Here is a 115343-nt window from a genome sequence, read left to right on the forward strand (position 1 = left end):
GGCCACGCCCAATATTGACGCCGTGGCGCTCTAATGCCTGTTAGAACGCATCCCCCGGCACCCGCACCCAGCCTTCCATCAGCACGCGTGCGCTGCGGCTCATGATCGCCTTCGTGACGGTCCATTCGCCATTTTCGAGCCGGGCTTCCGCGCCGACGCGCAGCGTCCCCGACGGATGGCCGAAGCGCACCGCGTTGCGTTCACCGCCGCCCGCCGCCAGGTTGACGAGCGTGCCGGGAATCGCCGCGGCCGTGCCGATCGCGACCGCCGCCGTGCCCATCATCGCGTGATGCAGCTTGCCCATCGACATCGCCCGCACCAGCAGGTCGATGTCGCCCGCGTTCACGCGCTTGCCGCTCGACGCGACATAGTCGGCCGGCTTCGCGACGAACGCGACCTTCGGCGTGTGCTGCCGCGTTGCGATCTCGTCGAGCGTGTCGATCAGGCCCATGCGCAGCGCGCCGTGCGCGCGGATCGTCTCGAACTTCTCGAGCGCCTTCGGGTCGCCGTTGATCGCGTCCTGCAGTTCGGTGCCCGTATAGCCGATCGCCTCGGCCTCGACGAAGATGGTCGGAATCCCCGCGTTGATCATCGTCGCCTTCAACGTGCCGATGCCCGGCACGGCGAGGTCGTCGACGAGGTTGCCGGTCGGGAACATCGAGCCGCCCGAGCCTTCTTCCTCCGCAGCCGGATCCATGAACTCGAGCTGTACTTCGGCGGCCGGAAACGTGACGCCGTCCAGCTCGAAATCGCCCGTCTCCTGCACCGCGCCGTTCGTGATCGGCACGTGCGCGACGATCGTCTTGCCGATGTTCGCCTGCCAGATGCGCACGGTCGCGATACCGTCGCGCGGCACGCGCGACGCATCGACGAGCCCGCCGCTGATCGCGAACGGGCCGACCGCCGCCGACAGGTTCCCGCAGTTGCCGGTCCAGTCGACGAACGCGCGGTCGATCGCGACCTGCCCGAACAGGTAGTCGACGTCGTGGCCGGGGCGCGTGCTCTTCGACACGATCACCGTCTTGCTGGTCGACGACGTCGCGCCGCCCATCCCGTCGATCTGCTTGCCGTACGGATCGGGGCTGCCGATCACGCGCAGCAGCAGCGCGTCGCGTGCGGCGCCCGGCGCCTGCGCGGCGTCCGGCAGATCCTGCAGCCGGAAGAACACGCCCTTGCTGGTGCCGCCGCGGATATACGTCGCCGGAATCCTGATTTGAGGAATATGAGCCATGTTTGCGTTGTCCCTGTGTGGCCCGGTCAGGCGGCCTGCGACGATTCGAGGAAGTCCTGCGCGAAACGCTGCAGCACGCCGCCCGCCTCGTAGATCGACACTTCCTCGGCCGTATCGAGACGGCACGTCACGGGCGTCGCGACGCGCTCGCCGTTCTTGCGGTGAATCACGAGCGTGAGATCGGCGCGCGGCGTACGCTCGCCGATCACGTCGAAGGTCTCGGTGCCGTCGATGCCGAGCGTCGCGCGGTTCGTGCCCGGCTTGAACTCGAGCGGCAGCACGCCCATCCCGATCAGGTTCGTGCGGTGGATCCGCTCGAACCCTTCGGCGACGATCGCCTCGACGCCCGCGAGCCGCACGCCCTTCGCGGCCCAGTCGCGCGACGAGCCCTGGCCGTAGTCGGCGCCGGCGACGACGATCAGCGGCTGCTTGCGATTCATGTACGTCTCGATCGCTTCCCACATCCGCATGACCTTGCCTTCGGGCTCGACGCGCGCGAGCGAGCCCTTCTTCACCGCGCCGTCGACGACCGCCATCTCGTTGATCAGCGTCGGGTTCGCGAAGGTGGCGCGCTGCGCGGTCAGGTGGTCTCCCCGGTGCGTCGCGTACGAATTGAAGTCCTCTTCCGGCAGGCCCATCTTCGTGAGGTACTCGCCGGCCGCGCTGTTCGCGAGGATCGCGTTCGATGGCGACAGGTGATCGGTCGTGATGTTGTCGCCGAGCACCGCGAGCGGGCGCATGCCCTTGAGCGTGCGCTCGCCGGCCAGCGCGCCTTCCCAGTACGGCGGACGGCGAATGTACGTGCTTTGCGGACGCCAGTCGTACAGCGGCGCCGCGCGCTCGCCCGCATCGGTGGTGCGCGCGAACATCGGTTCGTAGACCTTGCGGAACTGCTCGGGCTTCACGCTCGATGCGACGATCGCGTCGATCTCCTCGTCGGTCGGCCAGATGTCCTTCAGCGTGACGGGCTTGCCGTCCTGGTCGTGGCCGAGCGCGTCCTTCTCGATGTCGAAGCGGATCGTGCCGGCGATCGCATACGCGACGACGAGCGGCGGCGACGCGAGAAACGCCTGCTTCGCATACGGGTGGATGCGGCCGTCGAAGTTGCGGTTGCCGGACAGCACGGCGGTCGCATACAGGTCGCGATCGACGATCTCCTGCTGGATCTTCGGATCGAGCGCGCCCGACATCCCGTTGCAGGTCGTGCATGCGAACGCGACGATGCCGAAACCGAGCTTCTCGAGTTCCGGCAGCAGGTTCGCTTCTTCCAGATACAGCTCGACCGCCTTCGAGCCCGGCGCGAGCGAGCTCTTCACCCACGGCTTGCGCGTGAGGCCCTTTGCGTTCGCGTTGCGCGCGAGCAGGGCCGCGGCGATCACGTTGCGCGGGTTGCTGGTGTTCGTGCAGCTCGTGATCGCGGCGATGATCACCGCGCCGTCGGGCATCTCGCCCGCCTTCTCTTCCCACTGGCCGGCGATGCCGCGCGCGGCGAGGTCGGACGTCGGCAGCCGCTTGTGCGGGTTCGACGGGCCGGCCATGTTGCGCACCACGCTCGACAGGTCGAACGTCAGCGTGCGCTCGTATTGCGCGCCGTCCAGCGTGTCGGCCCACAGGCCCGCCGCCTTCGCGTAGGTCTCGACGAGCTTCACCTGCTCGTCGCTGCGGCCGGTGAGGCGCAGGTAGTCGGTCGTCTGGCCGTCGATGAAGAACATCGCGGCCGTCGCGCCATATTCGGGCGCCATGTTCGAGATCGTCGCGCGGTCGCCGAGCGTGAGGCTCGCCGCGCCCGCACCGCGGAATTCCAGGTACGCGCCGACCACCTTTTCCTTGCGCAGGAATTCGGTCAGCGCGAGCACGATGTCGGTCGCGGTGATGCCGGGCTGGCGCTTGCCGGTCAGTTCGACGCCGACGATGTCGGGCAGGCGCATCCACGATGCGCGGCCGAGCATTACGTTCTCCGCCTCCAGCCCGCCCACGCCGATCGCGATCACGCCGAGCGCGTCGACGTGCGGCGTGTGACTGTCGGTGCCGACGCAGGTGTCCGGATACGCGACGCCATCCTGCACCTGGATCACCGGCGACATCTTCTCCAGGTTGATCTGGTGCATGATGCCGTTGCCCGGCGGGATCACGTCGACGTTCTCGAACGACTGCTTGGTCCATTCGATGAAGTGGAAGCGATCCTCGTTGCGGCGATCCTCGATCGCGCGGTTCTTCGCGAACGCGTCCGGATCGAAGCCGCCGCACTCGACGGCGAGCGAGTGGTCGACGATCAGCTGCACGGGCACGACCGGGTTCACCTTCGCCGGGTCGCCGCCGCGCTCGGCGATCGCGTCGCGCAGGCCCGCGAGGTCGACGAGCGCCGTCTGGCCGAGGATGTCGTGGCACACCACGCGCGCCGGGAACCACGGGAAGTCGCGTTCGCGCTTGCGCTCGACGATCTGCTTCAGCGAATCGGCGAGGATCGCCGGATCGCAGCGGCGCACGAGGTTTTCGGCGAGCACGCGCGACGTGTACGGCAGCGTGTCGTACGCGCCGGGGGCGATCGCTTCGACCGCGGCACGCGCGTCGAAGAAGTCCAGCGACGTGCCGGGCAGGGGTTTGCGGTAGGCGGTATTCATGATGTGGGGCGGAAATCGGGGTAAGACGTTCCGCGCGCGCCGGCAGCCCGCATCATGGGCGCCGGTGCGCGCGGCGGGCGTGTCAGCGCTTCTCGATCGGCACGAACTGCAGGTCTTCCGGACCGGTGTAGTTCGCGCTCGGGCGGATGATCTTGTTGTCGACGCGCTGCTCGATGATGTGCGCGCTCCAGCCGGACGTGCGCGAGATCACGAACAGCGGCGTGAACATCGCGGTCGGCACGCCCATCATGTGATACGACACGGCGCTGAACCAGTCGAGGTTCGGGAACATCTTCTTCGCGTCCCACATCACCGATTCGAGGCGCTCGGCGATGCTGTACAGCTTCAGGTCGCCCGCTTCCTTCGACAGCTTGTGCGCGACGCCCTTGATCACCTTGTTGCGCGGATCGGAGATCGTGTAGACCGGATGGCCGAAGCCGATCACGACTTCCTTGTTCTCGACGCGGCGGCGGATATCGGCTTCGGCGTCGTCCGGCGAGCTGTAGCGGCTCTGGATTTCATACGCGACTTCGTTCGCGCCGCCGTGCTTCGGCCCGCGCAGCGCGCCGATCGCACCGGTGATCGCCGAGTAGATGTCCGAGCCCGTGCCCGCGATCACGCGGCCGGTGAACGTCGATGCGTTGAACTCGTGCTCCGCGTACAGGATCAGCGACGTGTGCATCGCGTCGACCCACGACTTCGACGGCGTCTTGCCGTGCAGCAGGTGCAGGAAGTGGCCGCCGATCGAGTCGTCGTCGGTTTCCGTCTCGATGCGCTTGCCGTTGTGCGAGAAGTGATACCAGTACAGCAGCATCGAGCCGAGCGACGCCATCAGGCGGTCGGCGATGTCGCGCGCGCCCGGCAGGTTGTGATCGTCCTTCTCCGGCAGCACGGTGCCGAGCACCGACACGCCGGTGCGCATCACGTCCATCGGGTGGGCGGAGGCCGGGATCTGCTCGAGCGCGGCCTTCAGCGCGTTCGGCAGACCGCGCAGCGCGCGCAGCTTGGTCTTGTACGCGGCCAGTTCGGTCAGGTTCGGCAGCGTGCCGTGCACGAGCAGGTGCGCGATTTCCTCGAACTCGCACGATTCGGCGACGTCGAGAATGTCGTAGCCGCGGTAGTGCAGGTCGTTGCCGGTCTTGCCGACCGTGCACAGCGCCGTGTTGCCGGCCGTCACGCCCGACAGCGCCACCGACTTCTTCGGCTTGAATGCGCCTGCGGCGGCCGGTGCTGCTGCGTCTTTCGTCTCGCTCATGTTTCCGTTCTCCAATGGGTATCGGGGTGTCATGTCGGCCGGGCGCGGCGCGGGTGCGCGCGCTCCGGCTTCATGCAAAGCATTCCGGGAACCGTGTCCCGGCGCGCGGGCCGCGTTACTTCTTGCCCTGCGCGAACAGTTCGTCGAGCTTCTGCTCGTAGGCGTGATAGCCGAGGAAGTCGTACAGCTCGGCGCGGGTCTGCATGGTCGGCACGGCAGCCTTCTGCGTGCCGTCGCGGCGCAGCGTCTCGTAGAAATTCAGCGCGGCCTTGTTCATCGCGCGATACGCGCCGCAGCAGTACAGCGCGATGTCGACGTTCGCCTCGCGCAGTTCGTCGAGCGTGAACAGCGGCGTCGAGCCGAACTCGGTCAGGTTCGCGAGGATCGGCACCTTCACGGCGGCCTTGAAGCGGCGGTAGTCGTCGAGCGTCTTCATCGCTTCCGGGAAGATCATGTCGGCGCCGGCTTCCACGTATGCGATCGCGCGCTCGATCGCGGCGTCGATCCCTTCGGCGGCGGCCGCGTCGGTGCGGGCCATGATCACGAACTGGTCGTCCGTGCGCGCATCGACCGCGGCCTTCACGCGATCGACCATTTCGTCGGTCGGCACGACTTCCTTGCCCGGACGGTGGCCGCAACGCTTCTGGCCGACCTGGTCCTCGAGGTGGACGGCCGCGACGCCGGCCTTGATGAACGAGCGCACCGTGCGCGCGATGTTGAACGCGCCGCCCCAGCCCGTGTCGATGTCGACCAGCAGCGGCAGGTCGGTCGCGTTGGTGATCCGGTTCGCGTCGATCAGCACGTCTTCCATCGTGCTGATGCCGAGATCGGGGATCCCGAGCGAATTCGCGGCGACGCCGCCGCCCGACAGGTAGACGGCCTTGAAGCCGACGGCCTGCGCCATCTTGGCTGCGTACGCGGTGATCGCGCCGACCACCTGCAGCGGCTGCTCGGCCGCGACTGCCGCGCGGAATTTCGCGCCGGCGCTCTGAAGATGCGTGTTGCTCATGAACGGCCTCCTGAAGGAATGCCCATCAACAGCAAGGACCGGGCCAGCTCGCGAAACGCCGCTAACCCACTGATTCTTAAGCAACCGGCAGGTGCATTGAATCGTCCGGTGATTTCAATTCGGCAATTCCATGTTTCAAAAATGAAATCGCGCGCGCATAATCGATCGCCATGGACCTCTCCTCGACCAAGCCCGTCGGCCCGGCCGACCGCACCGTTCGCCCGCGCATCTGGGCGATGGGCATCAGCCGCCTGCGCGACCTGTTTCGCGAAATCGCCGGCGAATTCGACGAACGTGCCGACGTGCGCATCGTCACGCGCGCGTACGAAGATGCGCTGAGCGCGATCGCGGAGGCCGGCACCGCGCGGCCCGACGTGATCGTCGCGGCCGGCTCGAACGGCGGCTTCCTGAAAACGCGTGCGCAGGTGCCGGTCGTGGTGGTGTCGCCGACCGGCTTCGACGTGATGCAGGCGCTCGCGCGCGCCCGGCGCGACGCATCGCGGATCGCGCTCGTCAGCGCCGGCGAGACGCCGCCCGAAGTGCGCCGCTTCGTCGCCGCCTATGGCCTCGACGTGCAGTTTGCGTCATATCAGTCCGCGCAGGAAGCGGAAGCCTGTGTGCACGACCTGCACGACCGCGGCATCGAAACGATCGTCGGCCCCGGCCTCGTCACCGATCTCGCGGCGAGCGCCGGCATGGGCGCGGTGTTTCTGTATTCGCACGCGTCGGTGCGCAAGGCGGTCGAGACGGCGCTCGAAGTCGCGTACGCCACGCACGCCGAGGCGTTTCGCCGCCAGCGGCTCGACAACCTGTTGCAGCACCTGCGCGACGGCGTGGTCGCACTCGATGCGCGCGGTCGCGTCGAAGCCATCAACGAGCGGCTCGCGTCGGCGCTCGGGGTCGAACCCGCGGCGGCCGTCGGCCGCGCGCTCGTCGACCTGCGTCCGGAGCTGCGCACGCTGCGCGGCGAGGACGGCGACGCGCTCGCGACCGTGCGCGGCGTGCGCTACGTCGTGCATCGCGGGCCGCTGGTCGATCGCGGCGTCACGTCGGGCAGCGTGCTGACGTTCCAGGAGTCGCGCGCGGTCGAACGGCTCGACCGTGCGCTGCGCTCGCAACCGAACACGCAGCAGTTCGCGGCGCGCTTCACGCTCGACGACGTAGTCGGCGCGTCCGCACCGATGGCGCGCGTGCGCGACCTCGTGCGCCGCTACGCGAAATCCGACGCGACCGTCCTCGTGCTCGGCGAAAGCGGCACCGGCAAGGAAATGATCGCGCAGAGCCTGCACGCGCTGTCCGTGCGGCGCAACTATCCGTTCGTCGCGATCAACTGCGGCGCGTTTCCGGAGGCGCTGCTCGAGAGCGAGCTGTTCGGTTACGAGGAAGGCGCGTTCACCGGCGCGCGGCGCGGCGGCAAGACCGGGCTGTTCGAGGCCGCGCACCGCGGCACGCTGTTTCTCGACGAGATCGGCGAGATGCCGCCATCGCTGCAAAGCCGGCTGCTGCGCGTGCTGCAGGAGCGCGAGGTGATCCGCCTCGGCTCGACCGAGCCGATCCGCATCGACGTGCGCGTGATCGCCGCGACGCACCGCCCGCTGCTCGCGGCCGTCGAGGACGGCACATTCCGCGCGGACCTGTATTACCGGCTCAACATCCTGAACATTGGCCTGCCGCCGCTGCGCGAGCGCGCCGCCGACATTCCGGCGCTCGCGGCCACGCTGCTCGTGCAGGCCGCGCGGCGCGAACCGCGGCTGGCCGAACGCGTGCGCGAGGTCGGCGATGCGATGCGCGTGCTCGACGCGACCCAAGCGACGCTCGCGCGCTACCGTTGGCCCGGCAACGTGCGGGAACTGCAGAACGTGGTCGAGCGGATCGCGGTGGAACTGGCCGAGGAAGTCGACGAACACGATCCGGGCGCCGCGTGCGCAGCGCTCACGTCCGATGCGCTGCAGGCGATCGCGCCCGAGTTGTTCGCGGCGCCGCCCGACGCGACCGACACCGACGACGCACAGACGCTCCACGCGCGTCGCCGTCGCGCCGAAGCCGACGAGATCCGCGCGGTGCTCGATGCGTGCGGCGGCGACCGCGATCGCGCATGCGCGATGCTCGGCATCAGCAAGACGACGCTGTGGCGGAAGCTGTCGGCGAAATAGGTGTGGGTGGAATGGGCGCGGCAGCATGACATGCCGCGCGCGCGCCGCCGTCAATCGGCCTTGTGATAGTGGCGGTAAGCCTTCGCGCGATTGCCGCACGACGACATCGAGCACCAGCGGCGGCTGCCGTTCTTGCTGTCGTCGATGAACAGCCACTGGCATGCATCGTTCGCGCAGCGCTTGACCTTCGCGAGCCGCGTGCCGCCCAGCAGATCCGTCGCCGACCACAGCACCGGGCTCAGCAGCCCCGCGAGCGTCGCGTCCGCTGCCCCGAGCCGCCACGCGTAGCCGCCGTCGATCCGCGCGAGCACCACGCGCGGCGCCGCTTCCGCCAGAAAACCGCCCAGCAGCGCGAGATCGTCGGCTTGCGGCTCGCGCCGCTCGGCTTGCGCGTGAAAGAGCCGATACAGCGCCTCGCGCAACGCGAGCGCGCGCGCCAACATCGCCGGCTCGCCTCCTTTCTCCGTCACCTGTGCACGACACACGTCGGCCAGGCCGGCCGGCGCGCCCGCCTGCTCGCGACACCATGTGAACAGGTCGTCCAGCGTGCCGAAGGTTTCGGTCGGCGCGTCCGCGCCGCGCCAATACAGCGTGTTCGCGAAATCGATGCTCAGCGTTTCGGACGGCGCCGGGACCAGGCAGTCCGTCGTGACGGAAGGTTGCGTTTTGCTCATGACGCGATCGTATCTAACCACCATGCCGGTTGACAAGCATCCCGACGCTTTCTAACATAACCAGCAAGGTGGTTAAACAAGGTTTGCTGCACTGACGTCCCCTCTTCAGTTCAAGGAGCCACAGATGATCGATCGTTTTTCCTGCGACGTTGTCCACACCGGCCGCAGCCGTGCCTTCCACGACAGCGCGCTCGGCGCGCTTCGCTACAAGCGGCTGGCCTGGTGGCTGTAAACGGGTTTGCCGCACTGACGTCCCACTTCAGTCCAAGGAGCCACAGATGATCGATCACCTTTCGTTCGGCGTTGCCCACATCGACCGCAGCCGCGCGTTCTACGACAGCACGCTCGGCGCGCTCGGCTACAAGCGGCTGTACAGCGACGACGGGTCACTCGGCTACGGCACCAGCGAACCGGTGCTATGGTTGCAGCACGCGGCGCGTCCGGTCGTCGCCGATCCCGATTCCGGGTTGCACTTGTCGTTTCGCGCGTCGTCGCCCGTGGAAGTTGACGCGTTCTATCGCGCCGCACTGCAGCACGGCGGACAGGACAACGGCGGGCCAGGCAAACGCGAGCACTACGGTCCCGGCTACTACGCGGCGTTCGTCGTCGATCCCGACGGATATCGGCTCGAAGCCCATTGCGAGCTGGACAACGTCGTCTGATCCGGTTCGCACCGACACGGGTGAATGACGAGGGCCCGATTCCGCATCGCGCGGAATCGGGCCCTCGTCTTTGCTGCATCGATGTCCGGTTCGCGGCGGCCACCGCGAACAATCGCGCCAGTGGCCGAGCGGACGGTCGGACGGCGCGGCCGGGTCTATTGCGCGTTGCGCGTGTGCTGCAGTTGCTCGCCCAGCCCCTCGACGCCGAGGCGCACGGTCTGGCCGGCTTTCAGGAACACCGGCGACGGCTTGATGCCCATCCCGACGCCCGGCGGCGTACCGGTCGTGATCACGTCGCCCGGTTGCAGCGTCATGCAGGTCGACAGGTAGGCGATCAGTTGCGCGACGGTGAACACCATCGTGCGCGTGTTGCCGTTCTGGTAGCGGTGGCCGTCGATTTCGAGCCACAGGTCGAGGCGCTGCGGATCGGGCACCTCGTCGCGCGTCACGAGCCACGGGCCGATCGGGCCGAACGTATCGAAGCCCTTGCCCTTGTCCCACTGGCCGCCGCGTTCGATCTGCCACTCGCGCTCGGAGACGTCGTTGACGACGCAATAGCCGGCGACGTAATCCAGCGCGCGCGCCTCGTCGACGTCCTTGCACGTCGCGCCGATCACGACGCCCAGCTCGACTTCCCAGTCCGTCTTCACCGAGCCCTTCGGGATGTCGATGCCGTCGTTCGGGCCGCAGATCGAACTCGTCCATTTGCCGAATACCACCGGCTCCTTCGGTACCGGCATGCCGGCTTCGGCCGCGTGATCGGCATAGTTCAGACCAATGCCGATGAACTTGCCGACGCGCCCGACGCACGCGCCAATGCGCGGCTCGCCCGGGACCAGCGGCAGCGTGGCCGGGTCGATCGCGCGCAGGCGCGCGAGAGCGGCGTCGGACAGCGCGTCGCCGGCAAGATCCGGCACGTGCGCGGACAGGTCGCGAATCCGGCCGTCCGCGTCGAGAATACCGGGCTTTTCCTGGCCGGACGGGCCATAGCGAAGCAGTTTCATCGTGCTCAACCTCTATTGTCGAATGTGACAGGATACCGGCCGACGCAGCCGCCTGTGGCCACGCGCCGGACTGAATGCCGATCGTCGATGACGCGCGTCGGCGCCGCATCCGGAGTGCGACGCGCATCGAACGGGCGGCCGCCGGTCTGCGCATCGGCGACGACGGCCCGGCATCCGCGACACGTGCCGGCCCGTGCAGTGCCGGCCGGCTTCACGCGCGGCCGCGCCGTCGCTGGCCCGCCGCTCTTTGTACCATCGGCGGCCCGCCGTGAAATGGCCCGCGACGGATAACGACTATTGGTGCGCCCGCGGAGGTTGCACCGCAGCATCGGGCCCGCCGAACCATTCGGCTTCACGCCAAAAACCACCATCCGTCGACACCGAAAGATGAATTGCGAATATTTCTTATGACCCTGTCATCGGGAACGATATGTAATCCGTTCTTGCTGGGTAACGATCGGTGAAAGGACGCTGCATTGCACACTGGACGTTTGTTGTTGAGCGCGCGCGGATGGCAGTCACATTCGCATGCGGCTTCGCGAATCCGCGTGCAAACCGGCCAGCGTGCGTCGTCCACCGATTGGCAATCCCCGGACTTCCTACCCCATGATGCAAACGACCAATAATCCGCTCCCCGGCAGCGACGCACGGGAGTCGATGGGCGCAGCCGACCGCTATCGCGCGCCCGCGCTCGACAAGGGTCTCGACATTCTCGAACTCCTGTCGGAACAGAAGGAAGGACTCACCCGCACCGAAATCACGAAGGAGCTCGGCCGCAACGCGAGCGAGATCTACCGGATGCTCGAGCGTCTCGTCGCACGCCGCTACGTGATGCGCTCGAGCGGCGGCGACCGTTACACGCTCAGCCTGAAACTGTTCGCGCTCGCGCATCGGCATCCGCCGATGAACCGGCTGATCGCCGAGGCGTTGCCGCTGATGCAGCGCTTTGCCGACGCGGCCGAACAGTCGTGCCATCTGACCGTCTACGATCGCGGCAATCTGCTCGTGATCGCGCAGGTGGACGGCCCCGGCCCCTGGGGCGTGTCGGTGCGGCTCGGCTCGCGCGTCGGGCTCGCCGATACGGCGTCGGGGCGCGTGATGCTGTCGTTCCAGGGTGCCGAGCAGCGTGCGCACATGCTGGCCGAGCATCGCAAGGTCAAAGGCGAAGCCGCGATGAACGAGCAGGAACTCGCGCACGCGTGCCAGTCCATTCGCCAATCCGGCTACGTGCGCCAGGACAGCCGCCAGGCATACGGCGTGACCGACTTGAGCGCGCCGATTCTCGGCCCGGCCGGCCATGCGATCGCGGTGCTGACCTGCCCGTACATGCGCCGGATCGACGCGCATATGGCGCCGTCGGTCGAGGTGGTCGTCGCAGGACTGCGCGATACGGCAGGCCAGTTGTCGATGTGCCGCGCGGAGACTTGCTGAACATTGCAGAACGGTCGACCGCGGTGAAGGCGGTCGACCGTTCGGGCGCGGTGGTCGTTCGGTCACGCGGTGTGCGACGCGTGCCGGCCGCGCGGGCTTTCGTCCCGGCATTCCGCAGACCGTTTCCGGATGCGCGGACGCCGCGCTACGCTAGAATAGCGGCCCTCTCAAAAACTACGACGGCCGGCTGTCGCGGCCGTCGTATCCGATGGATGTCATGGCCAAACTTCTGAACGATCAAGAATTCCAGCGTTTCTCCGAACTTCAGCAGAAGCAGGCGAGCTTCACGATCACGCCCGAGGAAGCGGACGAGCTGCGCGACATCGTCGCGCGCGCGCAGAAGAAGCGCGACGACCGTGCCGAAGCGATGCGCGCGATCGAGAACTACATCGAGCAGTTCGACATCACGCCCGACGAACTCTTCTCGCCCGAGCAGATCGGCGAGGCCGCGCGCACCTACGGCCTCATCACGGCCACCAAGAAGGAGCGCACGCTGCCGCCGTCGATCACGTTCAACGGCAAGCCGTACCAGTGGACCAAGACGCTTCCGGACGACGTGCGCGGCGCGCTGTTCGATGCATTCACGTCCGGCGAATCGGTCAAGCGCTTCATCGCGATGCCGAAGGACACCGCGCGTTGCGCCCTGACGATCGCCCGCCTCGAGCGCGAAACCGGCGGCGTCTATGCCGACGCGCACCTCGAAGAACTCTCGATTTCGCGTGACCAGGTGAACGACGCAGCGTCGAAACTCGCCGCGTAAATGCCATCGCGGGCACGGTTCATGCGTGCCCGCACCGGCGTGGACGCCGGCAGAAGCCCGCGCCACGCCAGCCGGAGCACTGCGTCCGCAGGCTCCCGAAAAATCTCACCGAAGCGTCCCGTAAGCGCTCACCAGAGCATCCCGTAAAAGCTCACCTGAGGTTCTCGGAGACGCTCCCCGGCCCCTCCCGAACGTCCTCACCAACGCATCCCGCAAACGCTCACCACCCTTTCCCGGAAAGGCTCACCGGGGCTTCCCGCAAGGGCTCACCGACAGCTCCCGCGAAGGCTCACCGGGCGCTCCCGTATCGACTCACCCAATTACTCCCGGAAAGACTCACCGTCGGCTCCTGAAAATTCTCACCTTTGTTCCGTTTCCGATGCTGCCGGTGCGCAATGCGGGCGTCAGTGCGCTCAAATATGGCACCGGGACCGGTGGCACCCGCAGGTCATTGGCGCACGCAACCGACCGCCGCGGACGCCATGACCGATGCACTCGGCCCTTCCCCGCCGGTCGCGAAGCCAGCGCTTTGCCGATCCGCATATTGGAGCGAAAGAGTTGAACGATCTGCATCCCGAACTACAATCAATTCGCTCCGTCGCGACTATGAATCCCGGCGTCGCGCGTTCCGCAGCGGCTGCACACGATACCGCCGGACCTTCGGACACGCTCGCCGACGCGATTACGGTTGCAGCTTCATCCTGAACCCCACCACGCCGGGTTCCTCCGTCGTCGACACCTCGAAACCGCAGGATTTCGCCAGCGAGATCATCGCGGTGTTCTCGCGCAGCGCCTCGCCCACCATCCACGCGGTGCCGCGCGATCGCGCGTAGTCGATGATGCGGGCCATCATCAGCCGCCCCAGCCCCTTGCCCTTCTGATCGGGCCGGACAGCGATCGCGAACTCGGCCGTCTCGTTGTCGGGATCGGTAACCGCGCGCGCCACCGCGAGTGTGTGCGACCGGCCCGACACGTCGGTGAACGACACGATGAAGGCCATCTCGCGGTCGTAGTCGATCTGCGTCATGCGCGCGACTTGCGAATGATCGAAGCTGCGCACCGCACCAAAGAAACGCATCCGCAGATCGTCCGGCGTCATTGCGCCAAGCAGCTCGTTGTGCGCTTCCTCGTCTTCCGGACGGATCGGCCGGATCGTCACGGTCTCGCCGCGCCATTCGAGCGTCTGCTCGAGATGGCGCGGATACGGCATGATCGCGAGCCGGCTGCGCCCGGCCGCCAGCGTGACGCGCGGCGCGACCACGTATGCCCGGTCGGAGAGCACGCGCAGCGTGACCGACATCGCGACGACCTCGCGCACATCGCAAACGACCTGCGACAGCGCCGTCAGCGCGTCGAGCGTGGGTTCGACGGGCGTGCGGCGTGCATATGGCGAACGCTCCATCACCACGCGGGCGAGCACCGTATTCAGCGGCGGCAGCCCGTACACGACGAACGGCGCCGATACGCCGTCGGCCGATGGCACGGCATAACGAAACACCGGGCCGAAGTTCGAATCGTCGTACATCTCGACCGTGACATCGACGACTCTGGCGCCGGCCGACGCATCGGCCGGCTCGCCGTGCACGCCGAAGTGGGACAGCCAGCGCAACGCCGCTTCGCCGGCGAGTTCATGCTCGCCGGCCTCGACCATCCGTCGGGCCCCGGCCTGCGCGGACGCAACGCACTCGGCCGGCTGCAGCGGCGTGCCCTCGGGCGTCTGCATCAGCAACTGCCGCCCGAGGTTGTAGTCGACGAGCCGAGCGTATGCGCGCGCAAGCCGCTGCGGTGTGGTGTGCACCGGAATGCCGTTCGCGTGCAGTGCGTCGCGCGTCGCCGCATCGACCGCACCGAAGAAACACGCGAGGATGCCGCGGTACGCGTACTGCCGCGATTCGATCAGCGTGCGCGCGACCGCATCGGCCGGCGCGCTGTGGGACGTCGAATGCACGACGAACAGCGTGCCCGTTTGCGGGAACGGCGCGAGCGCCTTGATGGCGGCGCCGAAATGCTCGGGGCGCGCATCGTCGCCGAGGGTCAGCGGATTGCCGGGCCCGGCGAGATGCGGCAGCGCGGCCGCGACCGCCGACGCTGCCTCGGCCGGCCAATCGACCAGCACATCGCGCACCTCCGCGACCGCATCGACCGCGAGTTTCGCGACGCCTGCGTCGCTCGTCACGAGTGTCGCCGCGCCGCGCGCGGTGACGCGCCCGACGCCGAGCGTCTCGATCTCGTCGAGCAGATCGTCGAGCGCATCGACACGCACCATCCCCGCACGCTGGAACGCCGCGGTGTAAAGCGCATCACCGGGATCGGCGCGCCCGGTGCGCAACGCGAGCACCGGCTTGTTGCGCGCCGCCGCACGCGCTGCCGACATGAACTTGCGCGCGGCACACACCGTGTCGAGCTCGAGCAGGATCGCGCGCGTGCCGGGGTCGCTCGCGAGGTAGTCGAGCACGTCGCCCGCATCGACGTCGGCCTCGCTGCCCAGCGCAACGACATGTGAAAAGCCGAGGCCTCGTGCATCGGCCCAGCCGAGCACCGCATTCGTCAGCGCGTTGGATTGCGACACCCAGGCGACGCCGCCCGATCGCGCCGTATAGGCCGGTGCGCCGAAATGCGCATGCCGTGCGGGCGACAGCACGCCGAGGCTGCCGGGCCCGACGATACGGAGCACGAACGGCTTCGCGGCCTTGAGCGTGCGATCGAGCGCGGCACGGTCGGCGTCGGTGCGCGCCTCGCCGACGATCACCGCGACACGCGTGCCGATCTCGCCGAGCTTGCGCACGATGCCGGCCCATGTGGCGGGCGGCGTGCAGATCACGGCGACCGATGGCGGCGCGGGCAGCCGGCCGACATCGGCCACGACCGCGTACCCGTTCAGCTCGCGATACTTCGGATTGACGGGCCACACGGGCCCCTCGAACGCGCCATCGAGCACGCGCGCCCACACCATCGCTCCAATACTGCCCGCGCGCGACGATGCACCGACGATCGCAACGGACCTGGGCTGGAACAACGCATCGAGATGACGGACGGTCACATCGGCTCCATACGGTAACGAAAGACGACCCGACCGGCGCACGAGCCGGATGGCCGTGCGCCGGTCGACGCGAACTCCAAGCATAGGCGAACCCGATGCGGCTGCCTATATGCCGAACGGCCGACTGTGCGACGCGCATCAATGCCCGCAACATGGGCAGGTCACCGACGTCTTCGCACACGCAACGGGCGAGGGCGACACGATGCGGTCTTCCGGTCGCCGCTTCAAAGGTGAGGATTTACAGGAGGCATGGTGAGCAAGTTCGGGAATTGCAGGGCGCGCAGCGTAAATGCGCGAGAGGTGATCGCAATCGGCGGTACGTCTGCACCGCGCAGATCGGGAATGCCAATGCGCGCATGCCGCGTCATTGCAGCGTTGTTTACGGGAATTCGCGGCGATATCCGGTCGAATCGCGGCGAATTCGCAAAACGATATCCGTTAATCGCACGGCATCGGTGTTCAATTCGCGGTTTCGCGTCGTGCCGCGGCTGCCCGAAAACAAAACGGTGCGACGGCCGCATGGCCGTTCGCACCGTCAGTCAGCGCACGAAAGGTGAGGATATTCGGGAGTCAGTCCTTGATCAGGAAACGCGCGCGGTTCTTGCCGAGCCATGCCGGCGCCCGCCCGCGGCCACTCCACGTTTCACCCGTCTTCGGGTTCAGGTACTTCGGCGGCAACGGACGCTTCGGTTTCGCGGCAGCAGCAGCGCCGATCGGTCGAAAACCGAGCTCTTCCGCAGTAATGTCGAATTCCTCGATTTTCGCCCGAATGGCGGCAATCGCATCGGCAATTGCCTTTTCGCGTTCCTTGTCGATCTTTTGCTGAAGTCTTTCGAGCTGCGCTGTCAGTTGCCTGTAGGTCGCCATATGGATGGGACTCCGTGAGTGTTATTCATGAAAAATAGCCAACTCCAAGCGAATAGAAAAGCGCTTCTCCCGATTACGGTCTCCTTATCCGGCCATGTCGGGATCAATAACCGCTTTTCTTCTTGCATGCGAAGAGAAGATTTCGCGTTGCGTCATCGGTTGATTGCTGGAGGACGTCGAATTCACCATTGCAGATGGCTCGGGCATTGTCCGTGCAATTGCTCCAGTCGCTGCCGGTGCACTGCACCTGCGAAGTCGGGCGCCCGTCAGAAGTGAACAGAGGCGCCCCGCCGCCGCACCCGCCGAGCCCCGCAACCAGGGCCAACAATCCGGCCCGACGCCAATGCGTTCGAGGCCACCGACAGACCGACGCAAGCATGTGTTTCATTGTTCTTTCCGTCAACCGATTTTTTAATGCCGCGAGTATGCCATGCACCACCGTCAGGCGTTCAATCGGGCGTCCGGTCCGGCCGTCCACGCGTCTTGTACGGCACGGCCCTGTGCGGATCGTCGGTGATGCGAACGAATACCCGCTCGACGTCGGGAAGCGCGCCGAGTTCGCGCTCCAGCGCCTGCCGATCGAATGCCGGATCGGCACACCCTTCGACATAAATGAAGCGCCGCTGCACGGTGATCCACAGGCTCGTGTCCTGCAGACGATCGGTGCCCGCGAAATGCGCTTTCGCCGCCTCGGCGATCGGCGCGTCATACATATACGAATTCGGTTTCGTGCAGCGGTGGGCGAGCCAGCAGGTGGTCCCGCGCTCGACGCGGTAATGCGCGTCGTCTTCCATCTCGGCGCGCGTCATCCACGGGCCGAGCGGCAACGGGCATTCGGCGAAGCCTCGCGACAGCGCGACGAAGGGATCGTTGTACCAGTTGCGCCGTACCACGGGCGCGTCCGCGTCACCCGCCTGCGCGAGCGAGGACGTCGCCACCAGTGCGGCGAGCCATCCGGCAATTGCGATTCGCTTCATCGTCGTCTCCTGTCGGGCACTTCACCGGTGCCGTTCGTCATGTCCCAGCGCATCCACCGCTGCTTGCTACCGGTCGATCCCGAGCGCCGTCAGTTTCTTGTACAGCGTCGCCCGGCCGATGCCGATGCGCGCGGCCGCTTCGACCACCTTCCCGTCGCAAGCCGCAAGCGCGTCGATCAGGAACTGGCGCTCCCACGCGGCCAATGCATCGGTATACGAAACGACCGGCGCATCGGGCGCCCCCGCTGCATCGTCCGCATCCCGGCCGACCGGCGACGGAGCAGCCCGCATGCCTGCCGGCACCGCATCCGACACCACGCGCACCGGCCCGAGGAACGGCGCGAGCGCACCCGCATCGATCACCGAGCGGTCCGACAGCATCAGCGCACGCTCGAGCGTGTTGCGCAGTTCACGTACGTTGCCCGGCCACGGGTACGCGCACAGCATCCGCAGCGCATCCTCGGTCAGTTCGCAGTGCGCAGCGCGACCGTGCTGCGCGGCCAGCTCCTCGAGCGTCGCGTAGACGAGCGCCGCGATGTCGGACGCCCGCTCGCGCAACGGCGGCGCGTGGATCGTCAGCACATTGAGCCGGTAATAGAGATCCGCGCGAAAGCGGCCGGCCTCGACCAGCGCGGGCAGGTCGGCCGACGTCGCGGCGATGATCCGCACGTCGGCGCGCACGATCCGGTTCGAGCCAACCGGTTCGAACTCCTTGTCCTGCAATACGCGCAGCAGCTTGCCCTGCAGCGGCAGCGGCATGTCGCCTATTTCGTCGAGAAACAGCGTGCCGCGATCGGCCAGCTCGAACTTGCCGACGCGTCCCTTGCGATCGGCGCCGGTATATGCGCCCGGCGCCGCGCCGAAGAATTCGGTTTCGAGCAGCGTGTCGGGAATCGCGGCCACGTTGACGGTCACGAGCGGCTGAAGCGCGCGCGCCGACGCCGCGTGAATCGCATGCGCGAGCAGTTCCTTGCCGGTGCCCGTCTCGCCGAGCAGCAGCACCGGCGAATCGACCTGTGCGGCGCGCCGCGCCTGCCGCTTGGTTTCGAGGCTTGCGGCGCTCGTGCCGACGAAACTCGCGAACGTGTATTTCGCACGGCGTGCCTGCGCGAGCGAACGCTGCGTGGCGATCAACTGCTGCTGAAGCTGCACGTAACGGGAAAAGATCGGCGTGAGCGTCTTCAGCTGGTCGAACAGTGCGAAGCCGATCGCGCCGACCGTCTCGCCCGTCTCGTTCTTCAACGGCAGGCGCGTGACGACGAGCGGCTCGCGGCCCGTCTCCATGATGTCGAGCAGGATCGGCTGTCCGGTCGACACGACCTCGCGCATCAGGCTGTTCGGAATCACCGCCTCGCAGTCGAGGCCGACCGCCTGCTGCGGATCGGCGAACCCGAAGCGCGCCGCATAACGCTCGTTCATCCACACGACGCGCGCGTCGCGATCGACGACCACCGTGCCCGCGCTCGAATCCTCGAAAGTCTGAAACAGCGACTCGGCGGCGCGCCGCAGCACGTCGCCGTAATTGACGGGCAGGCGGGCCCAGTCGTTCATCATCGTGTCGTTGTCTCCGCGTATGCTTGGCCGGACGTCTCCGGAACGAGACGCAGTATCTCATTTTGGAGACGCCCCGGAATGCCTTGTCCGGGAAAGCCCTGCCCGATTCAGCGGGTGGTCCTGGCGGCCGAATCGTCTCCCGATGGAGACGATTTATGTAGAATCTTCAGACATTGGCCGGCGCGGGCCCGCCGGCCTGCGCCGGATCCACGTCCGGCGGCGCAATCCGGCCGATGGCACGAAACCTGCACGAACCTGAGCCGGTTCGCGGCGCGTCCCGCGATCGAACAACAACCAAAGCCATTCCAAGCTATTAGGAGACTCCCCTTGTCTTTCGTGATCGTCCTCGCCGCGCTGGCGTTCCTGATGTTCGCCGCGTATCGCGGCTACAGCGTGATCCTGTTCGCGCCGATCGCCGCGCTCGGCGCGGTCCTGCTGATCGAACCCGCCGCCGTCGCACCGGTCTTCTCCGGCATCTTCATGGAGAAAATGGTCGGCTTCGTCAAACTGTATTTCCCGGTCTTCATGCTCGGTGCCGTGTTCGGCAAGGTGATCGAGCTGTCCGGGTTCTCCGAGTCGATCGTCCATGCCGCGATCCGCTACATCGGCCGCTCGCGTGCGAATGCGGTGATCGTCGCGGTGTGCGCGCTGCTCACCTATGGCGGCGTGTCGCTGTTCGTCGTGGTGTTCGCCGTGTATCCGTTCGCGGCCGAACTCTATCGCCAGAGCAATATTCCGAAGCGGCTGATGCCCGGCGCGATCGCGCTCGGCGCGTTCTCGTTCACGATGGATTCGCTGCCCGGCACGCCGCAGATCCAGAACATCATCCCGACCACGTTCTTCAAGACGACCGCCTGGGCCGCACCCGTGCTCGGCACGATCGGCTCGCTGTTCATCATCGTCGTCGGCCTCTCGTATCTGGAATGGCGCCGCCGTTCGGCGATGGCAAAGGGCGAAGGCTACGGCACGTCGCTCGTCAACGAGCCGGAGCGCGTCGAAGCGACGGCATTGCCGAACCCGGCGCTGGCGATCCTGCCGCTGATCCTCGTCGGCGCATCGAACTTCACGTTCACGAAACTGATCCCGCAGTGGTACGGCGCCGCGTCGTACACGGTCGCGCCGGACGTGCTGCCGGGCGTGCATACGCCGGTCACGACGTCGATCAAGACCGTCGTCGCGATCTGGTCGGTCGAGGCCGCGCTGCTGCTCGGCATCGTGCTGGTCGTCCTGACCGCGTTCAAGCGCGTCAGCGACCGCTTCGCGGCCGGTTCGAAGGCCGCCGTCGGCGGCGCGCTGCTCGCCGCGATGAACACGGCGTCGGAATATGGTTTCGGCGGCGTGATCGCCGCGCTGCCGGGCTTCCTCGTCGTCAGCGACGCACTGAAGAGCATTCCGAACCCGCTCGTGAACGCGGCCGTATCGGTCAGCTCGCTCGCCGGCATCACCGGTTCGGCGTCGGGCGGCATGAGCATCGCGCTCGCCGCGATGTCGGACCTGTTCATCAAGGGCGCGCAGGCGGCCAACATCCCGATGGACGTGCTGCACCGGGTCGTCGCGATGGCCAGCGGCGGCATGGACACGCTGCCGCACAACGGCGCGGTCATCACGCTGCTCGCGGTCACGGGCCTCACGCACCGCGAGTCGTATCGCGACATCTTCGCGGTGACCGTGATCAAGACGCTGGCGGTGTTCTTCGTGATCGCCGTGTACTACACGACGGGTCTCGTGTAAGTCTCCGCATGCGGCGGCGTTCCGAACGCCGCCGCGCCGCGTCAGGCCGCATCGCCGCGGCCGGCGCACCTTCCTTCCTCTGCACGCCAAGGTTGGGCAACCAGCCCTGCATTGTCGAAGCAAGCGGCGCAACGCCGGTCGCGACGCGACGCATCTTCCCGATACCTCCGCATGCAAGCCGGGGCGAATCGCCGGGGTTCTCATCCGCCGGCTCATCCCCCGCCCGATCGGAGCCGCACGGTGCCACACCGCCGCGCGGCCCGCACGGCCCGACGCCCGTCACGCACCGCCATCCGGCACGGTCCGTTCCCGCCATCCATTGTTACCGGCAGCAGAACACTGCGTTGGGCGCGATCGCATTTTTCGCGCGCGCGGCCGGGCCTACACTGCTTTCAACCGCCGCCGCTTCGTCGAACGAAGGCCGGACGCCCAGTTGGAAACATGGAGGTCACGATCATGAAGCGCCTGATTCACGCAGTTGCCGTTGCCCTGGCCGTATCCGCGCCGCTCGCCGCGCAAGCGCAGTCGAACCCGCCGCTCACGCGCGCGCAGGTTCACGCCGAAGTGAAGGCGCTCAAGCAGGCCGGCTTCCAGCCGAGCGACTGGTTCTACCCGGCCAGCATCGTTTCCGCCGAAGCGAAGATCGCCCGTCAGCAGAGTGCCGGGTATGGCAGCGATCAAGGTGCATCGTCGGAGTCGAGCCACTAATCGACGTCACGACGCGGCCGTTCCATCCGGCCGCTTTCTCGCAGGCATTCACGCCTTCACCGGTTCGATCAGTTTCGCGCATGCCGCCGCCTGCGGATCGCCCGCAGGCAACTTCGCGCACACCCCGTCGAACTGCTTCACGACCGACCTGACCGACGCGTCGTGCGCGCCGCCGCCGCGCCAGCGATTCAGTTGCGTGACGACCTTGGTCAACGCGCGCAGGTTCGCCCCATAAAACGCATCCTTGGTCTTGCCGGCCTGCGCGAGCACGCTCGCGGCGATCGCCTCGATCCGCGCCGAATCGTCCGGCGCCAGCGCGACCGCGTTCGCGAAATAGGTCGCGCCCCAGCGCAGTTTCGTCGCCGGGCCGCTCGCCGAGTCGTACGCCTTCCGGTACCAGTCGAGCGCCGCGACCTTGTCGCCGCGCGCCTTCGCATTCGCCGCCAGTCCCGACATGAAGTAGTACGGCGTCGACGAACGCGGCAATTCGGCCTTCAGCAAGACGTCGGATTCGTCGTACAGCCCCGCGTCGGTCAGCGTGTCCGCCGCTTCGCTGACGAGCGCCTGCCGCTCGTACGCGTTCGCGGCGCCCCGCACCGATGCCGCGATCTGCTTGCGTGCGGTATCGATCAGCGCCGGCGCGGCGAGCGGCGCGCCGGCGTGCGCATCGTCGCGCGCGAGCAGCACGCGGCCGTGCAGCGCCATCAGACGGTCGATGGACGACAGCGTCGTGTCGGTCGACAGGCGCGCGAGTGCCGTGTCGTACGCGCCGCGCAACTTCGTGCGCTGGGCGGCGTCGCCGCCGAGGTATGCGACCACGCGCGCGGGCGCCGCGACGAGCACGTCCGAATCGGCACGCGCCAGCGCCGGCTCGCGCAGCACCGCGCGCAGCGCGTCGGCGAGCGCCGCCTTGTCGAGCGTGCCGGCCTGTGCGGGATCGTCCGATGCCGCCACCACCGCCGACTTCAGCGCGAACCGCGCGGCGTCCGCCTTCGCGCCGGCCGCACGCGCACGTTGCGACAGCGTCTGCAGCGTCACCGCGACACGGTCGGCCGGCACCGGCAGCGCGCCGTCGGTGTCCCAGGAATAGTCGGCCAGCAGATGCCATTCGGCCGGCGTCAGTGCCGCGCCGTCGTTCAGAGCGGTCGCGAGCGTCTGCCGCACCGGATGCGCGGCCGTCATCCCGAGCGACAGCGCCTGCATGTAGCGGTCGAGATCGGCCTCGCCCGGCAGCCGCGTCACCTCGGTGCCGTCCGGGCGGAACAGGATCATCGTCGGATAGCCGTGCACCTTGAAGCGCTCGCCGAGTTTCTGCGCGCTTTCGGTATCGCCGTCGAGATACACGGGCACGAAGAACGACGAACGGGTCTTGAATGCCTGCTGGCTGAAGATCGTCGACTTCACCTGGTTGCACGACGGGCACCACACGGCGCCCCAGTACAGCAGCAGCGGCTTGCCGGTGCGCTTCGCGAGCGCGAACGCGGCATCGACGTCGCCCTGTTGCCACGCGATGCCGGGCGGCAGATGCGCGCCGTCGCCCGACGGGCTCGATACGGCGGCGCCCTGCGGCGCGGTGGTGGCGAACGCCGCACCCGCGGCGGCGAACAGGCAGGCTGCAGTCACGTTACGGAGAACGGTTTTCATCGAGACGGGTTCCGTTGAAAGAGACGGTTACGGGAAGCGGCGAAACGAAAACACGATGAAGCGACGAAACGACGAAGGGCATCGACAAGGAAAGCCACGACCGGCCGCTGCATGGTCACATCGCGCAGCCGTGTCGACCGCGACAATCGCGACGATCGGCAAATCGCTCGACGATACGATTCGCGCGGCCGGTTGAAAACGAACGAATTCTCGAATGGATATGACGTGCGCTTCGTCGACATCGTCCCGTCATGCCGCCCGATCCCATGAACGAATGCCCTGTTCGCGCAGGCGTTCGAGCCGCTGCCGTCATTTCTCGCGCGACGTAAACGGATGCTGGAGCGTGTTCATGTACACCGCGGGGTGCGACGATGATCTGCCGGATCGCGTCGACGTCGTGCGTCTCGCCGTGCCGGATCGTGATATCGGTCATGACTGGGTGGAGTCGAAGGTATCGGGCCGGGGCATGTCGCCGCGCGAGCGCAACAACACATCGAGCTTATCCGATTTAATGCGAATGAAACATGGTCGACGCACAAGTCTATAACGTTGCACACGCAACGACATGGCGTCACGTCGCCCTCGCGAAACCGGCAATTTCTTACCGAAATCACTCGCACAAATCGGTAATTTCCGACCATTCCAACATCCGCACCGCGCGTCGCTTGTTCGTTGCGCACGCAACGTCACGAACGCGACACACCATGTCATTTCCGCACCTCGACCGCGCGCCACGCCGCTACGTCGTCGAACCGGGCAAGGCGCTGCGCGGCGACTGGGCGGCGCTCGCCGACGACGGCGGCAAATATGACCTGTGGGTGCTTGGCCCGCACGGCTATCGCCGCCGCTTCACCGGCGACCTCGCCCACTGGTACGACTTCGTCGTCACCGCCGACAGCGACGCCATCTTCTCGCCCCGCGTGACCGGCCGCGTCGAAACGGGTCGCCACTCGGTCAGCGACCCGGCGATGGATGGGGCTCACCGGCCGCTTCTGACGGCACTGCGCCCGCCCGACCCGAGCACCGGCCGGGCGCCGAGCGCGGCGAGGTCCGATCCGGCTGAAACGCCCGCCCGGCGTGGCTCATACATCAGAGGGATCGGTGGTGCAGCCCTCATTTCGGGTCCACGAAAATGCTCCGTCTTGCGGCCCGTTCGCGTTAAACTTCGTCAAGCTGCATTCAACAACGACATCTTCGCCAATCTGGCACACACGACACGAGGATAGGTTCGATGCGCACAACCGGCTCATCCGGGGCAATGACCCTGCTCACCGAACACGACCCGGCCGATGGCCGCGAACTGCGCTCGCTCAGGCTCGAATCGACCGGCGACGGCAAGAGCGTGCTGCTGATCGAGATCGACGAACGCAAGCCCGGCATTCACCGCGAGGTCCGCTACGAGATCACGCCGGCCGAACTGATCGCGGCGATCCGCTCGCACGGCGCCGAGCTGCCCGGCGAAAACCACGGCGCCGCCTCGCTCGCCCGCACCCCTTCCTGATGTCAAACGGTGAGCCGCGTGCAATGCACTGGCTCACCGTTCTGTCCGCATTTCCCTGCCGCCGTCAGGCGCTTTCCGTCATTCCCCTCCGCCCGCTTGAAAATGGCCGATAATCGGCCCATTCGCGTACCTTCCTCACGCGCTCCCTTTTCGGCCAGCCGTCATGCTCCGTGACCTCGTCGCCCAATACGGGCCGCTTCTCGTCTTCGCCAACGTCCTGGCGGCGGCCATCGGCCTGCCCGTGCCGGCGATGCCGACGCTCGTGCTGTTCGGCGCGATGGCCGCGATGCATCCGGCGATGATCGGCTCGCAGCTCCTGACGGTGCTGGCGCTGTCGGTCCTCGGCGCGCTGATCGGCGACACCGTGTGGTACGTCGCCGGGCGGCGCTACGGCGGCACGACGCTGAAGACGATCTGCCGGCTGTCGTTGTCGCGCGATACCTGCGTGAGGAAAACCGAACGCTTCTTCGGCCGCTACGGCGTGCGCGTGCTCGCGGTCGCCCGCTTCATTCCGGGGCTGTCGCTCGTGTCGGTGCCGATGGCCGGCGCGCTCGGCACGCGCTATCGCACGTTCGCCGGCTACGATGCGCTCGGCGCCGCGCTGTGGACGACCGTCGGGCTCGTCGCGGGGCTCGTGTTCTACCGGCAGATCGACTGGCTGTTCGCCGGCGCGAGCCGGCTCGGCCGCGCGGTGCTGCTGGTGATCGTCGCGCTGCTGGCCGTCTATGCGGCCGTGCGCTGGATGCGCCGCCGTGCGCTGATCCGCCAGCTCGCGAGCGCGCGGATCGGCGTCGACGAACTCGATCTGCTGCTGCGCGACGCGGCCGCGCCGGTGGTGCTCGACGTACGTTCGCCCGAGCACCGCAAGCTCGACCCGTTCACGATTCCGGGCGCGCAGTTCGCGGACGAGCGGCACATCGAGGACATCGTCGCGCGCTACCCGTTCTCGCAGAAGTTCGTCGTGTATTGCTCGTGCCCGAACGAAGTGACGGCCGCGCTGATGGCCAAGCGTCTGCTCGACGCTGGCTTCACCGATGCGCTGCCGCTGCGCGGCGGCCTCGACGCCTGGCGCGACACGGGCCGCCAGCTCACGTCGCTGGTGGAAGACATCCCCGCCGCGAACGATCCGGTGGCGGGGTTGCACAAGCCGGCCTGATCGAACTGACCGCAGGCCGGCCGCGCGAGACGAGAAATGCCGAAGGGGGCGTTGCGCCCCCCTTCGATCAGAACGCGTGCAGCGGCACGTTCACGACCAGGCGGTATTCCTTGTTGGTCGCGTCCGAGTAGTGCGCGGAACCGTTGTGCCACATCGCGATGAACGTGACCTTCGTGTCCTTCAGCTTGCCGCTCTGGAACGTGTACGACGGGATGAAGCCGAACTCGTGGTGACGGCCCTGCACCGGTGCACCGTTGCTCCAGTAGATGCTCGACTTGCTCGGATCCGCCGCCGCGCCCGCGCTCGCATCCGCGCCCCAGCCCGTCACGCCCCACACCATCGCCTTGAAGCCCGGCAGGCCCGCTTCCTTGCCGTAGAACGTGTAACGCAGCTGCAGCGACTTTTCGTGCGGCGCGTTGTAGTCGACGTCCATCGAGTTGGTCAGGAAGATGCCGTTTGTTTCGTTCAGGTAGTCGAAGAACTGGTCGCCGAGCACCTGCTGATAACCGAGCAGCAGTTCGTGCGGGCCGTGTTGCGCGGCCAGCGACAGGCTGTACGCGTTGTTGTTGATCTTGCCCTGCAGCGCGTCGCCCGTGTCGTGCGTCGAGTAAACGTTACCGAAGCCGGTCCACTTGATCGACTTCGTATCGCCGATGCTGTGCTTCACCGACGCGTAGTACTGGTGCCACACGTCATCGGCCTGGTTTGCGTACAGCGCGACTTCGCCGTCCGGCGAGTAGTCCCACGTGCCGCCGACGTAGGTCAGGCGATTGATGCGCGTGCCGCCGTACTGGGTCGTGAGGTTGGTGAGCGTCGTGTGGCCGCGCGCGTCGGTCTTCGTGAAGCTGCCGGCCTCGAGCATCACGTTCTTGAACTCGTTGCTGACGATCGTCGCGCCGAGGAACGTCGGCGGCAGCGCGCGGTTGTCGTGCTGCTCCATGAACGGGTTGTCGACGGCCTGCAGACCATACTTGACCACCGTGTTCGAGATGCGCGCCTTCACGTCGTAGATGCCCGGATAGGCCCATGCAAGCTGGTTCGAACCGCCGCCGCCCTTCGCGATGTGCACCATGCTGCCGGCGCCGGCGCCGCCGTCGAGCTTCAACGCCGCATACAGCGACGCGTCGAAGCCGATGCCGATCAGGCCGGTCGTGTAGCCGGATTCGAAGTTCGCCATCGCACCCTGGACCCACGCGTGACGATGCGGTCCGCCCTTGTTGTCGAGCGTGTCCGCATAGTTGCGGAACAGGAAGTTCAGGTGGCTGTCGGCGATGAAGCCGTTCGACTTCGACTGCGCCGAAGGCTCATCGGGCGGCGTAACGGCCTGGTTCGCCTCGGCGTTGATAATGGCGTTCGGGGTCGTTGCCTGCGCAACCGTCGCGCCGGCGGACGGCGCGGCCTGCGCGACCGTCAGCGGTGCGGGGGCCGCGTCGTCGGCGTGCGCGACGCCGCTCAGCGATACGCCGGCAAGCGCAGGCAAGCCCCATGCAAGCAGCATCTTCGATGCCGTCCCGATCGTCTTTTGCTTTTTCATCGTCATTCTCGTCTTGTGTTGATGTCGTCCACGCCGGTTGCGATCCGCTTCCAGCCCCCCGGCGAGCCCGGTTAAGGACGCGCCTTTACCCGCGGCGCGAAGATCGTTCGCGCCGCACCTACCCCTGTTGACCTGCCTGGTTATGTTTGCTGCGTCACTTCATGCCGCCACGCCCGCCCGGATGCACGCGACACGCGCCGCCGAGCCGTGCCGCACTTCCGGCAGCGGCACGTCCTGCGCGCACGCGTCGATCGCGACCGGGCAGCGCGTGCGAAACGCGCAGCCGGACGGCGGGTTGAGCGGCGACGGCATCTCGCCCGCCAGCAGCATCGGACGGCGAGCACGCTCGCGCGCCGGCTCCGGCGTCGGCGCCGCATCGAGCAGCGCCTTCGTGTACGGGTGCTGCGGCACGCCGTACACGTCATGCCGCGTGCCGAACTCCATCACGCGGCCGAGATACATCACGAGCACGCGCTGGCTGATGGCCTTCACCACCGCCAGGTCGTGCGCGACGAACAGATAGGACAACGACAGTTCGCGTTGCAGATCGCGCAGCAGGTTCACGATCTGTGCCTGGATCGACACGTCGAGTGCCGAGACGGGCTCGTCGCAGATCACGAGCTTCGGCTCGCCGATCAGCGCACGCGCGATGCCGACACGCTGACACTGTCCGCCCGAAAATTCGTGCGGGTAGCGCAGCAGGTGATGCGCGTTCAGGCCGACCCGCTCGAGCATCGTGACCACGCGGCGCCGCACTTCGGCGCGGCCGAGGCCGGCGTGGTGCGTGACGAGCGGCTCCGCGACGATCTGTTCGATCGTCATGCGCGGATCGAGCGACGCGAGCGGATCCTGGAAGATCATCTGCACTTCGCGGCGCATCGCGGTGCCGCGCAGGTGGTCGGGCGCGACGGCTTCGCCGCGCCAGCGCACCGTGCCTGCCGTCATCGGCACGAGGCCGATCAGCGCACGCGCGAGCGTCGACTTCCCGCAGCCCGACTCGCCGACGAGCCCGACCGTCTCGCCGCGCTTCACGTCGAACGACACGCCGTCGACCGCGCGCAGCGTGCCCTTCGGCGACCACGGATAGCCGCCGAGCGGCACGCGGAAATGCACCTTCAGATCCTCGACGGACAGCAGCGTGTCGCCCGTCGCGCCGGCATTGCGGCGTTCATCGACGCTCATCGCAGACCTCCCGTCAGTTCGGCCAGCGGCCGGTGGCACGCGCGCACCGCGCCGGTGGCGCCATAGGTTTCGAGCGCGGGGCGCGCGGCGCCGCAGCGCTCCTGCGCATACGTGCAGCGTTTCGCGAACGCGCAGCCGGCCGGCGCGGTGCCGGGCATCGGCGGATTGCCGGGAATCGCGACGAGCGGCGCATCGTCGGCGTCGGTCAGGCGCGGCAGCGCGTTGAGCAAGCCGATCGTGTACGGATGCGACGGCGCCGCGAAGATCGATTCGGCCGGCGCGTATTCGACGGTGCGGCCCGCATACATGACCATCACGTCGTCCGCGAGGCCTGCCACCACGCCCATGTCGTGCGTGATCAGCACGATCGCGGTGCCGCGCTCGCGGTTCAGCTCGCGCAGCAGATCGATGATCTGCGCCTGCACGGTCACGTCGAGCGCGGTGGTCGGCTCGTCGGCGATCAGGATTTCCGGCTCGGACAGAAGCGCCATCGCGATCATCACGCGCTGGCGCATGCCGCCGGAGAATTCATGCGGATACATGCGGATGCGGCGCGCCGCGTCGGGAATGCGCACCGACTCGAGCGCCTCGATCGCGCGCCTGGTCGCTTCCTTGCGCGACAGCTTGCGATGCAGTTGCAGCGTCTCGGTCATCTGCCGCTCGATCGTCAGGAACGGATTGAGCGACGTCATCGGATCCTGGAAGATCATCGCGATCCGGTCGCCGCGCACCGCGTTCAGCGCGCGCGTATCCATCTCGAGCAGGTTGTCGCCGCGATAGCGCGCGGCGCCTGTCGTCGTGCCGTTGCCGGCCAGCAGGCCGAGCAGCGCCATCACGGTCTGACTCTTGCCCGAGCCCGACTCGCCGACGATGCCGAGCGTCTTGCCGGCTTCGAGCGAGAACGACACGCCGCTCACGGCGTCGATCGGCGGCGCGTCCTTGCGCGAGAAGCGCACGCCGAGGTTTTCAACTTCCAGCAGTGCAGCCATTTCAGCGATCCTTCGGGTCGAGCGCGTCACGCAGGCCGTCGCCAACGAAGTTCACGCAATAGAGCGTCACGCACAGCATGACGGCCGGCGCCAGCAGCAGCCACGGCATCGATTCCAGTTTCTGCGCGCCGTCCTGGATCAGCACGCCCCAGCTCGTCATCGGCTCCTGCACGCCGAGGCCGAGGAACGACAGCACCGATTCGGTCAGCACGATGTTCGGCACCGACACCGTCGCGTACACGACGACCACGCCGAGCAGGTTCGGCACGACGTGGCGCACCACGATCGACGCCGGCGACACGCCGATCGCGCGCGCCGCGTCGACGAACTCGCGATTGCGCAGCGACAGCGTCTGGCCGCGCACGACGCGCGCCATGTCGATCCACGAGAACGCGCTGATGGTCAGCACGACCAGCATGAACGAGCGGCCGAACAGGGTCATCATCAGGATCGCGATCAGCAGATACGGGATCGCGTACATCATGTCGACGACGCGCATCATCGCGGAGTCGACACGGCCGCCCGCGAAGCCGGCGGTCGCGCCCCACGCGACGCCGAACAGGCCGGACACCAGCGTGCCGAGCAGGCCGACCTCGATCGACACGCGGCCGCCGATCAGCGTGCGCACGAGCAGGTCGCGGCCGAGTTCGTCGGTGCCGAACCAGTGCTGGTTCGCGAGCGTCGGCGGCAGGCTGATCGCGCCCCAGTCGCTCGCGGCGGGATCGGCCGCGAGCAGCCACGGGCCGACGAAACACGCGAGCGTGATGAGCGCGAGCAGCACGAGGCTGAACACGGCCGCGCGGTTGTGAAGAAAGCGCGCGAACGCGAGCGCGAGCGGCGAGCGCGAACGCGGCGGCGAGTCGGTCTGCACGGGCAGACTGACGACGGGAGTGGTCGGAGTCATCGCAGTGCCTCGCTCAATAACGGATGCGCGGATCGAGCCACGCGTACGCGAGGTCGACCAGCAGGTTGAACAGCACCGCACAGACGGTCGTCAGCACGACGAGGCCGAGCACCAGCGTGTAGTCGCGGTTGATCGCGCCGTTCACGACCAACTGCCCGAGCCCCGGCAGCGCGAACACCGATTCGGTGACGACGGCCGCCGTGATCGACGTGATGCAGACCGTGCCGAACAGCGACACGACCGGCATCAGCGCGGGCTTGAGCGCGTGGCGCAGCACGATCGTCGAGCCCGGCAGGCCCTTCGCGCGCGCGGTGCGGATGTAGTTGCTCGACAGCGTCTCGATCATCGAGCCGCGCATCACGCGTGCGAGGAGCGACACGTTGATGAAGGTCAGCAGCACGATCGGCAGCAGCCGGTACTGCCAGCCGCCGTCGCCCCAGCCGCCGGCCGGCAGCCAGCCGTTGCCGGCCGACGTCTTGAGCAGGATCGCGAAGATCCACACCAGCACCGGGCCGAGCACGAACGGCGGCACGACGTTGCCGAAGTTGCCGATCAGCATCACGAAGCGATCGATCAGGCTGTCGCGGCGCACGGCCGCGACGGTACCCAGCAGCACGCCGAACACGATCGAGATCGGGATCGACACACCGCCCACGCCGAGACTCACGGGCAGCGCCTTCTTCACGAGATCGTTCACCGACCAGTCGACGTAACGGAACGACGGGCCGAGATCGCCTTGCAGCAGCGAACCGAGATACAGCAGGTACTGCTTCCACAGCGGCTCGTCGAGGTGGTACTTCGCGTTCAGGTTCGCGAGCGTCGCCGCGGACAGCTGCTTCTCCGTATCGAACGGACCGCCGGGCGTGAAGTGCAGCAGCAGGTAGCAGACGGTGATGACGGCGAGAATCGTCGGCACCGCCCACAACGTGCGTCTCAATGCGTAGGCCAGCATGATCGCTCCGCTCAGTGCTTGATCAGGTACATGTCCTGCGAAGCACGCATGTCGATCACGTTCTTCAGCGAGTAGCCGCCCACGTAGGGCTTCACGAGACGGTCCGCCGAGTACTGGAACAGCGGCACCATCGGCGTGTCGTTCATCGCCGTGTCGTGCGCCTGCGTGAGCAGCGCGGCGCGCGCCTTGTCGTCGAGCTTCTGGTTGCCGTCGTCGACGAACGTGTCGACCTGCTTGTTGCAGTAGCCGACGGTGTTCTGCGAGCTGCCGCAGCGGATCAGGTCGAAGAAGGTCATCGCGTCGTTGTAGTCGGCGAACCAGCCGTCGCGCGCGATCTGCACCTTGCCGTCATGCCGTTCCTTCATCAGCACCTTGAACTCGACGTTCTCGAGCTTCGTGTTGATGCCGAGCTTCGTGCGCCATTCCGATGCGGTGAACAGCGCGACCTTCTTGTGCAGGTCGTTGGTGTTGTACGTGAGCGTGAACGACAGCGGCTTCGCGTCCGAGTAGCCGGCCTGCTTCAGCAGGTCCTTCGCGGTCGAGATACGCTTGGCCATCGGCCACGACGCCCATTCCGGCGTGAACGGCTGCACGCCCTTCGTGCCGTTCGGCATCAGGCCGTACATCGGCTTCTCGCCGGCCTGCGTGAGCTTCGACGTCAGCACGTCGCGATCGATCACCATCGACAGCGCCTGGCGCACGCGCTTGTCCTTGAGCGCCGCGTCGCTGTTGTTCAGGTAGTAGTAATAGGTCGCGAGCTGCAGGCCCGGGCGCAGTTCGCCGCCGAACTGCTTGCTGACCTGCTGGAAGATGCCCGACGGGATCGAGTAGCTGTAGTCGATCTGGCCGGCCTGGTACATGCGCATCGCCGTTTCGTCGCTTTCGATCGGCAGGTACGTGACCTTGTTGATCACGACCTTCGGCGCGTTCCAGTACTTCGCGTCCTTCGAGATCACGATGCGGTTGTTCGGCTGCCAGTCGACGAGCTGATACGCACCGTTGCTGACGATGTTGCCCGGTCGCGTCCATGCGTCGCCGAACTTCGCGACGGTGTCCTTGTTCACCGGCGCGAGCGGCACCATCGCGGTCAGTTCGGGGAAGAACGCGACGGGCACGTCGGTCGTCACTTCCAGCGTGTACGGGTCGACCGCGCGCACGCCGAGCGTCGTCGGCGCGGCCTTGCCGGCGATGATGTCCTTCGAGTTCTTCACGAACTCGACGAGGATCGTGTACTTCGAGCCCGTCTTCGGATCGACGAGGCGCTGCCACGCATAGACGAAATCGGCGGCCGTCACCGGCTGGCCGTTGCTCCACTTCGCATCGTGGCGCAGCTTGAAGACCCACGTTTGCGGTGTCTTGCGCTCCCACGACTGCGCGACGCCCGGCACGACCTGGCCGGCTGCATCGATGCGGGCGAGCCCTTCGAACAGATCGAGGCCGATCGTGTTGCCGGTCCACGACTCGATGTGCGCCGGGTCGAGCGACTCGACTTCGGCGGGCACCTGGCGCGTCAGGTCCTGTTGAGGAGCGAGCGCGACGTTCGACGGAACGGTCACGGCGTGAGCGGCGGGCGTCGTCAGGGCGAGCGCGGCCAGCACGGCCGACATGGCATGCAAGGATTTCATCGTGGCGGTCTTGAGAAGGTTGTTCGGTGAGCGATGCGCGGCGAATGCCGCGGTTACGCGTGAGACGCTGACGGGTTCAGCGATTGAGGAGGCCCGTGATTCTCGTATTGCATCTTAGTATTCCTTACGTTTCTTTCGACAGGCATTCCGTCTCGGAAACGAAGGAATACCTGTGCGTTAGAACAGCCGCGGTGTACCGACCCAGACCACCACCGACTCGATCTTCGCGGTGTTGACCCAGCTGTGCGGGACCGTCGACTGATAGTGCGAACTGTCGCCGGCCTGCAGGACGAACGTCTTGCCTTCCAGCGTCAGCGACACTTCCCCTTCAATCACATACAGGAACTCCTCTCCTGCATGTGTCGTCACTTCAGACCGCTTCTGCCCCGGCGGCATCCGCACGAGGATCGCCTCGAGCTGACGCCCTTCGGTCACGTTGGTCAGCCTCGCGAACAGGTTCGCCGAATCGGCGAATCCGAAGAAGCGCAACTGATCGCCTCTGCAGACCGAGCGTTCCTCGCTCGGCGTATCCACGAAGTACTGCACCGTCACGCCGAGCGCCTGTGCGATACCGGCCAGCGACGTCAGCGACGGCGACGCGAGCCCGCGTTCGACTTGAGACAGAAACGGCTTCGAAATCCCCGCGGCGGTAGCGGTGTCGTCGAGCGTGCGCTTGAGTCGTTGGCGCAACGCGCGGATCTTGCTGCCCAGTGCTGCGGCAGCGTCTGCCGACTGCGAGTTTTCAGTGGGGGGAACCATAGCAGGCCGAAAAGTGGTCGTCAAAAAATGTTTGATGGAAAGTAACTAAGTTAGATCGATTTGGCTTAGTCTTCGGTTTCGCACACGTCTTCGGTGTTGAGCCCGGTGCACTAAACAGGGCACGAAGCGAGCGAAACGACGCGCTATCTTGCCAGACTCGCCCGCTTCACAGGCAAGCTGCAAGCGGCTCTCCGGGAATTTGCGGAGAACGGGCGCGAAGCTTACAAATAGATGATGAGACAAATGTTCCTGAAAGCTGCTGCCATATCGGGAGTTTCCCTGAGTGGCGCGGACCTGACGCACCGGACCGGCAAACGTTACCATTCGCGCGCCGGTCGGGGCCTTGCACCGCCTTGCCTGGCGGCGTCCGACCCCGGCCCGGGCTAACCGCCCGACTGCTCCATCGCCGACGCAAAGCCTACCCGGCCACAGTGCTCCGGCGCCAGTTCGACCCCCAAGGCGACGCGCGATCCGCGCCGTCCGTTTCAAACGAGATTGATGATGCACGCACCTGTTTCACAGACCCGATCGTTTACGACGGTCTTCCTTATCGAAATGTGGGAGCGCTTCGGCTATTACGGCATGGCCGCGCTCCTGGTCCTCTTCATGGTCGACCGGCTCGGTTTCACCGACAGCCATGCGAACCTGACCTGGGGCGCGTTCACCGCGCTCGTCTACGCGTCGCCGTCGATCGGCGGCTGGATCGGCGACAAGGTGCTCGGCGCCCGTCGCACGATGATCATCGGCGCGGCCGTGCTGTGCGCCGGCTACCTGATGCTGGCGGTGCCGAACGACGCGCTGGCATACATGTATGCGTCGCTCGGCGTGATCGTCGTCGGCAACGGCCTGTTCAAGGCCAACGCGGCGAACCTCGTGCGCCGCATCTACGAAGGCGACGATGCGCGCATCGACAGCGCGTTCACGATCTACTACATGGCGGTCAACATCGGCTCGACGGTGTCGATGCTCGCGACGCCGTGGATCAAGGATCACTGGGGCTGGCACACTGCGTTCGCGGTCTGCTGCGCCGGCATGCTGCTCGCGATCCTGAACTTCATGCTGATGCACCGCACGCTCGCGCACATCGGCTCGCAGCCCGACGACGAACCGATCCGCTGGAAGCGCCTCGGCGGCGTGGCGGCAGGCGGCGTCGCGCTCGCGCTGATCACGCTCTACGTGCTGCAGCACAAGCAGCTCGCGGTCGCGAGCGTGTGGACGGCCGCATTCGCGATCCTCGCGATCTTCGCGTACATGATCGCGAAGTCGGAACGCTCGGAGCGCGCGGGCCTGATCGCGGCGCTCGTGCTGATCGGCCAGGTGATCCTGTTCTTCATCTTCTACGTGCAGATGTCGACGTCGCTGACGCTGTTCGCGCTGCGCAACGTCGATCCGCGCTTCATGCTGTTCGGCACGACGCTGTTCACGTGGAGCGCCGCGCAGTTCCAGGCGCTGAACCCGATCTGGATCATGATGCTGAGCCCGGTGCTCGTGTGGGTCTACAACGCGGTCGCGAAGAGCGGCCGTGACCTGCCGGTCGCGGCGAAGTATGCACTCGGCTTCGGAGCAGTGGCGGCCGGCTACCTGGTGTTCACGATCAGCGGCCGCTACGCGGTGGACGGTCGCGTGTCGTCGTGGTTCATGGTGTGGGGCTACGGCCTCTACTCGCTCGGCGAACTGCTGGTGAGCGGTCTCGGCCTCGCAATGATCGCCCGCTACGTGCCGGCGCGCATGAGCGGCTTCATGATGGGTGCGTATTTCGTCGCGACGGGTGTGTCGCAGTATCTGGGCAGCGTCGTCGCGAACTTCGCGCAGATGCCGTCGCACGACCTGCCGGCCACCGAATCGCTGCCGCTCTACCTGTCGCTGTTCGAGAAGCTCGGCTGGCTCGCCGCGATCGGCATGCTGCTCGCACTGCTGCTGCTGCCGATGATGAACCGCCTGTCGCGTCAGCATCAGCGCTGCGCGGAAGAGCGCCGCGAGGAAGAAGCCGTTCAGGCGCAGGCGATGGCCTCGGCGCAGTAAGTACTATCCCTCGGCGTGCGGCCTGCACGCCACATTCTCCCGCCAGCGCGGCCAGCACGTCCTACACTGGTTGCAACGGCGCATCCGCTCCGTCGCGATGCGCACTGGCGGGAGAAGATCATGAAAAGCAAAACGACTCGGCTCTTGAGGATACTGTCGGATATCCGGCACGCGCAGCGCTGCACCGCGTTGCGCGCCGCCCGGGCCGCGGCCGAAGCCGACGCGGTGCTCGCGGAGCAGGACGATCCGAAGTCCGACGAACGCGACGACGCCGAATCCGACGACGCGACCGCCGTCCCCCGCTCCCGCATCGGCTCACCTCACTGAGCGCACCTGCGCCGCGCGGCACCCTGCGTGCCGCCTCCGTGCTTCCGCGTTGCCGATGCTTCCGTGCCGCTCATGCGGTCGCGCCGCGCCAGCGCGCGAACCACGTTCCCGAACCCGCCACGGCCATCATCAGCCCGACCGCGCATGCGTCGGCCGCGAAGCCCACGCCGATGTGCCGCAGCTCGGCGCCGTTCGCGACCGGATGCAGCAGCGAATCGATGACGAGCGAGATCGCCGCGCCCGCGACGAAGCAGATCAGGCCGCGCCGGCCGACCGCGACGACGGGCTGAACGGCCTGCGCGATGCGCGCGATCCAGCCGCGGCGCACGCAATCGGCCATCAGCCACGCGATCGCCGCGAAGCTCACGATGCGCGGCAGCGCGAGATCGCGCTTGAGCACGCCTTCCGGCACCGGCAGCCCCGAGAACAGCTTGTAGCTCGCGCAACCGAGCACGATCGCGCACGCGACACCGGTCGCCGCGGCGCTCCAGCGCCCGAGCGCGACGTGCCGGTAGAACGGCTGGCAGCGCGCGAGCACGCCGGCGACGAACATCAGTTGCCATGCAAACGGGTTGAAGCTCCAGCGAAACCCGTCGGTGTCCAGCAGTTCGGGGCCGAGCCAGCCGGCCGCGAGCCACGACGCCGCGCTCGACGCGACGAGCAGCCACGGATGGCGGCGCGCGAACGGCACGATCACCGGCGACGCGAGCGCGAACAGCACGTACATCGGCAGCACCGACGCGAGATACGGCTGGCGCTGGAACGTGAGCAACTCGGCCGCGCCCGTGAGCGGCGACGCGAGCATCACGCTGACGTCGTCGAGCGCGAGGTTCGGCGCGTCGATCCCGAAATGGTCGAGCACGGCGGACACGACGAGCATCAGCGTCGACGTCGCGAGAAACGCGCGATAGATCTGCATCGCGCGGTGCACGAACCGCCGCTGCGCGGCGCGCGCGCCGTGCCGGTCGGCGATCGCGCCGTACGCGCTCGCGGTCGCGAAGCCGCCGAGGAACACGAACACCTCGGCCGCGTCGCACAGCGCGAATGCGTGGAGCGTCACGCGCGACAGCATGCTCGCGCCGATGTGATCGACGACGATCATCAGCAGCACGATGCCGCGGAAGAAGTCGACTTCGATCAGGCGGCCGCCGCGCGCCGGCGGCATCGGGACGGCGGGCGGCATGCTCAACGACATGGCCGCACCTGCGCGACGACGGCGCGGCACGCACCGGTGGAAGATTCGGAAAGGAGAAGGCGAACGCGATCGGCGGCGATGCGCGTATGCTCGCATCGCGCCAATCCGGCCGGCCCGGCACGGAAATGACCGTTCATGGAAAAGCCGCATACGAAGAAAAGACGGTCAGGTCAGTCTAGCGGCCGGTCGGGGGATACCCTAAGTAACAAAGTGCAACGGAATCTTCTATTCGATTACAGGCGTGACGTCGACGATACGAAGCTGGCAAGGCCGCCAGCCGGGCGTCAGCACGATGCCGGTTCGACGCCGGCATCGCGAGATTCGACGCAACGCGCGCGCGATGCGCGGCGCGTTCGCTGCCGCCGTCGCCCCGCCGCGCGAAGACGCTCAGCCGCGCATCGGCAAGCGCCGCATCAGCATCGCGCTGTGCCACGCGGTCAGCGCGACGGCGGCCCAGATCGGCCCGTACGTCGCGAGCTGCGCGACGCTCAGCGTCTCGCCGAGCAGCAGCAGCGACACCGCGACGAGCAGCACCGGCTCGACGTAGCCGAGGATCCCGAACAGCGCCATCGGCAGCATCCGGCTCGCCTTCAGGTAGCTCGCGAGCGCGAGCGTGCTGAGCACGCCGAGCCCCGGCAGCAGCACGGCCCACAGCAGCGGATGGCTGGCGACCGGCGTCGCGCTTGCCGACACCATCGCGAGCGCGACCGGGCACAGCAGCGCGATCTCGAGCGCGAACGCGGCGAGCGAATCGGCGTTGATCCGGCGACGCAGCACGAAATACGGCGGATAGCCGAGCGCGACGACGAGCGTCGGCCACGCGAACGCGCGCGTCGCCCACACCTCGTGCGCGACACCGAGCGCCGCGCAGGCGACCGCCGCCCATTGCAGCGGATCGAGGCGTTCGTGATAGTAGAAGCGGCCGACGAGCACCATCGTCAGCGGCAGCAGGAAATAGCCGAGCGACACTTCGAGCATGCGCCCGTGCAGCGGCGCCCACAGGAACAGCCACAGCTGCAGGCCGAGCAGCGCCGCGCTCGCCGGCAGCGCGATCAGCAGGCGCCAGTCGCGCACGCCGCGCCGCACGAGGTCGACGAGCGCCGGCCAGCGGCCGCGCAGCGCGATCAGCGCGAGTGCGCCCGGCGCGGTCCACAGGATGCGCCACGCGAAGATGTCGAGCCCGGTGAGCGGCGCGAGCAGTTTCGCGTAGGCGGACATCAGCGCGAACAGCGTCGACGCCATCACCGACAGCGCGATGCCGCGACCGGCCTCCGGATACCCCGTCATGTTGTTTTCGCCTTACTGCTGCTGGAAGCGCTCGAAGCGCTTTTCGACCTGACGCTCCTCGAACGTCACCTCGGTCACGTGCGCGGACGGCGGCCCGTGCCGCAGCCAGGCGAGCATCCGGTCGATCTGCGCGCCGGGGCCCTGGATCATCGCCTCGACACTGCCGTCCTCGAGATTCGCGACCCAGCCGCGCAGCTTCAGCGCGTGCGCCTCGCGCACCGTTGCGTGACGAAAGCCGACGCCCTGCACGACGCCGCGCACCCGCACGTAGTAGGTCTCGATCCGTTCGTCCAGTTCATTGCGGCTCATCGCGTCGCCCTCCCGTAGCATTCAAGCCCGGCATTGTAGTCGCGTCGGCGGCTTCGCACACGCGCCCGGCAAGCGGGCCGCACGCGGCCGCCGACGCCCGCCGCGGCCGCCGCGCGGCGCTCGCGTCGCCGGGCGCGCCGACCACGTACAATCTCGCCGACGCACAACCGCCGCGCCGCCCGCGCGCGGCCCTGAAGGAAACGCATGACTGATACCTCCCGCGATCTCGTTCTCGTCACCGGCGCGTCCGGTTTCGTCGGCTCGGCCGTCGCACGCATCGCGCAGCAGAAAGGCTATGCGGTGCGCGTGCTGGTGCGCCCGACCAGCCCGCGCACGAACGTCGCGGATCTCGACGCCGAAATCGTCACCGGCGACATGCGCGACGAGACGTCGATGCGCGCCGCGCTGCGCGGCGTGCGCTATCTGCTGCACGTGGCGGCCGACTACCGGCTGTGGGCGCCGGATCCGGACGAGATCGAGCGCGCGAACCTCGAAGGCGCGGTCGCGACGATGCGCGCCGCGCGTGCCGAGGGCGTCGAGCGGATCGTCTACACGAGCAGCGTCGCGACGCTGAAGGTCACGAGCGCCGGCGATCCGTCCGACGAGAACCGGCCGCTGACCGCCGAACAGGCGATCGGCGTGTACAAGCGCAGCAAGGTGCTGGCCGAGCGCGCGGTCGAGCGGATGATCGCCGACGAAGGGCTGCCGGCCGTGATCGTCAACCCGTCGACGCCGATCGGCCCGCGCGACGTGAAGCCGACGCCGACCGGCCGCATCATCGTCGAGGCCGCGCTCGGCAAGATTCCCGCGTTCGTCGATACCGGCCTGAACCTCGTGCACGTCGACGACGTCGCGCACGGCCACTTCCTCGCGCTCGAGCGCGGCCGCATCGGCGAGCGCTACATCCTCGGCGGCGAGAACCTGCCGCTGCAGCAGATGCTGGCCGACATCGCGCAGATGACGAACCGCAAGGCGCCGACGATCGCGCTGCCGCGCTGGCCGCTCTACCCGCTCGCGGTCGGTGCGGAGGCCGTCGCGAAGTTCACGAAGAAGGAGCCGTTCGTGACCGTCGACGGCTTGCGGATGTCGAAGAACAAGATGTATTTCACGTCCGCGAAGGCCGAGCGCGAGCTCGGCTACCGCGCGCGTCCGTACCGGGAAGGACTGCGCGACGCACTGGACTGGTTCGGCTCGGCGGGCTATCTGAAGTAACACAAAGCGGCGTGCGTCACGCCGCTTTGCGCACTTTGTTACACGTCGCTGACGGACCGGCACCGGCGCAGCGGTTAAAATCGCGGGTCTTACGCAGAGAAGACACGCATGAACCTGAACGAACAGATCGATTCGCTCAACGCGGGCGTCGATCGGCTCCTCCACGATCACCACGCCGCGCAGCAGGCGGCACGCAGCGCGGAAGCGTTCGCGCGCGCCGCCGCGGCTGAAGCCCAGGCCGCCGCCGCCCGTCACGCCGCCGCCGAGACCGAAGCCCAGGCCGCCGCGCAGCGCCACACGGCCGCAGCCGCCGACGCCGAAGCCGCGCAGCAGCGCCACGCGGACGCCACCGCCGCGGCCGAAGCCGCCGCCCAACGCCACATCGAAGCCACCGCACAGGCCGAGGCCGCCGTCCAGCGGCACGCCGAGGCGACCGCGCTGACCGAAGCGCTCGCCCAGCGTCACGCGGATGCCGAAGCCGCGTCGCAGCGTCATGCGGCCGCGATCGCCGAAGCCGAGGCCGCCGCGCAGCGTCATCACGCCGCCGCGACCGAAGCGGATGCAGCCGCGCAGCGTCATGCGGCGGCCGCCACGGAAGCCGAAGCCGCCGCGAAGCGCCATGCCGAAGCAACCGCCGAGGCCGAGGCCGCGACGCAGCGTCACGCGGCCGCGATCGCCGAGGCGGAGGCACTCGCGCAGCGTCACACGCAGGCGATCGCCGAAGCGGAAGCCGCCGCGCAGCGCCATGTCGAGGCAACCGCCGAAGCCCAAGCCGTCACGCAACGTCACACCGAAGCGATCGCGCAGGCCGACGCGGCCGCGCAACGCCACGCGGCGGCGACTGCCGAGGCCGAGGCCGTCGCGCAGCGCCACACCGAAGCGATCGCGCAGGCCGAAGCGGCCGCCGAGCGTCACGCGAAGGCGATCGCCGACGCGGAAGCGCTGGTCGAAGCCGTCGTGAAGGACGCCGCGACGAACGCGGCGGCGGTGGCAGCCGCGCCGGCCGTCGCGGCCGAAGTCGTCGAACCGGTTGTCGAGCCGGTGGCACACGCAGCCGTGGCGGTGACCGCCGACGAAGCCGCGGCAGCGCCCGCCGATGCCGGCACCGCCGTCGTCGCGCCGGCCGCCGACACCGCAATCGAAGTCGCCCCCGCAGCCGAAACAGCGGACGCCGTCGCCGACAAGCCGACGCTGCACGTCGCCCGCCCGTCGCAGAACGAACTGACGCTGACCGTCAACGGCCAGTCGATCACGCTGCACCCGGAGCAGCTCGGTCAGCTGATCGAGGAACTCGCGCATGCGCGCGCGTCGATGCAGCCGGAACCGCCGCCGGGCATCCCGGCCGGCTGGCGCTTCGTGACGACGAAGAACCCGATGATGGCCGTGCAGAAGCAGTCCAACGGCGACCGCCTGCTGGTCGCGCGCCACACCGGCTACGGCTGGGTGCCGTTCACGTTCTCGCCGGACGTCGTGATCCAGATGTACATGATGCTGACGCAACGGTAAGCACGTGCGGCGGCGCCGCCGCATATGACAAAGCCCGATCGATTCACAATCGATCGGGCTTTTTGCTTTCCGAAATCCGGAGGAACGACCGGCATCCGCCGGCGTGCGTCAGCGCTCCACCGGCGCCTGCACGCGCGCCTTCCACTGGCCGCCCTTGCCGCGCCAGTAGCGCCACGCGGACGCGAACGTCGCGCCGACGTAGAACAGCGCGACGAGCGGCAGCGCCGGCGCCCACAGCGGCGAGCGGCGGTAGTAGCGCAGCATCGGCGCATATGCGGTGCACATCGACGCCCATGCGAGCCACGCCGGCCAGGCGCGCGCGCCGTATGCGAGCGCGGCCACGGGCGGCACGAGGTAGATGATCGTCATTCCGAGCAGCGTGCCGGCGAGCAGCAGCGGCGAATAGTGGAGCTGCGTGAACGCGGTGCGCGCGATCATGTTCCAGATGTCGCGCCAGCTGTCGTACGGCCGCAGCGACACGCTGCGGTCGGCCAGATCGAGCCGGATCGGATGCCGGCCGCTGCCGCGATGCTTGATCTGCGCGGCGAGACTGCAGTCGTCGATCAGCGCGCCGCGGATCGACTCGATGCCGCCCGCCTCCTCGAGCGCGCTGCGCTTGACCAGCATGCAGCCGCCCGCGGCGCCGGCCGTCCTGTTGCGCGGATTGTTGATCCACGAGAACGGATAGAGCTTCGCGAAGAAAAATACGAACGCCGGGATCAGCGCCTTTTCCCAGAACGAATCGCAACGCAGCCGCACCATCAGCGACACCAGGTCGCGCTGTTCGGCCTGCGCGCGCGTGACGAGTTGGGCGACGGCGTTCGGCGGATGGCCGATGTCGGCATCGGTCAGCAGCAGATAGTCGGCCGGCAGCCCGAGCGTGCGCACCGCGGCGATGCCCTGCGACTGCGCCCACACCTTGCCCGACCACCCCGCCGGCAGCGGCTTCGCGGCCAGCACCGTCAGGCGGTCGGCGCGGTTGATCGCGAGCGCGGCGGCGCGGGCCGCATCGGCGGTGCCGTCGTCGCTGTGGTCGTCGACGATGATCAGATGAAAGTCGCCCGGATAATCCTGCTCGAGCAGCGACGTCGCCGCCCGGGCGATCACGTCGACCTCGTTGCGCGCCGGCACGACCGCGACCACGGCCGGCCAGCCGGCCTCGGCCGCGGCGCCGCGCGCCTCGGGCGGCAGCGCCCGCGCGGGGCGCGCGCGCCAGAAGCCGCCGCGCGCGACGAGCAGCACGATCCAGATCAGCAGCGACAGGCCGGATACCAGGAAGGTAATCGCCAGCATCATCGGCACGCCTCCTGCCGGATACCGGCGTGAGCGGCGCCGGATCGTCCGGTCATAATCGGGGTCGGAGTGAAAACACCCATGACCGCATCGGCGGCAGGGCAATACGCGTAAGAATCGACGGTCATCGAATGGCCTTGAAATGAGCGCGACGCCGGGCAGCCGGACAGGTTGCCCGCGAAACCGCGCAGTTTACCGGGTTCCGCGCGCGCGAGCGCCGACGCGGCTCTGCGGCGGATGCAACACGGCCGATACGGCACCAGAGCAAGGACGGCGCGATAGGGTTAAAATGCGCGATTAATTCGGGGTTCCGGGGCCTGGCCTGGCCGGTTCGTTTCCTGCCTTCATAACATCAAGCCGGGGCGAGCGAGCAGTGCCAGCTCCTCGAACCCCGGCGTCTGTCGTCGGAGTTCGCTCACTTATGCGAGTCATCCTTGCCCAGCCCCGCGGCTTCTGTGCGGGGGTTGTCCGTGCGATCGAGATCGTCGATCGCGCGCTGCAACAGCACGGCGCGCCGGTCTATGTGCGTCATGAGATCGTGCATAACCGGCATGTCGTCGAAAATCTGCGTAATAAAGGGGCACGATTCGTTGAGGAGCTCGACGAGGTGCCGCATGGCGCCGTGGCGATCTTCAGCGCGCACGGTGTCGCCCAGACGGTCGAACGCGACGCCGAAACGCGCGGGCTCGACGTGCTGGACGCAACCTGCCCGCTCGTCACGAAAGTGCACGTGCAGGGCCGCCAATACGTCGCGGCGGGCCGCCGGCTGATCCTGATCGGCCATGCGGGCCATCCGGAAGTCGAGGGCACGATCGGCCAGATTCCGGCCGAGGTGATCCTCGTGCAGAGCGAGGCAGAAGTCGATACGCTGACGCTGCCGGTCGACACGCCGGTCGCGTACGTCACGCAGACGACGCTGTCGGTCGACGACACGCGCGGCATCATCGAAGCGCTGCAGCGCCGGTTCACCGACATCGTCGGCCCGGACACGCGCGACATCTGCTACGCGACGCAGAACCGCCAGGCCGCCGTGCGCGAGCTGAGCGGCCAGGTCGACGTGCTGCTGGTCGTCGGTGCGACGAACAGCTCGAACTCGAACCGCCTGCGCGAGATCGGCACCGAAAGCGGCGTGCCGAGCTATCTCGTCGCCGACGGCTCGGAAGTGAAGCCCGAATGGTTCGCGGGCGTGCAGACGGTCGGCCTGACCGCCGGCGCGTCGGCACCCGAGGAAATGGTTGAGGATGTAATCGGCGCGCTGCGCGCGCTGGGGCCCGTCGATGTCACGACGATGGCGGGCCGCGAGGAAAAAGTCGAATTCAAGTTGCCGGCGAAGCTTACGCAAGCTGTCGCCCGCGAAGTTTAAGGAGGACAACTCTTGTCTATTCCGCTGCTCCAGCAAGTCCGCGTCGGCGCATACATCATGCGCCAACACCTGTCCGGCAACAAACGCTATCCGCTCGCGCTGATGCTCGAGCCGCTGTTCCGCTGCAACCTCGCCTGTAACGGCTGCGGCAAGATCGACTATCCGGACCCGATCCTGAACCAGCGCCTGTCCGTCGAGGAATGCCTGGAAGCCGTCGACGAGTGCGGCGCGCCCATCGTGTCGATCGCCGGCGGCGAGCCGCTGCTCCACAAGGAGATGCCGGAGATCGTCAAGGGCATCATGAAGCGCAAGAAATTCGTGTACCTGTGCACGAACGCGCTCCTGATGGAAAAGAAGATGGACGACTACCAGCCGAATCCGTACTTCGTCTGGTCGGTCCACCTCGACGGCGACAAGGACATGCACGACCATTCCGTGTCGCAGGAAGGCGTGTACGACAAGGCGGTCGCGGCCATCAAGGAAGCGAAGCGCCGCGGCTTCCGCGTGAACATCAACTGCACGCTGTTCAACGATGCGATCCCCGAGCGCGTCGCGAAGTTCTTCGACACGCTGGGGCCGATCGGCGTCGACGGCATCACCGTGTCGCCGGGCTATGCGTACGAGCGCGCGCCGGATCAGCAGCACTTCCTGAACCGCGACAAGACGAAGAACCTGTTCCGCGAGATCCTGAAGCGCGGCGAAGGCGGCAAGCGCTGGTCGTTCAGCCAGTCGTCGCTGTTCCTCGACTTCCTGGCCGGCAACCAGACGTACAAGTGCACGCCGTGGGGCAACCCGGCGCGTACCGTGTTCGGCTGGCAGAAGCCGTGCTATCTGGTCGGAGAAGGTTACGTGAAGACCTTCAAGGAACTGATGGAAGACACGAACTGGGACAACTACGGCGTCGGCAACTACGAGAAGTGCGCGGACTGCATGGTCCACTGCGGCTTCGAAGCCACCGCCGTGATGGACACGATCGCGCATCCGCTGAAGGCGTTTGCCGTGAGCCGGAAGGGTATCAAGACGGAAGGCGCATTCGCGCCGGACATCTCGATCGCGAAGCAGCGCCCGGCCGAGTATGTGTTCTCGCGCCACGTCGAGATCAAGCTCGAGGAAATCCAGCGCGCCGGCAAGGGCAAGCTGCAGAAGCCGGCGAAGCCGGCAACGGCGGCTTAAGCGCGTATCGCCACGCGGAGGTTCGCGCCTCCGCGTCGGCCCGCATCGAAGAAGCGCCACGGAGTTCGCTCCGTGGCGCTTTTGTTTTGATGGGCGTCGTCGCAAGGCCGCGTGCATTCGCGCACGCATGAGCATGCGAATGCCCGCACGCTAGTGTCTCGACTCGGCCGCCGCGATCAGCTGCCATGCGGTCGGTCCGCGATCGACCAGCGGGTCGGACGGCGGATCGAAATCGTGACGATGCGCGTCGTCGGACGGCAGCGCCTGCGACTTCGCGATGCCGATCTCGTCGCCGCATACGGTGCATCGATAGATGCCCGCAACCGGCGTCTCGCTGCCCGGCGGCAGATTCTCGTTGAATGCGCGGCCGCTTCCGCACGTGAAGTAGCCACCGATCCTGTATAGCGCCATCGCGCCTCCTGACTGAAACGAATGCATTCGCGGCGACACGCACGATCGCCGCGAACGCGAGGATGGATGGTCATCGACCGAACCCGTTGGCGGCGAGCGTCAGCCCCGGAGAACGGAACGCGCATGAAACGCAGCCAGGGCTCGGTCGCGTTGCCACCGCTCAATGCAGAACGGCCGCTTCCCGCATCCGGGCCGCCGGCTGCGCGACCAGCCCCGGCTGCTCGCTCGATGCGAACGCGCACACGTGGCGCCACAGCTCGGCGAGCCGGTGCCGCGTGAGCGTCGCGACGCACGCGTCGTTCGCCGCGAGCACACGTTCGAGCGCCGCGCACTCGTCGTCGTGCAGCGTCCATGCGCCGCTTTGCGCGGCGCGCGCCATGCTCGCGTCGAGCACGCGCTCCGCGTCGACGCACAGGTCGACGCTCGCATCCGGGGATACTGCGTCGTCGAGCGAGAGGAACACCAGATAGACGCTCGTGCGCAGCCGCATCAGCAACGTTTCGCTGCCGTGCTCGCCGCGCAGCGCGACGAGCGCCATGTGGCATTTCAGCGAGATGTCGCGCACATGCGCCGGCGGCAACGGCAGCAGCCACTCGCGCGTCAACGGCGGGTGGCGACGGCCTTTTCGGGCGGCCTTCATGATCCGCCCTCGCCTGCCGCGACGTCGTCCACGTCGAATGCCGGCCACGCGGTGCGGCACGCGCGGGCGCCGCGCCGTGCATCGCGACCGCCGTTCGCGCGGCGCCGCGCGCCGCCGTACACGTCGTCCCGTCGCCGCGTCGCACACGCCTGGGGCAGCCGGCGGATCGCGGATGCGCGCAACACGTCGGGGAGTCGGTCAAGGCACGCCATGCTCTGCTCCCGCATCAGAACGTGTTCTCGCCCTTCAGGTAGTACGCGGTCTTCACGAAGAACGCCTTCACCGGATGACCGCTCTGCGCCGCGCTGGCCGCGCGCGCTTCCATCGCGGCCTTCTCCTCGCGCGAGCGGTCGGGCACCGGGTACCTCACGCGTTCGAGCGCACGCTGCATCGCGAGCGGATAGTTCTGGTTGCCGGCTGTCGTCGCACGATAGCCGGCGCGCGTCATCTGCCGCAATTGCACATCGGTTTCGGCACGCGCCGCCGACCAGGTCAACGGCGCAACGTTCGACTGCCTCTCGGTATCGACGGACTGCGCGAAGCTCGCGGCGGGCAGCACGGCAAGCGCGCCGGACAGGACAGCAAGGGAAACAACGGATCGCATCATGGCCTCCAGATGGTTGTTTCCGCATCGATCGTCGTCGTCGATGCGGTGCAATCATCGTATGTCGCGTGATCACGCGCTTGAATAGCCGATTCCGCAATTGATATTTTCGGCACCGACGGACGGGGTGCGATCCGTGCGATTCGCCAATGCTGCCCGAGTGGAATTTCTTTATTTCATTCAACTACCTGATCGCGTTTTTGCAGACGAATCGACGTGTCGTGTGAATCGCTTTTGCGGTTTTTGAAATGACGTATTGCCGATGCGATTTCGGCCAAAGCCCTGCCCGGCGCGGCTTTCGGCGCGATGTCGCACACGCCGGCACAGGCGGGAAACGATTCGACAAATGCGCTCGTTTTCCTGACATACGACAAAACCTCCGCGCCGATTTACCGCTCCGCGAGAAGACGTGTGCGACACGGACGCGCGATAATTGCGCATCGCGCCGTCAGTCACGGCGCTTATCCGTTCCCTATTCTTTTCCCGAGTTCCGCCATGGCTGCCATCGACACCTCCGCCATCGACAATTGGCACGCACACGTCTACTTCGACGCCGCGAGCCGCGACGCAGCCTGGGCGTTCCGCCTCGTCGTCGAAGAACGATTCGGCGCGATCATCGAGCTCGGCCGCTTTCACGAGCGCCTCGTCGGCCCGCATCCGGCCTGGTCGTACCAGATCGCGTTCGACGCCGCGCGCTTCGACACCATCGTGCCGTGGCTCATCCTGAATCACGGCGCGCTCGACATCTTCCTGCATCCGAATACCGGCGACGATCTGCGCGACCATCGCGACAGCGCGGTGTGGATCGGCAAGTCGCATGACCTGAATCTCGGCGCGCTCGCGGGCTGACGAGCCGCACGCGGTCGCATTCGACATACGCGGTATCCACGTTTCGGCCCGAGCTGAAACGTCCGGCGGCGCGGCGTCGATACAGTGGTTCCGTTACCCACGTTTGCCGGAACCCGCCATGACACAAGCCGACACCGATGCACAACGCATCCATCAAGACTGGCACGCCGCCGTCGTCGCGCGCGACCTCGACGCGCTGATGTCGCTGTACGCGGACGACGCGATACTCGAAACGCCGCTGATCGTCGTCGCGCTGCCCGATCACGGCTCGGGCGTGCTGCACGGCAAGGCCGCGATCGGCGCGTTTTTCGCGACGGGCCTGCGCAATCCGGGAAACAAGCTCGGACGCTGGTATCGAACCGGGCTGTTCTTCTCGAACGGCCGGCAACTCACGTGGGAATATCCGCGCGAAACGCCGGAAGGCGATCAGGTCGATCTCGTCGAGATGATGGATCTGCGCGACGGGCTGATCGCGCATCATCGCGTCTACTGGGGGTGGGTCGGGTTCATGGCGCTGCGCGGCGCGGCACGGGCGGCCGGGCACGCATGACGCGCGCCATGCCGCCCGCATGCACGCTCACGCGACATACATCGCGACGCTGACGAACTGGCACAGGCTGCCGGCCAGCACGAAAAGATGCCAGATACCGTGCCCGTGGCGGATGCGCTCGTCGTTGATGAAGAAGTAGATCCCCGCGCTGTAGATGACGCCGCCGGCCACGAGCCATACGGCACCCACCGGCGGCAGCGCATGAATCAGCGGGCGGATTGCAACGAGGGCGAGCCAGCCCATCAGCACGTACAGCACCATCGACACGATGCGCGTGCGCCGACCGAGCGTGAGTTCCTGCGCGATCCCGAACGCGGCGAGCCCCCAGCTCACGCCGAACAGCGACCAGCCCCACGGGCCGCGCAGCGTGACGAGCGTAAACGGCGTGTAGCTGCCCGCGATCAGCAGATAGATGGCTGAATGGTCGCACTTCTGCAGGATCGCCTTCAGGCGCGGGTTGCGCACGCTGTGATACGCCGTCGAGATTCCGTAGAGCAGGATCAGCATCGCACCGTACACGCTGAAGCTCACGATCTTGTAGGGATCGCGGTCGAGCGCGCCCATCGTCACCAGCGCGACCAGCCCTGCCACCGACAGCACCGCGCCGACGAGATGGGAAATGCTGTTGAAACGCTCACCGACATGCACGACGGGTTCTCCTGCGCGGATTCTTCGGGGAAAGAGGATGCCTCATATGATACCGACGCCCGGACTTCTCCGCGCTGGACGAAGTCAAACGCCGCGGTGACGGGCGCCTCGCGCGCACCGCACCGGCCCGCCAAAGAAAAAGCGCCGCGAATGTCTTCGCGGCGCTTTCCGGTCCGTCACCGGACCGCCTCACCGGCCGGCTGCACCGGCCCGGTTCAGCAACACTTCCCTGCCCCCGACCCGTACCGCGCATTCTGACGCTCGCGGAAGAATTCCTCGTACGTCATCGGCTCGCGGTCCGGATGGGTTTCGCGCATGTGCGCGACATAGGTGTCGTAGTCGGGCAGGCCGACCATCAGCCGCAACGCCTGCCCGAGGTAACGCCCCGCACTGCGCAGGTCGCTGCCGAGATCGGTGAACATCGCGGCCTCCCGTTATCGTCCGCTGCCGAGCGCTTGTGCGGCCGGCATCGCTTCGTACGGCGTCTCGCGCACGGTCGGCTTCGACTCGCGACGCGCGCGCAGCACGGCGAGCAGGCCGTACCCCGCGATCGCCACGACGACGAAGATGAACAGGCCGGCCAGCGCCGCATCGATGTAGTCGTTGAAGATGATCCGCTTCATCTGCGCGATCGACTTGGCCGGCGCGAGTACCTTGCCTTCGTCCACCGCGGCCTGCAGCTTCGCCGCGTGCGCGAGGAAGCTGACCTTCGGATTCGAATCGAAGATCTTCTGCCAGCCGGCCGTCAGCGTGCAGATCAGCAGCCATGCGGTCGGCACGATCGTCACCCACGCGTAGCGCTCGCGCTTCATCTTGAACAGCACGACGGTGCCAAGCACCAGCGCGATCGCGGCGAGCATCTGGTTCGAGATGCCGAACAGCGGCCACAGCGTGTTGATGCCGCCGAGCGGATCGACCACGCCCTGATACAGGAAATAGCCCCACGCGGCCACGCACAGCGCGGTGGCGACAAGGTTCGCCGGCAGCGACTCGGTGCGCTTGAGCGCCGGGTGGAACGTGCCGAGCAGGTCCTGCAGCATGAAGCGGCCCGCGCGCGTGCCGGCATCGACGGCCGTCAGAATGAACAGCGCCTCGAACAGGATCGCGAAGTGATACCAGAACGCCATCATCGCTTCGCCGCCGATCACCTGGTGCAGGATGTGCGCCATGCCGACGGCCAGCGTCGGTGCGCCGCCCGCGCGCGCGATGATCGTCGTTTCGCCGACGGCCTTCGCGGTCTGCGTGAGCATGTCGGGCGTCAGCACGAAGCCCCATTGCGTAACCGTGTTCGCGACGGCTTCAGGCGTCGAGCCGAGCACGGCCGCCGGCGCGTTCATCGCGAAGTAGATGCCCGGCTCGATCACGCATGCGGCGACCAGCGCCATGATCGCGACGAACGATTCCATCAGCATCGCGCCGTAACCGATGAAGCGCGCATTGGTTTCGTTGTCGATCAGCTTCGGCGTCGTGCCCGACGAGATCAGTGCGTGGAAGCCCGACACCGCGCCGCATGCGATCGTGATGAACAGGAACGGGAACAGGTTGCCCGACCACACCGGGCCCGTGCCGTCGACGAACTTCGTCAGCGCGGGCATCTTCAGTTCCGGCGCGACGACCAGAATGCCGATCGCGAGGCCGAGGATCGTGCCGATCTTCAGGAACGTGGACAGATAGTCGCGCGGCGCGAGCAGCAGCCACACCGGCAGCACCGATGCGACGAAGCCGTAGCCGATCAGGATCCACGTCAGCTGCGTGCCGCTGAAGGTGAACCATGCGGCGAGCGCCGGCGAATCGTGCACGGTCTGGCCGAACGCGATCGACGCCATCAGCAGCACGAAGCCGATGATCGACACTTCGCCGATGCGGCCCGGGCGGATGTAGCGCGTGTAGACGCCCATGAACAGCGCGATCGGAATCGTCGCGGCGACCGTGAACGTGCCCCACGGCGAATTCGTCAGCGCCTTCACGACGATCAGCGCGAGCACCGCGAGGATGATCACCATGATCAGGAATGCGCCGAACAGCGCGATCACGCCGGGCACCGTGCCGAGCTCCATCTTGACGAGGTCGCCGAGCGAGCGGCCGTCGCGGCGCGTCGAGATGAACAGCACGATGAAGTCCTGCACCGCGCCCGCGAACACGACGCCGGCCAGGATCCACAGCATGCCCGGCGTGTAGCCCATCTGCGCGGCGAGCACGGGCCCGACGAGCGGCCCGGCGCCGGCGATCGCGGCGAAGTGATGGCCGAACAGCACGTACTTGTTGGTCGGCACGTAGTCGAGGCCGTCGTTGTGCCGGACGGCCGGCGTCATCCGCAGCCCGTCGAGCTGCATGACCTTGCTGGCGATGAAACGGCTGTAGAAGCGATATGCGATCAGATATACGCAGACTGCGGCGATCACGATCCAGAGCGCGCTGACGCGTTCGCCGTGCGCAAGTGCGATCGTCCCGAACGCGAACGCGCCGAGCAGCGCGACCGCGATCCAGAGCAGGGTACTGGAAGCCCGATTCATGGCGTCTCCTGGTCTCCAATGTGGTTTTGAGTGGATCCGGCGAGGCGCCGGACCCGCGTGACGTCGATGCGTCGTGCCGCGTCTCGCGGAAGACACGGCGGTGGGCCGTAGTATTCCGCGCGACGGGGGAGGCTTACAAGCGCACAACTACGTATGCGAGGCTACGTAGAATTACGTAGCCGAGGGGCGAAAGCTCGGGTTGCGGCCGCGATCGGCCGACGCGCGGCCGGGCATGCCCCGCGGTTGGCCATGCCCGGCGCATTGCGCGCCGGGTCGGTTGCATCAGTGCTTGTCGTCGAGCTTCTTCGGCTTCGGCGGCGACGGCACCTTCGCGTACTGGAACGCGGGCGTCGCCTTCAGCGCGTCCTTCGTCGCGCCCGGCAGATAGATGTTGCCGTTGCGCACGTCGAGCGACGCGATCGGCACCGCGACGTCATGCGCCGCGACGCCCAGGAAACCGCCGGCCGACACGATCGCGGCCGAGACCGAGCCGTCAGGCGCGACGATCAGGTCGCGCACCGTGCCGACTTTCTGGTTCTGGTCGTTGTACACGGCCTTGCCGAGCACGCTCTTCTTCACGCTCCAGCCTTCGAGCAGCGCCTGCGATTGCTCGACGGTGACGCTGAGTGGCTGGGCGCCCGCGATCTGCGCATGCACGTTGAGGCTCGATACGAGAACGGCGGCTGCGACGATTGTCTTGGTGAAAGCCATGCTGATTGCACTCCGGTTAGGTTGTTGTTGGTGCCGGGAGCGAAGCGGCGCGGGTGCGGTGGCGAATCGGTGAGCACCCCGCGCTTCGTCGATGCAGCAGCGGCCGGCCGCGCCGCCGCTGCGTGTGCGCGCAACGGGCCCGGACGGGCCCGTCGGTTAACGCAACACGGGTCATGGTAGCGCCAGTCGAGAAGTGCTGCCATGAGGCTGCATTGCACAGCGATGAACGAAGATCAATGTCGGCGTGAAAAATGCCGAGGGAGAGTCGGAATCAGACGACGCTCAATGTTTCTCGAGCAGCTTGCGGGACGCGAACAATTCGGCATCGCTACGGATGCCGAGCTTGCGATACGCCGATTGCTTTTGCGCGCTGATCGTCTTGCGGCTGCGGGAAAATTTCAATGCGATATCGGATACCGACATGCCCGCCAGATAACAGCGCAGCACCTCGTGCTCGCGCGGGCTCAGGCGCAGGTCGGCGGACGCTTCCGATTCGGCTGCGGGTGCGTCGTCGCTGACCGCCGGTTTCGGCGCCGTCACACTCTGGACAGGCGTCGCGCTCGCCATCACCCTGCCTGCCAATTCGGCACTGATATACGAACGTCCGTCTGCGACCACACGGATCGCATGCACCAGTTCGCGAAGATTTTCGCTCTTGCCGAAGAAACCGAGCGCGCCTGCGCGCATCGTCATGTTGACGGTCGCAGGCGTATCGCTGCTCGACGTCATCAGGATCTTGCAATCCGGGAAGCGCGTGCTCACCAGCTTGACGAGATTGAGGCCGTCGATCTCGTCCGGGCCCAACGTGTAGTCGAGCAGCACGACGTCGGCGTGATTCGACTCGAGCCAGCTGATCAGATCGCGCGACCTCGCAAAGCTCGCCGCCACTTCGATGCCGGTCCTCTCCGTCAGATAACTCGCGATCCCGTGCTGGACGACGGCATGGTCGTCCAGGATCACGACGCGGATCGGTTGGAGCTCTGGTCTCATTACTACCCCTTTTCATTCTGGCGATACGGCCCATCAACGGTTGGCCGCTTCTTGCCATGGCAAACCGGAACGGATGATCCGGATTAGCTTACCGGCTTTCTGGATAATTTTTAACCCCGCCAGCTAAACAGCCGAGGTGCGAGCAGTCATGGCGGACGCCATGCAGTCCGATTCGGCATCCGCGGCAGCGACAGCATGGGAAACGGCCCGCGCGCCCCGTCTCCGCCACCTGAACGGCATATGTCGCCGGCGCCGGCGCGGCCCGCAACGAATCGCCGAACGCAGGCGCTCGCGTCATCGAAAGGCACGGTTGATGTCGTTGCTCCCGTCTGCACCGCGTTGCGCCGACGCAACAGACCCTTTGTGATGACGACCTCGCTCCGAGTATTTCTCACGCTACCACTGCAGCGCCTGATACAGGTCATCACACGTGCGCGGTTCACGCCTGAGGCGAAGGCGTGGATCACCGCGCATCCGGGCGTGCGCACCTGTGCCGACACGCATTGGCGTCCGTTCGAATTTCGCAAATCAGCTGACTGCGCTTCGAGTATGTCGACAACGTAACATGGGCCAATTCGTACCACGCTCTCATGTCGGGGAAGATCGACATGGCGGCGGACGCGTCAAGAAGCGGCGCCATCGTCAGCCTGCCGTGGTTCGTCGGCACGATGGTCGTCGTCGCAACGGAGCCGTTGAATCTCTTCGGCGATCTTGAGACTCCGACAGACAAGCAGATCGCGCAACGGTAGCGGCAGGCTCGAATAAGCGATCCGGCATGCCGGCGTGCCCGTGATCCTGCTGATTTGCGGCGACGAACGCGGCGGTTGCTTCGGAATCGCTGCTGACGTTGCTCGACGACGTCCTGGAATATTCGCGTCTCGAGTCTCGAAACGTGACGCTCGCGTTCGCGCCGACGTCCGGCCGCGCATGGGCGTAGCGCAGCGCCGACATGATGCGCTGGCGCGTCGACGAGAAAAACCTCAACCCGGAGTTCGAACTCGCGTGCCCACCGCGCTGTGCGTGCCGATCGGTTCGGTGCGCACGCGGCAGATCGTGCTGAACCTGCTTGCCAACGCGATCAAGTTCACGTCGGCCGGCTCGATTGCGCTGCGCGTCGTTTATCTCGACGGCAAACGCGCGCCATGCCAGCTCGCGCGCGATCGAAGTCCGCGACACCGGCATCGGCATTCCACCCGATCGCCAGCGTCGCATTTTCGCGCCGCACCAGCGCGTCGAGCAGCCGGGCAGCCGCCGCGTGAACGGCGGCGGACCGGGACTATCGATCTGTCGGGGACGGGTCGACTTGATGAACGCCATGGAGTTCGCGAAGCCGCGTTTCGACATGCGACGCGATATTGGCGATATCGCCCAGTTTGGCCAGATGCGACGCCCCCGCAATCCGGTGCGCGGCCCGTGCGGCTGCGGCGAAATCGCGCGACAGCAATTCGTTGACAAGCGCGTCGAGATCCTTCGCCACTTCGCGGTCATAGACAGCGTTGAGATCGGCGGCATCGTCGGCATGCGCCGCCGCCGGTTCCATCTCGGCATACGCCGGGCACCACATCGCGATCAGTTGCCGCAACGTTTCGAGCCGCAGCGGCTTGCCCAGCACGCCGTCCATGCCGCTGTCGAAGCAGCGCTCGCGATGCGCGTCCCCGGATACAGCGGAAATCCCGATGATCGGAACGTGTCTGGCCTCGCGTGCCGATTCGTCCTGACGGATCATCTTCGCGAGCGCATAGCCGTCGACGTCCGGCAGATCGCCATCGAGCAGCACGAGGTCGACACGGCCGTCCGCCAATTGACGCAACGCGTCCTCGCCGGTGCCCGCAACGATGCCGACGCAGCCGAGTTCCTCGCATTGCTGCTGCAGCGCGAACTGCACGGTTTCGTGATCGTCGACAATCAGGATGCGCGGTGATTCAGGATGAGCGTGTCCAGGCGGTGCGCCGACCAGCACGGGCATCGATGTGGCGGGCCGCACCGGCAACGGCTCGTCCACTGTCGTGACCGGCAATCGCACCGTCATCGTCGTTTCGACGTGCGGCAGGCTTTGGACGGTGATCGTGCCGTGCATCAATGCGACCAGTTCACGGCAAATCGCGAGACCAAGCCCGCTGCCGTTGACGTCCTGGTGAAGCGAGGCAGGCCCCTGCCAGTATGCGTCGAAGATGTGTTCGATCCGTTCGGGCGCAATGCCGATGCCGGTATCGCGCACCGCGAGGGTCAGCGTGCCATTTTGCCCGTGGCGACCTGAAACATACTCGACGCGCAGCGTCACCGAGCCTGCGGATGTGAATTTGATTGCGTTGACGAGCAGATTCAGCACGATCTGGCGCACACGGACCGGATCGATTGCGACGCGCACCGCCGACGGACAAGCAAAGTCGAGCTCCAGGCTCAAGTTTTTCTCGTCGGCACGCCAGCGCACCATGTCGACCGTATGCCGCGCCCACGACTCAAGCTCGACGGCCTGCGTGGCAAGCCAAACCTTGCGCGATTCGAGGCGGGAATATTCGAGGATATCGTCGAGTAGCGTCAGAAGCGTCTCGGATGCCGAGATCGCCGCATCCGCGCGATTCGCCTGTTGCCCGGTCAACCGCGAGCGTTGCAGCAATTCCAGCGACGACAGGATCGTATGCATCGGCGTGCGGATTTCGTGACTGACGAACGCGAGAAACGTCGCCTTTTCGCGCTCGCTGCGGATCGCGGCCACGCGCGACTTCCACGACAGGAATGCGAGCATCGCGAATGCCAGCAGCGCGGCGGCAATCGCGATCACCTGGGGCGCCCGGTAATGCAGGATCGAACGGAGCGTCGGCTTGCCGTAATCGGCCATCTCGACCCAGTCGCGCGTGAGCTCCGCCGTCTTGCTCACGGGAATGGCCGCGAGCGACTTGTCGATGATCGACGCGAGGATCGGCAGGTCTGCCCGTGTAAGCATCGCCAGCGATACGGGGCGGTCGGCAAGCATCCCCGACATGTAAAGCTGCCCGGGAAACTGCCGCTGCACGATCGGCAGAATCGTGACGTCGACGCCGAGCGCGGCATCGGCCTCGCCGTTGGCAACCGCGGCGAGCGCGAGTTCCTCGGTGTCGAACGTAAGCACGTCGAGCATCACGCCGCTGTTGCGCGTGAAATACTCGACCGCGCCTCGCCCCTTGATCGCGACACGCCGGCCTTCGAGCCGCTTCAGGTTGAAGATCATCGCGGAGTCGTTGCGCGTGACGGCCGTCAGCCGCCCGACCAGGTAGGGCGCACTGACGAGAGCACCGGCGCCGACGCGGTCCGGCACCAGGTCGCGCCATACGCCCGGCAGCAGATCAACCTTGTGCGATGCGAGCGCATCGTACGCGTGCCCCCATTCCGTGCCCGGCACCGTCTTGAACGTCAGCCCGGTCATTTTCGAGATTGCGTCCAGGTACCCTGCGACGAGGCCGGCATGGTTGCCGTTGCGCATGTATTCGATGGGATGCCAGTTCGCCTCGACTGCGATATTGACGACCGGATGCGCGCGCATCCACCGAAGCTCCTCGTCAGTGAAGGTGGGCTTCCAGCAGGCGGTCGCGCCGTTCGCAGGGAGCGACGAGACGACGAACCAAAGGAATATTGCGCGCAAGAGCAGGCGCGGTGCGGCGCGGCACGCGATAAGACGTCCTTCCATGTACGATACGGCGGCCGGAGCGAGTGCATCGGAGACCATGCACGGCATGCGCCGTCGGTTGAGGTTTGCAGATGGGGCGACTCTATCCGACGATCCGCAAATCGGCCGTCCATCCAATCCTATTTCAGACAGACGCCTTAGGAATTGTCCTAATTTTGGCCGGAGGCGAGGGGATTCGCATCAGCAGGATCGCCTACAGCGCGACCGCTCGCCGCACGGCACCTCGGGCGCACGCGCCGCTATTCCAGTCGTTCGGATATCGCCGCTATGCGACGTGCCGCCGCTCGGCACCCGTCTTCGTCGATGGGCCGACCATGACGGCGGCGGGCATCAACCCGCCGCCGTCACTTCACGCATTGCGCGAATACACGCGCCGATGCCGCACCGCCTCCGCCAGCACGTCGAGCACCGGCTCCGTCTGCGTCCAGCTCAAACACGCATCCGTAATCGACACGCCATACTGCAACGGCACGCCGGGCTTCAAATCCTGACGCCCCGCCTCGAGATGACTCTCCACCATCACGCCGACGATCCGGTGCTCGCCCTGCGACAGCTGCCGCGCAAGATCCTGCGCGACTTCGATCTGCCGCTCATGCGACTTGTTCGAGTTCGCGTGCGAGCAATCGACCATCACCTGCTCGCGCAACCCGCTCTTGCGCAGCACCGCGCAGCTCGCCTCGACGTGCTCGGCATCGTAGTTCGGCCCGTTCTTGCCGCCGCGCAGGATCACGTGCGCGTCGTCGTTGCCGCGCGTCTCGAAGATCGCGGCCATCCCCATCTTCGTCATCCCCATGAACGCGTGGCTCGCGCGCGCGGCGACGATCGCGTCCGACGCGACCTGCACGCCGCCGTCGGTGCCGTTCTTGAAGCCGATCGGGCAGCTGAGCCCCGACGCGAGCTGCCGATGGCTCTGGCTCTCGGTCGTGCGCGCGCCGATCGCGCCCCACGCGATCAGGTCCGCGATGTACTGCGGGCTCAGCAGGTCGAGGAATTCGGTCGATGCCGGCAGGCCGAGCGCGTTGATGTCGAGCAGCAGTTGCCGCGCCGCGCGCAGCCCTTCGTTGATGCGGAAGCTGCCGTCCAGGCGCGGATCGTTGATGTAGCCTTTCCAGCCGACGGTCGTGCGCGGCTTCTCGAAGTACACGCGCATCGTGATCAGCAGGTCGTCCTTCAGCGCATCGGCGGCGGCCTTCAGGCGACGGGCGTAGTCGAGCGCCTGGTCGTGGTCGTGGATCGAGCACGGGCCGACGACGAGCAGCAGCCGGTCGTCCCGGCCGTGCAGGATGTCGCCGATCGCGCGGCGCGTGTCCTCGACGAGCGTCTGCGTGGCGGCCGGCACCGGCAGCTCGTCCTGCAGCAGCGCGGGCGAGATCAGCGGACGCACGGCGCCGATGCGGACGTCGTCGATGCGCGTGGTGTCCTGCGTCGCGTCGGCACTGCCTACCTCGCGATCGTGAGAAGGATTGTCGAGGTTCTGCATGGGGGTTCTCCGGGGACGTCTGGAATGATGTGCAGGCTCGATTATGGCACTCGCGCGTGGCGGCAGCGAGGCGCGGCGGGGGAAGGCGACCGGCGTCAAGGCGCCGGATGAAAAAAGGCGATCCGCGAAGGATCGCCCGGCGATTGTGTCGATGCGCGGGGCGGCTAGTGCAGCGTCTCGGGCGCGAGCGAATTGCTCGGCAACCATGCCGTCAGCGCGCAATTGCTCGGCGCGGCCTTGCCGCCGAAGCGGTCGTAGAGCCAGGGCAGCATCCCGGCCACCCACGGCGCGATCGCGCCCGCGTGTTCGAGCGGATATTCGGTGTACACGACCGGCACGCCGCTGGCACAGAACTTCTGCGCGAGCGCGCGTACATCGTACGCGAGCATCACGCCGTCGCCCACCTGGCTGCCGAACGTGCCGTCGAGCACGCCGGCCGTGCCCTGAACGATGTACATCGGAATCGTCGGCGACGGGGCCAGCCCGGCGTTCACCTTGTTCGCGTAGGTCACGTACGCCGGAATGCTGTTGATGTCGTTCGCGTATTGCGGCTTGAACAGCGTCGCCCACCGCAGCCCCGTGTATTTCGGCAGGATGTAGGCGAGCGACTGGTTCTGGATGTCGTTGAATACGGCGACGCCGCTGTCGCTCAGATACGGCGTCAGATCGAAGCCGAAGCCGCGCGACAGCCCGGCGAGCGCGGCTGCCGCGACGCCGCCCCAGACGATGCTGCCGTCGACGTAGCGCAGGTTGTGCGCGGGGTCGACCAGCACGCCGCCCTCGGCCGCGCCGACGAGCTGCTTGTTGACGTCCGGCGCATAGCTCGGCGCGAGTTGCGCGGCCCAGTTCGTCGCGATCGCACCGCCGGAATAGCCGATCATCGCGACCTTGCTGGACGGCGCGAGGCCCGTCGACGGCGTGTTGAGCGCCGCGCGGATCGAATCGAGCGTCGTCATCCCGTATTCGGGGCCGGCGGCGAAGTCCGCCGTCTGGCCTTCCGTATCGGGCACGATCACGTTGTAGCCGAGCAGCAGCAGCGTCGACAGCGGGATCGATTCCGCGCTGTAGAGCAAGGTGCCGGCGTTGATGATCTTCGTGACATCGCGATCGCCGGCGATCACCTGCGACGGTTCGTCGTAAGGATTCAGCGAGTCGTAGGCCGACTGGTACGAGATCGCCCGGCCGTTGCTGACCGGGCTCCGGATCACCGACGTCACGTTGACGACCGGCCGGTTCTGCGCGTCGTTGGTGCGATACAGCAACTGCTGGGCGGTCACCGCGGTCGGCATTCCGGCCACGTGATAGGTGACGGTTCGCGTGTTGAGCACCGTCCCGGGTGGAATCGATTTCAACGGCGTGGCGCCCGTATACGTGTAGAACGGGTCGGTCACGGTGGCCGCGCCTGCATGAACCGACGACGTGGCGACGGCCAGCACGGCGGCCGCGATCGTCATCAAACGTTTGGAGGACATCGGAGTTGCCTCTGGGGATAACCTGCTTTTCATCGAGGAAGTTCGCTGTGTTGCGACTTGTCCGGATTGCGGCGTCAAGACGGGTTCCTGGCCATCGGCTGTCTCCTTTGAGTGAAGGGTCCCTTCTGTTTTCGGTATGGAATTTAGTAGGACTGCAAACCGGATGAATTGAAGCACAGCGAGAACGGAATCGATGCGGATTTCCCGTTGTTTGAAGGTAAACGCCTAAACCCCGTCGCGACGATCGCTCTCCGCGAGACGCTCCGGCCGTACGGCCGAGTGTCGCGTATAACTTAGGTATCGTACGATCACGACTGTCCGCCGCCGATGGGGCCCGACGTTCGGCGCGAGCCATCCACGACTCACACACATACATGAAAAAGACACTTGCCGCGTTGCTGCTCTGCATCGCATTGCCTGCGTCGGCCGAGGTCAGCACCGAGGTGCTGTGCTTCAGGACGACCGGCGACAAACCCGTGCGCTTCGAATTGCGCACGTATTACGACGACGTGGCGAAGTGGCAAGGGGGCGTCGTCCGCTACGCGAAATCGAAGCCGGCGATTCCGCTGCTGCTCAAGCACGTGGATCAGGAAGCACTCGCGGAAGGCCGCCCGTACCAGTTCACGACGACGTGGTGGGAAATGGTAGACGGCAAGATCAACGGCGAATACGAAATGATGAGCCAGGGTGCGATCGTCTATTCGATGACGTACACCAATGCGCGCACCGGCAAGAAGACCGATTTCGCGTGGGCGCAGGACGTCGATGCGTCCGAGAAGACGGGGTGCCGCTGGTAGCGCAGGTTCGAGCGGTGTCGGGAGGTGCATTCGTCACCCGGCGCGCCTTGATCCGCGCCGGTGTCGAGTTGGCTCGGGCGGGCGGTCAGCCGGCGTCGCCGGGGGTGTCGACGTCGATCCCGAGTTCGGTCGCCATGCGCTGAACGAGCGCGTTCAGCCGCGCCACTTCATCCGCAAGCCGCTTTTGTTCGGCCTTCAGCGCCTCGAACTCGGACGGCGGAACGGAATCCGCGCCGCCGCCCGTGTCCGAACCGGCGAAGTCGGCGACGTTCACTTCGCCGCACATCAGGTGCATCCAGCGATTCTCGCGTGCACCGGGCGCGCGCGGCAACCGGACGACGAGCGGCTGCGCACGCGCCGCGAGTTCGTCGAGAAACGCCTCGACCGACGAGATGTCGGCGAAGCCGTGCAGGCGTGCGCTGTTCAGGCGCAGTTCGGCGGCCGTCTGCGGGCCGCGCAGCAGCAGGATCGTCAGCAGCGCGATCGCCTGGCTCGGAATCCCGAGCACACGGTTCATGTTGTGCTCGAAACGCGGCACGCGGCTGCTGCTTCCTTCCATCACGAGGCTCAGGTGCTTGAGCCCGTCGAGCGCGGTCGTGACCTCGTCCTCGCTGACGTTCATCACCGGCGAGCGCGCGGTCTTCTGGTTGCAGCCCGAGGTCAGCGCATTCAGCGAGAGCGGATAGGTGTCGGGCACGGTGTGCTGCTTCTCGACGAGCACCCCGAGAATGCGGGCCTCGAGGGGCGTAAGTTCGCGCAAGGCGCGTGGCGTGGGCATGTCCGGCGTGGTGTTCATGGATGCGTCGCAGCGTGCGGCAAGTGAAAGGAAACGGTCGCGCCCCGTCCGGCGTCGCGAACGGGCGAGCCATATGATAGCTCGCGACGTGGGGCCCGGCGCCACGCGCCGCCATGGCGTGCGGACTTGCCGCAGTCCGCTTTCGTCCAACGTATCGGCCGCGCGGCGGTGCATGCGTTCGACGTCGCGAATTCACGCACCGCGCCCGCGCGCGGCGTCGCCCGCGTTTGCGCGTCGCGCGGGCCGGCGCTACGATACGCGTTCACTTTTGGACATGCCGCGCCGCACGCGGCCGACTTCGCCCGCCACGCCAGCACCGCGCATCGCCCGCCCCGCACGCCGTGCCGCGGCGCATGCGCGCCACGCGTCAACACGCTTCATCCGTTCACTCATTCACCACCATGACCACATCCATCTCAGCGCCGCACGTGCGCGCCATCGTCACCGGACACACGCGCGGCCTCGGCGCGTCGCTTGCCGAACAACTGCTGCAGGAAGGCATCGCCGTGCTCGGCGTGTCGCGCAGCCGTCATCCGTCGCTCGCCGCGCAGGCCGGCGACCGTTTCGCCGACATCGAGCTCGACCTGTCGGACACGTCGGCCGTCGCGGCCTGGCTCGCCGGCGACACGCTGCGCCGCTTCGTCGACGGCGCGTCGATCGTGCTGCTCTTCAACAACGCGGGCATCGTCGATCCGATCGGCTCGCTCGACGCGCAGGACCCGGCGCTCGTCGCGCGCGCGGTCGGCGTGAACGTCGCGGCGCCGCTGATGCTGTCGGCCGCGCTCGTGCAGGCGGCGGCGGCGCCGACCGAATGCCGCATCCTGCACGTGTCGAGCGGCGCCGCGCGCAACGCGTATGCGGGCTGGAGCGTCTACTGCGCGACCAAGGCGGCGCTCGATCATCACGCGCGCGCCGTCGCGCTCGATGCGAACCGCGCGCTGCGGATCTGCAGCGTCGCGCCGGGCGTCGTCGACACGGGCATGCAGGCGACGATCCGCTCGACCAGCGAAGCGAACTTCCCGATGCGCGAGAAATTCGACCAGTTGAAGTCGAGCGGCGCGCTGTCGACGCCCGAGGCGGCCGCGCGGCAATTGATCGGCTATGCACTGAGCGACGCGTTCGGTTCGGTGCCGACGGCCGACGTTCGCGAATTGCCCGCAACCTGATCCGGGATAGAATTTCGCGGTTGCCTTCCCCCCGAGGATCCCCCGATGGTCACGAAGACCACCGCTCCGTTCCAGCAGATCAAGACGCTCGTCCGCCAGAATGTCGACGCGGGCGACTGGCGCCCGGGGGACCGCATTCCGTCCGAACTCGATCTTGCCGCGCAATTCGGCGTCGCGCGCATGACGGTCAACCGCGCGCTGCGCGAGCTGACCGAGGAAGGCGTGCTGAAACGCATCGCGGGCGTCGGCACCTTCGTCGCCGAGGTGAAGCCGCAGTCGAACCTGCTGATGATCGCGCACATCCGCGACGAGATCCGCGCGCGCGGCCACGAATATCGCTGCCGCGTGCTCAGCCAGTCGCGCGAGCCCGCGTCGTTCGACGTCGCGGCCGCGTTCGGGCTGGCGGTCAACACGCCGGTCTTCCACGTGGTGTGCGTGCACGAGGAAAACGGCCGCCCGATCCAGTTGGAGGATCGCTACGTGAACCCGGCCGCCGCGCCCGAATTCATCGACCAGGATTTCCAGGTCGAGCCGCCGTCCGAATACCTGTTCAACAACGTGTCGCACTACGAACTGGAGATCGAGCACGTGGTCGACGCGTCGCTGCCGACCGGCGAACAGGCGCGGCTGCTCGACATGCGCGCCGACGAGCCGTGCCTCACGCTCACGCGCCGCACCTGGACGAACGGACTGCCCGTCACGTTCGTACACTTCCTGCATCCGGGCAACCGCTATCGGCTCGGCTCGCGCTTCAAGCCGGGCGCCGGGCGGCACCAGACCTGAACCTCCCGCGACGCTCGAAAACGACCACGCGCGGCGTCCGCTTCATCGCGAAGCGGACGCCGCGCGCGTGATGTCACCTGATGTCGTCGCGATCCGCCGCTTACGCCCGGATCGCCCCGACCTGCCCCGCGCCGCGCGACCACACGACCGGAAACAGCGGATGCTCGAGCGGCGCGCCGTCCGGCAGTTCGTCCGCGAGCCCCGGGAAATCGGGCGACGTCTTCCAGCGGCGCGGCGCGTGACGGATGTCGTCGCCGACGAAGCGGATCGAAAACGCGCGCCGGCGGTTCTGCGTCCCCCCCGACGCGTGCAGCGTCAGCATCCGGAAGCACACCATGTCGCCCGGCTCGAGCGCCCAGTGGCGGATCGGGAACGCCGAGCGGTCGGCCTCGATATCGGGCAGGTCGGCGAGGCTGCCTTCCGGAAACCACTTCGCCTCCTTGTCCATGAACGTGCGCGGCATCAGCCACGGCCCCCGGTGCGAACCCGCGACGAACTCCAGCGTCGATTCGAGCGGCACCGGATCGACCGGAATCCACATGCTGACGTTGTCGTCGCCTTCGATGTTGTAGTACGGCTGGTCCTGATGCCACGGCGTGCGCTGCCGCGTGCCGGGCTCCTTCACCAGAAGATGGTCGTGATGCAGCCGCACCGTCCGCGTGCCCATCAGCGCGGCGGCCACCGACGGCGCGGGCGAGCGCACGATGAAGTCGCGGTACGCGTCGTTGTGCTGCCAGTTGCAGAAGTCCTCGAAGAACCAGCCCGGGTCGTCGGGCCGGCTCGCGACCTTCGCGCGCTCGCTGGGCTGCGCGAGGTTCGCGTCGATGCCGGCACGCAGCGCGGCCACTTCGTCGGGCGAGAAGATGCCCTTGATGCAGACGGCGCCTTCTTCACGGAAGGCGGCGATCAGTTCGGGCGTCACGGCTGTCGCGACGCGGTCCTGGATACTCGTCATGGCTTGCCTGTCGATTGAATGCGTCACGGGGTCACGGTGCGGCGGTCAGCTGCTGCTTCGCGCCGTAGATGTCGAAGTCGAAATATTTCGCGGCGATCTTCTGGTACGTGCCGTTCGCGCGGATCGCGGCGATCGCGTCGTTGAGCCGCTTCTTCATCTCGGCGTCTCCCTTGCGCACGCCCATCGCGACGCCGTAGCCGGTGATGCGCACGTCGGTCACGTCGGGGCCCGCGAACGCGTAGCCCTTGCCGCGCGGTGTCTTCAGGAACGAATAGCCGGCCTGCGTCTTGTCCTGGAAGGTCGCGTCGAGACGGCCGTTCACCAGATCCTGATACACCTGGTCCTGATTCTGGTACGACACGATCGTCACGCCCTTGGTCGCCCATTCGGCCTTCGCGTACGCCTCCTGCGTCGTGCCCTGGTCGATCCCGACGCGCTTGCCGGCAAGCGACGCGGCGGTCGGCAGCAGCTTCGAGCCGGCCGGCGCGACGAGCGCACCCGGCGACGCGTACAGCTTGTTCGAGAAGTCGATCTGCTTGAGCCGCTCGTCGGTGGCCGTCATCGCGGACATGATCACGTCGAACTTGCGCGCGCGCAGCGCCGGAATCATCCCGTCGAAGCCCTGCTCGACCCACACGCATTTCGCGCGCAACTGCTCGCAGATCGCGTTGCGCAGGTCGATGTCGAAGCCGGCGAGCGAGCCGTCGGGCTGTTTCGCCTCGAACGGCGGATAGGTAGGATCGATGCCCCAGCGGATCGTCGCCGTGTCCTGCGCGACCGAGACGAGCGGCGCGAACGCCAGCGCGGAAACGACGAGCTTTGCAGTGCGGTTCATGGTGTGTCCTTGTGGTCTCGACGCGGCGGGCGAGCGCCGGGCGTCCGTTGGGGAGCGTCGTGCCGGCAGGCCCGGCGCGGTACGCGAAAGACTGGGACTTCGATGAAACTGCGATGCAGTCTAGACCGCTCGATTTTCGAGCGCAAGCCGAAGAAATGGAGGCGGAGTGGACGGGCGGGAATTACGCGGAGAAATCGCGCAGAAAGAGCGATCTAACCCGCAAAATATAGAAACTTGCCGGGAGTTTGTGGGTGTTCAGGCGTTTACCCGGTAATGCGCACAGCCCGCGGAGAGCGTATTCGATCGAATATCCACAAGCCGGGACGATCAGAAATCGCCGGCAAATCAGACCGTCGTCCTTCGGGAGTTACCGTGGCCGCGATTCCGACCTATACCGCATCGATGCCACGGTCGAAGCGACTCATGTGATCGGCGTTCATACCCGCCCGCACCGCTTCCACATCATTGCCGCCCGTGCACCGCAATCAGCCGCGCCGCGCAGCCGGTCACCGGGCGCCGGGTCCGGCGAAACCGCGATTGCCCACGGGCTCGGCCCATGTTAAAAATCGTCGCGCGTATTTGAAAATGAAATGTTGCAAGCCGAAAAAGTGCGGATATGAATAGACCTTTGTTCGACCTCGACCTGTTGCGCGCGCTCGTGATGGTCGCCGACTGCGGCAGCTTCACGACCGCGTCCGCGCGCCTGCATTCGACGCAGTCGACGGTCAGCCAGAAGGTGCGGCGGCTGGAGGAGATCGCGGGGCATCGCCTGCTCGACCGCGGCACGCGCGACGTGCGGCCGACCGACGCCGGCGTGACGGTGCTCAGCTACGCGCGGCGCATGATCGCACTGAACGACGAGATGCTGGAGGCGCTGTCGGGCGCGACCGTCGCGCTGACGATCCGGCTCGGCGTGCCCGACGATTTCGCGGCGGGCCGCACGACCCATGCGCTCGCCGCGTTCAAGCGCGATCATCCGCAGGTGAAGCTCGAGGTGATGTGCGGGCTGAGCCGCGACATCTGCGCGGCCTACGATCGCGGCGAGCTCGATCTCGTGCTGATCAAGCAGCGGCGCGACAGCCGCGAGGCGGTGGCGCGCTGGCCGGAGAAGCTGCGCTGGATCGACAGCGCGCAGCATCCGACGATCGAGCTCGATCCGGTGCCGATCGTCGTGTTTCCGCCGCGCGGGCTCTATCGCGACGACATGATCAAGGCGATCGAGGAACGCGGCCGCCGCTGGCGGATCAGCTTCACGACGTCGAGCCTGAGCGGCATCCAGGCGGCCGTCGCGGACGGGCTCGGCATCAGCGTGCTGCCCGCGCGCGTGGTGACCGACGACCACGTGGTGCTGACCGAGGAACACGGCGGCTTCGCGCCGATCGAGAACATGGACATCGCGATCCTGCATCGGCCGACGGCCGATCCGATGGTCAGCGAACTGACGAAGGCGCTCGCGGCGATGCTGGAGCACGAAGAGGATTGAGCGCGGCGATGCGGGTCCGCATCAACCGAGCAACCGCGTAACCGTGGAATGCACGCGCGTCAGAACATCGTGTTCCCGTTCGCCGCCTGCTCCGGCACCGGCTGGTTCACGTCCCAATGCTCGACGATCTTGCCGTGCTCGAGCCGGAAGATATCCATGATCGCGCTACCGCGCGTGCCGGGTTCGCGCACCGCGTGCACGTGCAGGATCACGTAGTCGCCGTCGACGAACGACCGCTTGATCTCGCTGTGCGACTGCGGATACTTGTCGCGCAGAAACGCGACGAACTTGCGGAAGCCGTCGCGGCCGTCGGCCGCGTTCGGGTTGTGCTGCACGTATCGGTCGCCGACATAGGCGAGCGCGGCATCCGCATCCTTCTCGTTCAGGCCTTTCTCGTAAAACGCGAGCACCGTGCGGCGATTCGCTTCCTGCCGCGCGTCGTCGGGGCCGGCCGCCATCGCATGCACGGCCGTCGCCGCGAACGTTGCCGCCGCCATCCATCTGGCGGCGCGTGCCGCCTTCGTGCGCGTGCATCGCATCGTCGTCTCCCCGGAGATCAGGCTGAAGAAGGCCCGATCATACCGGCACGATGCGGCGCTCGGCTCAGATCAGCACGCCGTTGCGCGCGACGATCTTCCCCGACGACACGACAAGCCGCCGCGTAGGCCGCGCGACGACGGCCTCGGCGAACGTCAGCGCATCGACGAGCACGACGTCCGCACGCTTGCCCGCCTCCAGACCGTAATCGGCGAAGCCGCAGCCGCGTGCCGCGCCATGCGTCACGCAATCGAGCGCGACTTCGAGCGCGTCGTCGCGGCGGAAATCGTTGCGCATGCCGATCAGCATCGCGCGTTCGAGCATGTCGGGCGAACCGTACGGCGTCCACGTATCGCGCACGCCGTCGTTGCCGCCGATCACGGTCACGCCGGCCGCGCGGCACGCGGCGACCGGCGGCACCGGCACCGCGGCCGGCGCGGTCGTGACGATCGCGACGCCGAGTTCGGCCATCCGCGCAAGCAGCGCGTCGCGCTCGCGCTCGGCGATGTCGCCGAGGCAGAAGCCGTGGCTGATCGTGACCTTGCCCTGCATGCCGAGCGCGGCGGTGCGCTGCAGGATCAGGTCGAGCGAGTACGCGCCCATCGACCCGCGCTCGTGCAGGTGCAGGTCGAGCCCGCGGCCGTGACGCTCGGCAATCCCGAACAGCACGTCCACTGCCTCGACCGGATCGCCTTCGATCGCGCACGGGTCGAGCCCGCCGAGCAGGTCGGCGCCCGCGCCGAGCGCGTCGGACAGCAGCGCGGCGGTGCCGGGCCGCTTCAGCACGCCCGACTGCGGAAACGCAACGATCTGGATCTCCACCTGCCCGCGCAGCGTCTCGCGCGTCGCGAGCACGCCGTGCAGATGCCGCAGCCCGGCCTCGGTGTCGATGTCCACGTGCGTGCGGATGCGCGTCGTGCCGGCCGCGAGGAACGCGCGCGACAGCGCGAGCGATGCGGCGCCGGCATCATGGCCGCTCGTCGCGCGGTAGTTGCGTTCGTTCTCGATGCGGTCGACGAGGCGCGGCCCCACCGCGTTGCGATACCACGGCATCCCCCAGTGGGTCTTGTCGAGGTGCGTGTGGCCTTCGACGAGGCCGGGCAGCGCGAGCGCGCGCGCGCCGTCCTCGATCGCGCAGCCGGCGGGCGCGTCGAGCGACGGGCCGACGCGCGCGATGCGCTCGCCTTCGATCAGGATGTCGAGCGCTTCGTCGGCGTGCGTGCGCACGTTGCGGATCAGCAGGTTCGTCATGTCGGTTCCGGTGTGGTCGGTCAGTGCAAGGCCGTCACGATGCACGCACCGCGACGGCGGTCAGGTCGTTATCGCGTTATTGCGTGAAACGCTGTGCCGGCGCGAACGGCGCACCGGTATCGCTTTCGCCGCGTCGGAACACCCAGCGTTCGGCCGGCACGCCGGCGACGGCGGCCGCCGCATTCGGCGCGCGCACCGCGACGAAGCTCGCGTCGCAGCCGACCGCGATGCCGTAGTCGGTCTTGCCGATCGCGCGCGCGCCGGCATGCGTCGCCATGTCGAGTGCGATGCCGAGCGCTTCGTCGGTGTAGAAACCCGAGCGGTAGCCGACCATCATCGCGCGCTGCAGCATGTCGCCGTTGCCGTACGGCCACCACGCATCGCGGATGTTGTCGTTGCCGGCGAACACGTGCACGCCCGCATCGCGCAGTTGCCGCACCGGCGGAAATGCGCAGTCGCCCGGCGCGTTGGTCAGGATCGACACGCCGGCGCTGGCGAGTGCCGCGGCCGCACGCTCGACGTCGCCGTGATCGACCTGGCCGAGCGCATACGCGTGGCTCACGTTCACGCGGCCGCCGAGGCCCGCCGCGCGCGTGCGCGCCGCGATCCGCAACAATTGCGCGATGCCGGTCTCGCCCGGTTCGTGCAGGTGGATGTCGATCTTCGCGCCGCGCTTCTCGGCGATGCCGAACACGATGTCGAGCTGGCCGTCCGCGTCGCCGTCGAGCGTCGTCGGGTCGATCCCGCCGACCACGTCCGCGCCTTCGCGCACGGCCGCATCGAGGATCGCGGCGGTGCCCGGACACGTCACCACGCCGGCCTGCGGGAACGCGACCAGTTCGATGTCGACGATCCCGCGCCATTGTTCGCGCGCGGCCATCACGGCCTGCAGGTTCGACAGGCCCGTCGTCGCGTCGACGTCGACGTGGCTGCGCATCGCGATCGTGCCGAACGCGGCGGCCTGCGCGATCAGCGCATTCGCGCGTTCGACGATCGGCGGCGCGGCCGCGAGCTGGCGCTTCTCGACCGCGAGCCGCTCGCGCAGCGAGCCGACCGGTTCGTGCGGCACCCAGCGGTCGCCGACGAAGCTCTTGTCGAGATGGATGTGGCCGTCGACGAAGCCGGGCAGCACGACGCGCCCGCCGAGGTCGATCGTTTCCGCGCCGGGCGCGGCCGTGCAATCGGCCCCGATCGCGACGAAGCGGCCGTCATGGACGGTGAGGTTGACGGGCTGGCCGCCGGCATCGACGGCGTTGGTGAAGAAGCGGTCGGTCATGACTTGGAATGTGTGGGGCGGTCGCTGCGCGACGCCGGCGCGGACGGGGGAAAGCACCGCGGCCGGCGCGGCACGACCGTTGGCAGGGGAATGCGGTCACGATATCGGACGGGGCGGCCAGTGGCCAATTAAATGTCGCGATGCCGCGCATTCGATTTCGCGATGTGCGGACGGGTCGCCCCGTCGGGCCTGGCGCGGCGATGGGGTGCGATCATCGGGGCGGCGCCCGCCTTGCCGATAAACGTGCTTCGGCGCGGTCGCGGTCGGGCGTATCGCGCCGCCGCGCCCGGCCGCGATTTGCGCGGCAACAGACTTTACACGTTGTTACCCGGCCGCACCGGACGCGCAATCGCCCTTTCCTTATACTCACGCCGAGTTCGCCACCCGTCCCGGAATTCGTCGGCGAACACGTTGCCGATGCAGGAAACATCATGATGCGCATGCCTTCCACGAAGACCGTTCTGTTCGCCTCGCTCGTCGCCGTGGCGGCGCTTCCGCTGACCGCCTGTGTCGCGCCGGGCTACTATGGCGCGCAGCCGGGCTATCCGCAGCAGCAATACGCGACGCCCGGTTACGCGCAGCCCGCGTATTCGCAACCCGGCTACGTGCAGCAGCCGGCGTATCCGAGCCAGGCGCCGCAGTACGACCAATACGGCAACCCGCAGTACGGCGGCCAGTACGGCAACGGCTACGGCACGCAATACGGCACCGTCGCGAACATCCAGCCGGTCAGCGGCTCGATCGGCGCGTCGGGCGTGGCCGGCACCGTCGTCGGTGCGCTGGTCGGCGGCCTGGTGGGCAACCAGTTCGGCCGCGGCCACGGCCGCGATGCGGCCACCGTGATCGGCGCGCTCGGCGGCGCCGTCGCCGGCAACCAGATCGGTCAGCAGATGGGCGCGGCCCAACCGCCGAGCAGCTATCGGATCGACGTGCAGGTCAGCGACGGCTCGACGCGCTCGTTCGACGTGCAGTCGCCGGGCAACCTGCGCCCGGGCGATCGCGTCCAGATCAACGGCAATCAGCTGTCGCGGTATTGACGTGAGTCGCATGCGCCTGAGCTGATCGGGCGCATCGCGGACACCTCGCCTCACCTCACGTCGCGTCGGAATTTCGCGCGCCCGGCACCATGCGCCGCTTCGGCGCAACGCATGGGCGCGCCTCGCTTCATCCCGCTCCTTCCCTCCGCGCGGCATGTTTGTCGCGTACGGCATGGCGTCGTCACGCACCGCACGTCGCGCGCCACCCGCGGTCGGGCTCGCATCGAACGCAGCGGCCGGTATGTCCGCATCCGGCTCGTTTCCACTTGCATCCGTTCGACACCGAGTGCGCGATTGCCCGCAGGCATCGCGAACGCTCATCGATTCTCCACGCGTCACCTCCATCGCCCTTCGCCCATCGGTGCCGTGTTGCTTCACGCATGCCGATGCGGCACGTCGAACGCACGAGCAAGCGCATGCGTTTCCGCTTAGCATTGCCGATGCCCTGCCGCGCATCGCGCCGCAGATTCCGATATCCCGGCACACCAACGACAATTCCGACCGATGATCACGATCCGCCTGCTCGACGCCGCCGACGCGGCGCAATTCCAGTCCGTCCGCCTGCGCGCGGTCGACACGTCGCCGACCTCGTTCCTGCCGACCCGCGACGAAGAAGCAGGCGTCCCGATCGATGAATTCGCGACGCGCATCACCCCGACCCGCGAGCGCGCCGTGTTCGGCGCGTTCGACGACGCAACGCTCGTCGGCATCACGGGCGTGCGCCGCGATGCGCGCGCGAAAGTCGCGCACAAGGCGACGATCTGGGGCGTGTTCGTCGACCCCGCGTATCGCGGGCGCGGCATCGCGCAATCGCTGCTCGACAGCGCGACCGCGCACGCAGCGCACGCGTGGCAGTGCACGCAGCTGGTCCTGTGCGTGAACGCGATCAACGGCACCGCGGAACGGCTGTACGCGTCGCAGGGGTTCGTCCGGTTCGGCACGGAACCGCGGTCGCTGTTCGTCGACGGCCGCTTCTACGACGAACACCACATGGTCAAGACGCTGGCATGACCCATCGCTCCGTCACCGCTTGTCGGCGATCGTCACGTTCGTCAGCGTCATCGCACTCACGTTGAACGCATGGATCGGCCCCGGCGCGCCGATCGCCTGTGTGCGCCCACTCACTTCTCAGCCATAGAAAAAAAGACATACGTTGTCGTATCTTTATGCGCAAAAACTCCATGCCTGATGGATACGCGGTCAGGCCCGAATCGACCGCGCGCATGGAATATGACAAGCTCGCGGAAGCATCACCCGTCCATGCAACCCCGTCACAGGAGCCTCAATTGCAGACCCGCCACGGAGTCGACCTCCTCCGCGCCCGCGCACTGTTCGATCGCGAGCGCCGTGCATTCACCGAAGCCATGCCGATCTCCCGCGCATTGTCCGCGGAAGCGTCCGAGCATTTGCTGTTCGGCGTGCCGTTGCACTGGATGCGGGACTGGTCGACGCCGTTCTCGCTGGTCGTGAAGGAAGCGCGCGGCGCGACCTTCACCGACGTCGACGGTCATCGCTACGCGGACTTCTGTCTCGGCGACACCGGCGCGATGTTCGGCCATGCGCCCGAGCCGGTCGCGCGCGCACTTGCCGAGCAGGCGACGCGCGGCTACACGACGATGCTGCCAAGCGAGGACGCGGCGTGGGTCTCGCGCGAACTCGCGCGCCGCTTCAAGCTGCCGTTCTGGCAATTCGCGCTGAGCGCGAGCGACGCGAACCGCTTCGTGCTGCGCTGGGCGCGCGCGGCCACCGGCCGCAATACGATCGTCGTGTTCAACGGCTGCTATCACGGCACGGTCGACGACGTGTTCGTCGATCTCGTCGACGGCCGCCCGGTGCAGCGCGACAGCCTGCTCGGGCAGTCCTACGACCTGCTCGCGAACACGCGCGTCGTCGAGTTCAACGATCTCGACGCGCTCGAAGCGGCGCTGAAGGACGGTAACGTCGCGTGCGTGCTCGCCGAGCCGGCGATGACGAACATCGGGATGGTGCTGCCCGATTCGGGCTTCTGGGAGGCCGCACGCGAACTGACGCGCCGCTACGGCACGCTGCTCGTGATCGACGAAACGCACACGATCAGCAGCGGCCCCGGCGGCTACGCGGCCGCACACGGTCTCGAACCGGACGCGCTGGTGGTCGGCAAGCCGATCGCGGGCGGCGTCCCGTGCGCGGTCTACGGGTTCAGCGCCGAATTCGCCGCGCGCGCGAAAGAGGCGAAGCTGAACGCGCCGCCCGGCCATTCCGGGATCGGCACGACGCTCACCGCGAACATGCTCGCGATGCATGCAATGCGCGCGACGCTCGCCGAGGTCGCGACCGATGCCGCGTATGCGCACATGTTCGAACTGGCCGCGCGGCTCGCGACCGGGCTCGAACGGGCGATCGCGAAACACGGGCTGCCGTGGTGCGTGACGCGCATCGGCGCGCGCACCGAGTTCCAGTTCACGCCCGTGCCGCCGCGCAACGGCACGATCGCGGGCGAACAGCTCGACAGCGAGCTCGAGCACATCGTGCATCTGTACCTGCTGAACCGCGGCGTGCTGATCACGCCGTTCCACAACATGATGCTCGTGTGCCCGCAAACGACGGCCGACGATGTCGATACGCTCGTCGCGCAGTTCGACGCATGCCTGGGCGAACTGGCGTGACGTGATGCAGTGTGCGGTCGGCTCGCCCGCGACGGCAAGCCGACCGCACGCCCGGCGCTACTTCGGCAGATCCGTCGGATCGACCTGCGTGCCGGGCACGCCTGCGGTGCGCGCGCTCGCTTCAAGCTCGTCGCGGAGCGCCGCGCGCGTGTCGCCGCCGCCGGAATCCTGCCCCGACGCACCGCCGCCATCGAGTGCCGGCAGGATGTAGCCGTTCACCATCCGGCGGAACAGCTTCACGTTCTCCGCGTCGCGCAAACCGCCGTCCACCGGCAGCACGCCGGTCATCACGATCACCGTGTTGCGCTTCGGCAGCACCGTGATGAATTGCCCCTTGAAGCCCATCGCGTCGAATTCGGGCTCGCTCGCGACGATGTTGTTGATCCACCAGTAGTAGCCGAAATGCGGCGACACGCGCGGCGACGTCATCTGCGCGATCCACGCCTGCGGCACGACCTGACGCCCCTGCCAGCGCCCGCCGTCGAGCACGAGCACGCCGATCTTCGCCATGTCGAGCGCGCGCAGCCGCAGCCCCCAGCCGGCCGATACGAGCCCCGTGCGGTCCGCGCGCTCCCATGCGGCGCGCTTCATGTCGAGCGGGCCGAACAGATGCGCCTGCGCATAGCGCTCGACGGGTTCGCCGGCCGCCGCGCTCAGCATCGCCGACGCGAGGATCGGATTCACGTCGGTGTACTCGAACGCGGTGCCGGGCGCGACCTTCGGCGCCGCCGACGCGGCAAGCTTCAGCCGGTCCGGCGCGGTGTAGTAGATCGGATCGTCCTTCGGGCTGAAGTCGTAATGCAGGCCGCTCGACATCGACAGCACGTGCTTCAGCTCGATGCCGCGCTTGTCCGCGAGCGCGTCGCCGAGATCGGGGCGCCATGCGGCGAGCCGCGCGGCCACCGGCTCGTCGAGATGCACGGCACCGCGATCGACCAGGATGCCCGCGACGAGCGACGTCACGGCCTTCGTCACCGAATACAGTTCGTAGGTCGAATCGCGCGACGCGTTCGCCCCGTAGCGCTCGAAGATCAACTTGCCGTCCTTCACGACGAGCAGGCTGTACACGTCGAGCTTCTGCTCGCGAATCCAGCGCGACAGCTCGACGAGCTTGCGCGAATCCACGCCGACGTCTTCGGGCGCGGCCGCCGCGATGCCGGTTTCATGCAGCGGCGGCAACGCATCGTCCGCATGCGCCACGGACAGCACCGGCGCCGACGCCAGCACGCCGCCGCCGATCAGCAGCGCCGCCACGCGCGCGAGCAGCCGTCGCATGAAAGGCGCCGCGGAACGCCGCCCATCGCGACGCCACGTGGACGAAGGGTCAATTACATGTGCAATCCTCATCAAATCTCCGGCGCATCGTTGAACGCGGCGGCGGTGCCGGGCACCCCCTTCGTCCGACGGCTGCGCGCGAGTTCGTCGCGCAGCGCCTGCGTGGTTTCCGCGCGCTCGACCGGCGGCTGCGCGGGCGTGAGCGCCGGCAGGATGTAATCGCCGACCATCCGTCGATACAGGTTCAGATAGGTCGCGTCGCGCAAGCCGCCGTCGGTCGGCAGCAGGCTCGTCATCACGACGACCGCGCGCTGCGCGGGCAGCACCGTGATGAACTGCCCCTTGAAGCCCATCGCGCCGAATTCCGGCGTGCCGTGTTCGACGACGTGGCCGATCCAGCAGTAATAGCCGTAGTCGGCCGCGGCCGGCGACGGCGTGGTCATCTGCCGGACCCAGCCGGCCGGCACGATCTGCTTGCCGTTCCAGCGGCCGTTGTCGAGCAGCAGCATGCCGATCTTCGCCATGTCGACAGCGCGCAGCCGCAGGCCCCAGCCGCCCGCCACCGCGCCGGTGCCGTCGGCGCCGCTCCAGCGGTAATGCGCGAAGCCGAGCGGCTCGAACAGCCGCTGGCGCGCGAAGTCGTCCTCGCGTTCCCGCGCGGCGATCGATACGGCCGTGCCGACCAGCACCGGGTTCACGTCGATGTAGTCGAAATGCGTGCCGGGCGCCTGCGCGGCCCGGCTCGTCACCGCGACGCGCAGCCGGTCGGGCGCGTCGTAGTACAGCGGATCGGTGCCTTCGCGCGTCGTGTAGCGCAAGCCGCTCGACATCGACATCAGATGCCGCAGCTCGATGTCCTGCTTGTCCGCGAGTTCGCTCGCGAGATCGGGCCGCGCGGCCGCGATCAGCGGCGCGACCTTCGTCGACGGGCCGAGCTTGCCCTCGCCGTCGAGAATGCCGGCGAGCAGCGCGGTGATCGTCTTCGTCACCGAATACAGCTCGTAGTTGTTGTCGCGCGTGAGGCTGTCGCCGTAGCGCTCGAACACGATCCTGCCGTCCTTCACGACGACGAGGCTGCGCACGTCCATCCGGTCGCGGCGCAGCCATTCGGACATCCGCACGAGCGGCGCCGAATCGACGCCGGCCGCTTCGGGCACGACGCTCGGCAGGTCCTGAGGGGCGCCGCCCGCGGCCAGCGCCGGGCCGCCGCACGACCCGGCGACGATCGCGGCGGCCGCGATGCCGCGCATTGCGAGGGAAACGCTCATCCTTGCTCCTGTTGAAACGCGCGCCCGCCACGTCGGGCGGGCTGTCGCGTCGAATCCCGGGAAATCAGTCGAGACACGGCTTGCCGGCCGGCAGGAACCGCCCGCGCCCCGGCTCCGCCGCGAGCAGCCGGCCGTCCTCGACGAGCAGCTCGCCGCGCGACAGGCAATGACGCGGCCAGCCCGTCACCTCGATCCCCTCGTAAGGCGTGTAGTCGACCGCATGATGCAGCGACGCATTCGCGATCCGCACGCGCTTGTCCGGATCCCACACGACGATATCCGCATCGGCGCCGACCGCGATCGTCCCCTTGCGCGGATACAGCCCGTACAGCTTCGCGGGCCGCAGCGACGTCAGCTCGACGAACTGATGCAGCGACAACTGCCCCTTGCGCACGCCGTCGAACAGCAGCGGCAGGCGCGTCTCCAGGCCCGGAATTCCGTTCGGGATATGGTCGAACGACACGGCCTGCCCGCCCGGATGCTTGCCGCACGGATCGTCGTAGTTGAACGGCGCGTGATCGGACGAGAATACCGAGAATACGCCCTGCTTCAGCGCCTTCCACACGGCCTGCTGGTTGGCCGGATCGCGCGGCGGCGGGCTGCATACGCATTTCGCGCCTTCGTAGCCGTCGTGACCGTGATGACCGAGATCGGCGGCCGTCAGATACAAATACTGCGGGCAGGTTTCGGCCAGGATCGGCAACCCGCGCGACTGCCCCCAGCGGATCTGCTCGATCGCCTCGGCGCCCGACACGTGCACGATCAGGATCGGCACGTCGACGAGTTCCGCGAACGCGATCGCGCGATGCGTCGCCTCGCGCTCGACCACCGCCGGCCGCGCATGCGCATGGAAATGCGGCGCGATGTGGCCGTCGCCGAGCAGCCGCTCGGTCAGCCAGCCGATGCAGTCCGAGTTTTCCGCATGCACCATCACGAGCGCGCCGTGCTCGCGCGCGACCGACAGCACGTCGAGCATCTGCCGGTCGTTCAGCTTCAGGTCGTCGTAGGTCATGTACACCTTGAACGACGTGTAGCCGTTCGCGATCAGCCGCGGCAGCTCCTCGGCCAGCACATGCGGCGTCGGATCGGCGACGATCAGGTGAAAGCCGTAGTCGATCAGCGCGCGCCCTTCCGCGCGCCGGTGATAGTCGTCGACGGCCGCCTGCAGCGACTGCCCCTTCGCCTGCGCGGCGAACGGCACGACGGTGGTCGTGCCGCCGCACAGCGCGGAGCGCGTGCCGGACAGGAAGTCGTCGGCCATCTTCAGCCCGTCGGGCATCGGCTGGTCGAGATGGCAGTGCGCATCGACACCGCCCGGCATCACCAGCATCCCGGTTGCATCGAGCTCGCGCGGCGCGCGCGGGAGCCCATGGCCGAGCATGGCCACGCGCCCCGCGCGGATGCCGATGTCGCACGAGAACCGGTCCGCCGCCGTCACGACGTCCGCGTGACGGATCACGAAATCGAGATCGTTCGACATGGCGCGCGCCTCAGATCACGTCGCTGAAGAGACGCCCCCAGCCCTTCACCTGCCGCGTGTCGTAGTCGGCGAGCTGCAGCGACTTCCACACCACGGTCGAGATCGTGTCGTAGATCGGAATGCCCGTCTCTTCCTCGAGCGCCGGCACCAGGTGCGCGGCGTTCAGGTTCGTGCAGAAGATCGAGATCGCGCGCGGGCCTGCCTTCGCAACTTCGCGCACCATCGCGCCGATCTGGTCGCCCGTCACTTCGGAGAACGAGAAATTGACCTTCAGGTTCAGGTGGCGCTCGGCGATGCAGTTCAACCCCGAGCGGCGGTAGTTGTCGACGATCTTCGTCTGCACGTCGTCCAGATACGGCGTGACGAGGCCGAACTCGTGCGCGCCGGTCTTCTTCAGGATCTCGTTGAGCGCGAGCACGGAGGTCGTGGCCGGAATGCCGGTCGCTGCGGTGATGCGCTGGCACAGCCGCTCGTCCGCCTCGAAGCCGAGCCAGCCGGACGACGTGCCGTTCCACGCGATCACGTCGACCTTCGCGTCGGCGAGCAGCATCGCGGCCTGGATGATCTTGTCGTCGTCGAACTGGCCGAGCGCCTGGCCCGTCAGCGAGATCTCGGTGACGGGAAAGCGCGCGAAGTGCGCGGACACGCCCGGCAGGCCGGCGACCATCGCGCTCGTCAGCGGTTCGAGCGACGTGTTGGACGACGGGGTGAGCATGCCGAGCAGGGTACGTTTCTTCATGATGGATTTCTCTTTACCAGTGAATGCAGTCGATGCAGTGAAAGGGGTCGGTCAGACGGGGAGCTTGTTTTCGTAGTCGATCGCGCTGGAGCACGCGAGCAGGCCGACGCCGGCCGCCGCGAACACCATCAGCGCAAGGAAATAGGAACCGGTGAACTGCACGATCGCGCCGACGACGATCGGCACGGTGATGCCGCCGATGTTGCCGCCGAGGTTCATGAAGCCGCCGAGGAAGCCGATCTTGTCGCGCGTGCCGAGCGACGACGGAATGCACCAGTACAGCCCGCACCAGCGCAGGAAGAACAGCGTCGACGACAGCAGCGCGACGCACACGACCGGGCTCTTCACGTAGGCGACGGAAAAGACCGACACGGTCGCGATCACGGCCGCGATGCCGAACAGCGTGCGCATCACGACGTTCGGCCGGCCGCCCGCGGCCTTCCACTTGTCGGCGATCCAGCCGCCGAGCAGCTCGCCGACGAAGCCGCAGAAAAAGATGATGAAGGTCGAGCCGCCCATCTGCTTGATGTCGAAGCCGTGCACCTTGTGCAGATAGTTCGGCATCCACGTGAGCAACCCGTAGAACACGCTGTTGAAGCACATCCAGCCGAAGAACATGCACCACACCGAGCGGTACTTGAAGAAGTCGCGCGAGCGGCCCGATGCATCGGCCGGCTCGGCCGCGAGATCGCTCGCGTGCGACGCCTCGATGTAGTCGGCTTCGAGATCGTTGACGCCCGGGTGCTCGCGCGGCGTGTTGCGGATGTAGTACCACGCGAGGAAACCGGCCAGCACGGTGCCGACCCCGGCCACCGCGAACGCGAGCCGCCACGAGCCGAGCAGCGCGATCAGCCCGGCGATCAGCACCGCGCCCAGGGCCGCGCCGAGCGGCGCGCCGCCGTCGAGCAGCGTGGCGCCGCGGCCGCGCTCGGTCTGCGTCATCCAGATCGCGTTGAGCTTGCCGCCGGCCGGATAGATCGGCGCTTCGGACGCGCCGAGGCCGAGGCGCGTGAGCAGCAGCGCCGGCGCGCTCGTGCACAGCGCGGCGATGGCCTGGAAGAAGCCCCAGAACACGGTCGCCGTCGCGATCACGATGCGCGGCTTGAACCGGTCGGCGAGCATCCCGCCCGGGATCTGCATCACCGCATAGGTCCAGAAGAACGAGCTGAGGATCAGACCCTCCATCGCCGGCCCGATGTTGAACTCCTGCGAGATGTAAGGCATGGCGACGGACAGCGACGCGCGATCGACGTAATTGATCGCGATGAGGCTCAGCATGACGACGAATATCTTCCAGCGGACGGCGGATTTGCCGACCGTCAGGCCGGCGACACCGGAGGTTGAAGACATGGACGGACTCCAGGAGTGAACGAGGATGGTCAGGACGTCGCGCAACGTGGAACCGAGTATAGGATTAGAAATTTATAATTACCGTTAGCGTAAACACTTGGTTTCATTGAATTTGTTTGATCACTACGATGGTGCAGGGTAAGCCCCGATATCGTGATAAGCTTGCCCCATCATGAGCCAGACACCCCGCAATCCCCTGCTTCTGCGCACCCGCGGCATGGCCGCGGAGATTGCCGCGCGCCTGCGCGTGATGATCGACGAAGGCGAATTGCCGCCCGGCGCGCGGATCGACGAAAAGGAACTGAGCCTCGCGTTCGACGTGTCGAAGACGCCGCTGCGCGAAGCGCTGAAGGTGCTCGTCGCGGAAGGTGCCGTCACGCATCGCCAGTACATCGGCTATCGCGTCGCACCGATCGACGTCGACGATCTCGTGTCGACGTTCGAGCTGCTGCACGGGCTCGAGGCGATGGCGGGAGAGCTGCTGCGCAAGCGCATCGCCGCGTCGACGCTCGCCGCGTTGCAGGCGAAGCACCGGCGGATGGTCGAGTGCCACGAGGCTGGCAAGCGCGTCGAATATTTCCGGCTGAACCAGCAGATTCATCAGATGATCGTCGACGCGGCGGGCAACCCGGTGCTGTCGGGCATCTACGCGTCGCTGATGTCGAAGGTGCACCGCGCACGCGGCGCCGCGAACGCGGACACGCTGCGCTGGGCCGAATCGCTGCACGAGCACGAAGCCATCATGGCCGCGCTCGCCGATCCCGACCACACGCAGCTGCCGCAGGTGCTGCGCAACCATTCGGAAAACACCGCGCGCGAAGTGCTGGCGATCCTCGATCGCACGAGCACGGCCGACGCGCCGGGCAAGCGGGCGGCCGAAGCGTAAAGCCGGCTGCGCGCAAGCCGCCCTGCTCCGGCGGCAGCCGCGTGAAGGTCGGGCTCGAGGCGCCGGTGGAGATCGGAGACTGACGACCGGCGTCAGCGCCGGTCGGCGGCCAATGAACCGAAAAACGTCGCGACCTTGGCCTTGCTCGTCGTCTGCAAGCGCGACATGAGCCCGTGATCGACCTGTCGCAGCCCGTAAGTCTCGCCGATGTCGCGCTGCATCCGGCACCACAGATGGCTCGCGATCTCCGCGTCGACCATCGCGCGGTGGGCGCGGCCTGTCTTCGGCAGCCGCAGCATGTCGGCGAGGCTCGACAGCCGGTGACTTTGCGCGTGCGGGTAGATGCGCCGCGCGACGAGCATCGTGCACGCGAACGCATGCTCGGCCGCCACGCCGAGCATGCCGAGCTCGGCCTGCCAGAACCGCTTGTCGAAGCCGGCGTTGTGCGCGACGACGGGGTGGCTTCCGACGAATGCGGCGGCTTCCTTCATGACCTTCGACACCGGCGGCGCCGACGCAATCATCTCGTTCGTGATGCCGGTGAGCGCGACGACGTCGGACGGAATGCGGCGCCCCGCGTTCATCAGGCTCTGGTAGCGGTCGACGATCTCGCCGTCGCGCAGCAGAATCACGGCGATCTCGGTCGCCCTGTCGCCCATGTTCGGGGAAAGCCCGGTTGTTTCGAAGTCGAGTACCGCTACGGTTTGCATGGTCGAATCGGAGGAGGGATACCTGGCGCGCCACGTCGATCGGGACGCGTCGCGCCGACGGAAAAGCGCCATAGTATCCCCGGATGCGGTGTGCGGCGGCAAACGCCGTCGTCGTGCGTGGCGCATCGCCATGTCCGTTCAGGCCGGCACGCCCGCTGCGTCAGCGACAACTGAAGCTCGCCGCCGAATTCACGTCGCCCGACCCGTTGTAGCGCGCGACCTGCGGATACGGACACAGCGGACGCGTGCGTCCCGCGCCCCACGACGTCGGCACGTCCGCATTCGGCACCGCGTTCGTCGTGTCGCGCGCCGTGGCGACGATCGCCGTGGGCGCCTGCCCCTGCTCGACCCACGCGACGAGCGGCGTCAGCATGTCGAACTGATCGGCTGCCGGCCCGCCCGAGCAATGGTTCATGCCCGGCACCGGATAGAGGCGCGCGAAGTCCGACGCGTCGCCGCCGTTCGCCTGCGCGAGCCGGCCGTACCAGTCGCTCGTGTCGTTGTACGAGAACACCGGGTCGCCGGTGCCGTGATAGACGAGCAGCTTCGCGCCGCGCGACTTCAGCGCGGACAGGTTGGTCTCGTCGGGCGGCGTCATGAACGACCACGCGGATTGCGTGTAGACGCCGTTCGTCGCGAAGATCGCCGGCGCGTCGTTGTCCATGTCGAAGCCGAGCGCGAAACCGGCGAGGTTCGCGAGCGTCGCGGCGGTTTTCGGCGGCGTCGTGAACGTGAACGCCATCGCGGCCGGGTCGAGCGTGACCGAGTTCGACTGCTTCCACGCGGCCCAGCCGCCGGCCGCGATGCCCGGATCGTACGGAAAGCTCGCATAGAGCGCCGTGCCCGCGCTGTTGCGCGCACCCGCGAACACGTTCTCGAGCGCGCTCTTCTGCGCGGTCGTCAGGCAGGCGCCAGTGCGCGTGCCGTTCGCGCAGGTCGGGATGTCCGTCTCGACGCTGAAATGCGCCTGGCAGGCGGCGACGTCCTGCACCATCCCGTCGGCCACGCCGTCGAGCGCATCGCACTTGTCGAGAATCGCCGCGCCGACCAACCGGCGCTCCGTGTCGGTGAAGCCGCTACGGATGTCCGGCAGCCCGTTCGCGCCGGTCGCCGACGCGATCTTCGCGAACTGCTGCGCGCCGTACATCTCGCCGATCGCCGCCTTCGGCAGGTGGAAGCCCGGGTCGCCCGCGATGATCCCGTCGTAGTCGCCCGCGTTGCGCACGGCCGTGACCATCGCGTGACGGCCGCCGTTCGAGCAGCCGCCGAAATAGCTGCGGTCGGGCATCTTCCCGTATGCGAGCCGGATCACCTGCTTCGCCATCGGCGTGAGCGCGTCGACGGCGCCGTAGCCGTAGTCGAGCCGCGCCTGCGGGTCGAGGCCGAACAGCGGGTTCTGCGCGGCGCTGTGCCCGGAATCCGAGCTGATCACCGCGAAGCCCATGTTCAGGGCGTCGGTCAGCGGCCCGCCGCCGCCGATCTCGCCGGTCGCGGTCATGACGTTGCCGTCGAGCCCGCCGTTCGCCTGGTAGAAGAAGCGGCCGTTCCACGCTTTCGGCAAACGCATCTCGAAGCCGATCGCATAGGTCTGGCCGTCCACCGCGCTCACGCGCTCGTTCATCTTCCCGTCGATCACGCAGTGTTCGGCGATCGGCTTGCCGGCCACCTTCAGCGCGCCGGCGGCCGCGGTCGTCACCGACGTGAACGACGTGTTCGCATACGACAGCTTAGCGGCGAGCGCGTCGCAGGCCTGCGTCATCGCGGCCGGCGTCGCGGCGCTCAGGTGCGTCGGCGTGGCGTTGACCGAATCGTCGCCGCCGCACCCGGCGAGCATGGCCGCCGCCGACAGCGGCGCAATGCAAAGGAATGCAGATTTTCCGTTCAAGATATCTCCCCTTCGTCAGGCTGCCGGATCAGAACATGTGCCGCACGCCGACCATCGCGCCGAGCTGCCCCATCCCCGCGCCGGGCGTCGTGCCGGGCCCGCCGCCGCTGACCGCGTAGCGTGCATGCGCGCTGTTCCACAGATACGAGGATTGCGCGTAGACGGCCGTGCGCTTGGTCAGCAGATAGGTCGCGCGCAGCGTGGCCATCGTCGCGCGCGTGTCGTGCGCGCTGTTGACGATCCGGTAGCCCTCGCCGTCGACGACGAAGTCGGGCTTGATCGCATACGACGCACCGAGGAAGAACAGGTCCGAATGCGCGCCGGGCGCGGCCGGCGAACCGGTCGACACGCGTCGCCCGATCCAGCCCGCGCCGATTCGCGCGCCGGCCGCCTGCGCATACGCGCTCACGTGCGTGCGCGCGTCCTTGCCGCCGCTGCTGGTGAAGGCGACCGGCGCGACGCCGTCGAAGAAGTTCGCGGCCGCGCCGGTGCCGCCGCGCTGCTCCTCGTACGACGCCGCCGCACCGAAATACGCGCTGTCGTACTTGAGCATCACCGACCAGTTGCGGCACTGGACGGCATCGCCCGGCACCTGCCCGGCGCACGTGCCCTGCCCCGGCGAGTTGCCGGTTCCCGCGCCGTCGCGGCCGAACGAATACGCGGCGCCGAGCGTCACGCCGCGATACGTGCCGACGTAGGTCACCGCGTTGTCGGCGCGGCCGTTCGGCACGTATGCGTCGAACGAGCCGAGCCCGTAGATGTCGGGGCCGATGATGTCCGCGCCCTGCAGCGCGAGATAGGTCATCGTGTACTGGCGGCCGAACGCGAGCGTGCCGAAGCCGCTCTTCAGCCCGACGAACGCCTGCCGCCCGAACAGTCGGCCGCCCTGCCCGAGATCGCCGCCGCGCACGTTGAAGCCGCTTTCGAGCGTGAACACCGCCTGGTAGCCGCCGCCGAGATCCTCGGTGCCGCGCAGGCCCCAGCGCGACGGCAGCTCGCCCGTCACGCCCGGCATGCGCACGACGTGATCGCCGGCCGCGTTCGCGTGCGACACGAACTCGACGCCCGTATCGATGATCCCGTACAGCGTCACGCTGGATTGCGCGTGCGCACCCGGCGCGGCGAGCGCGCAGCACGCGCCGGCGGCCAGCAGGCCGTTCCTTGTCTTCGTCTTCATAGCGTTGCGTCTCCAGACCGTGTTGAATCGCGCGCTCTGACGGCGCGCATTGAAAAAACGAAGCGTTTCAGTCGCCGGCTTGCGGGCGGCGAATCAGCGCGAATGCAGCGAAGGCCGCGACGAGCGTGACGGGGATGCTCGCGCCGATCACGACGGGCGCGCTGCGGCCGGCGGCCAGCAGCGTCGCGGCCGCGAGCGGCCCGACGACGGAACCGAGCCGGCCGACGGCCACCGCCGCGCCGACGCCGGTGCCGCGCATCGCGGTCGGGTAGTAGATCGCCGCGAGCGCATACAGCACCGACTGCCCGCCGACCACGAACATCCCCGCCGCGAACGCGGCCGCCGAGAGCGACGCGAAGCCGGGCGCGGCCGCGAGCGCGGCGAGCGACAGCACGATCCCGACATACATGCCGCCGACCACGCGCGACGCGCGCATCCGGTCGAGCGCCGCGCCGATGCCGAGCGCGCCGAGCCCCGCGCCGACGTTGAACGCGATCTGCACGAGGCCGACGTGCGCGCGATCGAGCCCGCGCGAGGCCATCAGCGACGGCAGCCAGTTCAGCAGGAAGTAGAGGACGATCAGCGTGCAGAAATAGCTGACCCACAGCGCGACCGTCGACGTCGTGCGGCCGTCGCCGAACAGCGTGCGCGCGACGCTGGTGCGCGCGGCCGGCGTGCCGGCGACGTCGAGATACGCGCGCGATTCCGGCAGGAACAACGCCAGCAGCGGCACGAGCAGCAGCGGCCCCACGCCGCCGACGTAGAAGATGTGGCGCCATTCGGTGTCGCCGGCGAGCAGCACGCCGATCAGCGACGCGATCACGCCGCCGAACGGGATGCCGCAATACATCGTCGCCACCGCGCTGCTGCGCGAGCGCGGCTCGACCGCTTCGGACGACAGCGCGATCAGGTTCGGCATCGCGCCGCCGAGGCCGATGCCGGTCAGCACGCGCACGACGACGAGCATCGCGAAGGTCGACACCTGCGCGGTGGCGATCGACAGCAGTCCGAACAGCATGGCCGACGCGATCAGCACGCGCTTGCGTCCGATCCGGTCGGCGAGGCGCCCGCCGAGCATCGCCCCCGGCAGCAGCCCGAAGGTGCCCGCGCTGAACGCGATGCCCATCTGCGACACGGAGAGCCCGAATTCGCGCGCCATGCGCGGCGCGGCGACGCCGACCGACTGCAGGTCGAGCCCTTCGAGGAGTGCGATCGCGAAACACAGCGCGAGCGTGGTCGCGACCGTGGGTTTTTCGGCAACGTAAGTGTTCATCGTGTCTCCAGTCCCATGTCTTGTAGTCGGTCGGCCTGCATCGGCAGGCCTTATCAGGCAGCCTGATTCACTGGCCGCAAGAATGCCTGCCGGTATCGTGGCCGGCAGGTCGTTGTTCCTGCTTGCTTCGGTTTGCTTCGGTTGGCTTGCGCCTACGCGTAAATCACGTCGGGATCGCGCCGCGCCGGGTCGTAAAGCGCGTCGATCGTCGCCGCGCGATGCTTCTGCACGGCCGCCTGGTTCAGCGAACCCTTGTCGGTCACTTCACCGAGATCGAGCGACGGCGGCGTATCGATCAGCCGGATGCGCGCGACGAACGTCGAACCGCCGCTTGCATGCCGGTTCAGCACGGCAAGCCACGACGCGAACGCCGCGCGCACGGCCGGCGCGCGCAGCACGTCGGAAACCGGTGCATCGGCTGCGAGCCCCGCCAGCGCGCGGCATGCGTCGATGCGCGGAAACACCAGCAGCCCGATGTCGTCGCGGTTGATCCCGGTGACGACCACGTCCTGCACGTACGGCGCGCCGCTCGACACCGCGTTCGCCCGCAACGGCCCGACGCTGACGAAGGTGCCGCTGCTCAGCTTGAAATCCTCGGTCAGCCGGCCGTCGAACAGCAGCCCGAGTTCCGGCCGCTCGGGATCGGCGAAGACCCCCGCGTCGCCGCTGCGGTAATAGCCCTCGTCGTCGAATACGTCGCGCGGATCGACGTCGGCATGCCAGTAGCCGCGCATCACGTTCGGCCCCTTGAAGCGCAGTTCGAGCTTGCCGCCGCACGGCACGAGCTTCGCGTCGCAGCCGGGTGCGGGCAGGCCGATGTAGCCGGCGCGCATCAGCGGCCCGGTCGTGAACAGGCACGACGGCGACGCCTCCGTCATCCCGAGGCCGGCCATGATCCGGATGCGCTCGCCGCAATGCGCGTCGGTCACGCGATCGAGCCGGTCCCACGCGGCCTGCGACAGCCCCGCGCCGCCGAAGAAATACAGCTTCACGCGCGAGAAGAACGTGTCGCGCAGCACGGCATCGCGTTCGAGCGCGGCGGTCAGCTCTTCCCAGCCCTTCGGCACGTTGAAGTAGATCGTCGGCGCGATCTCGCGCAGGTTGCGCACGGTTTCGTCGAAGCGGCCCGGCACCGGGCGGCCGTCGTCGATGTACAGCGTGCCGCCGTTGTACAGCGCGATGCCGAGGTTGTGACTGCCGCCGAACGTGTGATTCCACGGCAGCCAGTCGACCAGCACCGGCGGTTCGCGCGTCAGCTCGGGCATCGTCTGGCGCAGCATCTGCTGGTTGCTGCACAGCATCCGGTGCGTGGTCGGCACGGCCTTCGGTTGCTTCGTCGACCCCGACGTAAACAGGATCTTCGCGAGATGATCGGGGCCGATCGCTTCATGGATCGCGTCGATCGTGCGCGGAACGGTCGCGAGCAGGCGCGACAGCGGCACGACGCGGCCCGCCGCGGCGCCATCGGCATCCGCATCGTTCGCGACGATCAGCGCCGCATCGGCCGGCAGCGTCGCGTCGAGCGCACGCGCGAACGGCGCGCGCTCGGCGACGAACACCGCGCCCGGCCGCAGCACGCCGAGCGTGTGACGCAGCTTGCCGTAATCGGTCGACACCAGCGAATACGCGGGCGAGATCGGCGCATACGGCACGCCGGCCAGCATCGCCGCGAACATCAGCTGCAGATGCTCGAGATCGTTGCCGGACAGCACCGCGAGCGGTCGCTCGACCGACAGCCCGAGATCGACGAGGCCCTGGCCGAGCGCGCGGGCGCGTTCGAGCATCTGCGCGTAAGTGATCTCGATCCAGCGGCCGTCGGCGCCGCGCCGCGCGGCGAGCACACGGTCGGGATGCGCGTGCGCGCCGCGCACGAGGCAGTCGGTCAGGCGCGTCGGGTAGTCGCCGAGCGGTTCGCGCGAGCGCAGGTACCACGTGCCGTCTTCCGCGCGACGAATCTCGGCCGCGCCGATCGCGACGGCCGCCGCGCGATAACGCACGCCGCCGGTGTCGTTCGCCGGCCCGCTTACGGGCGTCGCAACATTCATCGTCGGCTCGCTCATATCGGGTAGTGACGCGGTGTGGTCTGCACGGTGATCCAGCGCAGCTCGGTGAATTCGGCAATCGACGCGCGGCTGCCGAAGCGGCCGTAGCCGCTCGCTTTCGTGCCGCCGAACGGCATCTGCGCTTCGTCGTGCACGGTCGGCCCGTTGATGTGGCAGATCCCCGATTCGATCCGGCGCGCGACCGTCATCGCGCGTGCGATATCGCGGCTGAACACGCTCGCCGACAGCCCGAACTCGCTGTCGTTAGCGAGCGCGACCGCTTCGTCGTCGCTGTCCGCGCGCAGGATCGCCACCACCGGCGCGAACGATTCCTCGCGATACAGCCGCATGTCGCGCGTGACGCCGTCGACGATCGCGGGCTGCATCGTCGCGCCCTCGATCCGGCAGCCGAGCGGCAGGCGCGCGCCGTGCGCACGCGCATCCTCGACGAGCGACGCGGCACGCGCGGCCGCGGCCGCATCGACCATCGTGCCGAGCGCATGGCCCGCCAGCGGATCGCCGGCGACCAGCGAGCGCGCCTTGTCGGCCAGCCGTTCGACGAGCGCATCGGCGATCGGCCGCGCGGCGATCACGCGCTCGGTCGACATGCAGATCTGCCCCTGGTTGAAGAACGCGCCGAACGCGATCGCGTCGACGGCCGCATCGAGATCGGCATCGTCGAGCACGAGCACCGGCGCCTTGCCGCCGAGTTCGAGCAGCACGGGTTTCAGGTGCGCGGCCGCATGGCGCGCGATGATGCGCCCGACGTGCGTGGACCCGGTGAAGTTGATCCGCTTCACGTGCGGATGCGCGATCAGCCGCTCGACGAGTTCGGGCGCATCGGCCGCCGCGTGCGTGATCACGTTCACGACGCCCGCGCCGAGCCCGGCCTCCTCCAGCACCGCGCCGATCAGCGCGTGCACGCCCGGGCATGCCTCGGACGCCTTCAGCACGACCGTGTTGCCGCATGCGAGCGGCATCGCCAGCGCGCGCGTGCCGAGGATCACCGGCGCGTTCCACGGCGCGATGCCGAGCACGACGCCGCACGGCACGCGCATCGCCAGCGCGAGATTGCCGGGCACGTCGGACGGGATCACGTCGCCGTCGATCTGCGTCGTCATCGACGCGGCCTCGCGCAGCATGTTCGCCGCGAGCGTCACGTTGAAGCCGAGCCAGCCGGGCGTCGCGCCGGTTTCGGCGACGCCGGTCGCGATGAACGCGTCGATGCGCGCGTCCATCAGGTCCGCGGCCTTCAGCAGGCGGCGGCGCCGTTCGGTCGGCGCGAGCGCCGCCCATGCGGGGAACGCGCGATGCGCGGCTTCGATCGCCGCGTCGGCGTCGGCCGGGCCGGCCGCCGGCGCGCGCGACGCGAGCGCGCCCGTCGCGGGGTTGAATCGGTCGAAGGTTCGGCCGTCGCGGGCGGTGCACCACTCGCCGGCGATCAGCATCCGTCTGTCGGTCATGTCGTCTCCTGCCTTGCCTGTCTCTGTCGGTTGCGTCGGCGCTTGTATCAGCGCTTGTATGCCTGCAGACCCGGCTTGATCGTCTTGTCGTCGAGGAACTGCTTCAGCCCCTGCTCGCGGCCGCGCTCCGGATCGCGCAGCTGCGCCTGGTCGAGCTTCGCATACAGGTAATCCTCGCACTGCTCCCACGTGAGTTCGCGCGAACGCTTGAAGCCGTGCTTCGCCGCGCGCAGCACGACCGGGTTCTTGTCCATCAGCCGCGCGGCGAGCGCGATCGTCGCGTCGCGCAGGCCGGCCAGCGGCACGCTGCTGTTCACGAGGCCCATTTCGGCTGCCTCGACGCCGGTGAACGTGTCGCCGGTCATGATGTAGTGCAGTGCGCGGCGATGCCCGACCGTGTCCGCCATCGCCTTGCTGACGAGGTTGCCCGGCGGGATGCCCCAGTTGATTTCGGACAGCCCGAACACCGCTTCGTCCGCCGCGATCGCGAGGTCGCACGCGACGAGCGGCGAGAAGCCGCCGCCGAAGCACCAGCCGTTCACCATCGCGATCGTCGGCTTGTTGTACATCCGCAGGCGGCGCCACTGCCACTCCGACGCGTCGCGCCGCACCTTTTCCTGCAGCGCGTCGGAGCCGCCGTCGATCTCGCGGAAATATTCCTTCAGATCCATGCCGGCCGTCCACGCCGCGCCCGCGCCGGTCAGCACCAGCACCTTCGCCTCGTCGTCGAATTCGACCGCGTCGAGGACCTCCAGCATCTCCCGGTTCAGCGTCGGGCTCATTGCGTTGCGCTTCTCGGGGCGGTTCAGCGTGACCCACGCGATGCCGGCCTCCACCTTCACTTCAACGGTCTGCCAGCGGTTGTCGTACTTGCTCATGTCTGTTCCTGTCGTTCGTTCCTGTGCGATTCGGTGCGCAGCATTCCTGCTGCGAACGACTTCATTTAATATCAGGCTACCTGATATTGCAAGCGGCACGAGCGCCGGTGTAAACCCGGAGCGGAAAGCGGCGGCAACGCTGGAATCGGGGAACGGTCAGGCGACCGGCGAGCGGGCGGGAACGCGAACACGGGCCGCACGGGCCCGTGTCGTGCAGGTTCGGGAAAGGGTCAGCGGCGCAGGTTGCGCGCGAACAGTTCGAGCGTGCGCTGCACGTGTGTGGCGTCGTCGATGGAGACGTCGCCGAGCATCCGCGTCTCGAGCGGACGCAGCACGGCTTCGCATTCGCGCAGCATCGCCGCGCCTTCGTCGGTCAGCGTCAGCAGGATGATGCGGCCGTGCGACGGGTCGGCTTCGCGCGTGACGAAACCGCGGGCGGCCATCACGCTCATCACCTCGTTCGCCGATTGCGGCGTGATGAACGAGCGTTCCGCGAGTTGCGCGTTCGACGACGCGCCGCGCGCCTCGAGCACCGACAGCGCCGTGTATTGCGCGAGCGTGATGCCGAGCGGCGCGAGCGCGTCGGTCATGTGGCGGCGCAGCAGCCGTTCGAGACTGCCGACCACATAGGTCAGGCGCTGCGGCACGCGGGCCTTCTGCTTGTCGCCCGTCGCGCGGGCGGCGTTCTTCGCGGCGTTTTTCGGGTTCGCGGGCTTGGTCGGTGCGGAACTCATGGTGCGGGCGGGATGGAATTGCGGGCCATCTTACCAGCACGTCGGGGAGCGAACGGCGTGTTCCGGCACGCCGGATCGCCTGGCTCGCTGCGTCAGACGCGTCCCATGAACGGGATCCGACACGCGGTCAGCCGCGCGGCGCCCCCGCGAATCTTGCGGTCGGCAGCCCCGTGTAGCGCGTCCGGGCGACGAATACGCCGCCGGCGTGCGCATCGCTCGCCAGCGCGTCGTCGCTCAACCCGACGCGCGCGCTCGTCACGTACAGCCGGCCTTCGCCGTCGAGCGTCACGCAGCTCGACTGCGCGGTCGGCACGGTCACGCGGTCCGTCTCGACGCCGTCCGGCCCGTAGCGCACCACGCGCCGGCCGCCCCACTGCGCGTTCCACAAGCCGCCGTCGCGATCCATCGTCGAGCCGTCCGGGTCGCCGTCCGCATCGGTCAGTCGCGCGAACGGCCGCGCGTTGGCCACGTCGCCGCCCGCGCGGTAATCGCAGACGAAAATCTCGCGCACCATCGAATCGCAGAACGTCATCTTCGTGCCGTCCGGCGAGAACGCGATGCTGTTCGCGATCGCCGCCGCCGGCAACGCAAGCCGTTCGAGCGTGAGGTCCGGATTGAGCCGGTAGAAGCCGCCGACCGCGCGCGGCGGGTCGCCGCCTTCGTCCTTCATCCCGAACACGAACGCGCCGAACGGATCGCAGCGGCCGTCGTTCAGCCGCGTCGGCAGATCGGGTTCGACGTCGACGATCCGCGTGAATTCGCCGCTGCGCAGATCGAAGAACGCGAGATGCGTCGCGAGCCCGACGAGCAGCACGTTCGGCTCGTTCGTCAGCGCGAAGCACGCGAGCCGCTCCGGCATCGGCCACTGCGCGAGGTCCGAGCCGTCCGCGCGGCAACGCCACAGCCGCGCGCCTTCGATGTCCGTCCAGTACAGCGCGTGCGTGGCGTCGCACCACGTCGCGCCTTCGCCGAGCGTGTTGCGGCTGTCGACGAGCAGCGCCGCCGCGCCCGGATCAATCTGTTGCATGCCGTCTCCCGATATCTGTCGCCTTTCGCGGACGGACGCGCGTTCGTCAGGGTCAGATCTTCATCGCGCGCCGCTGGTTGCGACGATACTGGTCGAACAGCACCGCGAGCAACAGAATTCCGCCGCGTATCAGATATTGGTAAAAGGTCGGCACGTTCAGCAGGCTCATCGCGTCCTGCACGGAACCCATGATCAGCACGCCGACCAGCACACCGGAAATCGTCGCGACGCCGCCCGTCAGCGACACGCCGCCGAGCACGCACGCGGAGATCACGCCGAGTTCGAGGCCGACCGACGTCTTCGGATCGCCGAGGCTCATCCGCGACGCGAGCATCACGCCGGCGAAACCGGTCACGAGCCCCTGCAGCACGAACACCGCGATCTTGATGCGCATCACCGGCAGCCCCGCGAGCAGCGCGGCCTCGCCGTTGCCGCCGACGGCCAGCACGTTCTTGCCGAACACGGTCTTGCGCAAGAGGAAACCGAACACGACGAAGCCGACGATGTTGCTCCAGATCGGATACGAAATGCCGAGGAACGACCCGCCGCCGAGATCGAAGAAGCGCTCCTCGGAGATCATCACCGCGTCGCCGTTCGACGTGATGAACGCGAGCCCGCGCACGACTTCCATCATCGCGAGCGTGACGATCAGCGAATTGATCCGCCAGCGCGCGATCAGCACGCCGTTGACGAGCCCGACCGCGCCGCCGGCGAGCACGCCGGCCGCGATGCCGAGCACGACGCTGTGCGTCGCGGTGATCAGCGTCGACGCGACGACGCCCGAGAACGCGACGATCGACGCGACCGACAGGTCGACTTCGCCGAGCGCGAGCACGAACATCATCGTCACCGCGATCGAGCCGATCAGCGTGACCGACAGCAGCAGGCCCTGGATGTTGCGCGGCGTGAGGAAGTCCGGCACGGTCAGCGACAGCGTCGCGAACAGCACGAGGAACACCATCACGATGCCGGAGCGGTTGATCAGTTGCCACACGCCGCCGCGCGCTCGCGCGGGCGCGGCCGCGGCATCCGGGGACGGGGAAGTACGTTGGGGTTGCATTGCCTGGCTCATATCGGTTGCTTTCCGGTTGACTGCGCTAGCGCGGCAGCGCGAGCTTGATCAGCGCATCGGGCGTCGCCTGCGCCTTCGCGATCTCGCCCGCGATCCGCCCTTCCTTCATCACGACGATGCGGTCCGACACGCCGATCACCTCGGCCAGGTCGCTCGACACGATGATCACCGTGCGGCCCGCTTCCGCGAGCTCGTAGAACAGGTTGTAGATTTCCGCGCGCGCGCCGACGTCGATGCCGCGCGTCGGCTCGTCCATCAGGAACACGTCGATGCGCTCGGCCAGCCAGCGCGCGAGCACGACCTTCTGCTGGTTGCCGCCCGACAGCGCGCCGATCGGCGTCTCGCCGTCGCGGGTCTTGATCGCGAGCCGCTCGATGTAGCGTTGCGCGAGTTCGCGTTCGCGCCGCGCGTCGAGCAGCACGCGCGCCGGGCTGAAATGGCGGCGCGCGCTGATGTTCAGGTTGTCGGCGACCGACGCGATCGCGACGATGCCTTCCTGCTTGCGGTCCTCCGGGCACAGCGCGATGCCGGCACGCACCGCGTCGCGCGGGCTCGCGAACGCGACGCGCTTGCCGCCCAGCTCGACGTGCCCGCCGCTCGGGCGCGCCGCGCCGTACAGCAGCTTCATCAGCTCCGAACGCCCCGCGCCGACGAGCCCGAAGAAGCCGACGATCTCGCCGCGCCGCGCCGCGAACGACACCGGCTCGGACAGGCCGGGCCCCATCAGCCCCTTCGCCTCGATCAGCACGTCGCCGGCCGTGCGCGGCCGGTAGCCGTACACGTCCTCGATCGAGCGGCCGACCATGCAGCCGATCAGCCGGTCCCGGTCGAGATCGGCGACGGATTCGAACGTCTCGATCCGGCGGCCGTCGCGGAATACCGTCACGCGGTCGCACAGCGCGTCGACTTCCTCCATCCGGTGCGTGACGTAGATGATCGCGCGGCCTTCCGCCCGCAGCGAACGGATGATGCGGAACAGCTGCGTGGTCTCGCGCGCGGACAGCGAGCTGGTCGGTTCGTCGAATGCGATCACGCGCGCGTCGCGCATCAGCGCCTTGCCGATCTCGATCATCTGGCGCTGGCCGATCGACAGATACTTCACCGGAATGCCCGGATCGATATGCTCGCCGAGCCGCTCCAGCGCATCGAGCGCGCGTACGGCAAGCGCACGTTCGTCGACCACGCCGAGCCGGCTCGGCAACTGGCCGAGCATCAGGTTCTCCGCGACCGTCAACTCGGGCACCAGATGCAGCTCCTGGTAGATGATCGCGATGCCGGCCTCGAGCGCGGCGCGCGTCGACGCGAAGCGCTGCACCGTGCCGTTCAGCGTCAGCGTGCCGGCCTGCGGCTGGTTGACGCCGGACAGCACCTTCAGCAGCGTCGACTTGCCCGCGCCGTTCTCGCCCATCAGCCCGTGCACTTCGCCCGCGCGCACCGACAGCGACACGCCGTCGAGCGCGCGCACGCCCGGGAACGTCACGGTGATGCCGTCGAGCGCGAGCAGCGCATCGCCGGACGTGGCCACGGCCGCGTCGTCGTTGTCGGACACGGCCGTCATCGTCTGCATCGTCATCGCGTCGTCGCCCCGCACGCTCAGATGCCGAGCTCGGTGCGCACGGCCTGCCAGTTCGTGCGCGTCATCAGCTTGCCGCTCGTCTGCGTGTCGGCGGGCGGCGTCTTGCCGTTACGGATCCAGTCGACGAGGTTCTGCGTGCTGTCCTTGCCGTGGTTCGTCGAGCTGACCGCGATCGTTCCGTAGAAGCCGGTCGGTTCCTTCTTCTGGAATTCGGCGAACGCCTCGCCCGCGCCGTTGATGCCGACGCCGATTACGTCGGCCGCCGGGATGTGCAGCTGTTCGGTCGCGCGCACCGCGCCGAGCACCGTTTCCTCGTTCAGCGCGAAGACCACCCATTTCTTCACGTTCGGATGGCGAGAGAGCACCGGGAAGGCCGCCTCGAGGCCGCCGCTGTCGTCGGTCGTCTTCTGCGGCGCGTCGAAGATGTTCTCCTTGCGGAAGCCGTTCGCGAGCAACGCCTGCGTCGCGCCGTCGGTGCGCAGCTTCGCCGTCGGCAGCTCGTAGTTGGTGATGCGCAGCGCGCCGACTTCCTCGGGCTTCCAGCCGCGCCGCTTCATCTCGTCGGCGATCGCCTGGCCGACCTGGTTGCCGATCTTGGTCGCCGACATCCCGAGGTGCGGCACGTTCGTGAGCGGCTTGCCGGTCGAGTCGACGAGCTGGTCGTCGACCGTCACGAACTTCATGTTGTAGCGCTTCGCGCGCGCGGCGATCGCCGGCCCGAGGCGCACGTCGGGTGCGCAGATCACGAAGCCCTGCGCGCCTTGCGAGTTGAGGTTGTCGATCGCGGCCAGCACCTTCTCGCCATCCGGCGTGCCGATCTTCACGACCGAGAAGTTTTCCTTCTGGCCCAGCGCGGACGCCGCGTTCTGCTCGTTGATGAACCATGCCTGCTCGGGCATCTTCACCAGGAAGCCGATCTTCAGCGGCGCGTCGGCGTGCGCCGCGCCATGCATCCCGAGCGGCGCAATGCAAAGCGCGGCCAGCAGCGCGCGCAGGGTGTGTCGGCGAATCGTGCGGTTCATGCGGTGTCTCCTTGTATTGGCTTGGGTCTTCAACTACCGTCGTGCGCGGTCGCGCTCGCGATGGCGCGCGCCGGCACGGTGTCAGCGGCCGAACGCGTCGGTCCCGACGCGCCGCCCGAACAGAAACGCATCGGCGACGAGCCGCAACGGCCGCACGTCGACGTCGCTTTCGCCGCGCGCGATCAGCGCGCGGAACTGCGCATACAGCGCCGGATACTCGCGCTGCGGCCCGATCTCGACCGGCTCGCCGCCGATCGACAATTGCGCGCCGCCGCGGCTGATCGCGAGCACGCCGTCCGACGTGTCGACCGCGATTTCCCATTGCTCGACGGGGCCGTGCCGCCAGTCGAATTCCGCGCGCACGGGCACGCCTTCCGTATCGGCGCAATCGAGTTCGGCGGCGATCGGCATCTGCGCGTCGCTTGGCACGTAGAGCGTCGCCTCGCGCAACACGAGTTCGCGCGGCAGGATCCGCGTGACGATCGACAATGCGTTGATGCCGGGATCGAACACGCCGAGGCCGCCGGGCTCCCAGATCCACTGCTGGCCCGGATGCCAGCGCCGCACGTCTTCCTTCCAGCGCACCTGCACCGCGCGGATCGTGCGCGTCGCGAGCCACGCGCGCGCCGGTTCCACGGCGCTCGCGCAGCGCGAATGCCAGGTCGCGAACAGCGTGAGGCCGCGTTCGCGCGCGAGCGCGTCGAGCGCGGCCACTTCGCCGAGCGTCGCGCCCGGCGGCTTCTCGAGCATCACGTGCTTGCCGGCTTCGAGCGCGGCGCGTGCCTGCGCGTAGCGCACCTGCGGCGGCGCGCACAGCGACACCGCGTCGAGTTCGGGCTCGGCGGCCAGCAGCGCGCGCAGGTCCTGATAATTGCGCACGCCGCTGACTTCCGCGTGACGGCTCGCGCACGCGGTCAGCACGAAACCCGGTTCAGCGGCGATCGCCGGCAGGTGCTGGTCGCGCGCGATCTTGCCGATCCCGATCACGCCCAGCGAAATCACGTTGCTCATCTGCGTTTCTCCTTCGCCACTTGCTCAGTGCGCCCAGCGCAGCACGAGCGGATCGAGCCGGCGCGCGATCGCGATCAGCTCCGCGCGCGTGTCCGGATGCAGTTCCGGCATCGGATGCCGCGGCCGCTCGCACGCGATCACGCCGCCTTCACGCATCAGCGCCTTCGCGGTGAGGATCCCGGACTGGCGGTTCTCGTGATTGATCAGCGGCAGCCACGCCTGATAGCGCGCGAACGCATCGTCGTGCCGCCCTTCGCGGAAGGCTTCGAGGATCGGCCGGATGCCGTCCGGAAATCCGCCGCCCGTCATCGCGCCGGTCGCGCCGGCATGCAGGTCGGCGAGCAGCGTGATCGCTTCCTCGCCGTCCCACGGCCCTTCGATCGCGTCGCCGCCGAGCCGGATCAGCTCGCGCAGCTTGTTCGCCGCGCCGGGCGTCTCGATCTTGAAGTACGCGACCTGCTCGATCTCGCGCGCCATCCGCGCAAGGAACGGCGCGGACAACGCGGTGCCGCTCGCGGGTGCGTCCTGGATCATGATCGGAATGTCGATCGCGTCCGACACGCGCGCGAAGAAGTCGAAGATCTGCGCTTCGGGCACGCGGAACGTCGCGCCGTGATACGGCGGCATCGCCATCACCATCGCCGCGCCGAGCTGCTGCGCGCGCAGGCTGCGCGCCGCGCACACCTGCGTGCCGTAGTGCGACGTCGTGACGATCACCGGCACGCGGCCGGCGACGTGTTCGAGGATCGTGCGCGTGAGCACGTCGCGTTCGTCGTCGGTGATCGCGAATTGCTCGGAGAAGTTCGCGAGGATGCACAGGCCGTCGGAGCCCGCGTCGATCATGAAGTCGACCGCGCGCTTCTGGCTCGCGAGGTCGAGCTCGCCGGTGTCGGAAAACGTCGTCGGGACGACGGGGAAAATGCCGCGATAACGCGGCGTGCTGCTCGATGTCATGGTTCGGTCCTGCGTCGGCCTCGAGGCGAGGCCATCAAGCGTTCACGGTTTCGTATCGCCACTTCGCGTCGCGCGGGCCATCGCCCGCGCCCGCCTGCCGCTCAATGCGAATGACTCGGCACGTCGGCACCGCGCATGCCGACCAGGAAGTCGAGGTCGCACCCCTCGTCGGCCTGCAGCACGTGATCGATGTACAGCCGCGCGTAGCCGCCCTTGCCGAGTTGGCCGGCCACGCCGGGCGCCGCGGTCGGATCGACGTCCGACAGGCGGCGCTGCAGTTCGTCGTCCGTAATGTCCAGGTGCAGCGTGCCGGCATCGCAGTCGAGTTCGATCCAGTCGCCGTTGCGCACGGCGGCCAGCGGCCCGCCCGCGGCGGCTTCCGGCGCGACGTGCAGCACCACCGTGCCGTAAGCCGTGCCGCTCATCCGCGCATCCGAGATCCGCACCATGTCCTTGACGCCCTGGCGCAGCAGCTTCGGCGGCAGCCCCATGTTGCCGACCTCGGCCATCCCCGGATACCCGCGCGGCCCGCAGTTCTTCAGCACCAGCACCGAGCTGGCATCGACGTCGAGCGCTTCGTCGTTGATCGTCGCCTTGTAGTGATCGAGGTTCTCGAACACCACCGCGCGGCCGCGATGCTTCAGCAGCTCGGGGCTCGCCGCCGACGGCTTCAGGACCGCGCCGCGCGGCGCGAGATTGCCGCGCAGGATGCAGATGCCGCCGTCCGCGATCAGCGGCCGGTCGAGCGGACGGATCACCTCGTCGTCGTAGTTCGGCGCTTCGCGCACGTTCTCCCACAGCGACTTGCCGTTGACCGTCAGCGCGTCCGGGTGCGGCAGCAGCCCGCCTTCGCCGAGCCGGCGCAGCACGGCCGGCAGCCCGCCCGCGTAATAGAACTCCTCCATCAGGAAGCGCCCGGACGGCATCAGGTCGACGATCGTCGGCGTGTCGCGGCCGATGCGCATCCAGTCCTCCAGCTCGAGCGGCACGCCGATGCGGCCCGCGATCGCCTTCAGGTGGATCACCGCGTTGGTCGAGCCGCCGATCGCCGCATTCGCGCGGATCGCGTTCTCGAACGCGGCGCGAGTCAGGACCTTCGACAGCACGAGCCCTTCGAGCGCCATCTCGACGATGCGGATGCCGGACATGTGCGCGAGCACGTAGCGGCGCGAATCGACGGCCGGAATCGCGGCGTTGTGCGGCAGCGCGACGCCGAGCGCCTCGGCCATGCACGCCATCGTCGATGCGGTGCCCATCGTGTTGCAGGTGCCGGCCGAGCGCGACATGCCGGCCTCGGCCGACAGGAAGTGGTGCAGGTCGATCTCGCCCGCCTTCAGCGATTCATGCAACTGCCACACGGCCGTGCCCGAGCCGATGTTCTTGCCTTCGAGCTTGCCGTTCAGCATCGGCCCGCCCGACACGACGATCGCCGGCACGTCGCAGCTCGCCGCGCCCATCAGCAGCGCCGGGGTCGTCTTGTCGCAGCCGGCGAGCAGCACGACCGCGTCGATCGGGTTGCCGCGGATCGCTTCCTCGACGTCCATCGACGCGAGGTTGCGCGTGAGCATCGCCGACGGCCGCAGGTTCGATTCGCCGTTCGAGAACACCGGGAACTCGACCGGGAAGCCGCCGGCTTCCGAGATCCCGCGCTTCACGTGCTCGGCGAGCTTGCGGAAGTGCGCATTGCACGGCGTCAGTTCGGACCACGTGTTGCAGATGCCGATGATCGGCCGGCCGTCGAACTCGTGATCGGGGATGCCTTGGTTCTTCATCCAGCTCCGGTACATGAAGCCGTTCTTGTCGTTCGTGCCGAACCATTGGGTGGAGCGCAGCCTGGGTTTTGTTGCCGACATCGTCAGTCCTGTGGTGACGGGATACCGGCGCAGTCTAGGCAGAATTTTGATAACTGGCTAATGACGTTTTAGGCGATTACGATATCGATTCCGATATCGATATAAACCCGTACGATGCAAGAAGCCAGCCCGTGGGGAAACCGCAACCGCCTGAAGACCCGCCAGCTCCTGCTGCTCGTCGCGCTCGCCGACGAAGGCAGCATTCACCGCGCGGCGGCCGCGCTGAACATGACACAGCCGGCCGCGTCGAAGCTGCTGCGCGAGCTCGAGGAATCGATCGGCGCGGTGCTGTTCGAGCGCCTGCCGCGCGGGATGCGGCCGACGCTGTATGGCGACGTGCTGATCCGCCACGCGCGTGCGGCGCTCGGCAGCCTCGACCAGGCGCGCGAGGAACTGGCCGCGCTGAAGGCCGGCCATCTCGGGCACGTGGCGGTGGGCGCGATCACGTCGCCGGGGCTGCGGCTCGTGCCGCCGGCCGTCGCCGCGGTGAAGGGCACGCATGCGAACGTGCGCGTGTCCGTCGCGATCGACACGAGTAATGCGCTGCTCGAACACCTCGCCCAGGACAAGCTCGACATCGTGCTTGGCCGGCTGTCCGCCGAACACGACAAGCTGCACCTGCGCTACGAGCCGCTGACCGGCGAGCCGGTCGCCGCGGTCGTGCGGCCCGGCCATCCGCTGCTCGCGCAGGCGCCGCTGTCGCTCGCCGGCGTGCAGCGCGCCGCGTGGGTGATGCCGCCGGCCGGCAGCGTGCTGCGGCATCGCTTCGAGCTCGTGTTCCAGCGCGCGAGCCTGGCGCCGCCCGCAAACGTCGTCGAGACGGCCGCGCTGCTGTTCATCACGCAGCTGATCGAGCAGAGCGACATGATCGCGGTGCTCGCGGAAGATGTCGCGCTGTACTACGCGCGACACGGGATCGTCTCGGTGCTGCCGCTGGAGATGGATTGCCGGATGGACGATTTCGGGATCATCACGCGCACCGACCGGCTGCATTCGCCGGCCGTCGAGGTGATGGCGGATGCGATTCGGGTGGCGGCGAGGGAGGTTTACGGGGTCGGGGTGTAACGCGGCGCGGCCCGGTTTCGTCCGGCCCGCGTGCCGCGTTGCGGTTACGCCCGGCGCGCAGCGAACCCGGCCCGCTCCAAACGTGGCATCACCCCGCCGCGCACTCGATCACCGGTTCGCACCGGATCGGGAAATTCACCGAATTCGCCACATAGCACTTCGCATGCGCGTCATGATGCAGCCGCTCGGCTAACTCGCGGTCGTCGCCCGCGCGGATCGTCACGCGCGGATGCAGCACGATTTCGGTGAAGCGCCCCGGCTCGGGGCTGTCGAGCATCGTCGCTTCGGCGTCGTCGACATACGCGAGCACGCGGACGCCCGCATCCGAACACAGATGCAGATACCAGAGCTTGTGGCACGCCGATACCGACGCCAGCAGCAGGTCTTCCGGATTCCAGCGCGCCGCGTCGCCGCGGAACGCCGGATCCGACGAGCCCGGAATGTCCGGCTTCGAACCCGCGCGGATCACATGATCGCGGCCGTATTCGCGATACCCCGACGTACCGGTTCCCCGGTTGCCGGTCCACTCCACTGCCACGCGGTACTTGTGTTCGCCATGCGCCATCTCGCTCTCCTCTGCTGTCGGAACGTGAGGCCGTCATTGTGGCACCGGAATGCCGTTTGGTATACCATTATTCCAAAATGAGGAACCCGGAAGCATGGAAGCCAGACCCGATTCCACGGCGGACGCCGTGGCCGCATCGATGCGGGAGATGATCATCAACGGCGAGTTGCACGCAGGTGAGCGGCTCGTCGAGCGCGACCTCGCCGAGCGCTTCGGGATCAGCCGGATTCCGATGCGCGAGGCGATCCAGCGGCTGGAGCGCGAAGGACTGCTGGACATCTTCCGCAATCGCGGCGCGGTCGTGCGGATGCTGAGCGCGTCCGACGTGCAGGAAATCTACGACATGCGCACGCTGCTCGAAGGCGATGCGATCTACCGCAGCGTGAAACGGCTCGACGACGAAACGCTCGCGCGTGCCGAACTCGTGCACCGGCTGCTCGGCGAATCGAACGTGCCGCGCCGGCAAGGCGAACTGAATCGCGAATTCCATGCGTTGCTGTATTCGTGCTGCGGCAACGCGCGGCAGTTGAAGGCGATCGCGGAACTGCGCAGCCAGGTCGAGCGCTACGAGCGGCTGCAAACCACGTTGCTCGCGGATACGCCGTCGTTCCAGGTCGAGCACGACGCAATCCTGCAAGCATGCCGCGAACGCAATGCACGTGGCGCCCGCGCGATGACGGTCGCGCATCTCGATTCGGCGCGGCGCATCGTGATGCGGCTCGTCGAAGGCGGGTGACGCAGACGGACGACGCGGCCCGCCTCGTCATGTCACCCATCGGCCGGCGATCCATCCTCCGTTTGCAGCTTCCGGGTCTGGCCCGAGCGCTTGCGAGACGCGCGGCACGCATCGCGACCGCACGCGACGTCTACGCCGTCGTGCGCCGCCCCGGCGCCGCGCCCGTCGTACCCCTCACCACCAATCGCGGCACCGGCGCCGTCCGCACGCGCGATGCATCGTCGATGTGCCCGCCCGCCTCGCGCAATGCGTTGAGCAGTTCGACCGCGAGCCCCGCGGCCTCGGCGGTCGGGATCGCAACGGTCGTCAGCGTGGGACGCGTATCGCTGGCCAGATGAATATCGGTGATGCCGACGATCGACAGATCGTCGGGCACGCGCCGGCCGCGATCGGCCGCGGCGTGCAACGCGCCGATCGCGGGCAGGTCGTTGGTCGCGACCAGCGCGGTCAGCTCCGGATGCGCGTCGAGCAGCCAGCCCGCCGCGCGCACGCCGCCTTCGATCGAATCGGGTTCGGCCGCGACGATCGACGCGTCGAGCCCGGCTTCGCGCATCACGTCGACGAAGCCGTCGTAGCGCGCCGCCTGCACGCCGCTCGCCGAGCCGCCGACGATCACGCCGATCGTCCGATGCCCGAGCTCGAGCAGATGCCGCGTCGCGATCCGCCCCGCCTCGCGGAAATCCACGGCCACGCACGGCAACCCTTCGGGCGGCGCATCGGGCCGCTCCCACAGGCACAGCACGACCGGCACACCGCGCCGCGCGACGTCGACGAGATCCGGCAAATGCAGGTTCGCGTTGGTCACGAGAATGCCTTCGGAAATCGTGCCGGCGATCTGGTCGAGATACGCGCGACCCTGCAACGGATCTTCGTTGGTATTGCAGACGATCAGGAATTGTCCGTTGCGACGCACCGCGCGTTCGACCGCGAGCGCGAATTCCGGATAAAACGGGTTGGCGATGCTCGACACCATCAGCGCGACCGTCGGCGCGCGCCCTTCCGCCAGCGCCCGCGCGGCCAGATGCGGCCGGTAGCCGAGCGCCTGCACGGCGTCGAGCACCCGCGCCCGCGTGGCTTCGCCGACCCGGCCGCGGTTGCGCAGCACGTTCGAGACCGTCGCGGCCGTCACGCCGGCGCGGCGGGCCACTTCATCGAGTGTCGCCATGATGTGTCCACTATATGAGATGCCGATCCAGTATTTGCTTCGCTCACCGAAGCGGCGCACTATCGCCGCACACCCTGCCGCCCGATCAACGGGCGCGACTCGGCCACGATCGCTATCGGCGCTTTTTTTGATCGCGATGGTTAAGCGCTTAAGCATCGATGAGAGCGCATTAGAACATGGAGCGGAGACAATGGCGAGCATCTCGATGCGGCGCGTGCAGAAAGCCTACGGCGAGCACGCGCCGGTCATTCGCGACGTCGATCTGGAGATCGGCGCGCACGAGTTCTGCGTGTTCCTCGGTCCGTCCGGCTGCGGCAAGTCGACCCTGCTGCGGATGATCGCGGGCCTCGAGGACCTGAGCGACGGCGAGCTCTCGATCGACGGCCGCCGCGTCGACGACGTGCCGGCCGCCGAACGCGGCGTCGCGATGGTGTTCCAGAGCTACGCGCTGTTTCCGCACATGACGGTCTACGAGAACATGGCGTTCGGGCTGAAGCTCGCGCGCGTGCCGAAGGCCGAGATCGACCGGAAGGTGCGCGACGCCGCGCGGATCCTGCAGCTCGACACGCTGCTCGAGCGCAAGCCGAAGGCGCTGTCGGGCGGCCAGCGGCAGCGCGTCGCGATCGGTCGTGCGATCGTGCGCGAGCCCGGCGTGTTTCTGTTCGACGAACCGCTGTCGAACCTCGACGCGGCCTTGCGCGGCCAGACGCGCATCGAGATCGCGAAGCTGCACCGGCAGTTCGAACGCGCGAGCGTCGTCTACGTGACGCACGACCAGACCGAGGCGATGACGCTCGCCGACAAGATCGTGCTGCTGCACGCCGGCGCGGACACCGCGCGGCACGGCAGCATCGCGCAGGTCGGTGCGCCGCTCGACCTCTATCACCATCCGGCCAGCCGCTTCGTCGCCGGCTTCATCGGCTCGCCGCGGATGAACTTCCTGCCGGCCATCGTCGTCGCCTGCGACGCGCAGCGCACGATCGTCACCGTCGTGCCGTCCGGCGAAACCTTCACGCTGGCTCGCGACGGTTCCGCGCTCGCGGTCGGCGCGGCCGTCACGCTCGGCATCCGCCCCGAACACCTGACGCTCGGCGCCGCGCACGACGCGACCACGCTCGCGCGCGACGTCGTGCTCGTCGAGCGTCTCGGCGAGCAGACCTACGTGCACCTCGACCAGCCCGGCGGCACGCCGCTGATCGCGAAAGTGCCCGGCGACGCGCCGTTGCGTCGCGGCGAGCGCGTGCACGCGCATGCGCCGGCCGCGGCCTGCCACCTCTTCACCGAAGACGGCCGCGCGCTGCCCGCGTGCGCCGACCTTCCCGTCCACCATTACGCATAAGGATCGGCATGCGCCTCGGAGTCTGTTACTACCCGGAACACTGGCCGGAATCGATGTGGGCCGACGACGCCCGCCGGATGAAGGCGCTCGGCATCGCGCAGGTGCGTATCGCCGAATTCGCGTGGAGCCGCATCGAGCCGTCGCCGGGCGAATACGACTGGGGCTGGCTCGACCGCGCGGTCGACGTGCTCTCCGCGGCCGGTCTCGAGATCGTGATGTGCACGCCCACCGCGACGCCGCCGAAGTGGCTCGTCGACCGTCACCCCGACATCCTCGCGATCGGCGCGGACGGCCGGCCGCGCACGTTCGGTTCGCGCCGCCACTACGACTTCTCGTCGCCGACCTATCTCGACGCGTCGCGCCGCATCTGCACGGCGGTGGCCGAACGTTACGGCCGCCACCCGGCCGTGCGCTACTGGCAGACCGACAACGAGCTCGGTTGCCATCAGACGGTCGTCAGCTACTCGCCCGCCGCGCTCGTGCGTTTTCGCGCATGGCTGCAGGCGCGCTACGGCACGATCGACGCGCTGAACCGCGCGTGGGGCACCGTGTTCTGGAGCATGGAGTATCGGCATTTCGACGAAGTCGACGCGCCGGTCGGCACCGTGACCGAAGCGCATCCGTCGCACCGCCTCGACTACCGGCGCTTCGCGTCGGACGAAGTCGCACGCTATCACCGGATGCAGGTCGACGTGATCCGCGCGCATTCGCCGGGCCGCCCCGTCGCGCACAATTTCATGCAGCTCTTCACCGAGTTCGATCACTACGAGGTCGCGCGCGACCTCGACATCGCGACGTGGGACAGCTACCCGCTCGGCGCGCTCGAGGAGCAATGGTTCGCGCCCGACGTGAAGGCGCGCTGGCTGCGCACCGGCCACCCGGATTTCGCGTCGTTCAATCATGACCTTTATCGCGGGATGTCGAAGCTGCCGTTCTGGGTGATGGAGCAGCAGCCGGGGCCCGTGAACTGGGCGCACTGGAATCCCGCGCCGCTGCCGGGCATGGTGCGCCTGTGGAGCTGGGAAGCGTTCGCGCACGGCGCCGGCTGCGTGTCGTACTTCCGCTGGCGGCAGGCGCCGTTCGCGCAGGAGCAGATGCATGCGGGCCTGCACACGCCGGACGATCGACTCGACGAGGGCGGCCGCGAAGCACAGCGCGTCGCGCACGAGATTGCCGCCGTGATCGGCGCCGATGCCGACGCGAACGGCGCCGTGCGTGCGCCCGTCGCGCTCGTGTTCGACTACGAAGCGAAGTGGCTGCTCGAAGTGCAGCCGCAAGGCGCCGATTTCCACTACCCGCGCTTCGCGTTCGAGTACTACTCGGCGCTGCGTTCGCTCGGCCTCGACGTCGACATCATTTCCGCGCATGCGCCGCTCGACGGCTACCGGCTCGTCGTCGTGCCGCCGCTGCCGATCATGCCGGACGACTTCGCGGCGCGGCTCGCCGCCTCGGGCGCGCATGCGGTGTTCGGGCCGCGCACCGGTTCGAAGACCATCGACCTGCAGATTCCGCCGACGCTGCCGCCCGGTCCGCTCGCCGCGATCCTGCCGATGCGCGTGTGGCGCGTCGAATCGCTGCGGCCGAACGTGACCGAGCGGATCGACGGCACGCTGCGCGACGGCTCGCCGCTCACAGGCGACGCACGCCACTGGCGCGACCTCGTCGAGCTGCACGACGACGCACGCAGCGTCGTGCGTGCACGCTTCGCCGACGGTCATCCGGCCTGCGTGTCGCATGGCACGCTGCACTACTGGGCCGCGCTGTTCGACGATGCGACCACCGCGCGCCTGTTCGCCGACGTCGCGGCCGAAGCCGGCCTGACACCGTCGCCGCTCGGCGACGGCGTGCGCGTGAGCCGTCGCGGCGGCCTGACCTACGTGTTCAACTACGGCGGCGCGCCGCACACGATCGATGCGGTGCCGCCGTCCGCGTTCGTGGTCGGCGCCGCGCAGGTCGAGCCGCAAGGCGTCGCCGTGTACCGAAGCCGTTCGTAGCAACCGCCCCCGGCGCCGCGACGCGCCGGTCAAGCACAACGACACACAGGAATGGAGACATACATGACACATCGCCCCCTTCGCGTCGCCGCCCGGCTTGCGACCGCCGCCGCCATCGCGTTCGCTTCGTTCGGCGCCGCGGCGCCGGCCGACGCGGGCACGCTGACGATCAACATCGCGTTCAAGGGCGCCAGCCAGCGCGCGGTCTGGCAGTCGACGCTCGAGGCGTTCCACAAGGCCCATCCCGACATCGACGTGAAGCCCACCTTCGTCGACGAGGAAGCGTACAAGGTGCAGCTCCCCGCATGGCTCACGACCGTCGCACCCGACGTCGTGAACTGGCACGCGGGCGAGCGAATGGCGTACTACGCGAAGCGCGGGCTGTTCGAGGACCTGAGCGGCGACTGGGCGAAGAACGGCTGGGACGCGATGTACGCGTCGACGCGCAGCGCATCGTCGTACAACGGCAAGCAGTACGCGGCGCCGACCGTCTATTACTCGTGGGGGCTGTTCTATCGCAAGGACCTGTTCCGCAAGGTCGGCATCGCCGACGAGCCGAAGACCTGGGACCAGTTCCTCGACGCATGCAAGAAGCTGAAGGCGGCCGGCATCACGCCGGTCGCGGTCGGCGGCCGCGACGCGTGGACGCTCGCCGGCTGGTTCGACTATCTCGACCTGCGCCTGAACGGCAATGCGTTCCACCAGCAGCTGATGGCCGGCGACGTGCCGTACACCGACCCGCGCGTGAAGAAGGTCTACACGACGTGGAAATCGCTGATCGATTCGGGCTATTTCATCGACAACGCGCTGTCCTACGATCTCGACGGCGCGCAGCCGTTCCTGTTCCAGGGCAAGGCCGCGATGATGCTGATGGGCACCTTCATCGCCGCGGGCTTTCCGCCGAACGTGAAGCAGGAAATGGGCTATTACCGCTTCCCGATCATCGACCCGAAGGTGCCGACCGCCGAGGACGGCCCGGTCGAATCGCTGCACATTCCGACCAAGGCGAAGAACAAGGCCGACGCGCATACGTTCCTCGCGTTCGTCGAAACGCCCGAGATGGGCGCGAAGCTCGCGGAAGGGCTCGGCTCGCTGTCGGCCAACAGCAAGTCGCCGGAACCGGCCGATCCGATCTCGCGGATCGGCTTCCGGATCCTCGCCGATACCCGGGGCGGCGTCGCGCAGTTCTACGACCGCGACATGACGAAGGAAATGGCCGACGAAGGGATGAAGGGGATGCAGCAGTTCCTCGCGAATCCCGCGCAGCTCGATACCGTGCTCGCGCAACTCGAGCAGACCCGCAAGCGGATCTACAAGAAGTAACCGCGTGACCCCTGCGGCGGCCCGGTGCCGCCGCGTCCGTCCAGGAGGCTTGCCGTGTCCAGTCCGATCACGTCCAGACCCGTCGAAACGCCTGCCGCTCCGGCCGCCGCCGCGCCGCCGGCCGGCAGGTCGCCCGCCGCATTGCGCGCGCGTCGCCCGTCGCCGGCCGTGCGGCGGCAACAGCGCGCCGCGTGGCTCTTTCTCGCGCCCGCGTGCGCAATGGTTGCCGTCTATGTGATCTGGCCGATCCTGTCGACGCTGTGGCTGAGCCTCTGCAACTGGGACGGGATGACCGAGCGCACGTTCGTCGGTCTCGCGAACTACGCCGAGCTGCTGCACGCGCCGACGTTCTACACCGCGCTGCGCAACAACGTGATCTGGCTCGCGCTGTTCATGCTCGCGCCGCCGCTCGGCCTCGCGCTCGCGCTGTACCTGAACCAGGCGGTCGCCGGCATCCGGCTCGTGAAGTCGCTGTTCTTCGCGCCGTTCGTGCTGTCGGGCGTGGTCGTCGGCCTGATCTTCTCGTGGTTCTACGATCCGACCTTCGGGCTGCTCGCGCTGATCGCCGGACACGGCATCCCGGTGCTCGGCGATGCGCGCTACGCGACGTTCGGCATCGTGTTCGCCGCGCTGTGGCCGCAGACCGCGTACTGCATGATCCTGTACCTCACCGGCCTCACGTCGGTGAACCCGGAACAGATCGAAGCGGCGCGGATGGAAGGCGCGCGCGGCTTCGCGCTGCTGTGGCACGTCGTGCTGCCGCAGTTGCGGCCGACCACGTTCATGGCGATCGTCGTCACGGTGATCGGCGCGCTGCGCAGCTTCGACCTGATTTCGGTCATGACGGGCGGCGGCCCGTTCGAGAGCTCGACCGTGCTCGCGTATTACATGTACGACCAGGCGATCAAGTACTACCGGCTCGGCTATTCCGCGGCGATCGCGGTCGTGCTGTTCGCGATCATGCTCGTCTATATCGTGTTCCAGTTGCGCCGCATGCTGCGCAACGAGCAGTGACCTGACTTTCCGGGGATGCCTTCATCATGTTTCCGACACCTGTTGCCCACTGGAAGCCGGTATCGCGCCGGCTGTACAAGCTGTCGCTGCCCGTCGCGCTGGTGATCTGGCTGCTGCCGATGATCGCGGTGTTCGTCACGTCGGTGCGCTCGACCGAGGAACTGGTCGAAGGCCACTACTGGGGCTGGCCGCGACACTTCTCGATGATCGAGAACTATCGCGACGCGCTGACCACGTCGCCGATGCTGCATTACTTCTGGAACAGCGTGCAGATCACGGTGCCGTCGGTGCTCGGGTCGATCGCGCTTGCCGCGATGGCCGGGTTCGCGCTGGCGACTTACCGGTTTCGCGGGAATGCCGCGTTGTTCGGGACGTTCGTCGCGGGGAATTTCGTGCCGGTGCAGGTGTTGATGATTCCCGTGCGGGATTTGTCGCTCAGGCTCGGGGTATTCAATACGGTCGAGGCGTTGATTCTCTTTCACGTCGCGTTTCAGACGGGGTTCTGTACGCTGTTTCTGCGGAATTTCATCAAGCAGTTGCCGTTCGAGCTGATCGAGGCGGCGCGGATCGAAGGCGCCGGCGAATGGACGGTGTTCTGGCGGATCGTGTTGCCGTTGATCCGGCCGGCGTTGGCGGCGCTTGCGATTCTCGTGTTCACGTTCGTGTGGAACGATTATTTCTGGGCGCTGTGTCTCACGCAAGGCGACGAGGCCGCGCCGATCACCGCGGGGGTGGCGGCGCTGAAGGGACAATGGACGACGTCGTGGAACCTCGTCTCGGCCGGGTCGATTCTCGCCGCGTTGCCGTCGGTCGCGATGTTCTTCGCGATGCAGAAACATTTCGTCGCGGGGCTGACGTTCGGGGCGACCAAAGGTTGAATTCGCGCTGACCGCCGATCGTCGATCGCGAATTCGGATCTCCCCCTCTTCATCGAGAGGATTGCCCGCTTCGGCGGGCTTTTTTATTCTGATGGGGCCGGTGTTCGCGTCAGGGCCAAATAGACCATACCCACCTCGGCAATCCCCAAAGAAGATCCCGGCCGCCGTGCCCGCCGCCGCGCCCGCCCGCGCGCGAGGCCGGCTGCTGCGGCGCGACCGAATTTCACCAGAACGCGCAGGAGGCCGGCGCGGAAGCGATCGTGCTGACGGCGAGCGGCTGCGGCGCGTTCGTGAAGGAATACGGCGACCTGTTGCGCTCCGACCCCGTCTATGCGGACAAGGCGCGGCGCGTCAGCGCACTCGCGCGCGATCTCGCGGAAGTCATCGCGGCCGAGCCGCTCGACGCGCTGGCCGACGCGACGCAGCGCCGCGTCGCGGTTCATTGCCCGTGCACGCTGCAGCACGCGCAGCGGCTCGGCGGCGCGGTGGAACGCATCCTGACGCGGCGCGGCTTCGATCTGACGAATGTCGCCGACGGCCACCTGTGCTGCGGCTCCGCCGGCACCTACGCGCTGACGCAGCCCGAACTCGCCACCAGACTGCGCGACAACAAGCTCGACGCGCTCGAAGCCGCGCGGCCGGACCCGATTGTCACGGCCAACATCGGCTGCCAGACTCACCTGAACGGCGCGGGCCGCACGCGCGTGCGCCACTGGATCGAGCTCGTCGACAACCGACTCGTCAACTGACCGCTGATTCCGGAGGAACGCCATGAAAACGAAGCCCGAACTCGAACTCGCCGACGTCGACCGCATGCTCGCCGCCGCCCGTGCGGAGGCCGAGCGTCACGGCTGGGCCGTGTCGATCGCCGTCGTCGACGACGGCGGCCACCTGCTCGCGTTCGCGCGCCTCGATGGTGCATCGGCGGCCAGCGCCTGCATCGCTCAGGACAAGGCGCGCGCGGCGGCGCTCGGCCGTCGCGAGACGAAGGCGTATGAGGATATGATCAACGGTGGCCGCACGGCGTTTCTGAGCGTGCCGCTGACAGGATTGCTCGAAGGCGGCGTGCCGGTGACGGTGAGCGGCCGTATTGCGGGCGCGATCGGTGTATCCGGCGTAAAGTCCGAACAGGACGCGCAGATCGCCCGCGCCGGCACACAAAGCGTCGCGGCATAACCAGCCAAGCCGCGCGCGATTTTTTCCCCGGGAGGAATCACGATGATCGACCAAGCAGGACTGCAAGTCGCGCCAGCGCTGAGCCAGTTCATTGAAAACGAAGCACTGCCGGGCACCGGTATCGACAAGGCCGCCTTCTGGAGCGGTTTCTCGGCCCTGGTGCACGACCTCGCGCCGCGCAACCGCGAACTGCTCGCGGAACGCGACCGCCTGCAGTTGGAACTCGACGCGTGGCATCGCGCGCACCCCGGCCCGGTGCGCGACCATGCCGCGTATCGCGCGTTCCTCGAACAGATCGGCTACCTCGTGCCGGTCCCGTCGAACGTCGCGGCAGCCACCGCGAACGTCGACAGCGAGATAGCGACGCAGGCCGGCCCGCAGCTCGTCGTGCCGCTGTCGAACGCGCGCTATGCGCTGAACGCCGCGAACGCGCGCTGGGGCAGCCTGTACGACGCACTGTACGGCACCGACGCGCTGCCCGAGGACGGCGGCGCCGAACGCACCACGGCCTACAACCCGACGCGCGGCCAGCGCGTGATCGACTACGCGCGTGACGTGCTCGACAACGCGGCGCCGCTCGCGAGCGGCTCGCACCGCGACGCGCTGCGCTATCGCGTGGAAGACGGCCAGCTCGCCGTCGAAACCGGCAAGGGCGTCGTGCACCTCGCGCAGCCGGCGCAGTTCGTCGGCTACCAGGGCGCGGCGGGCGCACCGTCCGCGATCCTGCTGAAGCACAACGGCCTGCACCTCGAGATCCAGATCGACGCGTCGACCCCCATCGGCCGCGCCGATCTCGCGAACGTGAAGGACGTCGTGCTCGAAGCCGCGGTCAGCACGATCATCGACTGCGAGGATTCGGTCGCGGCGGTCGACGCCGACGACAAGGTCCAGCTCTATCGCAACTGGCTCGGCCTGATGCAGGGCACGCTGGTCGAGGAAGTCGCGAAGGGCGGCAAGACCTTCACGCGCCGCCTGAACGCCGATCGCGAATACACGACGCCGGCCGGCGGCACGCTGACGCTGCACGGCCGCTCGCTGCTGTTCGTGCGCAACGTCGGCCACCTGATGACCAACGGCGCGGTGCTCGACCGCGACGGCAACGAGATTCCGGAAGGCATCCTCGACGGCGTCGTCACGGTGCTGTGCTCGCTGCACGACCTGAAGGCGAAGCGCAACTCGCGCACGGGCTCGATCTACATCGTGAAGCCGAAGATGCACGGCCCGGTCGAAGTCGCGTTCGCCGACACGCTGTTCGCGCGCATCGAGGACCTGTACGGCCTGCCGCGCAACACGCTGAAGATGGGCATCATGGACGAGGAGCGCCGCACCAGCGTGAACCTCGCCGCCTGTATCGCGGCCGCCGCCGCGCGCGTCGCGTTCATCAACACCGGCTTCCTCGATCGCACCGGCGACGAGATGCACACCGCGATGGAGGCGGGCCCGATGATCCGCAAGGGCGACATGAAGTCGTCGGCGTGGATCCAGTCGTACGAGCGCAACAACGTGCTCGCTGGCCTGTCGGCCGGCCTGCGCGGCCGCGCGCAGATCGGCAAGGGCATGTGGGCGATGCCGGACCTGATGCACGCGATGCTCGAGCAGAAGATCGCGCATCCGCGCGCCGGCGCGAACACCGCGTGGGTGCCGTCGCCGACCGCCGCGACGCTGCACGCGCTGCACTACCACCTCGTCGACGTGCAGGCCGTCCAGCAGGAACTCGAGAAGACGCCGTATGCGAGCGAACGCGACGCGCTGCTCGAAGGCCTGCTGACCGTGCCGGTCGTCGAACGCGCCGAGTGGAGCGAGGCCGAGATCCTGAGCGAAGTCGAGAACAACGCGCAGGGCATCCTCGGCTATGTCGTGCGCTGGGTCGAACAGGGCGTCGGCTGCTCGAAGGTGCCGGACATCCACGACGTCGGCCTGATGGAAGACCGCGCGACGCTGCGCATCTCGAGCCAGCACATCGCGAACTGGCTGCGCCACGGCGTGATCACCGAGGCGTTCGTGCTCGACGTGTTCAAGCGGATGGCGCGCGTCGTCGATCAGCAGAACGCCGGCGACCCGAACTATCGCCCGATGGCGCCCGGCTATGACCAGTCGACGGCATTCAAGGCCGCGTGCGCGCTGGCGCTGCAGGGCACGTCGCAGCCGAGCGGTTATACCGAGCCGCTGCTGCATCGGTTCCGGCTCGCGTACAAGGCGCAGCAGCACGGCGCGTAAACCCTTGCATGCGGGCTTTCCCGCATGCGGTTTCGCGAAACGGGCGGCCATCGTGGCCGCCCGTTTTCATCTGCGAATTCACGCGGACACCGAAATCGATAATCGGTCCGTATCGCACCGCTTCAAGTTCCCGCTTCACCGGCCGTTAAAACGGTAAAACCGGCGACCGTGGAATGCGCGCCGCTCCGCGCCTGGCGCAAAGCCTTGCACCGCAACGCTCCACGCGCGATTGGCAAGTATTGGCCACGGCGATAATTTGATCCGGATCAACGGTCCGCAACATTCTCCGCGTATACAAATACGCGCGTTATACTCGGAACAATCCGCGCCGCCCGATTCGTCGGATCGTCGAATCGCGGCCAATCCTCCCGGTGAATGGAGCGATTTTTGCGGTTTATCCGGCCGCAATCATGGATGATCGGCTCCGGTTCTCCGGTCGATCGGGCGGCGTGCGCATCGGAGACCGCGCACCGGATCGCCGCCGGCAAATCATACGAACAATCGCATCGGCCCGCCGCCTGGCGGCGATGCCCATCGATCCACGGACCATGGCAGAAACCGACTACGCAATGCCCAGCGAATCCGGCCTGACGGGCCGCATCGCCGCGCAATTTCGCCGGTTCCTGCTGCCGCACCTGATCTTCTATTCAGGGTTGCTGATCGCGCTGCTCCTGTTGCTGCTGTGCGCCATCGTGCTGTACGAAGGCCGCATCGACGCACGCGATCGCGCGCGCACCACCCAGCAGAACATCGCGCTGATGGCGTCGTGGGACATCGAGCGCAACATCGAGATCTATTCGCTGTCGCTGCAGGCGGTCGTCGACGGCTCGAACGATCCCGCGGTCGCCGCGCTGCCGATGTCGCTGCGCCGCCAGGTGCTGTTCGACCGCGCGACGACGGCCAAATACCTCGGCGGCATCTACGTGCTCGACGCGAACGGCGACATCGCGGTCGACGGCATGAGCGATGTGCCGCGCAAGGCCAACTTCCGCAACGAACCGTATTTCACGGTGCACCGCGACCACCCGAACGTCGGCCTGTACGTCAGCGATCCGTACCGTTCGCGGCTGCGCGGCGGCTCGCTGAGCATCGCGCTCAGCCGGCGAATCACGAGGCCCGACGGGTCGTTCGGCGGCGTCGCCGTGATGTCGATCCGGCTCGAATATTTCCAGAACCTGTTTTCGCGCCTGGCGCTCGGCGATCGCGGCTCCGTCGCGCTGATCAACACCGACGGCCGGATGGTCGCGCGCAAGCCGTACGATCCGGCGATCGTCGGCCGCGACATCAGCAAGGCCAGCACGTTCCGTCATTTCATGACCGCGAACGAGGGCAGCTTCGCCGATACCGCGTCGATCGACGGCGTGCGCCGCCTGTACGTGTTCCGGCATCTCGAAAATCTGCCGCTGATCATCATGGTCGCGCGCTCGGAAGCCGACACCTACGCCGCGTGGTACGACCGCGCGATCCCGATCGGCTCGGCGATGGCCATGCTCGCACTCGGCTTCGTCGGCTTGTCGCTGCTGCTCGACGTGCAACTGCGCAAGCGTCACCGTGCGGAAACCGAACTGCAGGCGCTCGCGCGCACCGACGGCCTCACCGGCCTCGACAACCGCCGCATGCTCGACGTCACGCTCGAGCGCGAATGGCGCCGCGCGGCACGCTCGCAACATGCGCTGTCGCTGCTGTTCGTCGACGTCGATCACTTCAAGCGCTACAACGACACGCAAGGCCACCAGGCCGGCGACGACGCGCTCGCCGCGGTCGGCCGCTGCATCGCCGGCTGCCTGCGGCGCCCGGCCGACTATGCGGCCCGCTACGGCGGCGAGGAGTTCGTCGTCGTGCTGCCCGACGTCGACACGCCCGGCGCCGTGACGATCGCCGAAGCGATCCGCACCGGCATCCTCGATCTCGGCATCCGGCACGCCACGGGCTCGTCCGACTGCCTGACCGCGAGCATCGGCGTGACGACCTGCTATCCGGAGCGCGACGACAGCATCCAGGCCGCGCTGAAGCTCGCCGACGACGCGCTGTACCGCGCGAAGGAACGCGGGCGCAACCGGGTCGTCGTGCAGACGGCCGTGAGCGTCGATCGCACGCCGCGGCGCGCCTGAGCCACGGCGGGCCGGCAGGCCTTCGCCGGGCCTTCCGATCGCCCGCGTGCGAAATCGCCGACAATGTCGGCTCGCCGCCGCCGCGCGACAGACACATGCGCCGGCCGGCCCGCGCCCGCTTCACACCATCATGAGACTCAAGGCAAAGATTTTCCTCCTGGCGATCGTGCCATTCCTGCTCGCGATCGCCGGCATCGGCTTCGGCGTGCGCCAGCAGGCGACGTCGCTCGCGCGCACGCAGCACGCGACGATCCAGGCCGCCTACCTGTCGAGCAAGGAAATCGAGCTGAAGCATTACGTCGAACTCGCGACGAGCGCGATCATGCCGCTGTACGACGCGAGCGGCCGCAATGCGCGCGACGACGCGTTGCTGCGCACGCAG

98 protein-coding genes and 4 pseudogenes (2 of these 102 only partly in view) are annotated in these 115343 nt (G+C 67.7%); 39 read left to right on the forward strand and 63 right to left on the reverse strand.

The window, feature by feature from the left end; genetic code table 11:
• Window positions 1–18, forward strand: partial view of a hypothetical protein gene (locus tag WS45_RS02910; RefSeq protein ID WP_059698089.1) — the end only. The gene continues 723 nt to the left of window position 1, outside the view; 18 of the gene's 741 nt are visible here — the last part of the coding sequence; its start codon lies off the left edge, out of view; it ends in the stop codon at window positions 16–18.
• A gap of 22 nt (window positions 19–40) precedes the next feature.
• Here WS45_RS02910 and prpF read toward each other — a convergent pair whose 3' ends face one another.
• The 4 genes from prpF to prpB all read right to left on the reverse strand — a co-directional run bounded on the left by prpF (window position 41) and on the right by prpB (window position 6116).
• On the reverse strand, window positions 41–1231 hold the full coding sequence (prpF, locus tag WS45_RS02915; RefSeq protein WP_059698091.1) for a 2-methylaconitate cis-trans isomerase PrpF: 1191 nt from the start codon (window positions 1229–1231) through the stop codon (window positions 41–43).
• Window positions 1232–1257: 26 nt separating this feature from the next.
• Window positions 1258–3852, reverse strand: a complete 2595-nt coding sequence (gene acnD / locus WS45_RS02920) for a Fe/S-dependent 2-methylisocitrate dehydratase AcnD (RefSeq protein WP_059689288.1) — start codon at window positions 3850–3852, stop codon at window positions 1258–1260.
• An 82-nt stretch (window positions 3853–3934) separates the two neighbouring features.
• Window positions 3935–5107: a bifunctional 2-methylcitrate synthase/citrate synthase gene (gene prpC / locus WS45_RS02925; RefSeq protein WP_059448941.1), complete on the reverse strand. Its 1173-nt coding sequence runs from the start codon at window positions 5105–5107 to the stop codon at window positions 3935–3937.
• A 115-nt stretch (window positions 5108–5222) separates the two neighbouring features.
• Entirely contained in the window at window positions 5223–6116 is an 894-nt protein-coding gene (gene prpB, locus WS45_RS02930; protein ID WP_044845010.1) for a methylisocitrate lyase, read from the reverse strand.
• Window positions 6117–6286: 170 nt separating this feature from the next.
• On the opposite strand from prpB, the gene prpR reads away from it, so the two are divergent.
• A complete protein-coding gene (gene prpR / locus WS45_RS02935) occupies window positions 6287–8269 on the forward strand; it encodes a propionate catabolism operon regulatory protein PrpR (RefSeq protein ID WP_059698092.1) in 1983 nt (660 codons plus the stop codon).
• 50 nt (window positions 8270–8319) lie between these two features.
• Here prpR and WS45_RS02940 read toward each other — a convergent pair whose 3' ends face one another.
• A complete protein-coding gene (locus tag WS45_RS02940; RefSeq protein WP_059698094.1) occupies window positions 8320–8967 on the reverse strand; it encodes a CGNR zinc finger domain-containing protein in 648 nt (215 codons plus the stop codon).
• Between the two features lie 254 nt (window positions 8968–9221).
• Between WS45_RS02940 and WS45_RS02945 the strand changes: the two genes are divergently transcribed.
• Window positions 9222–9605 carry a VOC family protein gene (locus WS45_RS02945; RefSeq protein WP_059689285.1) on the forward strand — a complete coding sequence of 128 codons (384 nt, stop codon included), beginning with the start codon at window positions 9222–9224 and terminating at the stop codon, window positions 9603–9605.
• Window positions 9606–9760: 155 nt separating this feature from the next.
• Here the strand turns inward: WS45_RS02945 and WS45_RS02950 are convergent, their stop codons facing one another.
• Window positions 9761–10609 carry an ureidoglycolate lyase gene (locus WS45_RS02950; protein WP_059698096.1) on the reverse strand — a complete coding sequence of 283 codons (849 nt, stop codon included), beginning with the start codon at window positions 10607–10609 and terminating at the stop codon, window positions 9761–9763.
• A gap of 606 nt (window positions 10610–11215) precedes the next feature.
• On the opposite strand from WS45_RS02950, the gene WS45_RS02955 reads away from it, so the two are divergent.
• Entirely contained in the window at window positions 11216–12040 is an 825-nt protein-coding gene (locus tag WS45_RS02955; protein ID WP_179949117.1) for an IclR family transcriptional regulator, read from the forward strand.
• Between the two features lie 208 nt (window positions 12041–12248).
• On the forward strand, window positions 12249–12800 hold the full coding sequence (locus tag WS45_RS02960; RefSeq protein ID WP_059698098.1) for a hypothetical protein: 552 nt from the start codon (window positions 12249–12251) through the stop codon (window positions 12798–12800).
• 682 nt (window positions 12801–13482) lie between these two features.
• On the opposite strand, the gene WS45_RS02965 is transcribed toward WS45_RS02960, so the two are convergent.
• The 5 genes from WS45_RS02965 to WS45_RS02980 form a co-directional block, all read right to left on the reverse strand.
• Window positions 13483–15840, reverse strand: a complete 2358-nt coding sequence (locus WS45_RS02965; protein ID WP_059698099.1) for a GNAT family N-acetyltransferase — start codon at window positions 15838–15840, stop codon at window positions 13483–13485.
• 570 nt (window positions 15841–16410) lie between these two features.
• Complete coding sequence (locus tag WS45_RS02970; RefSeq protein WP_059467298.1) at window positions 16411–16707, reverse strand: H-NS histone family protein; 297 nt, start codon at window positions 16705–16707, stop codon at window positions 16411–16413.
• Window positions 16708–16810: 103 nt separating this feature from the next.
• On the reverse strand, window positions 16811–17095 hold the full coding sequence (locus WS45_RS35990) for a hypothetical protein (RefSeq protein WP_257127682.1): 285 nt from the start codon (window positions 17093–17095) through the stop codon (window positions 16811–16813).
• A 61-nt stretch (window positions 17096–17156) separates the two neighbouring features.
• Window positions 17157–17684 (reverse strand): BON domain-containing protein, encoded by a 528-nt coding sequence (locus WS45_RS02975; RefSeq protein ID WP_059698101.1) that lies wholly within the window; start codon window positions 17682–17684, stop codon window positions 17157–17159.
• Window positions 17685–17750: 66 nt separating this feature from the next.
• Window positions 17751–19238, reverse strand: a complete 1488-nt coding sequence (locus WS45_RS02980; protein WP_059698102.1) for a sigma-54 interaction domain-containing protein — start codon at window positions 19236–19238, stop codon at window positions 17751–17753.
• Window positions 19239–19565: 327 nt separating this feature from the next.
• Between WS45_RS02980 and WS45_RS02985 the strand changes: the two genes are divergently transcribed.
• Both WS45_RS02985 and WS45_RS02990 read left to right on the forward strand, forming a co-directional pair.
• Entirely contained in the window at window positions 19566–20969 is a 1404-nt protein-coding gene (locus tag WS45_RS02985) for a GntP family permease (protein ID WP_059528789.1), read from the forward strand.
• Between the two features lie 456 nt (window positions 20970–21425).
• On the forward strand, window positions 21426–21677 hold the full coding sequence (locus tag WS45_RS02990) for a DUF4148 domain-containing protein (protein WP_059529113.1): 252 nt from the start codon (window positions 21426–21428) through the stop codon (window positions 21675–21677).
• Between the two features lie 48 nt (window positions 21678–21725).
• Here WS45_RS02990 and WS45_RS02995 read toward each other — a convergent pair whose 3' ends face one another.
• Together WS45_RS02995 and WS45_RS36365 are read right to left on the reverse strand one after the other, a co-directional pair.
• Entirely contained in the window at window positions 21726–23321 is a 1596-nt protein-coding gene (locus WS45_RS02995; RefSeq protein WP_059698105.1) for a thioredoxin family protein, read from the reverse strand.
• Window positions 23322–23633: 312 nt separating this feature from the next.
• Window positions 23634–23754: pseudogene (locus WS45_RS36365) on the reverse strand (GNAT family N-acetyltransferase); the annotation flags it as partial.
• A gap of 265 nt (window positions 23755–24019) precedes the next feature.
• Here WS45_RS36365 and WS45_RS36505 point away from each other — a divergent pair.
• The 3 genes and pseudogenes from WS45_RS36505 to WS45_RS03010 all read left to right on the forward strand — a co-directional run.
• A pseudogene (locus tag WS45_RS36505) lies at window positions 24020–24307 on the forward strand (phospholipase domain-containing protein); the annotation flags it as partial.
• 245 nt (window positions 24308–24552) lie between these two features.
• Window positions 24553–24822, forward strand: a complete 270-nt coding sequence (locus WS45_RS03005; protein ID WP_040138862.1) for a hypothetical protein — start codon at window positions 24553–24555, stop codon at window positions 24820–24822.
• A gap of 163 nt (window positions 24823–24985) precedes the next feature.
• A complete protein-coding gene (locus WS45_RS03010; protein WP_059528794.1) occupies window positions 24986–25978 on the forward strand; it encodes a DedA family protein/thiosulfate sulfurtransferase GlpE in 993 nt (330 codons plus the stop codon).
• A gap of 67 nt (window positions 25979–26045) precedes the next feature.
• Here the strand turns inward: WS45_RS03010 and WS45_RS03015 are convergent, their stop codons facing one another.
• The 7 genes from WS45_RS03015 to WS45_RS03045 all read right to left on the reverse strand — a co-directional run bounded on the left by WS45_RS03015 (window position 26046) and on the right by WS45_RS03045 (window position 33923).
• Complete coding sequence (locus tag WS45_RS03015; RefSeq protein ID WP_059529116.1) at window positions 26046–27512, reverse strand: OprD family porin; 1467 nt, start codon at window positions 27510–27512, stop codon at window positions 26046–26048.
• Between the two features lie 159 nt (window positions 27513–27671).
• Complete coding sequence (locus WS45_RS03020; RefSeq protein WP_059528798.1) at window positions 27672–28694, reverse strand: ABC transporter ATP-binding protein; 1023 nt, start codon at window positions 28692–28694, stop codon at window positions 27672–27674.
• Window positions 28691–29683, reverse strand: coding sequence for an ABC transporter ATP-binding protein (locus WS45_RS03025; RefSeq protein WP_059698109.1), 993 nt, complete (start codon window positions 29681–29683; stop codon window positions 28691–28693). Before WS45_RS03025 ends, WS45_RS03020 begins: the two co-directional genes overlap by 4 nt.
• Window position 29684: 1 nt before the next feature.
• Entirely contained in the window at window positions 29685–30587 is a 903-nt protein-coding gene (locus WS45_RS03030; protein WP_059528804.1) for an ABC transporter permease, read from the reverse strand.
• Window positions 30588–30600: 13 nt separating this feature from the next.
• Window positions 30601–31539: an ABC transporter permease subunit gene (locus tag WS45_RS03035; RefSeq protein WP_059528807.1), complete on the reverse strand. Its 939-nt coding sequence runs from the start codon at window positions 31537–31539 to the stop codon at window positions 30601–30603.
• An 11-nt stretch (window positions 31540–31550) separates the two neighbouring features.
• Window positions 31551–33164 (reverse strand): peptide ABC transporter substrate-binding protein, encoded by a 1614-nt coding sequence (locus tag WS45_RS03040; protein ID WP_059698111.1) that lies wholly within the window; start codon window positions 33162–33164, stop codon window positions 31551–31553.
• A gap of 177 nt (window positions 33165–33341) precedes the next feature.
• Entirely contained in the window at window positions 33342–33923 is a 582-nt protein-coding gene (locus WS45_RS03045) for a cupin domain-containing protein (RefSeq protein WP_059448921.1), read from the reverse strand.
• Window positions 33924–34421: 498 nt separating this feature from the next.
• Between WS45_RS03045 and WS45_RS03050 the strand changes: the two genes are divergently transcribed.
• Both WS45_RS03050 and WS45_RS03055 read left to right on the forward strand, forming a co-directional pair.
• Window positions 34422–35945, forward strand: a complete 1524-nt coding sequence (locus tag WS45_RS03050) for a peptide MFS transporter (RefSeq protein WP_059528813.1) — start codon at window positions 34422–34424, stop codon at window positions 35943–35945.
• Window positions 35946–36065: 120 nt separating this feature from the next.
• Complete coding sequence (locus WS45_RS03055; RefSeq protein WP_059528816.1) at window positions 36066–36272, forward strand: hypothetical protein; 207 nt, start codon at window positions 36066–36068, stop codon at window positions 36270–36272.
• A gap of 70 nt (window positions 36273–36342) precedes the next feature.
• On the opposite strand, the gene WS45_RS03060 is transcribed toward WS45_RS03055, so the two are convergent.
• The 3 genes from WS45_RS03060 to WS45_RS03070 all read right to left on the reverse strand — a co-directional run bounded on the left by WS45_RS03060 (window position 36343) and on the right by WS45_RS03070 (window position 39063).
• Window positions 36343–37467: an OpgC domain-containing protein gene (locus tag WS45_RS03060; RefSeq protein ID WP_059698113.1), complete on the reverse strand. Its 1125-nt coding sequence runs from the start codon at window positions 37465–37467 to the stop codon at window positions 36343–36345.
• Between the two features lie 387 nt (window positions 37468–37854).
• Complete coding sequence (gene rarD, locus WS45_RS03065; protein WP_059528823.1) at window positions 37855–38754, reverse strand: EamA family transporter RarD; 900 nt, start codon at window positions 38752–38754, stop codon at window positions 37855–37857.
• A gap of 12 nt (window positions 38755–38766) precedes the next feature.
• Window positions 38767–39063, reverse strand: a complete 297-nt coding sequence (locus WS45_RS03070; protein ID WP_059528826.1) for an acylphosphatase — start codon at window positions 39061–39063, stop codon at window positions 38767–38769.
• Between the two features lie 204 nt (window positions 39064–39267).
• On the opposite strand from WS45_RS03070, the gene hpnA reads away from it, so the two are divergent.
• Window positions 39268–40275, forward strand: a complete 1008-nt coding sequence (gene hpnA / locus WS45_RS03075) for a hopanoid-associated sugar epimerase (RefSeq protein WP_059528829.1) — start codon at window positions 39268–39270, stop codon at window positions 40273–40275.
• A 108-nt stretch (window positions 40276–40383) separates the two neighbouring features.
• The gene (locus WS45_RS03080) at window positions 40384–41781 is read left to right on the forward strand and encodes a hypothetical protein (RefSeq protein ID WP_059698115.1); all 1398 of its coding nucleotides are present in this window, start codon (window positions 40384–40386) and stop codon (window positions 41779–41781) included.
• 108 nt (window positions 41782–41889) lie between these two features.
• On the opposite strand, the gene WS45_RS03085 is transcribed toward WS45_RS03080, so the two are convergent.
• Entirely contained in the window at window positions 41890–43077 is a 1188-nt protein-coding gene (locus tag WS45_RS03085) for a glycosyltransferase (protein WP_059698118.1), read from the reverse strand.
• A 418-nt stretch (window positions 43078–43495) separates the two neighbouring features.
• Between WS45_RS03085 and ispH the strand changes: the two genes are divergently transcribed.
• The gene (gene ispH, locus WS45_RS03090; RefSeq protein ID WP_011659818.1) at window positions 43496–44437 is read left to right on the forward strand and encodes a 4-hydroxy-3-methylbut-2-enyl diphosphate reductase; all 942 of its coding nucleotides are present in this window, start codon (window positions 43496–43498) and stop codon (window positions 44435–44437) included.
• A 12-nt stretch (window positions 44438–44449) separates the two neighbouring features.
• On the forward strand, window positions 44450–45610 hold the full coding sequence (gene hpnH, locus WS45_RS03095) for an adenosyl-hopene transferase HpnH (RefSeq protein ID WP_059528840.1): 1161 nt from the start codon (window positions 44450–44452) through the stop codon (window positions 45608–45610).
• A 150-nt stretch (window positions 45611–45760) separates the two neighbouring features.
• Here hpnH and WS45_RS03100 read toward each other — a convergent pair whose 3' ends face one another.
• The 3 genes from WS45_RS03100 to WS45_RS03115 all read right to left on the reverse strand — a co-directional run bounded on the left by WS45_RS03100 (window position 45761) and on the right by WS45_RS03115 (window position 47265).
• Window positions 45761–46021: a hypothetical protein gene (locus tag WS45_RS03100; protein ID WP_059698120.1), complete on the reverse strand. Its 261-nt coding sequence runs from the start codon at window positions 46019–46021 to the stop codon at window positions 45761–45763.
• A gap of 160 nt (window positions 46022–46181) precedes the next feature.
• Window positions 46182–46661 carry a hypothetical protein gene (locus tag WS45_RS03105; RefSeq protein WP_059698122.1) on the reverse strand — a complete coding sequence of 160 codons (480 nt, stop codon included), beginning with the start codon at window positions 46659–46661 and terminating at the stop codon, window positions 46182–46184.
• Window positions 46662–46887: 226 nt separating this feature from the next.
• Window positions 46888–47265, reverse strand: coding sequence for a hypothetical protein (locus WS45_RS03115; RefSeq protein ID WP_059529118.1), 378 nt, complete (start codon window positions 47263–47265; stop codon window positions 46888–46890).
• A 495-nt stretch (window positions 47266–47760) separates the two neighbouring features.
• Between WS45_RS03115 and WS45_RS03120 the strand changes: the two genes are divergently transcribed.
• Complete coding sequence (locus tag WS45_RS03120; protein WP_059528852.1) at window positions 47761–48114, forward strand: DOPA 4,5-dioxygenase family protein; 354 nt, start codon at window positions 47761–47763, stop codon at window positions 48112–48114.
• A 118-nt stretch (window positions 48115–48232) separates the two neighbouring features.
• Complete coding sequence (locus WS45_RS03125) at window positions 48233–48664, forward strand: nuclear transport factor 2 family protein (protein WP_059698124.1); 432 nt, start codon at window positions 48233–48235, stop codon at window positions 48662–48664.
• 27 nt (window positions 48665–48691) lie between these two features.
• On the opposite strand, the gene trhA is transcribed toward WS45_RS03125, so the two are convergent.
• The 5 genes from trhA to cblR form a co-directional block, all read right to left on the reverse strand.
• On the reverse strand, window positions 48692–49312 hold the full coding sequence (trhA, locus tag WS45_RS03130) for a PAQR family membrane homeostasis protein TrhA (protein ID WP_059689268.1): 621 nt from the start codon (window positions 49310–49312) through the stop codon (window positions 48692–48694).
• 215 nt (window positions 49313–49527) lie between these two features.
• Entirely contained in the window at window positions 49528–49734 is a 207-nt protein-coding gene (locus WS45_RS03135) for a YbdD/YjiX family protein (RefSeq protein WP_027781714.1), read from the reverse strand.
• A 12-nt stretch (window positions 49735–49746) separates the two neighbouring features.
• On the reverse strand, window positions 49747–51825 hold the full coding sequence (locus WS45_RS03140) for a carbon starvation CstA family protein (RefSeq protein WP_059528858.1): 2079 nt from the start codon (window positions 51823–51825) through the stop codon (window positions 49747–49749).
• Window positions 51826–52107: 282 nt separating this feature from the next.
• Entirely contained in the window at window positions 52108–52536 is a 429-nt protein-coding gene (locus tag WS45_RS03145) for a PRC-barrel domain-containing protein (protein WP_059528861.1), read from the reverse strand.
• 282 nt (window positions 52537–52818) lie between these two features.
• On the reverse strand, window positions 52819–53526 hold the full coding sequence (gene cblR, locus WS45_RS03150) for a cable pilus system response regulator transcription factor CblR (RefSeq protein WP_059689267.1): 708 nt from the start codon (window positions 53524–53526) through the stop codon (window positions 52819–52821).
• 1102 nt (window positions 53527–54628) lie between these two features.
• Here cblR and WS45_RS36370 point away from each other — a divergent pair.
• Window positions 54629–54781: pseudogene (locus WS45_RS36370) on the forward strand (ATP-binding protein); the annotation flags it as partial.
• A gap of 21 nt (window positions 54782–54802) precedes the next feature.
• Here the strand turns inward: WS45_RS36370 and WS45_RS03155 are convergent.
• From WS45_RS03155 to WS45_RS03165, 3 genes are all read right to left on the reverse strand, one after another.
• Entirely contained in the window at window positions 54803–57046 is a 2244-nt protein-coding gene (locus tag WS45_RS03155; RefSeq protein ID WP_306459383.1) for an ATP-binding protein, read from the reverse strand.
• 493 nt (window positions 57047–57539) lie between these two features.
• A complete protein-coding gene (locus tag WS45_RS03160) occupies window positions 57540–58670 on the reverse strand; it encodes a 3-deoxy-7-phosphoheptulonate synthase (RefSeq protein WP_059528867.1) in 1131 nt (376 codons plus the stop codon).
• A 164-nt stretch (window positions 58671–58834) separates the two neighbouring features.
• Window positions 58835–60142 (reverse strand): lipase family protein, encoded by a 1308-nt coding sequence (locus tag WS45_RS03165; protein WP_059698126.1) that lies wholly within the window; start codon window positions 60140–60142, stop codon window positions 58835–58837.
• A 374-nt stretch (window positions 60143–60516) separates the two neighbouring features.
• Between WS45_RS03165 and WS45_RS03170 the strand changes: the two genes are divergently transcribed.
• Window positions 60517–60939, forward strand: a complete 423-nt coding sequence (locus WS45_RS03170; RefSeq protein WP_059689263.1) for a hypothetical protein — start codon at window positions 60517–60519, stop codon at window positions 60937–60939.
• 85 nt (window positions 60940–61024) lie between these two features.
• Here the strand turns inward: WS45_RS03170 and WS45_RS03175 are convergent, their stop codons facing one another.
• Window positions 61025–61735 carry a YceH family protein gene (locus tag WS45_RS03175; RefSeq protein ID WP_059689262.1) on the reverse strand — a complete coding sequence of 237 codons (711 nt, stop codon included), beginning with the start codon at window positions 61733–61735 and terminating at the stop codon, window positions 61025–61027.
• Window positions 61736–62136: 401 nt separating this feature from the next.
• Between WS45_RS03175 and WS45_RS03180 the strand changes: the two genes are divergently transcribed.
• Entirely contained in the window at window positions 62137–62901 is a 765-nt protein-coding gene (locus tag WS45_RS03180; protein WP_059698129.1) for an SDR family oxidoreductase, read from the forward strand.
• A gap of 45 nt (window positions 62902–62946) precedes the next feature.
• Window positions 62947–63684, forward strand: coding sequence for a histidine utilization repressor (gene hutC, locus WS45_RS03185; protein WP_059528884.1), 738 nt, complete (start codon window positions 62947–62949; stop codon window positions 63682–63684).
• A gap of 100 nt (window positions 63685–63784) precedes the next feature.
• On the opposite strand, the gene WS45_RS03190 is transcribed toward hutC, so the two are convergent.
• Window positions 63785–64639: a phytanoyl-CoA dioxygenase family protein gene (locus WS45_RS03190; RefSeq protein ID WP_059528887.1), complete on the reverse strand. Its 855-nt coding sequence runs from the start codon at window positions 64637–64639 to the stop codon at window positions 63785–63787.
• A gap of 31 nt (window positions 64640–64670) precedes the next feature.
• Window positions 64671–65474, reverse strand: a complete 804-nt coding sequence (locus WS45_RS03195) for an ABC transporter substrate-binding protein (protein ID WP_059528891.1) — start codon at window positions 65472–65474, stop codon at window positions 64671–64673.
• Between the two features lie 616 nt (window positions 65475–66090).
• Between WS45_RS03195 and WS45_RS03200 the strand changes: the two genes are divergently transcribed.
• A complete protein-coding gene (locus WS45_RS03200; RefSeq protein ID WP_059689257.1) occupies window positions 66091–66957 on the forward strand; it encodes a LysR family transcriptional regulator in 867 nt (288 codons plus the stop codon).
• 59 nt (window positions 66958–67016) lie between these two features.
• Here WS45_RS03200 and WS45_RS03205 read toward each other — a convergent pair whose 3' ends face one another.
• The 3 genes from WS45_RS03205 to WS45_RS03215 all read right to left on the reverse strand — a co-directional run bounded on the left by WS45_RS03205 (window position 67017) and on the right by WS45_RS03215 (window position 70021).
• On the reverse strand, window positions 67017–67496 hold the full coding sequence (locus tag WS45_RS03205) for a nuclear transport factor 2 family protein (RefSeq protein ID WP_059698131.1): 480 nt from the start codon (window positions 67494–67496) through the stop codon (window positions 67017–67019).
• 64 nt (window positions 67497–67560) lie between these two features.
• Window positions 67561–68745 carry an amidohydrolase family protein gene (locus WS45_RS03210; protein WP_059698232.1) on the reverse strand — a complete coding sequence of 395 codons (1185 nt, stop codon included), beginning with the start codon at window positions 68743–68745 and terminating at the stop codon, window positions 67561–67563.
• A 76-nt stretch (window positions 68746–68821) separates the two neighbouring features.
• On the reverse strand, window positions 68822–70021 hold the full coding sequence (locus tag WS45_RS03215) for an amidohydrolase family protein (protein ID WP_059698134.1): 1200 nt from the start codon (window positions 70019–70021) through the stop codon (window positions 68822–68824).
• A gap of 431 nt (window positions 70022–70452) precedes the next feature.
• Here WS45_RS03215 and WS45_RS03220 point away from each other — a divergent pair, with 431 nt between their 5' ends.
• From WS45_RS03220 to WS45_RS03230, 3 genes are all read left to right on the forward strand, one after another.
• Window positions 70453–71058: a glycine zipper 2TM domain-containing protein gene (locus WS45_RS03220; protein ID WP_059528908.1), complete on the forward strand. Its 606-nt coding sequence runs from the start codon at window positions 70453–70455 to the stop codon at window positions 71056–71058.
• Window positions 71059–71562: 504 nt separating this feature from the next.
• On the forward strand, window positions 71563–72069 hold the full coding sequence (locus WS45_RS03225) for a GNAT family N-acetyltransferase (protein WP_059698136.1): 507 nt from the start codon (window positions 71563–71565) through the stop codon (window positions 72067–72069).
• 275 nt (window positions 72070–72344) lie between these two features.
• On the forward strand, window positions 72345–73703 hold the full coding sequence (locus WS45_RS03230) for an aspartate aminotransferase family protein (RefSeq protein ID WP_059698138.1): 1359 nt from the start codon (window positions 72345–72347) through the stop codon (window positions 73701–73703).
• 57 nt (window positions 73704–73760) lie between these two features.
• Here WS45_RS03230 and WS45_RS03235 read toward each other — a convergent pair whose 3' ends face one another.
• From WS45_RS03235 to WS45_RS03255, 5 genes are all read right to left on the reverse strand, one after another.
• Window positions 73761–74978: a serine hydrolase domain-containing protein gene (locus WS45_RS03235; protein WP_059698140.1), complete on the reverse strand. Its 1218-nt coding sequence runs from the start codon at window positions 74976–74978 to the stop codon at window positions 73761–73763.
• A 71-nt stretch (window positions 74979–75049) separates the two neighbouring features.
• A complete protein-coding gene (locus WS45_RS03240; protein WP_059698142.1) occupies window positions 75050–76246 on the reverse strand; it encodes a serine hydrolase domain-containing protein in 1197 nt (398 codons plus the stop codon).
• 64 nt (window positions 76247–76310) lie between these two features.
• Entirely contained in the window at window positions 76311–77726 is a 1416-nt protein-coding gene (gene hydA, locus WS45_RS03245; RefSeq protein ID WP_059698143.1) for a dihydropyrimidinase, read from the reverse strand.
• A 10-nt stretch (window positions 77727–77736) separates the two neighbouring features.
• On the reverse strand, window positions 77737–78465 hold the full coding sequence (locus tag WS45_RS03250; RefSeq protein ID WP_059698145.1) for a maleate cis-trans isomerase family protein: 729 nt from the start codon (window positions 78463–78465) through the stop codon (window positions 77737–77739).
• Window positions 78466–78516: 51 nt separating this feature from the next.
• A complete protein-coding gene (locus tag WS45_RS03255) occupies window positions 78517–79815 on the reverse strand; it encodes an MFS transporter (RefSeq protein ID WP_059698147.1) in 1299 nt (432 codons plus the stop codon).
• Window positions 79816–79987: 172 nt separating this feature from the next.
• On the opposite strand from WS45_RS03255, the gene WS45_RS03260 reads away from it, so the two are divergent.
• Window positions 79988–80701: a GntR family transcriptional regulator gene (locus WS45_RS03260; protein ID WP_059698150.1), complete on the forward strand. Its 714-nt coding sequence runs from the start codon at window positions 79988–79990 to the stop codon at window positions 80699–80701.
• 92 nt (window positions 80702–80793) lie between these two features.
• On the opposite strand, the gene WS45_RS03265 is transcribed toward WS45_RS03260, so the two are convergent.
• From WS45_RS03265 to WS45_RS03335, 15 genes are all read right to left on the reverse strand, one after another.
• Window positions 80794–81411 carry a 3'-5' exonuclease gene (locus WS45_RS03265; RefSeq protein ID WP_059698152.1) on the reverse strand — a complete coding sequence of 206 codons (618 nt, stop codon included), beginning with the start codon at window positions 81409–81411 and terminating at the stop codon, window positions 80794–80796.
• A gap of 160 nt (window positions 81412–81571) precedes the next feature.
• Complete coding sequence (locus tag WS45_RS03270) at window positions 81572–83296, reverse strand: tannase/feruloyl esterase family alpha/beta hydrolase (RefSeq protein ID WP_059698154.1); 1725 nt, start codon at window positions 83294–83296, stop codon at window positions 81572–81574.
• A 28-nt stretch (window positions 83297–83324) separates the two neighbouring features.
• The gene (locus WS45_RS03275) at window positions 83325–84473 is read right to left on the reverse strand and encodes a porin (RefSeq protein WP_059528940.1); all 1149 of its coding nucleotides are present in this window, start codon (window positions 84471–84473) and stop codon (window positions 83325–83327) included.
• A 67-nt stretch (window positions 84474–84540) separates the two neighbouring features.
• Window positions 84541–85746, reverse strand: coding sequence for a 3-(3-hydroxy-phenyl)propionate transporter MhpT (gene mhpT, locus WS45_RS03280; RefSeq protein WP_059689242.1), 1206 nt, complete (start codon window positions 85744–85746; stop codon window positions 84541–84543).
• Between the two features lie 152 nt (window positions 85747–85898).
• Window positions 85899–87806 (reverse strand): feruloyl-CoA synthase, encoded by a 1908-nt coding sequence (locus WS45_RS03285; protein ID WP_059698156.1) that lies wholly within the window; start codon window positions 87804–87806, stop codon window positions 85899–85901.
• Window positions 87803–89251, reverse strand: a complete 1449-nt coding sequence (locus WS45_RS03290; protein WP_059689240.1) for an aldehyde dehydrogenase — start codon at window positions 89249–89251, stop codon at window positions 87803–87805. The genes WS45_RS03285 and WS45_RS03290 overlap by 4 nt, the downstream gene beginning before the upstream one ends.
• Window positions 89252–89298: 47 nt before the next feature.
• Window positions 89299–90129 (reverse strand): p-hydroxycinnamoyl CoA hydratase/lyase, encoded by an 831-nt coding sequence (locus WS45_RS03295; protein WP_059448873.1) that lies wholly within the window; start codon window positions 90127–90129, stop codon window positions 89299–89301.
• A 230-nt stretch (window positions 90130–90359) separates the two neighbouring features.
• Window positions 90360–90863, reverse strand: coding sequence for a MarR family winged helix-turn-helix transcriptional regulator (locus tag WS45_RS03300; protein ID WP_059698158.1), 504 nt, complete (start codon window positions 90861–90863; stop codon window positions 90360–90362).
• Between the two features lie 127 nt (window positions 90864–90990).
• Window positions 90991–91890 (reverse strand): SMP-30/gluconolactonase/LRE family protein, encoded by a 900-nt coding sequence (locus tag WS45_RS03305; protein WP_059698161.1) that lies wholly within the window; start codon window positions 91888–91890, stop codon window positions 90991–90993.
• A 52-nt stretch (window positions 91891–91942) separates the two neighbouring features.
• Complete coding sequence (gene araH / locus WS45_RS03310) at window positions 91943–92962, reverse strand: L-arabinose ABC transporter permease AraH (RefSeq protein ID WP_044847378.1); 1020 nt, start codon at window positions 92960–92962, stop codon at window positions 91943–91945.
• A 25-nt stretch (window positions 92963–92987) separates the two neighbouring features.
• Complete coding sequence (gene araG / locus WS45_RS03315) at window positions 92988–94535, reverse strand: L-arabinose ABC transporter ATP-binding protein AraG (RefSeq protein ID WP_059698234.1); 1548 nt, start codon at window positions 94533–94535, stop codon at window positions 92988–92990.
• Between the two features lie 20 nt (window positions 94536–94555).
• Window positions 94556–95560 carry an arabinose ABC transporter substrate-binding protein gene (locus WS45_RS03320; protein ID WP_059689237.1) on the reverse strand — a complete coding sequence of 335 codons (1005 nt, stop codon included), beginning with the start codon at window positions 95558–95560 and terminating at the stop codon, window positions 94556–94558.
• Between the two features lie 81 nt (window positions 95561–95641).
• Window positions 95642–96571, reverse strand: coding sequence for a Gfo/Idh/MocA family protein (locus WS45_RS03325; protein WP_059689236.1), 930 nt, complete (start codon window positions 96569–96571; stop codon window positions 95642–95644).
• A 24-nt stretch (window positions 96572–96595) separates the two neighbouring features.
• Window positions 96596–97525, reverse strand: coding sequence for a dihydrodipicolinate synthase family protein (locus WS45_RS03330; RefSeq protein ID WP_059689235.1), 930 nt, complete (start codon window positions 97523–97525; stop codon window positions 96596–96598).
• Window positions 97526–97626: 101 nt separating this feature from the next.
• Window positions 97627–99378: an IlvD/Edd family dehydratase gene (locus WS45_RS03335; protein ID WP_059698164.1), complete on the reverse strand. Its 1752-nt coding sequence runs from the start codon at window positions 99376–99378 to the stop codon at window positions 97627–97629.
• A 114-nt stretch (window positions 99379–99492) separates the two neighbouring features.
• On the opposite strand from WS45_RS03335, the gene WS45_RS03340 reads away from it, so the two are divergent.
• A complete protein-coding gene (locus WS45_RS03340) occupies window positions 99493–100443 on the forward strand; it encodes a LysR substrate-binding domain-containing protein (protein ID WP_059698166.1) in 951 nt (316 codons plus the stop codon).
• Between the two features lie 88 nt (window positions 100444–100531).
• Here the strand turns inward: WS45_RS03340 and WS45_RS03345 are convergent, their stop codons facing one another.
• Window positions 100532–101008 carry an OsmC family protein gene (locus WS45_RS03345; protein ID WP_059528969.1) on the reverse strand — a complete coding sequence of 159 codons (477 nt, stop codon included), beginning with the start codon at window positions 101006–101008 and terminating at the stop codon, window positions 100532–100534.
• A 94-nt stretch (window positions 101009–101102) separates the two neighbouring features.
• Between WS45_RS03345 and WS45_RS03350 the strand changes: the two genes are divergently transcribed.
• Window positions 101103–101744, forward strand: coding sequence for a GntR family transcriptional regulator (locus WS45_RS03350; protein WP_059698168.1), 642 nt, complete (start codon window positions 101103–101105; stop codon window positions 101742–101744).
• Window positions 101745–101874: 130 nt separating this feature from the next.
• Here WS45_RS03350 and WS45_RS03355 read toward each other — a convergent pair whose 3' ends face one another.
• Complete coding sequence (locus WS45_RS03355; protein WP_059698170.1) at window positions 101875–102909, reverse strand: LacI family DNA-binding transcriptional regulator; 1035 nt, start codon at window positions 102907–102909, stop codon at window positions 101875–101877.
• A gap of 190 nt (window positions 102910–103099) precedes the next feature.
• Between WS45_RS03355 and WS45_RS03360 the strand changes: the two genes are divergently transcribed.
• From WS45_RS03360 to WS45_RS03405, 10 genes and pseudogenes are all read left to right on the forward strand, one after another.
• Window positions 103100–104248, forward strand: a complete 1149-nt coding sequence (locus tag WS45_RS03360; RefSeq protein WP_059528979.1) for an ABC transporter ATP-binding protein — start codon at window positions 103100–103102, stop codon at window positions 104246–104248.
• Between the two features lie 8 nt (window positions 104249–104256).
• Window positions 104257–106242 (forward strand): beta-galactosidase, encoded by a 1986-nt coding sequence (locus WS45_RS03365; RefSeq protein WP_059698172.1) that lies wholly within the window; start codon window positions 104257–104259, stop codon window positions 106240–106242.
• Window positions 106243–106305: 63 nt separating this feature from the next.
• A complete protein-coding gene (locus WS45_RS03370) occupies window positions 106306–107565 on the forward strand; it encodes an ABC transporter substrate-binding protein (protein WP_059698236.1) in 1260 nt (419 codons plus the stop codon).
• Between the two features lie 54 nt (window positions 107566–107619).
• Window positions 107620–108579 (forward strand): carbohydrate ABC transporter permease, encoded by a 960-nt coding sequence (locus WS45_RS03375; RefSeq protein WP_059689227.1) that lies wholly within the window; start codon window positions 107620–107622, stop codon window positions 108577–108579.
• A gap of 26 nt (window positions 108580–108605) precedes the next feature.
• The gene (locus WS45_RS03380) at window positions 108606–109457 is read left to right on the forward strand and encodes a carbohydrate ABC transporter permease (RefSeq protein WP_039318652.1); all 852 of its coding nucleotides are present in this window, start codon (window positions 108606–108608) and stop codon (window positions 109455–109457) included.
• Window positions 109458–109642: 185 nt separating this feature from the next.
• Window positions 109643–110206, forward strand: a pseudogene (locus WS45_RS03385) (heterodisulfide reductase-related iron-sulfur binding cluster); the annotation flags it as partial.
• 22 nt (window positions 110207–110228) lie between these two features.
• Window positions 110229–110633 (forward strand): GlcG/HbpS family heme-binding protein, encoded by a 405-nt coding sequence (locus WS45_RS03390; RefSeq protein ID WP_059528988.1) that lies wholly within the window; start codon window positions 110229–110231, stop codon window positions 110631–110633.
• 42 nt (window positions 110634–110675) lie between these two features.
• Entirely contained in the window at window positions 110676–112850 is a 2175-nt protein-coding gene (locus WS45_RS03395; protein WP_059698174.1) for a malate synthase G, read from the forward strand.
• 548 nt (window positions 112851–113398) lie between these two features.
• The gene (locus WS45_RS03400; protein ID WP_059698176.1) at window positions 113399–114961 is read left to right on the forward strand and encodes a sensor domain-containing diguanylate cyclase; all 1563 of its coding nucleotides are present in this window, start codon (window positions 113399–113401) and stop codon (window positions 114959–114961) included.
• A 130-nt stretch (window positions 114962–115091) separates the two neighbouring features.
• Window positions 115092–115343 carry the 5' end (the start) of a cache domain-containing protein gene (locus WS45_RS03405; RefSeq protein WP_059698177.1) on the forward strand. The gene runs 1128 nt beyond the window's last position, so only the first 252 of its 1380 coding nucleotides appear in the window; it begins with the start codon at window positions 115092–115094; its stop codon lies beyond the right edge, outside the window.

This window comes from Burkholderia sp. RF2-non_BP3 (genome assembly GCF_001522185.1).
GTDB lineage: Bacteria > Pseudomonadota > Gammaproteobacteria > Burkholderiales > Burkholderiaceae > Burkholderia > Burkholderia diffusa.

Bases quoted from the DNA above. Each gene is read 5' to 3' on its own strand.
- WS45_RS02970 (WP_059467298.1), bottom strand. From the start codon at position 16,707: ATGGCGACCTACAGGCAACTGACAGCGCAGCTCGAAAGACTTCAGCAA.
- WS45_RS02990 (WP_059529113.1), top strand. From the start codon at position 21,426: ATGAAGCGCCTGATTCACGCAGTTGCCGTTGCCCTGGCCGTATCCGCG.
- hpnA (WP_059528829.1), top strand. From the start codon at position 39,268: ATGACTGATACCTCCCGCGATCTCGTTCTCGTCACCGGCGCGTCCGGT.
- WS45_RS03335 (WP_059698164.1), bottom strand. From the start codon at position 99,378: ATGTCGGCAACAAAACCCAGGCTGCGCTCCACCCAATGGTTCGGCACG.
- WS45_RS03345 (WP_059528969.1), bottom strand. From the start codon at position 101,008: ATGGCGCATGGCGAACACAAGTACCGCGTGGCAGTGGAGTGGACCGGC.
- hutC (WP_059528884.1), top strand. From the start codon at position 62,947: ATGGTCACGAAGACCACCGCTCCGTTCCAGCAGATCAAGACGCTCGTC.
- WS45_RS03145 (WP_059528861.1), bottom strand. From the start codon at position 52,536: ATGGCTTTCACCAAGACAATCGTCGCAGCCGCCGTTCTCGTATCGAGC.
- rarD (WP_059528823.1), bottom strand. From the start codon at position 38,754: ATGACGGGGTATCCGGAGGCCGGTCGCGGCATCGCGCTGTCGGTGATG.
- hydA (WP_059698143.1), bottom strand. From the start codon at position 77,726: ATGTCGAACGATCTCGATTTCGTGATCCGTCACGCGGACGTCGTGACG.
- WS45_RS03175 (WP_059689262.1), bottom strand. From the start codon at position 61,735: ATGAACACCACGCCGGACATGCCCACGCCACGCGCCTTGCGCGAACTT.
- WS45_RS03135 (WP_027781714.1), bottom strand. From the start codon at position 49,734: ATGTTCACCGATCTCGGCAGCGACCTGCGCAGTGCGGGGCGTTACCTC.
- WS45_RS03015 (WP_059529116.1), bottom strand. From the start codon at position 27,512: ATGAAAAAGCAAAAGACGATCGGGACGGCATCGAAGATGCTGCTTGCA.
- WS45_RS03365 (WP_059698172.1), top strand. From the start codon at position 104,257: ATGCGCCTCGGAGTCTGTTACTACCCGGAACACTGGCCGGAATCGATG.
- WS45_RS03010 (WP_059528794.1), top strand. From the start codon at position 24,986: ATGCTCCGTGACCTCGTCGCCCAATACGGGCCGCTTCTCGTCTTCGCC.
- WS45_RS02950 (WP_059698096.1), bottom strand. From the start codon at position 10,609: ATGAAACTGCTTCGCTATGGCCCGTCCGGCCAGGAAAAGCCCGGTATT.
- WS45_RS03210 (WP_059698232.1), bottom strand. From the start codon at position 68,745: ATGACGAACCTGCTGATCCGCAACGTGCGCACGCACGCCGACGAAGCG.
- WS45_RS02980 (WP_059698102.1), bottom strand. From the start codon at position 19,238: ATGATGAACGACTGGGCCCGCCTGCCCGTCAATTACGGCGACGTGCTG.
- WS45_RS03180 (WP_059698129.1), top strand. From the start codon at position 62,137: ATGACCACATCCATCTCAGCGCCGCACGTGCGCGCCATCGTCACCGGA.
- WS45_RS03160 (WP_059528867.1), bottom strand. From the start codon at position 58,670: ATGCAGAACCTCGACAATCCTTCTCACGATCGCGAGGTAGGCAGTGCC.
- WS45_RS03190 (WP_059528887.1), bottom strand. From the start codon at position 64,639: ATGACGAGTATCCAGGACCGCGTCGCGACAGCCGTGACGCCCGAACTG.
- ispH (WP_011659818.1), top strand. From the start codon at position 43,496: ATGCGAGTCATCCTTGCCCAGCCCCGCGGCTTCTGTGCGGGGGTTGTC.
- WS45_RS03115 (WP_059529118.1), bottom strand. From the start codon at position 47,265: ATGCGATCCGTTGTTTCCCTTGCTGTCCTGTCCGGCGCGCTTGCCGTG.
- WS45_RS03055 (WP_059528816.1), top strand. From the start codon at position 36,066: ATGAAAAGCAAAACGACTCGGCTCTTGAGGATACTGTCGGATATCCGG.
- WS45_RS03380 (WP_039318652.1), top strand. From the start codon at position 108,606: ATGTTTCCGACACCTGTTGCCCACTGGAAGCCGGTATCGCGCCGGCTG.
- WS45_RS03240 (WP_059698142.1), bottom strand. From the start codon at position 76,246: ATGAGCGTTTCCCTCGCAATGCGCGGCATCGCGGCCGCCGCGATCGTC.
- araH (WP_044847378.1), bottom strand. From the start codon at position 92,962: ATGAGCCAGGCAATGCAACCCCAACGTACTTCCCCGTCCCCGGATGCC.
- WS45_RS03330 (WP_059689235.1), bottom strand. From the start codon at position 97,525: ATGACATCGAGCAGCACGCCGCGTTATCGCGGCATTTTCCCCGTCGTC.
- WS45_RS03125 (WP_059698124.1), top strand. From the start codon at position 48,233: ATGACACAAGCCGACACCGATGCACAACGCATCCATCAAGACTGGCAC.
- WS45_RS02945 (WP_059689285.1), top strand. From the start codon at position 9,222: ATGATCGATCACCTTTCGTTCGGCGTTGCCCACATCGACCGCAGCCGC.
- cblR (WP_059689267.1), bottom strand. From the start codon at position 53,526: ATGAGACCAGAGCTCCAACCGATCCGCGTCGTGATCCTGGACGACCAT.
- WS45_RS02975 (WP_059698101.1), bottom strand. From the start codon at position 17,684: ATGAAGCGAATCGCAATTGCCGGATGGCTCGCCGCACTGGTGGCGACG.
- WS45_RS03195 (WP_059528891.1), bottom strand. From the start codon at position 65,474: ATGAACCGCACTGCAAAGCTCGTCGTTTCCGCGCTGGCGTTCGCGCCG.
- WS45_RS03070 (WP_059528826.1), bottom strand. From the start codon at position 39,063: ATGAGCCGCAATGAACTGGACGAACGGATCGAGACCTACTACGTGCGG.
- WS45_RS03005 (WP_040138862.1), top strand. From the start codon at position 24,553: ATGCGCACAACCGGCTCATCCGGGGCAATGACCCTGCTCACCGAACAC.
- WS45_RS03205 (WP_059698131.1), bottom strand. From the start codon at position 67,496: ATGCGATGCACGCGCACGAAGGCGGCACGCGCCGCCAGATGGATGGCG.
- WS45_RS03085 (WP_059698118.1), bottom strand. From the start codon at position 43,077: ATGATGCTGGCGATTACCTTCCTGGTATCCGGCCTGTCGCTGCTGATC.
- WS45_RS35990 (WP_257127682.1), bottom strand. From the start codon at position 17,095: ATGAAACACATGCTTGCGTCGGTCTGTCGGTGGCCTCGAACGCATTGG.
- WS45_RS03035 (WP_059528807.1), bottom strand. From the start codon at position 31,539: ATGCTGGCCTACGCATTGAGACGCACGTTGTGGGCGGTGCCGACGATT.
- WS45_RS03040 (WP_059698111.1), bottom strand. From the start codon at position 33,164: ATGAAATCCTTGCATGCCATGTCGGCCGTGCTGGCCGCGCTCGCCCTG.
- prpC (WP_059448941.1), bottom strand. From the start codon at position 5,107: ATGAGCGAGACGAAAGACGCAGCAGCACCGGCCGCCGCAGGCGCATTC.
- WS45_RS03200 (WP_059689257.1), top strand. From the start codon at position 66,091: ATGAATAGACCTTTGTTCGACCTCGACCTGTTGCGCGCGCTCGTGATG.
- WS45_RS03295 (WP_059448873.1), bottom strand. From the start codon at position 90,129: ATGAGCAAGTACGACAACCGCTGGCAGACCGTTGAAGTGAAGGTGGAG.
- WS45_RS03355 (WP_059698170.1), bottom strand. From the start codon at position 102,909: ATGGCGACACTCGATGAAGTGGCCCGCCGCGCCGGCGTGACGGCCGCG.
- WS45_RS03390 (WP_059528988.1), top strand. From the start codon at position 110,229: ATGAAAACGAAGCCCGAACTCGAACTCGCCGACGTCGACCGCATGCTC.
- WS45_RS03165 (WP_059698126.1), bottom strand. From the start codon at position 60,142: ATGTCCTCCAAACGTTTGATGACGATCGCGGCCGCCGTGCTGGCCGTC.
- WS45_RS02995 (WP_059698105.1), bottom strand. From the start codon at position 23,321: ATGAAAACCGTTCTCCGTAACGTGACTGCAGCCTGCCTGTTCGCCGCC.
- WS45_RS03395 (WP_059698174.1), top strand. From the start codon at position 110,676: ATGATCGACCAAGCAGGACTGCAAGTCGCGCCAGCGCTGAGCCAGTTC.
- WS45_RS03170 (WP_059689263.1), top strand. From the start codon at position 60,517: ATGAAAAAGACACTTGCCGCGTTGCTGCTCTGCATCGCATTGCCTGCG.
- WS45_RS03225 (WP_059698136.1), top strand. From the start codon at position 71,563: ATGATCACGATCCGCCTGCTCGACGCCGCCGACGCGGCGCAATTCCAG.
- WS45_RS03080 (WP_059698115.1), top strand. From the start codon at position 40,384: ATGAACCTGAACGAACAGATCGATTCGCTCAACGCGGGCGTCGATCGG.
- prpR (WP_059698092.1), top strand. From the start codon at position 6,287: ATGGACCTCTCCTCGACCAAGCCCGTCGGCCCGGCCGACCGCACCGTT.
- WS45_RS03140 (WP_059528858.1), bottom strand. From the start codon at position 51,825: ATGAATCGGGCTTCCAGTACCCTGCTCTGGATCGCGGTCGCGCTGCTC.
- WS45_RS03300 (WP_059698158.1), bottom strand. From the start codon at position 90,863: ATGAGTTCCGCACCGACCAAGCCCGCGAACCCGAAAAACGCCGCGAAG.
- WS45_RS03260 (WP_059698150.1), top strand. From the start codon at position 79,988: ATGAGCCAGACACCCCGCAATCCCCTGCTTCTGCGCACCCGCGGCATG.
- WS45_RS03045 (WP_059448921.1), bottom strand. From the start codon at position 33,923: ATGGTTCCCCCCACTGAAAACTCGCAGTCGGCAGACGCTGCCGCAGCA.
- WS45_RS03285 (WP_059698156.1), bottom strand. From the start codon at position 87,806: ATGAGCGAGCCGACGATGAATGTTGCGACGCCCGTAAGCGGGCCGGCG.
- WS45_RS03030 (WP_059528804.1), bottom strand. From the start codon at position 30,587: ATGACTCCGACCACTCCCGTCGTCAGTCTGCCCGTGCAGACCGACTCG.
- WS45_RS03325 (WP_059689236.1), bottom strand. From the start codon at position 96,571: ATGAGCAACGTGATTTCGCTGGGCGTGATCGGGATCGGCAAGATCGCG.
- WS45_RS03250 (WP_059698145.1), bottom strand. From the start codon at position 78,465: ATGAAGAAACGTACCCTGCTCGGCATGCTCACCCCGTCGTCCAACACG.
- WS45_RS03370 (WP_059698236.1), top strand. From the start codon at position 106,306: ATGACACATCGCCCCCTTCGCGTCGCCGCCCGGCTTGCGACCGCCGCC.
- WS45_RS02955 (WP_179949117.1), top strand. From the start codon at position 11,216: ATGATGCAAACGACCAATAATCCGCTCCCCGGCAGCGACGCACGGGAG.
- araG (WP_059698234.1), bottom strand. From the start codon at position 94,535: ATGACGATGCAGACGATGACGGCCGTGTCCGACAACGACGACGCGGCC.
- WS45_RS03265 (WP_059698152.1), bottom strand. From the start codon at position 81,411: ATGCAAACCGTAGCGGTACTCGACTTCGAAACAACCGGGCTTTCCCCG.
- WS45_RS03060 (WP_059698113.1), bottom strand. From the start codon at position 37,467: ATGTCGTTGAGCATGCCGCCCGCCGTCCCGATGCCGCCGGCGCGCGGC.
- WS45_RS03360 (WP_059528979.1), top strand. From the start codon at position 103,100: ATGGCGAGCATCTCGATGCGGCGCGTGCAGAAAGCCTACGGCGAGCAC.
- WS45_RS03305 (WP_059698161.1), bottom strand. From the start codon at position 91,890: ATGCAACAGATTGATCCGGGCGCGGCGGCGCTGCTCGTCGACAGCCGC.
- WS45_RS03235 (WP_059698140.1), bottom strand. From the start codon at position 74,978: ATGCGACGGCTGCTCGCGCGCGTGGCGGCGCTGCTGATCGGCGGCGGC.
- WS45_RS03155 (WP_306459383.1), bottom strand. From the start codon at position 57,046: ATGCGCGCGCATCCGGTCGTCAATATCGCAGTCGAGGCGAACTGGCAT.
- prpF (WP_059698091.1), bottom strand. From the start codon at position 1,231: ATGGCTCATATTCCTCAAATCAGGATTCCGGCGACGTATATCCGCGGC.
- WS45_RS03120 (WP_059528852.1), top strand. From the start codon at position 47,761: ATGGCTGCCATCGACACCTCCGCCATCGACAATTGGCACGCACACGTC.
- WS45_RS03220 (WP_059528908.1), top strand. From the start codon at position 70,453: ATGATGCGCATGCCTTCCACGAAGACCGTTCTGTTCGCCTCGCTCGTC.
- WS45_RS03255 (WP_059698147.1), bottom strand. From the start codon at position 79,815: ATGTCTTCAACCTCCGGTGTCGCCGGCCTGACGGTCGGCAAATCCGCC.
- prpB (WP_044845010.1), bottom strand. From the start codon at position 6,116: ATGAGCAACACGCATCTTCAGAGCGCCGGCGCGAAATTCCGCGCGGCA.
- WS45_RS02940 (WP_059698094.1), bottom strand. From the start codon at position 8,967: ATGGTGGTTAGATACGATCGCGTCATGAGCAAAACGCAACCTTCCGTC.
- WS45_RS03105 (WP_059698122.1), bottom strand. From the start codon at position 46,661: ATGAAGGCCGCCCGAAAAGGCCGTCGCCACCCGCCGTTGACGCGCGAG.
- WS45_RS03275 (WP_059528940.1), bottom strand. From the start codon at position 84,473: ATGAAGACGAAGACAAGGAACGGCCTGCTGGCCGCCGGCGCGTGCTGC.
- WS45_RS03025 (WP_059698109.1), bottom strand. From the start codon at position 29,683: ATGGCTGCACTGCTGGAAGTTGAAAACCTCGGCGTGCGCTTCTCGCGC.
- WS45_RS03320 (WP_059689237.1), bottom strand. From the start codon at position 95,560: ATGAACCGCACGATTCGCCGACACACCCTGCGCGCGCTGCTGGCCGCG.
- WS45_RS02960 (WP_059698098.1), top strand. From the start codon at position 12,249: ATGGATGTCATGGCCAAACTTCTGAACGATCAAGAATTCCAGCGTTTC.
- WS45_RS03215 (WP_059698134.1), bottom strand. From the start codon at position 70,021: ATGACCGACCGCTTCTTCACCAACGCCGTCGATGCCGGCGGCCAGCCC.
- mhpT (WP_059689242.1), bottom strand. From the start codon at position 85,746: ATGAACACTTACGTTGCCGAAAAACCCACGGTCGCGACCACGCTCGCG.
- WS45_RS03400 (WP_059698176.1), top strand. From the start codon at position 113,399: ATGGCAGAAACCGACTACGCAATGCCCAGCGAATCCGGCCTGACGGGC.
- WS45_RS03350 (WP_059698168.1), top strand. From the start codon at position 101,103: ATGGAAGCCAGACCCGATTCCACGGCGGACGCCGTGGCCGCATCGATG.
- WS45_RS03340 (WP_059698166.1), top strand. From the start codon at position 99,493: ATGCAAGAAGCCAGCCCGTGGGGAAACCGCAACCGCCTGAAGACCCGC.
- WS45_RS03020 (WP_059528798.1), bottom strand. From the start codon at position 28,694: ATGAGCGTCGATGAACGCCGCAATGCCGGCGCGACGGGCGACACGCTG.
- WS45_RS03290 (WP_059689240.1), bottom strand. From the start codon at position 89,251: ATGACCGACAGACGGATGCTGATCGCCGGCGAGTGGTGCACCGCCCGC.
- WS45_RS03100 (WP_059698120.1), bottom strand. From the start codon at position 46,021: ATGGCGCTATACAGGATCGGTGGCTACTTCACGTGCGGAAGCGGCCGC.
- WS45_RS03050 (WP_059528813.1), top strand. From the start codon at position 34,422: ATGATGCACGCACCTGTTTCACAGACCCGATCGTTTACGACGGTCTTC.
- acnD (WP_059689288.1), bottom strand. From the start codon at position 3,852: ATGAATACCGCCTACCGCAAACCCCTGCCCGGCACGTCGCTGGACTTC.